The 115,343-nt window shown below is 38.9% G+C and carries 107 protein-coding genes, 1 tRNA gene, 1 riboswitch and 2 other annotated features (1 of these 111 running past the window's edge); of the genes, 31 read left to right on the top strand and 77 right to left on the bottom strand.

Translation table 11 applies throughout. From position 1 onward, the window contains the following. The 4 genes from hflC to M3166_RS00520 form a co-directional block, all read right to left on the bottom strand. A protein-coding gene (hflC, locus tag M3166_RS00535; protein ID WP_251686507.1) for a protease modulator HflC crosses the window boundary here: on the bottom strand, positions 1-606 show its 5' portion. The gene continues 468 nt to the left of window position 1, outside the view; only the first 606 of its 1,074 coding nucleotides appear in the window; the start codon lies at positions 604-606; its stop codon lies beyond the left edge, outside the window. Then, a complete protein-coding gene (gene hflK, locus M3166_RS00530) occupies positions 603-1,574 on the bottom strand; it encodes an FtsH protease activity modulator HflK (protein ID WP_251686506.1) in 972 nt (323 codons plus the stop codon). The genes hflC and hflK overlap by 4 nt, the downstream gene beginning before the upstream one ends. Positions 1,575-1,830: 256 nt before the next feature. Beyond that, on the bottom strand, positions 1,831-3,369 hold the full coding sequence (gene pnpS / locus M3166_RS00525; RefSeq protein WP_251686505.1) for a two-component system histidine kinase PnpS: 1,539 nt from the start codon (positions 3,367-3,369) through the stop codon (positions 1,831-1,833). Then, on the bottom strand, positions 3,369-4,079 hold the full coding sequence (locus tag M3166_RS00520) for a response regulator transcription factor (RefSeq protein ID WP_251686504.1): 711 nt from the start codon (positions 4,077-4,079) through the stop codon (positions 3,369-3,371). Before M3166_RS00520 ends, pnpS begins: the two co-directional genes overlap by 1 nt. Positions 4,080-4,438: 359 nt before the next feature. Between M3166_RS00520 and M3166_RS00515 the strand changes: the two genes are divergently transcribed. The 3 genes from M3166_RS00515 to M3166_RS00505 are packed head-to-tail and all read left to right on the top strand — an operon-like array spanning position 4,439 to position 6,950. After that, positions 4,439-5,218 carry an ATP-binding cassette domain-containing protein gene (locus tag M3166_RS00515; RefSeq protein ID WP_251686503.1) on the top strand — a complete coding sequence of 260 codons (780 nt, stop codon included), beginning with the start codon at positions 4,439-4,441 and terminating at the stop codon, positions 5,216-5,218. A gap of 13 nt (positions 5,219-5,231) precedes the next feature. Then, on the top strand, positions 5,232-6,170 hold the full coding sequence (locus M3166_RS00510) for a sulfonate ABC transporter substrate-binding protein (protein ID WP_251686502.1): 939 nt from the start codon (positions 5,232-5,234) through the stop codon (positions 6,168-6,170). Positions 6,171-6,182: 12 nt separating this feature from the next. Beyond that, complete coding sequence (locus tag M3166_RS00505) at positions 6,183-6,950, top strand: ABC transporter permease subunit (RefSeq protein ID WP_251686501.1); 768 nt, start codon at positions 6,183-6,185, stop codon at positions 6,948-6,950. Positions 6,951-7,002: 52 nt separating this feature from the next. Here M3166_RS00505 and mdh read toward each other — a convergent pair whose 3' ends face one another. The 3 genes from mdh to citZ all read right to left on the bottom strand — a co-directional run bounded on the left by mdh (position 7,003) and on the right by citZ (position 10,610). Beyond that, the gene (gene mdh / locus M3166_RS00500; protein WP_251686500.1) at positions 7,003-7,941 is read right to left on the bottom strand and encodes a malate dehydrogenase; all 939 of its coding nucleotides are present in this window, start codon (positions 7,939-7,941) and stop codon (positions 7,003-7,005) included. A gap of 211 nt (positions 7,942-8,152) precedes the next feature. Next, positions 8,153-9,415 (bottom strand): NADP-dependent isocitrate dehydrogenase, encoded by a 1,263-nt coding sequence (gene icd, locus M3166_RS00495; protein ID WP_008407755.1) that lies wholly within the window; start codon positions 9,413-9,415, stop codon positions 8,153-8,155. A 79-nt stretch (positions 9,416-9,494) separates the two neighbouring features. Beyond that, positions 9,495-10,610, bottom strand: a complete 1,116-nt coding sequence (citZ, locus tag M3166_RS00490) for a citrate synthase (protein WP_008407756.1) — start codon at positions 10,608-10,610, stop codon at positions 9,495-9,497. 262 nt (positions 10,611-10,872) lie between these two features. On the opposite strand from citZ, the gene M3166_RS00485 reads away from it, so the two are divergent. Beyond that, positions 10,873-11,841 (top strand): AI-2E family transporter, encoded by a 969-nt coding sequence (locus M3166_RS00485; RefSeq protein ID WP_251686499.1) that lies wholly within the window; start codon positions 10,873-10,875, stop codon positions 11,839-11,841. Here the strand turns inward: M3166_RS00485 and M3166_RS00480 are convergent. The 8 genes from M3166_RS00480 to M3166_RS00445 all read right to left on the bottom strand — a co-directional run bounded on the left by M3166_RS00480 (position 11,825) and on the right by M3166_RS00445 (position 22,006). Further along, complete coding sequence (locus tag M3166_RS00480; protein WP_251686498.1) at positions 11,825-12,214, bottom strand: FxsA family protein; 390 nt, start codon at positions 12,212-12,214, stop codon at positions 11,825-11,827. The genes M3166_RS00485 and M3166_RS00480 overlap by 17 nt on opposite strands. Positions 12,215-12,340: 126 nt before the next feature. Beyond that, positions 12,341-14,101 carry a pyruvate kinase gene (pyk, locus tag M3166_RS00475; RefSeq protein ID WP_251686497.1) on the bottom strand — a complete coding sequence of 587 codons (1,761 nt, stop codon included), beginning with the start codon at positions 14,099-14,101 and terminating at the stop codon, positions 12,341-12,343. Between the two features lie 28 nt (positions 14,102-14,129). Further along, entirely contained in the window at positions 14,130-15,089 is a 960-nt protein-coding gene (pfkA, locus tag M3166_RS00470) for a 6-phosphofructokinase (RefSeq protein WP_251686496.1), read from the bottom strand. A 155-nt stretch (positions 15,090-15,244) separates the two neighbouring features. Further along, entirely contained in the window at positions 15,245-16,201 is a 957-nt protein-coding gene (gene accA / locus M3166_RS00465; RefSeq protein WP_251686495.1) for an acetyl-CoA carboxylase carboxyl transferase subunit alpha, read from the bottom strand. Beyond that, positions 16,194-17,066: an acetyl-CoA carboxylase, carboxyltransferase subunit beta gene (gene accD, locus M3166_RS00460; RefSeq protein WP_251686494.1), complete on the bottom strand. Its 873-nt coding sequence runs from the start codon at positions 17,064-17,066 to the stop codon at positions 16,194-16,196. The genes accA and accD overlap by 8 nt, the downstream gene beginning before the upstream one ends. A gap of 26 nt (positions 17,067-17,092) precedes the next feature. Next, positions 17,093-17,728: a FadR/GntR family transcriptional regulator gene (locus tag M3166_RS00455; protein ID WP_251686493.1), complete on the bottom strand. Its 636-nt coding sequence runs from the start codon at positions 17,726-17,728 to the stop codon at positions 17,093-17,095. 239 nt (positions 17,729-17,967) lie between these two features. Beyond that, on the bottom strand, positions 17,968-21,042 hold the full coding sequence (gene dnaE, locus M3166_RS00450; protein ID WP_251686492.1) for a DNA polymerase III subunit alpha: 3,075 nt from the start codon (positions 21,040-21,042) through the stop codon (positions 17,968-17,970). A 19-nt stretch (positions 21,043-21,061) separates the two neighbouring features. Next, the gene (locus tag M3166_RS00445; protein ID WP_251686491.1) at positions 21,062-22,006 is read right to left on the bottom strand and encodes a DHH family phosphoesterase; all 945 of its coding nucleotides are present in this window, start codon (positions 22,004-22,006) and stop codon (positions 21,062-21,064) included. 92 nt (positions 22,007-22,098) lie between these two features. On the opposite strand from M3166_RS00445, the gene M3166_RS00440 reads away from it, so the two are divergent. Next, on the top strand, positions 22,099-22,410 hold the full coding sequence (locus M3166_RS00440) for a YtpI family protein (protein ID WP_251686490.1): 312 nt from the start codon (positions 22,099-22,101) through the stop codon (positions 22,408-22,410). Between the two features lie 47 nt (positions 22,411-22,457). Here M3166_RS00440 and M3166_RS00435 read toward each other — a convergent pair whose 3' ends face one another. From M3166_RS00435 to M3166_RS00425, 3 genes are all read right to left on the bottom strand, one after another. After that, positions 22,458-23,765, bottom strand: coding sequence for a DRTGG domain-containing protein (locus M3166_RS00435; RefSeq protein WP_251686489.1), 1,308 nt, complete (start codon positions 23,763-23,765; stop codon positions 22,458-22,460). A gap of 118 nt (positions 23,766-23,883) precedes the next feature. Next, the gene (locus tag M3166_RS00430; RefSeq protein WP_251686488.1) at positions 23,884-24,132 is read right to left on the bottom strand and encodes a hypothetical protein; all 249 of its coding nucleotides are present in this window, start codon (positions 24,130-24,132) and stop codon (positions 23,884-23,886) included. Between the two features lie 112 nt (positions 24,133-24,244). After that, positions 24,245-24,925, bottom strand: a complete 681-nt coding sequence (locus tag M3166_RS00425) for a metal-dependent hydrolase (RefSeq protein ID WP_251686487.1) — start codon at positions 24,923-24,925, stop codon at positions 24,245-24,247. Positions 24,926-25,042: 117 nt separating this feature from the next. On the opposite strand from M3166_RS00425, the gene M3166_RS00420 reads away from it, so the two are divergent. Continuing rightward, positions 25,043-26,131, top strand: coding sequence for a M24 family metallopeptidase (locus tag M3166_RS00420; protein WP_251686486.1), 1,089 nt, complete (start codon positions 25,043-25,045; stop codon positions 26,129-26,131). A gap of 204 nt (positions 26,132-26,335) precedes the next feature. Then, positions 26,336-26,971, top strand: coding sequence for a 5,10-methylene tetrahydromethanopterin reductase (locus tag M3166_RS00415; protein ID WP_251686485.1), 636 nt, complete (start codon positions 26,336-26,338; stop codon positions 26,969-26,971). A gap of 71 nt (positions 26,972-27,042) precedes the next feature. Here the strand turns inward: M3166_RS00415 and ald are convergent, their stop codons facing one another. Beyond that, entirely contained in the window at positions 27,043-28,176 is a 1,134-nt protein-coding gene (ald, locus tag M3166_RS00410) for an alanine dehydrogenase (protein WP_251686484.1), read from the bottom strand. A 332-nt stretch (positions 28,177-28,508) separates the two neighbouring features. Between ald and M3166_RS00405 the strand changes: the two genes are divergently transcribed. Then, positions 28,509-28,955 carry a universal stress protein gene (locus tag M3166_RS00405; RefSeq protein ID WP_079528458.1) on the top strand — a complete coding sequence of 149 codons (447 nt, stop codon included), beginning with the start codon at positions 28,509-28,511 and terminating at the stop codon, positions 28,953-28,955. 108 nt (positions 28,956-29,063) lie between these two features. On the opposite strand, the gene M3166_RS00400 is transcribed toward M3166_RS00405, so the two are convergent. The 9 genes from M3166_RS00400 to ezrA all read right to left on the bottom strand — a co-directional run bounded on the left by M3166_RS00400 (position 29,064) and on the right by ezrA (position 38,903). Beyond that, positions 29,064-30,005 carry a class I SAM-dependent methyltransferase gene (locus M3166_RS00400; RefSeq protein WP_251686483.1) on the bottom strand — a complete coding sequence of 314 codons (942 nt, stop codon included), beginning with the start codon at positions 30,003-30,005 and terminating at the stop codon, positions 29,064-29,066. Between the two features lie 142 nt (positions 30,006-30,147). Further along, complete coding sequence (gene tpx, locus M3166_RS00395; RefSeq protein ID WP_251686482.1) at positions 30,148-30,654, bottom strand: thiol peroxidase; 507 nt, start codon at positions 30,652-30,654, stop codon at positions 30,148-30,150. 190 nt (positions 30,655-30,844) lie between these two features. Beyond that, a complete protein-coding gene (locus M3166_RS00390; RefSeq protein WP_251686481.1) occupies positions 30,845-31,336 on the bottom strand; it encodes an RDD family protein in 492 nt (163 codons plus the stop codon). A gap of 14 nt (positions 31,337-31,350) precedes the next feature. Further along, on the bottom strand, positions 31,351-32,361 hold the full coding sequence (gene sppA / locus M3166_RS00385; RefSeq protein WP_251686480.1) for a signal peptide peptidase SppA: 1,011 nt from the start codon (positions 32,359-32,361) through the stop codon (positions 31,351-31,353). Positions 32,362-32,610: 249 nt separating this feature from the next. After that, entirely contained in the window at positions 32,611-34,173 is a 1,563-nt protein-coding gene (gene mbcS, locus M3166_RS00380) for an acyl-CoA synthetase MbcS (RefSeq protein ID WP_251686479.1), read from the bottom strand. Between the two features lie 165 nt (positions 34,174-34,338). Then, positions 34,339-34,545, bottom strand: a complete 207-nt coding sequence (locus tag M3166_RS00375) for an alpha/beta-type small acid-soluble spore protein (protein WP_008407794.1) — start codon at positions 34,543-34,545, stop codon at positions 34,339-34,341. Positions 34,546-34,655: 110 nt separating this feature from the next. Then, complete coding sequence (thiI, locus tag M3166_RS00370) at positions 34,656-35,867, bottom strand: tRNA uracil 4-sulfurtransferase ThiI (RefSeq protein ID WP_251686478.1); 1,212 nt, start codon at positions 35,865-35,867, stop codon at positions 34,656-34,658. Further along, positions 35,864-37,012, bottom strand: a complete 1,149-nt coding sequence (locus tag M3166_RS00365; RefSeq protein ID WP_251686477.1) for a cysteine desulfurase family protein — start codon at positions 37,010-37,012, stop codon at positions 35,864-35,866. Before M3166_RS00365 ends, thiI begins: the two co-directional genes overlap by 4 nt. 187 nt (positions 37,013-37,199) lie before the next feature. Further along, complete coding sequence (gene ezrA / locus M3166_RS00360) at positions 37,200-38,903, bottom strand: septation ring formation regulator EzrA (protein ID WP_251686476.1); 1,704 nt, start codon at positions 38,901-38,903, stop codon at positions 37,200-37,202. A 141-nt stretch (positions 38,904-39,044) separates the two neighbouring features. Between ezrA and hisJ the strand changes: the two genes are divergently transcribed. Then, positions 39,045-39,848, top strand: coding sequence for a histidinol-phosphatase HisJ (hisJ, locus tag M3166_RS00355; RefSeq protein WP_251686475.1), 804 nt, complete (start codon positions 39,045-39,047; stop codon positions 39,846-39,848). 12 nt (positions 39,849-39,860) lie between these two features. After that, positions 39,861-40,340, top strand: a complete 480-nt coding sequence (locus M3166_RS00350; RefSeq protein ID WP_251686474.1) for a GAF domain-containing protein — start codon at positions 39,861-39,863, stop codon at positions 40,338-40,340. 54 nt (positions 40,341-40,394) lie between these two features. Here the strand turns inward: M3166_RS00350 and M3166_RS00345 are convergent, their stop codons facing one another. Next, the gene (locus M3166_RS00345) at positions 40,395-42,257 is read right to left on the bottom strand and encodes a sensor domain-containing diguanylate cyclase (RefSeq protein WP_251686473.1); all 1,863 of its coding nucleotides are present in this window, start codon (positions 42,255-42,257) and stop codon (positions 40,395-40,397) included. Positions 42,258-42,741: 484 nt separating this feature from the next. Between M3166_RS00345 and rpsD the strand changes: the two genes are divergently transcribed. Both rpsD and M3166_RS00335 read left to right on the top strand, forming a co-directional pair. Then, complete coding sequence (rpsD, locus tag M3166_RS00340; protein WP_251686472.1) at positions 42,742-43,344, top strand: 30S ribosomal protein S4; 603 nt, start codon at positions 42,742-42,744, stop codon at positions 43,342-43,344. Between the two features lie 167 nt (positions 43,345-43,511). After that, positions 43,512-43,667, top strand: a complete 156-nt coding sequence (locus M3166_RS00335; protein ID WP_251686471.1) for a YjcZ family sporulation protein — start codon at positions 43,512-43,514, stop codon at positions 43,665-43,667. A 252-nt stretch (positions 43,668-43,919) separates the two neighbouring features. On the opposite strand, the gene M3166_RS00330 is transcribed toward M3166_RS00335, so the two are convergent. The 3 genes from M3166_RS00330 to tyrS all read right to left on the bottom strand — a co-directional run bounded on the left by M3166_RS00330 (position 43,920) and on the right by tyrS (position 47,164). Then, positions 43,920-44,531 (bottom strand): YIP1 family protein, encoded by a 612-nt coding sequence (locus M3166_RS00330; RefSeq protein WP_251686470.1) that lies wholly within the window; start codon positions 44,529-44,531, stop codon positions 43,920-43,922. Between the two features lie 96 nt (positions 44,532-44,627). Then, entirely contained in the window at positions 44,628-45,800 is a 1,173-nt protein-coding gene (locus tag M3166_RS00325; RefSeq protein ID WP_251686469.1) for a PstS family phosphate ABC transporter substrate-binding protein, read from the bottom strand. Positions 45,801-45,892: 92 nt separating this feature from the next. Continuing rightward, entirely contained in the window at positions 45,893-47,164 is a 1,272-nt protein-coding gene (gene tyrS / locus M3166_RS00320) for a tyrosine--tRNA ligase (protein WP_251686468.1), read from the bottom strand. 254 nt (positions 47,165-47,418) lie between these two features. Beyond that, positions 47,419-47,626 (bottom strand) — a binding site (T-box leader). Positions 47,627-47,728: 102 nt separating this feature from the next. Here tyrS and M3166_RS00315 point away from each other — a divergent pair. Then, entirely contained in the window at positions 47,729-50,602 is a 2,874-nt protein-coding gene (locus tag M3166_RS00315; protein WP_251686467.1) for a transglycosylase domain-containing protein, read from the top strand. Between the two features lie 51 nt (positions 50,603-50,653). Here the strand turns inward: M3166_RS00315 and M3166_RS00310 are convergent, their stop codons facing one another. The 5 genes from M3166_RS00310 to acsA form a co-directional block, all read right to left on the bottom strand. Continuing rightward, entirely contained in the window at positions 50,654-51,805 is a 1,152-nt protein-coding gene (locus tag M3166_RS00310; protein ID WP_251686466.1) for an acetylornithine transaminase, read from the bottom strand. Beyond that, a complete protein-coding gene (argB, locus tag M3166_RS00305; RefSeq protein WP_251686465.1) occupies positions 51,802-52,578 on the bottom strand; it encodes an acetylglutamate kinase in 777 nt (258 codons plus the stop codon). Before argB ends, M3166_RS00310 begins: the two co-directional genes overlap by 4 nt. Beyond that, a complete protein-coding gene (argJ, locus tag M3166_RS00300; RefSeq protein ID WP_251686464.1) occupies positions 52,541-53,764 on the bottom strand; it encodes a bifunctional glutamate N-acetyltransferase/amino-acid acetyltransferase ArgJ in 1,224 nt (407 codons plus the stop codon). Before argJ ends, argB begins: the two co-directional genes overlap by 38 nt. A 76-nt stretch (positions 53,765-53,840) precedes the next feature. Continuing rightward, positions 53,841-54,875, bottom strand: coding sequence for an N-acetyl-gamma-glutamyl-phosphate reductase (gene argC, locus M3166_RS00295; RefSeq protein ID WP_251686463.1), 1,035 nt, complete (start codon positions 54,873-54,875; stop codon positions 53,841-53,843). 198 nt (positions 54,876-55,073) lie between these two features. Continuing rightward, positions 55,074-56,801, bottom strand: a complete 1,728-nt coding sequence (gene acsA, locus M3166_RS00290; protein WP_435368041.1) for an acetate--CoA ligase — start codon at positions 56,799-56,801, stop codon at positions 55,074-55,076. Positions 56,802-56,965: 164 nt separating this feature from the next. On the opposite strand from acsA, the gene M3166_RS00285 reads away from it, so the two are divergent. From M3166_RS00285 to M3166_RS00275, 3 genes are read left to right on the top strand one after another with little or no spacing between them, the layout of a single operon-like run. Further along, the gene (locus M3166_RS00285) at positions 56,966-57,598 is read left to right on the top strand and encodes a GNAT family N-acetyltransferase (RefSeq protein ID WP_251686462.1); all 633 of its coding nucleotides are present in this window, start codon (positions 56,966-56,968) and stop codon (positions 57,596-57,598) included. A 25-nt stretch (positions 57,599-57,623) separates the two neighbouring features. Continuing rightward, positions 57,624-58,271, top strand: coding sequence for an acetoin utilization AcuB family protein (locus M3166_RS00280; RefSeq protein WP_251686461.1), 648 nt, complete (start codon positions 57,624-57,626; stop codon positions 58,269-58,271). Beyond that, complete coding sequence (locus tag M3166_RS00275; RefSeq protein WP_251686460.1) at positions 58,268-59,431, top strand: acetoin utilization protein AcuC; 1,164 nt, start codon at positions 58,268-58,270, stop codon at positions 59,429-59,431. Before M3166_RS00280 ends, M3166_RS00275 begins: the two co-directional genes overlap by 4 nt. Positions 59,432-59,511: 80 nt before the next feature. On the opposite strand, the gene ccpA is transcribed toward M3166_RS00275, so the two are convergent. From ccpA to M3166_RS00260, 3 genes are all read right to left on the bottom strand, one after another. Beyond that, positions 59,512-60,510 carry a catabolite control protein A gene (gene ccpA / locus M3166_RS00270; protein ID WP_251686459.1) on the bottom strand — a complete coding sequence of 333 codons (999 nt, stop codon included), beginning with the start codon at positions 60,508-60,510 and terminating at the stop codon, positions 59,512-59,514. A gap of 207 nt (positions 60,511-60,717) precedes the next feature. Further along, positions 60,718-61,479, bottom strand: a complete 762-nt coding sequence (locus M3166_RS00265) for a 3-hydroxybutyrate dehydrogenase (protein ID WP_251689980.1) — start codon at positions 61,477-61,479, stop codon at positions 60,718-60,720. Positions 61,480-61,606: 127 nt separating this feature from the next. Next, positions 61,607-62,692 (bottom strand): bifunctional 3-deoxy-7-phosphoheptulonate synthase/chorismate mutase, encoded by a 1,086-nt coding sequence (locus M3166_RS00260; protein ID WP_251686458.1) that lies wholly within the window; start codon positions 62,690-62,692, stop codon positions 61,607-61,609. 177 nt (positions 62,693-62,869) lie between these two features. On the opposite strand from M3166_RS00260, the gene pilM reads away from it, so the two are divergent. Continuing rightward, on the top strand, positions 62,870-65,011 hold the full coding sequence (gene pilM / locus M3166_RS00255; protein ID WP_251686457.1) for a pilus assembly protein PilM: 2,142 nt from the start codon (positions 62,870-62,872) through the stop codon (positions 65,009-65,011). 59 nt (positions 65,012-65,070) lie between these two features. On the opposite strand, the gene M3166_RS00250 is transcribed toward pilM, so the two are convergent. The 9 genes from M3166_RS00250 to M3166_RS00210 all read right to left on the bottom strand — a co-directional run bounded on the left by M3166_RS00250 (position 65,071) and on the right by M3166_RS00210 (position 75,219). Further along, on the bottom strand, positions 65,071-65,553 hold the full coding sequence (locus M3166_RS00250) for a YtxH domain-containing protein (RefSeq protein WP_251686456.1): 483 nt from the start codon (positions 65,551-65,553) through the stop codon (positions 65,071-65,073). Between the two features lie 40 nt (positions 65,554-65,593). After that, positions 65,594-66,103, bottom strand: coding sequence for a DUF948 domain-containing protein (locus M3166_RS00245; RefSeq protein ID WP_251686455.1), 510 nt, complete (start codon positions 66,101-66,103; stop codon positions 65,594-65,596). Positions 66,104-66,494: 391 nt separating this feature from the next. Further along, entirely contained in the window at positions 66,495-67,793 is a 1,299-nt protein-coding gene (gene murC / locus M3166_RS00240) for a UDP-N-acetylmuramate--L-alanine ligase (RefSeq protein ID WP_251686454.1), read from the bottom strand. Between the two features lie 145 nt (positions 67,794-67,938). Next, on the bottom strand, positions 67,939-71,112 hold the full coding sequence (locus M3166_RS00235; RefSeq protein ID WP_251686453.1) for a DNA translocase FtsK: 3,174 nt from the start codon (positions 71,110-71,112) through the stop codon (positions 67,939-67,941). A gap of 210 nt (positions 71,113-71,322) precedes the next feature. Continuing rightward, positions 71,323-71,937 carry a YtpR family tRNA-binding protein gene (ytpR, locus tag M3166_RS00230; protein ID WP_014823085.1) on the bottom strand — a complete coding sequence of 205 codons (615 nt, stop codon included), beginning with the start codon at positions 71,935-71,937 and terminating at the stop codon, positions 71,323-71,325. Next, on the bottom strand, positions 71,934-72,749 hold the full coding sequence (locus M3166_RS00225) for a DUF1444 domain-containing protein (protein WP_251686452.1): 816 nt from the start codon (positions 72,747-72,749) through the stop codon (positions 71,934-71,936). The genes ytpR and M3166_RS00225 overlap by 4 nt, the downstream gene beginning before the upstream one ends. A gap of 108 nt (positions 72,750-72,857) precedes the next feature. After that, positions 72,858-73,376, bottom strand: a complete 519-nt coding sequence (locus tag M3166_RS00220) for a hypothetical protein (RefSeq protein WP_251686451.1) — start codon at positions 73,374-73,376, stop codon at positions 72,858-72,860. A 72-nt stretch (positions 73,377-73,448) separates the two neighbouring features. Then, complete coding sequence (locus M3166_RS00215) at positions 73,449-73,985, bottom strand: DUF84 family protein (RefSeq protein WP_251686450.1); 537 nt, start codon at positions 73,983-73,985, stop codon at positions 73,449-73,451. 157 nt (positions 73,986-74,142) lie between these two features. After that, a complete protein-coding gene (locus M3166_RS00210) occupies positions 74,143-75,219 on the bottom strand; it encodes a M42 family metallopeptidase (protein ID WP_251686449.1) in 1,077 nt (358 codons plus the stop codon). 146 nt (positions 75,220-75,365) lie between these two features. Here M3166_RS00210 and M3166_RS00205 point away from each other — a divergent pair, with 146 nt between their 5' ends. Both M3166_RS00205 and M3166_RS19455 read left to right on the top strand, forming a co-directional pair. Further along, positions 75,366-75,680: a PepSY domain-containing protein gene (locus M3166_RS00205; RefSeq protein WP_251686448.1), complete on the top strand. Its 315-nt coding sequence runs from the start codon at positions 75,366-75,368 to the stop codon at positions 75,678-75,680. A gap of 35 nt (positions 75,681-75,715) precedes the next feature. Continuing rightward, positions 75,716-76,105, top strand: coding sequence for a DUF3169 family protein (locus M3166_RS19455; RefSeq protein WP_353056562.1), 390 nt, complete (start codon positions 75,716-75,718; stop codon positions 76,103-76,105). Positions 76,106-76,146: 41 nt separating this feature from the next. Here M3166_RS19455 and M3166_RS00200 read toward each other — a convergent pair whose 3' ends face one another. The 6 genes from M3166_RS00200 to pepV form a co-directional block, all read right to left on the bottom strand. Further along, positions 76,147-77,007, bottom strand: coding sequence for a YtnP family quorum-quenching lactonase (locus tag M3166_RS00200; RefSeq protein ID WP_251686447.1), 861 nt, complete (start codon positions 77,005-77,007; stop codon positions 76,147-76,149). Between the two features lie 23 nt (positions 77,008-77,030). Continuing rightward, positions 77,031-77,678, bottom strand: coding sequence for a tRNA (guanosine(46)-N7)-methyltransferase TrmB (gene trmB, locus M3166_RS00195; protein ID WP_251686446.1), 648 nt, complete (start codon positions 77,676-77,678; stop codon positions 77,031-77,033). A 65-nt stretch (positions 77,679-77,743) separates the two neighbouring features. After that, positions 77,744-78,664, bottom strand: coding sequence for a diacylglycerol/lipid kinase family protein (locus M3166_RS00190; protein WP_251686445.1), 921 nt, complete (start codon positions 78,662-78,664; stop codon positions 77,744-77,746). A gap of 3 nt (positions 78,665-78,667) precedes the next feature. Continuing rightward, complete coding sequence (locus M3166_RS00185; protein WP_251686444.1) at positions 78,668-79,666, bottom strand: nuclease-related domain-containing protein; 999 nt, start codon at positions 79,664-79,666, stop codon at positions 78,668-78,670. 116 nt (positions 79,667-79,782) lie between these two features. Continuing rightward, positions 79,783-80,634: a D-amino-acid transaminase gene (gene dat, locus M3166_RS00180; RefSeq protein WP_251686443.1), complete on the bottom strand. Its 852-nt coding sequence runs from the start codon at positions 80,632-80,634 to the stop codon at positions 79,783-79,785. A 19-nt stretch (positions 80,635-80,653) separates the two neighbouring features. Beyond that, positions 80,654-82,048 carry a dipeptidase PepV gene (gene pepV, locus M3166_RS00175; protein ID WP_251686442.1) on the bottom strand — a complete coding sequence of 465 codons (1,395 nt, stop codon included), beginning with the start codon at positions 82,046-82,048 and terminating at the stop codon, positions 80,654-80,656. Positions 82,049-82,374: 326 nt separating this feature from the next. Between pepV and M3166_RS00170 the strand changes: the two genes are divergently transcribed. Further along, positions 82,375-82,596, top strand: coding sequence for a DeoR family transcriptional regulator (locus M3166_RS00170; protein WP_008408196.1), 222 nt, complete (start codon positions 82,375-82,377; stop codon positions 82,594-82,596). 190 nt (positions 82,597-82,786) lie between these two features. On the opposite strand, the gene M3166_RS00165 is transcribed toward M3166_RS00170, so the two are convergent. Both M3166_RS00165 and M3166_RS00160 read right to left on the bottom strand, forming a co-directional pair. Continuing rightward, positions 82,787-83,497, bottom strand: coding sequence for a pseudouridine synthase (locus M3166_RS00165; protein WP_251686441.1), 711 nt, complete (start codon positions 83,495-83,497; stop codon positions 82,787-82,789). 49 nt (positions 83,498-83,546) lie between these two features. After that, on the bottom strand, positions 83,547-85,163 hold the full coding sequence (locus tag M3166_RS00160) for a putative polysaccharide biosynthesis protein (protein WP_251686440.1): 1,617 nt from the start codon (positions 85,161-85,163) through the stop codon (positions 83,547-83,549). Between the two features lie 263 nt (positions 85,164-85,426). Between M3166_RS00160 and M3166_RS00155 the strand changes: the two genes are divergently transcribed. Next, positions 85,427-86,680, top strand: coding sequence for an NAD(P)/FAD-dependent oxidoreductase (locus M3166_RS00155; RefSeq protein WP_251686439.1), 1,254 nt, complete (start codon positions 85,427-85,429; stop codon positions 86,678-86,680). A gap of 89 nt (positions 86,681-86,769) precedes the next feature. Next, a complete protein-coding gene (locus M3166_RS00150) occupies positions 86,770-87,585 on the top strand; it encodes a cysteine methyltransferase (protein ID WP_251686438.1) in 816 nt (271 codons plus the stop codon). 39 nt (positions 87,586-87,624) lie between these two features. Here the strand turns inward: M3166_RS00150 and trhA are convergent, their stop codons facing one another. The 4 genes from trhA to M3166_RS00130 all read right to left on the bottom strand — a co-directional run bounded on the left by trhA (position 87,625) and on the right by M3166_RS00130 (position 93,051). Beyond that, positions 87,625-88,266: a PAQR family membrane homeostasis protein TrhA gene (gene trhA / locus M3166_RS00145; protein WP_251686437.1), complete on the bottom strand. Its 642-nt coding sequence runs from the start codon at positions 88,264-88,266 to the stop codon at positions 87,625-87,627. 219 nt (positions 88,267-88,485) lie between these two features. Continuing rightward, positions 88,486-88,920, bottom strand: a complete 435-nt coding sequence (locus M3166_RS00140; RefSeq protein WP_251686436.1) for a CoxG family protein — start codon at positions 88,918-88,920, stop codon at positions 88,486-88,488. 168 nt (positions 88,921-89,088) lie between these two features. Then, complete coding sequence (gene leuS, locus M3166_RS00135; protein WP_251686435.1) at positions 89,089-91,503, bottom strand: leucine--tRNA ligase; 2,415 nt, start codon at positions 91,501-91,503, stop codon at positions 89,089-89,091. A gap of 112 nt (positions 91,504-91,615) precedes the next feature. Further along, positions 91,616-91,830: a binding site (T-box leader), on the bottom strand. Positions 91,831-91,881: 51 nt separating this feature from the next. After that, positions 91,882-93,051 (bottom strand): MDR family MFS transporter, encoded by a 1,170-nt coding sequence (locus M3166_RS00130; protein WP_251686434.1) that lies wholly within the window; start codon positions 93,049-93,051, stop codon positions 91,882-91,884. A 133-nt stretch (positions 93,052-93,184) separates the two neighbouring features. Between M3166_RS00130 and M3166_RS00125 the strand changes: the two genes are divergently transcribed. From M3166_RS00125 to M3166_RS00115, 3 genes are read left to right on the top strand one after another with little or no spacing between them, the layout of a single operon-like run. Then, the gene (locus M3166_RS00125; protein WP_251686433.1) at positions 93,185-94,141 is read left to right on the top strand and encodes a TIGR01212 family radical SAM protein; all 957 of its coding nucleotides are present in this window, start codon (positions 93,185-93,187) and stop codon (positions 94,139-94,141) included. Beyond that, positions 94,138-94,719: a class I SAM-dependent methyltransferase gene (locus M3166_RS00120; protein WP_251686432.1), complete on the top strand. Its 582-nt coding sequence runs from the start codon at positions 94,138-94,140 to the stop codon at positions 94,717-94,719. The genes M3166_RS00125 and M3166_RS00120 overlap by 4 nt, the downstream gene beginning before the upstream one ends. A 40-nt stretch (positions 94,720-94,759) precedes the next feature. Next, complete coding sequence (locus M3166_RS00115) at positions 94,760-95,173, top strand: pyrimidine dimer DNA glycosylase/endonuclease V (protein WP_251686431.1); 414 nt, start codon at positions 94,760-94,762, stop codon at positions 95,171-95,173. A gap of 21 nt (positions 95,174-95,194) precedes the next feature. Here M3166_RS00115 and M3166_RS00110 read toward each other — a convergent pair whose 3' ends face one another. Continuing rightward, complete coding sequence (locus M3166_RS00110) at positions 95,195-96,655, bottom strand: alanine/glycine:cation symporter family protein (protein WP_251686430.1); 1,461 nt, start codon at positions 96,653-96,655, stop codon at positions 95,195-95,197. Positions 96,656-96,787: 132 nt separating this feature from the next. Next, positions 96,788-97,591: an alpha/beta hydrolase gene (locus M3166_RS00105; protein WP_251686429.1), complete on the bottom strand. Its 804-nt coding sequence runs from the start codon at positions 97,589-97,591 to the stop codon at positions 96,788-96,790. A 254-nt stretch (positions 97,592-97,845) separates the two neighbouring features. Between M3166_RS00105 and M3166_RS00100 the strand changes: the two genes are divergently transcribed. Next, positions 97,846-98,358, top strand: coding sequence for a gamma carbonic anhydrase (locus tag M3166_RS00100; protein WP_251686428.1), 513 nt, complete (start codon positions 97,846-97,848; stop codon positions 98,356-98,358). A gap of 109 nt (positions 98,359-98,467) precedes the next feature. On the opposite strand, the gene metK is transcribed toward M3166_RS00100, so the two are convergent. Further along, a complete protein-coding gene (metK, locus tag M3166_RS00095; RefSeq protein ID WP_251686427.1) occupies positions 98,468-99,664 on the bottom strand; it encodes a methionine adenosyltransferase in 1,197 nt (398 codons plus the stop codon). A 265-nt stretch (positions 99,665-99,929) separates the two neighbouring features. Further along, positions 99,930-100,045: riboswitch (SAM riboswitch) on the bottom strand. Positions 100,046-100,243: 198 nt separating this feature from the next. Here metK and pckA point away from each other — a divergent pair. Further along, positions 100,244-101,830 (top strand): phosphoenolpyruvate carboxykinase (ATP), encoded by a 1,587-nt coding sequence (pckA, locus tag M3166_RS00090; RefSeq protein WP_251686426.1) that lies wholly within the window; start codon positions 100,244-100,246, stop codon positions 101,828-101,830. 75 nt (positions 101,831-101,905) lie between these two features. Here pckA and M3166_RS00085 read toward each other — a convergent pair whose 3' ends face one another. The 4 genes from M3166_RS00085 to M3166_RS00070 all read right to left on the bottom strand — a co-directional run bounded on the left by M3166_RS00085 (position 101,906) and on the right by M3166_RS00070 (position 104,068). Continuing rightward, complete coding sequence (locus M3166_RS00085) at positions 101,906-102,685, bottom strand: alpha/beta hydrolase family protein (RefSeq protein ID WP_251686425.1); 780 nt, start codon at positions 102,683-102,685, stop codon at positions 101,906-101,908. After that, the gene (locus M3166_RS00080; protein ID WP_251686424.1) at positions 102,669-103,136 is read right to left on the bottom strand and encodes an NUDIX hydrolase; all 468 of its coding nucleotides are present in this window, start codon (positions 103,134-103,136) and stop codon (positions 102,669-102,671) included. Before M3166_RS00080 ends, M3166_RS00085 begins: the two co-directional genes overlap by 17 nt. 66 nt (positions 103,137-103,202) lie before the next feature. Further along, entirely contained in the window at positions 103,203-103,511 is a 309-nt protein-coding gene (locus M3166_RS00075; protein ID WP_251686423.1) for a transposase, read from the bottom strand. A 113-nt stretch (positions 103,512-103,624) separates the two neighbouring features. After that, the gene (locus M3166_RS00070) at positions 103,625-104,068 is read right to left on the bottom strand and encodes a Dps family protein (protein WP_251686422.1); all 444 of its coding nucleotides are present in this window, start codon (positions 104,066-104,068) and stop codon (positions 103,625-103,627) included. A 207-nt stretch (positions 104,069-104,275) separates the two neighbouring features. Here M3166_RS00070 and M3166_RS00065 point away from each other — a divergent pair, with 207 nt between their 5' ends. The 3 genes from M3166_RS00065 (at position 104,276) to M3166_RS00055 (ending at position 105,756) form a co-directional block, all read left to right on the top strand. Next, complete coding sequence (locus M3166_RS00065) at positions 104,276-104,428, top strand: hypothetical protein (protein WP_251686421.1); 153 nt, start codon at positions 104,276-104,278, stop codon at positions 104,426-104,428. A gap of 2 nt (positions 104,429-104,430) precedes the next feature. Next, positions 104,431-104,664, top strand: a complete 234-nt coding sequence (gene yidD, locus M3166_RS00060; RefSeq protein ID WP_251686420.1) for a membrane protein insertion efficiency factor YidD — start codon at positions 104,431-104,433, stop codon at positions 104,662-104,664. Positions 104,665-104,769: 105 nt separating this feature from the next. Continuing rightward, entirely contained in the window at positions 104,770-105,756 is a 987-nt protein-coding gene (locus tag M3166_RS00055; RefSeq protein WP_251686419.1) for a metal ABC transporter solute-binding protein, Zn/Mn family, read from the top strand. 53 nt (positions 105,757-105,809) lie between these two features. Here the strand turns inward: M3166_RS00055 and M3166_RS00050 are convergent, their stop codons facing one another. The 5 genes from M3166_RS00050 to M3166_RS00030 all read right to left on the bottom strand — a co-directional run bounded on the left by M3166_RS00050 (position 105,810) and on the right by M3166_RS00030 (position 112,072). Beyond that, positions 105,810-107,246 carry an o-succinylbenzoate--CoA ligase gene (locus tag M3166_RS00050; protein ID WP_251686418.1) on the bottom strand — a complete coding sequence of 479 codons (1,437 nt, stop codon included), beginning with the start codon at positions 107,244-107,246 and terminating at the stop codon, positions 105,810-105,812. A 77-nt stretch (positions 107,247-107,323) separates the two neighbouring features. After that, entirely contained in the window at positions 107,324-108,148 is an 825-nt protein-coding gene (gene menB / locus M3166_RS00045; protein ID WP_008408141.1) for a 1,4-dihydroxy-2-naphthoyl-CoA synthase, read from the bottom strand. Positions 108,149-108,169: 21 nt separating this feature from the next. After that, positions 108,170-108,982 carry a 2-succinyl-6-hydroxy-2,4-cyclohexadiene-1-carboxylate synthase gene (gene menH / locus M3166_RS00040; protein ID WP_251686417.1) on the bottom strand — a complete coding sequence of 271 codons (813 nt, stop codon included), beginning with the start codon at positions 108,980-108,982 and terminating at the stop codon, positions 108,170-108,172. Beyond that, positions 108,964-110,697: a 2-succinyl-5-enolpyruvyl-6-hydroxy-3-cyclohexene-1-carboxylic-acid synthase gene (gene menD / locus M3166_RS00035; RefSeq protein WP_251686416.1), complete on the bottom strand. Its 1,734-nt coding sequence runs from the start codon at positions 110,695-110,697 to the stop codon at positions 108,964-108,966. The genes menH and menD overlap by 19 nt, the downstream gene beginning before the upstream one ends. After that, positions 110,690-112,072, bottom strand: coding sequence for an isochorismate synthase (locus tag M3166_RS00030; RefSeq protein ID WP_251686415.1), 1,383 nt, complete (start codon positions 112,070-112,072; stop codon positions 110,690-110,692). Before M3166_RS00030 ends, menD begins: the two co-directional genes overlap by 8 nt. Before the next feature lie 242 nt (positions 112,073-112,314). Between M3166_RS00030 and M3166_RS00025 the strand changes: the two genes are divergently transcribed. Further along, positions 112,315-113,232, top strand: coding sequence for a 1,4-dihydroxy-2-naphthoate polyprenyltransferase (locus M3166_RS00025; RefSeq protein WP_251686414.1), 918 nt, complete (start codon positions 112,315-112,317; stop codon positions 113,230-113,232). A 41-nt stretch (positions 113,233-113,273) separates the two neighbouring features. Here M3166_RS00025 and M3166_RS00020 read toward each other — a convergent pair whose 3' ends face one another. The 4 genes from M3166_RS00020 to M3166_RS00005 form a co-directional block, all read right to left on the bottom strand. Continuing rightward, positions 113,274-113,618, bottom strand: a complete 345-nt coding sequence (locus tag M3166_RS00020; protein WP_251686413.1) for a TraR/DksA C4-type zinc finger protein — start codon at positions 113,616-113,618, stop codon at positions 113,274-113,276. 64 nt (positions 113,619-113,682) lie between these two features. Beyond that, positions 113,683-114,441 (bottom strand): MerR family transcriptional regulator, encoded by a 759-nt coding sequence (locus M3166_RS00015; protein ID WP_251686412.1) that lies wholly within the window; start codon positions 114,439-114,441, stop codon positions 113,683-113,685. A gap of 105 nt (positions 114,442-114,546) precedes the next feature. Then, positions 114,547-115,173 (bottom strand): NUDIX hydrolase, encoded by a 627-nt coding sequence (locus tag M3166_RS00010; protein ID WP_251686411.1) that lies wholly within the window; start codon positions 115,171-115,173, stop codon positions 114,547-114,549. A 75-nt stretch (positions 115,174-115,248) separates the two neighbouring features. Then, positions 115,249-115,320 (bottom strand) — tRNA-Glu (locus M3166_RS00005). Positions 115,321-115,343: the final 23 nt, after the last annotated feature.

The following is a 115,343-nucleotide window of genomic DNA, read 5'->3' as shown; positions in this document are numbered from 1 at the left end:
ATTAATAATATCGCCGTATTCCGTCTGACCGAATTCTGTACGAAGTGCCGAATAAATGAACTCTTCCATACGACTTTCCGCATTGAGCAACTGTCCTGCATTTGAAATTAACGCTTTTGGATCCGTTACACGCCAAACAGTATAGTTATCAATAATAATTCGCTTTTTATCCTTTGTACTGATCTCTTCTTCTGTCATATCATGTGTCATTAAATTGCTTGGTAAAGTTGTCACACTTTGAATGAACGGGATTTTCATATGAAGTCCCGGTTCACTTTCGTACTTCACTACTTCCCCGAACTGACGAACTACTTTATATTCATTTTCTTTAACAATATACAGATTCGCAAATACGACAATTAACGCTGCAAACACAACCGTTAATACAATAGCAGAAGAAACCCATTGTTTTACATTTATCGGCTTCTTATCTTTCTTTAATGGTGTTGGTGCTTTTTTTCCATTTGTATTACTGCTATTTACTTGTTGTTCAGCGTCGTTTGCTTTCGGTACTTCCTTCACTTCTTTCGACCCTTTTTTGTTGCCGAACAATTTTTTCACAAACTCATCTAAATCGCCGTCAAAGTTATTTTTGTTGTTACTCATTCACTTTTGCTCCCTTCTTTTTTCTCTTCTGTAGAAGGAGGTGTCGTTTGCATTGGCTGGATCGGCAAGTACTTCATCGTACCGCTGCCGTCATCATTCATAATATAAATTTGGGCATTCGGTAAAACTGCCTCCAATGTTTCGAGCACTAATCGTTCACGTGTAATATCTTTATTCAGACGATATTCATCATAAAGCTGGTTAAATAAAGCTACTTCACCTGTAGCTTGCTCGATACGTGAAGCCTTTTCCCCTTTTGCCTTCGAAAGAATTGCAGCTGCTTCACCAACCGCTTCACTTACTCGCTGGTTTTCGTATTTTTCCGCTTCGTTAATCTTTGTATTTTTTGTCTCTCGTGCATCAGTAACATCTGTGAAAGCTGCACGCACTTCTGCATTCGGCACCTCTACATCTTGCAGCTTTACTCCCAGAACACCAATCCCGATATCGTATTTTTCGATTAACGATACAAGCAATTCGCGTGTCTCCGCTTCAATATCCGCTTTACCATCCGTCAATGCCTCATCGATTGTTGAGCTGCCTATGATGGAACGAATCGCACTCGATGTCGCATTATGTAAAATCGCTCGCGGCTCCTGTGAACTAAATAAATATTTTTTCGGCTCAACAATACGCCATTGAACAACAAGATCTGTTAAAACAATATTTTCATCACCTGTAATCATTTTTGTTTCTTTATCGAATGCTTCAACCGTACCGTCCGGGTTTTGCTTATAGCCGAACTGTAAACTGTACGTTTCTTTTGATAAAATTTCTACAGACTGTATTGGCCACGGTAATTTAAAATGAAGTCCTGAATCTTGTATTGTTTCATCCGCTTGACCAAATGTAATCACTACTGCCTGTTCCGATTCATCTACTGTATACCAGGATGTCGTCACAACAATAATACCTACGACAGCCATGAGAATAAGCGCTACCCACATTAATGTTCTTTTTACACTCATCATATAAAGCCTCCTTACTTTTCAATTTCCTCTTATTCTACGGGTAATGAATTGTAAAAGTTTCATATTTTTTCAAAATAAGATATAAACAAAAAAACCGCACAAAAAGCTTCCAACTTTTCACGCAGTTTCTTCATTATTATATTTAGTTTTCTTGCTAAGCGTTACCTTCTTTTAGAAACGGGGGTTTCTATTAAGAACTATAACACCGCAATATAAAGTTCAATTTAATGTTTTGTAAATTTACTGTTAAATTTTAATCCTTCAAAGGTAGGAACACTTTAATACTCGTCCCTTTTCCTACTTCACTATCTACTATGATTTTACCGTTATGTGCTTCAATCAAATGCTTTACAATGGACAAACCAAGACCTGTCCCACCAGAATTTCGGCTTCGTGCCCGGTCTACCCTGTAAAAGCGCTCAAAAATACGTGATATCTCAGCTTTTTCAATACCGATTCCTTCATCTTTCACTTCAAATATTCCGTATTGATCATTGGCACTAATACGTAGTGTAACGGTAGTTTCTTCTTTAGAATAAGCGATCGCATTGTTAATTAAATTTGTAAAAATTTGCATTAGACGATTTACATCACCTAAAATAACCGCATCCTGCACTATCTCTACATCAAACTGCATATTTTTATTTTCTAATTGTGAGCTTGTCAAATCAACAACCCGTACTAAAATATCCTGCAACTTTGTTGGCACTACATCGAGTGTAAATCCATGCCGCTCAATTTTGGATAGCTCAAGCAAATCATTGACGAGAACCTGAATTCGATTGCTCTCATCGTGTATAATCGTCAAAAAGGACAACAGCATCTGCTCATCTTTAAATGCCCCGTCTAGAAGTGTCTCTGAAAATCCTTTAATCGAAGTAATCGGTGTCCGCAGCTCATGCGAAACATTCGCAACGAAATCTTTTCGAATTTGCTCCAATCGCACAAGTTCACTCACATCATGCATAACAATTACAACACCAAGCCAGCGTCCATGTTCACCAACAACTGGTGCCCCATAAACTTGCTCATAATATTCTTCATTTGCGATTTCCATTTCAAGCTGCTGACGATATGGTAATTCCGTTAAAAACACATGATCGATAAACTTTTCAAGCTCTTTTGGCAAACCGAGCATCATGAAATTCTTACCAATAAGCTTCTCTTTCGGCAGCTCGAACAACGTCTGGAACTTCCTGTTAACAATCGAAATATTGCCTTCACGGTCGATCATCATTAATGCACTGCCCATATTTTCAATCAATGTTTTTAAACGTTCTTCTTCAATAGCTCTTGTTTTCGTAATATCCTGTAAATTGCGTGCCAAAATGTTAACTGAATTTCTTAACTCAACAATTGTATTCGGTCCATTCGCAAAAGCACGCGCACGATAATTACCTTTCGAGAGCTCTCTCGCAGTTTTTGTAATATTAACAATCGGCGTAATAAAATTGCTTACAACCCGGTATGCCATAAAACTCATAATAATTAAACCGCCTAATAATAATGCAGCAATAATCAAATATATTTTCTGCTTCGTGCTTTGTAATCCTTCAGCATGTCGATCAATTGTATAAGTATCTAAAATGGCTTCTTTCTGTGTTTCAGTAAGTTCAATCTGCTCCTGCTCGATTACTTGCTCCAATTGCTGCTCGGAATCCTTTGTCACTTCATGAACAAATTCATCTGCGAAAAATGGAAAAAGCTGCCCTATGAACAGTCCTAGAACAGCTAAACTTGATCCAATTACTAAAATAAACGAATAAAATAAACGATTTTTCATTGCGTTCATTATTTTTTTGGCTCCTCAAATTTATAACCTAAACCACGGATTGTTTTAATAAACAGTGGTTTACGACTATTTTCTTCAATTTTATCCCGCAGATGGCTAATATGTACGTCTACGATGCGAGTATCCCCGGCAAAATCATAGTTCCATACGGCACTAAGCAGCTGATCTCGTGTTAATACGCGGTTTTTATTTTCAAGTAAGTAAACAAGCAATTCAAATTCTTTCGGTGTGAATTCCAAAGACTCTTCATCGATAAATGCTTCAAATCGCTCCGGGAAAACTTTTAAATTACCGAATGAGTAAACTACTTCACTCGATTCAACTGTTTCTTCCACAACCGGTCCAGAGAAACGTCGCAGCACAGCCTTCACTCGGGCAATTACTTCACGTGGGCTGAATGGCTTTGTCATATAGTCATCCGCACCGAGCTCTAAACCTAATACTTTATCAAATTCATCGTCTCTCGCAGTCAGCATAATAATCGGTATATTGATGCGCAAACGTCGTAATTCCTTACAAACTTCAACACCATCAAGTTTTGGCAGCATTAAATCCAATAAAATCAGATCCGGTGTTTGTTCTACTGCTGTATCAAGACCCGCCTGACCATCATGAGCCAATAGAACTTCAAAACCTGCTTGTTCCAAGTTATATTTTAATAATGTTGCAATTGGCATTTCATCTTCTACTACTAAAACCGTTTTAACCATTATAAGTTCCTCCAAAATCGATTTGAAACCCCCATCTCAAAATCAATCTTCCAGTGGTTGGCTATCAACTACTTTGTTAAATATGTACTGATTAAAGCACTATCTTCATAGTAACAACTTTTTTTGAAAAGTACAATTATTCCTCTGTTCAGTTAAGTCTAAGCTCTTTCTTACTTGAAGAAAATTTCAATTCATATTATTTCGATAGGTAAAATAATTTTTACTATTGACTGAATATTTATTATTATGGTAACATTTAGAAAAATTGTTTATACACGCTTATAGAAGTGTAAATTTTTTTATTAAGAATCCCGAGTAATTCAATATGTTAAGTATTTTAACAGAAAGTAGGTGCTTCCATGACAAATGGAATCAATATCGAGTTAGTAAATTTAACAAAAAGTTTCGGTGAAAAACAAGTATTAAAGGATATTAATTTAACAATCCCCGCTGGACAATTCGTTGCGATCGTCGGGAAAAGCGGATGCGGAAAAAGTACGCTTCTCCGTATCATTGCAAATTTAGAACATAAAACGGCAGGAGAATCTTTAAAAGACGGTATTCAACAGGAGGACTTTTCAGGCGTTCGTGTCATGTTTCAGGAAGATCGTTTACTTCCATGGCTGTCTGTTTTAGAAAATGTAGGGGTTGGCACAGAGTTGAAAAAGGATTGGCAACCGATCGCATTAAAATCACTTGAACACGTAGGATTAAAAGACCGTGCAAAAGAGTGGCCACATGTACTGTCAGGAGGCCAAAAACAACGGGTTGCATTAGCTCGTGCGCTTAGTGCACAGCCAAGACTTTTGTTATTGGATGAACCGCTTGGTGCATTAGATGCACTGACACGACTGGAAATGCAAAATCTAATTGAACAATTGTGGTTAAAACAAAAATATACGTCGTTACTCGTGACACATGACGTGGCAGAAGCAATTACATTGGCAGATCGAATTATATTAATCGAAGACGGAAACGTTGCTTTAGATTTGCCGGTAAAACTTCCTCGTCCAAGAACACGTTCAAATCCGCATTTTGCTGAGCTTGAGGAAATTCTGCTTCAGCATTTATTAGGAAAACAAACAAAAACAGAAACACAAACGCAAACGAAACAAAAAGAATTACAAGCGATTATTTAAGGAGGTATTACAAATGAAAAAACTATTATCTGTCTTTTTGCTATTAACTTTATCAATTATTTTAGTCGGGTGCTCATCATCGAATGCTGAAAATAAAAAGGTTCGAATCGGCTACCAGAAAAATGGCACAACATTGCTATTAAAGGCGAATGGCGAACTTGAATCACGTTTAAAAGAACTGGGTTATTCAGTGGAATGGTCTGAATTCAATACCGGAAGTTCAGTTCTGGAAGCTTTAAACTCCGGAGCTATCGATTTTGCCAATGCAAGTGATGCCCCTTCAATGATGGCATTATCAAAAGGAATGAATTTCAAGTACATCGCAGGTGAAGAATCATCTCCACAAACAGAAGGAATTTTAGTGAAAAGTGATAGCTCTATCCAATCAATCGAACAATTGAAAGGTAAAAAGATTGCGTACAATAAAGCTTCCATCTCCGAATATTTATTAGTTACTGCTCTGGAAACAGTTAATCTGACATTGGATGATGTAGAATCTGTTATTTTAAGTCCAGCAGATGCGACTATTGCATTTCAAAACGGCGAGGTTGATGCCTGGGTTACTTGGGATCCGTATATGACGGTTTCCGAAAGTAAAGGCAATCAGATTTTAGCTACAGGAGAAGGCATTGTAGAACACCGCGGCTTCTACTATGCATCTGATAAATTTATCGAATCCAATAAAGATGCAGTCGTTGCCTATGTGGAAGAACTATCTAAAGTCGGTGAAGCCATTGATACTGATTCAAGTGATGCAGCAAAAATTCTTGAAGAGAATACAGGTATAGCCGCAGATGTTTGGGTAACAAGCTTAGCTCGACGTTCATCTGTTGCTACTTATTTGGATGAAGCTGCACAGGCAGATTTACAAAGATTAAATGAAGATCTTTATGACATTGGATTAACAACTAATCTTGTAGAAAATCTCGAAAACTATATTTGGAAACCATAAGAGGTGAGAAAAATGAAGAAGAAAAAATGGTTTCATTTGATTGAGCCATGGATCATTCCTATTTTAATTATTGTCATATGGGAAGTATCGAATAAAACAGGTATCCTTGCCAATACAATTTTGCCTGCCCCTTCCGATGTAGTAAAAGCAGGCTATGAACAAGCAGTTTCCGGTGTTCTGTTTGATCATCTTCAAATTAGTACGACACGTGCTTTAATCGGTTTCCTGATCGGCGGGATTATCGCTTTTGTCATCGGTATTTTAAATGGAATCGTACCTTTTGCACAGCGTTATTTGGATACAACTATTCAAATGCTGCGTAATATTCCGAATTTGGCACTCATTCCATTAGTTATTATTTGGTTTGGAGTTGGTGAAGAAGGAAAGATTTTCTTAGTGGCAATCAGCGTATTTTTCCCGATCTATGTCAATACATACCATGGCATCCGCAATGTCGATCCACGGTTAATCGAAATGGGAAAAATTTATAATCTTTCGAAATACAAACTGTTCTTTAAAGTGATTATTTTAGGTGCAATGCCATCCATTTTAGTAGGTATTCGCTACTCCTTAGGAATTATGTGGCTTACTTTAATTGTTGCAGAAACAGTTGCGGCAAGTTCCGGAATCGGCTATATGTCGATGAATGCACGTGAGTATATGCAACTTGATATTGTTGTATTAGCGATTATTTTATATGCTATTTTAGGAAAAATTGCGGATTCCATTGCAAAACTATTAGAGAAAAAGTTATTAAAATGGAATCCCGTGTATCAGTAAACAAAAAACAAAAAGGGCTTCGGTGTAAACAACCGAATCGCCCTTTTTTTATTTATTTCAATGCTTTCATCACATCTTTAACAGCATCTGCAGATTGATCAAGCGCTGTTTTTTCATCTTCTGTCAGCTCAAGTTCGAAAATTTTCTCAATACCGCCAGCACCTAATAATGTCGGAACCCCTAAGTATATCCCTTCATATCCATATTCGCCTTCTAAATAGGCAATTGCCGGCAATACTCGTTTTTGATCTTTTAAAATTGCCTCTGCCATTTCCACCATTGCTGCAGCCGGTGCATAATAAGCTGAACCATTTCCTAACAGATTCACGATTTCACCGCCACCTACACGGGTACGCTGCACAATTTCTTCTAAACGTTGTGCTGGTATTAGACTTTGTAAAGGAACCCCACCTACCGAAGCATACCGTATCAAAGGCACCATTGTGTCTCCGTGACCGCCTAATACAAGGGCAGATATATCTTTTACCGATACATTCAGTTCCTCGGCAATAAATGCGCGGAAACGGGCAGTATCCAATACACCCGATTGACCAATAACCCTTTGTTTCGGGAAGCCTGATTCTTTAAACACTGTATAAGTCATTGCATCTACTGGATTTGTAAGTACAATAATTGTTGCATTAGGTGAGGTACGGGCTATTTCCGTTGCAACGGCTTTCATGACACCTTGATTAATCTGTACTAAATCATCACGACTCATTCCTGGCTTACGGGCAACACCCGCAGTTATTAAAACGATATCCGAGTTTGCTGTATCCTCATAATCGGAAGAGCCTTTTACATAAGAATCAAAGCCTTGTACTGGCGCTGCTTCCCACATATCCAATGCTTTTCCTTTCGTAGGATTTTCTGCTGTTGGAAGGTCAATAATTACTACGTCGCCTAATTCTTTCTGTGCTGCTAAAAATGCTGCGGTTGCACCTGTAAAACCACTACCGATAACTGAGATTTTTTTACGTTTTAATGTCACCAAGAACCACTCCTTCATCGTAATTATATTTCATGAAAATTATATACAAAAAAAGGGAGAAAACATAATGTTCTCTCCCTTTTTTATAAATATTAATTTTAAATAAAAAGTAAACTATTTCCATTACTGTAAAATTATATAACGATACTATTCATTGCTAAACAATTTGTTCATAATTTCACATATATAGGCAAATGAGTAAAACTTTTAATTAGAAGTTTTCGATTAATTTTGTAGCGAACTCAGAACATTTAACTTCTGTAGCGCCATCCATTAAACGTGCGAAGTCATAAGTTACATATTTAGAAGAGATTGTTTTCTCTACTGAGTTTGTAATTAAGTCCGCAGCTTCTTGCCATCCTAAGTGCTCAAGCATTAATACGCCTGATAATAATACTGAAGATGGGTTTACTTTATCTTGACCAGCATACTTAGGTGCAGTACCGTGAGTAGCTTCGAAAATAGCGTGTCCAGTTAAGTAGTTAATGTTAGCACCTGGAGCGATACCGATACCACCAACTTGAGCAGCTAATGCGTCAGAGATGTAGTCACCGTTTAAGTTCATAGTTGCTACTACGTCGAACTCGTTAGGACGAGTTAAGATTTGTTGTAAGAAGATATCAGCAATAGAATCTTTTACGATAATTTTGCCTTCTGCAACAGCTTTAGATTGTGCTTCGTTTGCAGCAGCTTCGCCTTGCTCAGCTTTGATTGCATCGTATTGGTTCCAAGTGAATACTTTATCGCCGAATTCAGCTTCAGCTACATCGTAACCCCATTGTTTGAATCCACCTTCAGTGAATTTCATGATGTTACCTTTGTGTACTAAAGTTACTGATGGACGGTTGTGTGAAATAGCGTACTCGATTGCAGAGCGTACTAAACGTTCAGTACCTTCTTTAGATACTGGTTTAATACCTAAACCAGAAGTTTCTGGGAAGCGAATTTTGTTAACGCCTAATTCGTTTTGTAAGAAGTTTAATAATTTCTTTTGCTCGTCAGAACCAGCTTTGTACTCAATACCAGCATAGATATCTTCAGTGTTTTCACGGAAGATTACCATGTCAACATCTTCTGGACGTTTAACTGGTGAAGGAACACCGTCAAAGTGACGTACTGGACGTAAGCAAACATATAAATCCAACTCTTGACGTAATGCTACGTTTAGAGAGCGGATACCGCCGCCGATTGGAGTTGTTAAAGGACCTTTAATAGCGATTAAGTATTCGTTGATTTTTTCTAAAGTTTCAGCTGGTAACCATTCGCCAGTTTTGTTGAATGCTTTTTCACCTGCTAATACTTCTAACCATTCGATTTTCTTTTCACCGTTATAAGCTTTTTCTACAGCTGCGTCAATTACGCGAGATGCTGCAGCCCAGATATCTGGACCGATACCGTCACCCTCGATGAAAGGAATAACAGGATTGTTTGGAACGTTTAATTTACCATTCTCTACTACGATTTTGTTAGTCATTGGAAATTTGCCTCCTAATAATCATAAATCTAGGACTGTGTCAAATCACAGTCCCAGATATTTTAACATACTTTTTTGATTAGCGCTCGTTAATTGGAACGTATTTTTGCATATCTGGACCAACATACTCCGCACGTGGACGGATTAGACGGTTGTTTGCATACTGCTCTAAAATGTGCGCTACCCAACCTGAAGTACGAGATACTGCGAAGATTGGTGTGAATAAGTCATGCTCGATACCTAAAGAATCATATACTGATGCTGAGAAGAAGTCTACGTTTGCAGGTAATTTCTTTTGCTCAACGATCATATCATGGATTTTCACTGACATATCGTATAATTCTGGTTTGCCTGTTAATTTAGTAAGCTTTTCAGACATTACACGTAAGTGAGGTGCACGTGGGTCGCCTTTGCGGTATACGCGGTGACCGAAGCCCATGATTTTTTCTTTGTTATCTAATTTGTTTTGAACCCAAGACTCAACTTTATCGATTGAACCGATTTCAGTTAACATTTTCATAACTTGCTCGTTAGCACCACCGTGTAATGGGCCTTTTAATGCGCCAATTGCAGAAGTTACACCAGAGTATACATCTGATAATGTCGCAACACATACACGTGCAGTAAATGTAGAAGCGTTTAATTCATGGTCAGCGTGTAAAATTAACGCTTTATCGAATGCTTCAATTTCGATTGCTGCTGGTTCTTCACCTTTCAGCATATATAAGAAGTTTGCTGCATAACCTAATTCTGGTTTTGGAGCAACTGGTTCTTTACCTTGACGTACACGTGCAAAAGTAGTTACTACTGTACCAATTTTCGCTTGTAAACGGATTGCTTTACGGTAGTTTGCTTCAGCTTCCATAACATCAGCTTCTTCGTCAAATGCACCTAACATAGATACTGCTGTACGAAGTGCTGCCATTGGGTGCACTGTGTTTAAAGGCATAGATTTGAATAAATCTGTGATTGCCGCTGGAATTTCCATATTTTTAGCTAGTTCTTCTTTTAAGTTAGCTAATTCTTCAGCGTTTGGTAAACGCGTGTTCCATAACAAGAATACTACTTCTTCAAAAGTCGCATTGTTAGTTAGGTCGTCGATGCCATACCCTACATATGTAAGTGTATCATCGATAATTGAAGAAATTTTCGATTCTGCTGCTACGATACCTTCTAAACCTTTTGTTGCTGACATAAAAAATCGCTCCTTCACTTAGTAAATTAGTTTTGTAAGTGCTTTCTTTTTACTCTATTAAAAAGTCGCACACTCATATCGTTCTGCTCAATTGAACCTATAAGTAAATCGCTTACAAATTTCATTATAATCAATTTTGACGGCTTTGTGAATGAATTAGTAGGATTTTAGGAAAAAATCACATAGATGATAGAATTCACGCAAAAAAGAGAATTTATAATTTGTAATGAGTTATTAAAGGTATTAATTAGGAGTGAGATAAATGGATTATACAAATAAAACAAACCCATGGCTAGTAAAAAGTAGGAATATTATCGTTCTTCTACTTTACTTTACCCTTTTTTATTTCATTCCGCCTATAATTTTCGGTCTATTTTTCGCCTACTTACTATTTCCCGTCTTCCTCTTTTTCAAGCAGCAATTTAGACTGCCATTCTTTCTCGTAGTCATTATACTTTCCGTATTTCTATTTTCGGTTGTCGTCTCGGTTATCATGCTCATCATTCACAGCTTTATCACAATTCTTCCTCAGCTGCAGTCAACACTTTTATCTTTGGACAGCACCTATATGAAACATCCGCTTCTTCCGTTTATTGTAGAAAAACTTCAAAGTTTAATAAGGGACTTGCTGTTCTATACAATCAACTTTATAAAAAACAGTTTTCAATCTATCTTTGAATTTTTCATTTTCATTGTAACATTCTACTTTGCGTTGATGGAAAGCTATAAAAACCGTTTATGGTTTTTCGCTTATATTCCGAAAGCTTATCGCACTACATGGGCTCGCTACTTTCAAAAAGGAATGGAGCTTATTGGCCGCTTTATCGTAGTGGAAATGCAATTGTTTACACTGACGTTTATCCTGCTTTGTATAGGGTTTTACTTTTTGAAGTTTGAAGCAATTGTAATTAAAGCCTTTTTAATTGCCTTTGCAGACTGCCTGCCTTTTTTAGGAATCGGAATTTTTCTGATTCCAGTTTCTGTTTATTACTTTATTGTAAACGAACCGATAATGGGCAGTGCCATTTTGGTTCTGTACTTTGTTGTACAAATGATAAGACAGCTAACTGAATCAATGCTCTGGTCACACACGTTGCATTTACGTATGATCCATACATTTCTAATCAGCGCTGCCTCAGTATTATTATTCGGTTTTTACGGAATCATCCTCAGTCCAATACTATTGATGATTGCCATTAAAGTGAAACAACATGCTATTTTTGCAAAATAACGACTTGTCCTCTTTTCATTTTTTTACGTAAAAAGTAGAAGATGACCGGCTTAAACAGGTTACGTGTAATTCCTGATACAAATAGTAATCCGAGAATATCCGTAATGAAGCCCGGTACTGCTAAAAGAATGCCGCCAACAAAAATCATAAATGTTTCAATGACCGGTACTCCAGGTGGCTGACCTTGCTGCATGCTTTTTTGAATATCCTGTATAGATTTTGTACCGCGTTTTTTGGCAATCAACAGTCCTGCAATGGATGTGAAAATGATTAATAACAATGTATAGAAAACACCGATTGCATTTCCAATTACGATAAATACCGCAATTTCGGCAAATACGAGTGCGAGTAATCCAAATAAAATCTTCTTCATTTATGAACCCCCTCTTCTTCTAATTTATACGAAACAGCGAAGAAAAAGTTTCAAAATGTGTTTATAACACAAAACAAACCACCATTTTCATTGTAAGAAATGGTGGTTTTGCTGTACTTATTAAACTTAAAGAACGCTCGCGTGTCCTTTATAAATGACACCTGTTTCAGCATCCATTGTAATTTCCTGTCCATGCTGGATTAGAGTAGTTGCTTCTTTTACACCGACAATTACAGGGATACCTAAGCTTAAGCCGACTACAGCAGCGTGTGATGTTAATCCGCCTTCTTCAGTAATAATACCTGCGCATTTTTCGATTGCTGGCATCATTTCACGGTCAGAGCCTACTGTTACAATAATTGCTCCTTCTGTGTCGTAAGCTAATGCTTCTGCTGCATTGTTAGCGATAATTGCATTACCAACTACTGACAGTTTACCAATACCTTGACCACGTGCCAATAAGTCACCAATTACATGTACTTTCATTAAGTTCGTTGTACCCGCTTCACCAACCGGAAGACCAGCAGTAATAACAACTACATCACCATGGCTGACAAATTCATATTTTAGCGCTTCATCAACTGATAACTCTAAAATCTCATCCGTTGTAGATACACGCTGCGTTAAAATTGGTTTTACGCCCCATACCAATGTCAATTTCTGAGCAACATTTGGCTGACTTGTAACAGCGATGATCGATACACCTGGACGATATTTTGCAATCATTCTTGCAGTATTTCCGCTTTCAGTTGGAGCTAATACGGCTTTAACACCAAGGTTAATCGAAGTATAGGCAACTGCCTGAGAAATAGCTTCTGTCATATTTGCTTCTTTTTCACGGCTTCGTGTTGATACAATTGCTCGGTAATCCAAAGCATTTTCTGTACGAATCGCAATTTTGTTCATTGTCGCTACAGATTCTACCGGATAAAGACCCGCTGCTGTTTCCCCAGAAAGCATGATTGCATCTGTACCATCCATAATTGCGTTTGCAACGTCTGATGCTTCTGCACGAGTTGGACGTGGATTGCGCTGCATTGAGTCCAGCATTTGTGTAGCTGTAATAACAGGCTTGCCGACTTGGTTACATTTTCGGATTAATGATTTTTGTACTAATGGTACTTCTTCAGCAGGAATCTCTACACCTAAGTCCCCGCGTGCCACCATTAAACCGTCTGAAACTTCGATGATTTCATCGATGTTGTCAACGCCCTCCTGGTTTTCGATTTTAGGAATAATTTGAATGTGGCTGCCGTTATTTTGCTCCAGCAGCTCACGAATTTCGAGTACATCCTTTGCAGTACGAACAAATGAAGCTGCGATGAAATCGATACCTTGCTCAATTCCAAATAAAATATCTGCTGCATCTTTATCTGTAATACCAGGTAATTTCACAGAAACGCCCGGTACATTAACACCTTTTTTATTCTTTAAAATACCAGCGTTTTCAACGATTGCATGTATTAACCCTTGCTCCGTATCTTTCGCAAGTACACGCAATTCGATTAAGCCGTCATCCAATAAGATAATATCGTTTTGGTCTACGTCTTCAATCAGCTGATCGTATGTGATGGAGAAACGTGATTCATTTCCTAAAACTTCTGTCATCGAAATATCGATTACTTGTCCTGTTACTAAATGTAACTCACCGTTTTCCATTGAGTGTGTTCTGATTTCAGGTCCCTTTGTGTCCAATAAAATTCCAACCGGTTTTTTCATGCGTTCTGCTGCATCACGAATTGCGGCAATACGGTTTGCATGTTCTTCATGATTTCCGTGTGAGAAGTTTAAACGGGCAACATTCATCCCTGCATCAATTAACTTTTCTAACATTTCTGGTGATTCACTAGCTGGTCCAATAGTACAAACAATTTTAGTTTTTCTCATAGTTTTGTCATCTCCGTTTTTATGCACTTTAAATTGAAAGCTCTTTTGATAATGTATACAAACTTAAGTCTGCTTGGTGCTTAGTTTCAAATGCTTTTCTTAAATCATAATCGATTATAGCGTGATTTTTCACGCCAACTGCTCTTCCACCTTTGTTTTCCAACAATAGCTCTACCGCTCTTGCACCAAATCTACCTGCTAAAACGCGGTCCCGAGCAGATGGAGATCCTCCTCGCTGTATATGACCTAATACAGATGTTCGAATTTTAATTCCTGTGCGTTCTTCCAAAAGCTGCGCAAGTTTATGACCATTCATTACCCCTTCAGCGACAATAATAATACTATGGCGCTTTCCACGAGCCACCCCGCGCTCAAGACGTGCTACAATATCATCCAGCTCATAGGACTCTTCCGGTATTAAAATCGATTCCGCACCAGCGGCCAAACCTGCCCAAAGAGCAATGTCTCCAGCGTCGCGGCCCATTACTTCAATAACAAACGTATTTTCATGACTTGTTGCCGTGTCTCGGATTTTATCGATTGATTCAACTACTGTATTAAGTGCCGTATCAAAGCCAATCGTATATTCTGTACCAGGTACATCATTGTCAATTGTACCGGGAATCCCTACACACGGGAATCCTTTATCTGATAATTGCATGGCTCCACGATAAGTACCATCTCCGCCTATAACAACTAACCCTTCGATTCCCTCTTCTTTCATGCGTTCGATTGCTCTATATTGAATATCATCCTGTTTAAATTCAGGGAACCTTGCTGAATACAGTTTTGTTCCGCCTCGTTGAATAATATCGCCAACAGAACCAATATCTAAAAGTTCAAAGTTCCCATTATAGAGTCCTTCATAACCATGATATACTCCGACAACATCTACATTATGAAAACTCGCTTTACGAACGACTGCACGAATAACAGCATTCATTCCCGGTGCATCTCCACCACTCGTTAAAACTGCAATCTTCTTCATACGACCTTTTCCTCCTATTACGCTGTTACTATCCACATTAACAGAAAATACGCTCATATGTAACTATTCTAGAAAACAAATTGTAAAGCTTTTGAAAAAAATGAAGAATGCGCTCACACGCATTCTTCAAAGTATAATACTGTTATAAAACAACCTTATTGTTCTATATACTGTCCAATATTTTTAAATTTCATATAGCGATTTTCAACTAATTGATCTTCGCTCTCTTTATTTAGGTCATTTAGAACACTTGTAAGATATTCTTTCATAAATATCGCCTGCTGCTCAACATCCTTATGGGCACCTCCGGCTACTTCCGGTATAATCCCATCAATAACTTTAAGCTGTTTTAAATCAAGGGCTGTTATTTTCATCGCTTCAGCAGCTTCTTTAGCATAGCTTGCATCTTTCCATAAAATTGATGCAGCTCCTTCTGGAGAAATTACCGAATACGTTGAGTTTTCAAGCATCAAAATTTTATTTGCAACTCCAAGTGCAAGGGCACCGCCACTTCCACCTTCACCAATTACAATACTAATAATTGGTACCCGAATACCTGCCATTTCAAACAAATTACGCGCAATCGCTTCACTTTGACCACGTTCCTCAGCTGCTTTGCCCGGGTACGCACCTTTCGTATCGATAAAGCAAATAATTGGGCGTTTGAATTTCTCTGCCTGTTTCATTAAACGTAACGCCTTGCGGTAGCCTTCCGGATGAGGCATTCCAAAATTGCGGCGAATATTTTCCTTTGTCGTTTTCCCCCGCTGGTGACCAATAATCGTAATTGGCTGACCATTGAATGATGCAATCCCGCCGACAATTGCTGCATCATCTTTAAATGTACGATCCCCATGCACTTCGATAAAATCTTCAAAAATACGTTCAATATATTCAAGTGTCGTTGGACGGTCAGCATGGCGGGCAACTTGCACACGATGCCAAGGCTCCATATTTGCATATACGTTTTTTTCAAGTTCCTGCAAACGTGTTTCCAACTTTTCAATTTCTCCGCTCATATCTACATCTGCTTCCGTGGCAATTGTTTTTAACTCTACAATTTTTTCACGTAGTTTTACAACCGGTTCTTCAAATGCCATTAATTTAGACATGTGATACGCCTCCCTGTACATGCAGCTTAACAATTGTTGCAATTTTGTCGCGCATTTCTGTACGGTTAAAAATTGCGTCAAGCTGTCCATGATCTAATAAAAATTCTGCTGTCTGGAAATCATCCGGTAACTTCTCACGTACCGTTTGTTCTATTACACGACGTCCCGCAAACCCGATCAGACTTTGAGGCTCTGCAATATTATAATCACCGATCGATGCAAAACTTGCCGATACACCACCTGTAGTCGGATGCGTCAAAATTGAAATATATAGTAGGCCTTCCTCGCTATGGCGTTTTAAAGCAACACTCGTTTTTGCCATTTGCATTAATGACAATACCCCTTCTTGCATACGTGCACCGCCACTTGCCGTGAAGATGATGAATGGCACTTTCAGCTCTGTCGCCTTTTCTACAGCGCGTGTTATTTTTTCACCAACAACCGAACCCATAGACCCCATACGGAAGTTCGAATCCATTACCGCAACAACAACCTGCATCCCTTTTAATGCACCTACACCTGTTAATACAGCTTCGTTTAACCCGGTTTTCTTAATATCCGCTTCCACTTTTTCCACATATGCAGGGAAGTTTAAAGGATTGGTAGTTTGAAGATGATCATCCATTGAAACAAAAGAGCCTTCATCTAAAAAACAGGCAATTCTTTCATTAGCATTTAAAGTAAAATGATGCTGACATTTTGCGCATACTTTCAAGTTTTTTTCGAGTTCTTTTGTGACATGAATCGTTTTACATTTAGGACATTTCGTCACGATGCCTTCCGGAAAGGATTTTTCATCTTCTTTTCTAGTAATATTATCAGTATTTTTTTTACGACTAATTGTAAACAAATCACGAATTGCCATCGTAATCCCCCTTTATATTCACGTAATCATTCTTTAATAATGACCATCCATTTTTCATATGAATCAATTGCTTCATGTAAATAACCCATTTGCAATGAAGCAAGCAGTATTTTTAATTCCATTTTCTCTTCTTCTGTAATTTCATTTGCCAATAAATTATTGCTGAAAGAAAGAAGCTGGAGCCAAATTTTTAATGCAAGCCGGTTACCTGAAACGATCATACACTCACGAAGTATGTCTTCTCTTTTTAACTCCTGCCCAAGCTCTACCTTTACAAAAAAGCTCTCCCAAATCGGTAATGCCTTCAAATTGTCAGATTGGCAAATAATTCGAATCGCTTCTTTTTCGTGCATTTCTCTCGTTGCATGCACATCCGCAATCGATTTTTCGTCCTGCAAAATAAATGATCCGACAATTTCTACAAACTGATGGTGCTGCATACTGGCCAAATATGTACCACCGCCATGCCTTGTTTCAATTAAACCCAGCAACTCCAGACTGCGTAAAGCCTCCCGAACCGAAGACCTTCCCACTTGCAGCTGCTCGCTTAACGTTCTTTCTGAAGGAAGTTTTTGCCCTTCCTGAATATTTTGTTCAGCAATTAAATCGTGTAATTGCTTAACAATTTGAATAAACATCTTTTTTGCGGGCTTATCTTCCACAATTTTCACCTCACCGTGACTAACGCTTTCAATTATTATTAACAAAAGTGGTCAGACCAGTTACTAAAGTAAGAATACAAAATGTTTTTGACATTGTAAAGAGAAAATATAAAACTTATATTTTATATATAATAAAATTTGCGAATATATAACTAGATTTACGTTTTTTCGATAAATTTAGATGAACCCATATAAAAAGAGCGCCTCCAAAGCTATTAGAAGGCGCTCTTTAATACTATTTATTTTATAATAATCTGTTTAACTTTTATTTGTTGTTTATTAAATCGCTGCTCGTAAAAGCCTTCGATATAAAGCAGTCCCTCTTCCCGGATTTTTCCGACAACTTGCTCGTATTCTTTCGGAAATAATGTTAAAGAGACAGTTCCAAACTCATCTTCCATTTGAACAAATGCCATCAGTTCACCGCGCTTTGTGCGGAGCTGGCGCATTTCCCGAACCTGACCGATCATTTTTACGAATGCATTGTCTTTAAGATGCGCCAAATTTTGAACAGTTGCCGTAACTTCCGGAAAATGGCTTCGTAATTTTACGATTGGATGATCAGATAAATAAAAACCGAGCACATCCTTTTCGTACTGCAGTTTGATTTTTTCCGGTATTGGCGATGTTTCGCTATATTTCGGTTTCCCGAATGCTAGCAATGCCCCTTCAAACAAGTCATCCCCGCCCGGTCGCACGAAATCTGCCTGTTTCTGTGCACCTTCGATAGTAGCGAGTAATGTTGCACGATCTTTGCCGAATTCATCAAGTGCACCTGCTTTAATAAGCGGTTCGATAATTTTTCTGTTGAAATTCGCTGTCGTCAATGTCACAGCCAAATCAAATATAGAGTCAAACGGCTTTTGTCTTTCTTGACGCGCAATTAACAGTTTTTGCATAAAAGGCTGCGGTACACCTTTAATCACTGACAGACTAAATCGGATTTTCCCGCCTTCCACTTTAAAATGACGCATACTTCGATTAATCGACGGCGGCAATATTTCGATTCCCCTTGCTTTTGCCTCCATTATAATTTGGGCAAGCTTTTCCGGATTACCCGTAGCATTTGTCAGGAGGGCAGCATAAAAATTGACCGGATAATTGGCTTTCAAGTACGCCATCTGATAGGAAATAACACTATAGGCAACGGCATGGCTTTTCGGGAAGCCATAATCGGCAAACCGGACAATTAATGCATACACTTCTTCCGCTGCCTGCTGTGTATAGCCTTTTGTTAAAGCACCTTTTACGAAAGATGCCCGCTGCTGTTCTAGTACATCCCGCTTCTTTTTACTGACTGCACGACGGAGCAAATCAGCCTGTCCAAAAGAAAAGCCCGCCATCACATTCGCAATGCGCATTATTTGCTCCTGATAAATAATAACGCCGTATGTCTCTTCCAAAATCGGTGTTAAATGCGGATGCGGCATGATAACCTGCTCTTTTTTATGTTTTCTTCTTGCATACATCGGGATAAATTCCATCGGACCCGGTCGATACAATGCATTGACCGCCACAATATCTAAAAAGTGGGTCGGTTTAATTTCACGGAGTGCATTTTTCATGCCATCCGACTCTAGCTGGAAAATACCATTAGTGTCACCATTTTGTAAAAGCTCAAATGTCTTCTCGTCATTGAGCGGAATTTGATTAAAATTGATTTGTGTATTATGAGTAAACTGAATCGACTTCCGTATTTGCTCTAAAATCGTTAAATTACGGAGCCCTAAAAAATCAATTTTCAATAATCCGTTTTGCTCTACTTCCTGCATAGGCCACTGTGTTAAAAATATCCCGTCATGTCCTTCTTCAATTGGTACGACATCGACTAATGGAACAGGACTCAATACGACCCCCGCTGCGTGTGTCGATGCATTCCGTGGAAGTCCCTCCAACCGAAGTGATGTTTGAAACCATTTTTGGCGGATAGGCTCTGCTGTAACCCATGCTCTTAAGTTTTCCGACATTGCATATGCTTCCTTCAGTGTAATGCCGGGTTTATTTGGAATCAGCTTAGAAATCATTTCCAATGCTTCACTTTCGAAATTAAACATACGGGCAACATCACGGGCAACCGCTTTGGCTGATAATGTACCGAACGTAATAATTTGTGCGACATATTGCTTGCCGTATTTTTTTGCAACATACTGAATGACTTCATGCCGTCTCGTATCTAAAAAGTCGATATCGATATCCGGCAGTGTAATACGCTCCGGATTTAAAAAACGTTCAAACAGCAAATCGTATTGCAATGGGTCCACCTGTGTAATCTCGAGTGCAAATGCGACAAGGGAAGATGCGGAAGAACCACGGCCCGGTCCTGTTAATATTTGTGCTTCACGTGCAAACTGCATAAAGTCGGCAACAATCAGAAAATAATCTGAATAACCCATCGACTGAATAACATGAAGCTCATAGTTCATCCGTTCAACATAGTGTGTTGGCAATGTGTGCATATTTAAACGTCGCTGTAAACCAGTCACTACTTGCTGCTGCAGCAAATTTTCCGCCGTCTCCCCTTCACCAACCGGAAACTTCGGCATATAAACATTATTTGTGTTTATTTCAATTTGACAGCTCAGTAATAAATTTTCCATTTGGATGAGCCATTGTTGCTGATCATGGAACTTCTGCTGCCACTGTTCTGCTGTCAGTAAATGATTTTCCTGTTTATTGCTTTCTACAGCATCATTCAGTTTTACCCCGGTATGGATGGCTTGTGCCACTTCATAGGCAAAAAAGTCCTCGTCATTAAAAAACAGACTTTCATGTGTTGCAACAATTGGAAGAGCATTTTTTTCAGCGAGCTGCACTGCCGAACTTTCCAAACCCGCTGTGTCGGATAAACGAGAAATCCCGATATACACTTCATGCGGATAGGCCTTAATAATTTCTTTCAATAGCGGCTCCACTTCCTGTTGCAACCATATTGCCTGCTGTTCGAGCGCAGGAATCATAAAAGCAATTCCCTTACCATATGCGAGCAGCCATCTTAACGGAATCGTCTGCTCCGGACGAATAGAGATACTGCTGGAGATTTTCAACAAATTACGATACCCTTCGTTTGTTTTTGCATATAAAACAAGCGGCAATGATTGATCTTCTGTCAATTCGAGCTGAATCGTCAAGCCTATAACCGGATGAATACCGGCCCTTTTCATTTCAAACCAAAAAGGCAAAAGTCCGTACAATTTCGTATTAACAATTGCACAGCTTTTTGCCTCTTGCTGATGTAAGAAAGGGATGAGCTCTTCGATACGAATTGTACTTTTCAATAAATCGGCACTTGTCCGTACTTGCGGATATACAGTCACCCGTCATCCCTCCATCATATTATTTATATTCACTGCAAATGACTTTCAAATCTTCAATTACTTGATCTGCCTCTTCCCAAGAATATGCTGTAGCACCAGATGCCAGCGGATGCCCGCCACCATTATACTTTTTCGCCAGGCCGTTGATAACCGGACCTTTTGAACGGATACGAACGCGAATCGTATCATTGTCTTCAATGAACATCACCCATGCACGGATATTCTTTACATTGCCCAATGAACTAACTAATAGGGAGGTTTCGGAAGGGGTAGCATCAAATTGCTGTAAAATAGCTGCAGGCAATTTAATCGAAGCCGCACCGTTTTCATCCATTTCGAAATGCTGGTATATATAACCTTGAAGATTTAATAGTTTACGTTCCATTTCGTACATACCATCAAAAACTTCATTTCGGTCGAAATTATATTGTACAAGTTGTCCTGCTGTTTCAAATGTTTTCGGGCTCGCACTCGGATATAAGAAACGCCCTGTATCACCGACAATTCCCGCAAATAACAGACGTGCCGCTTCATCGGACATATCCCAATCCGCATACGTTTTACCTTCTTCATAAAGCTCATAAATCATTTCGCTGCATGAACTAGCATCCGTATCCACCCATAATAAATCACCATAAGCATCATCATTCGGATGGTGGTCGATTTTAATAAGATAATCGCCGTTAACATAGCGCTGATCATCTATACGTTCGGTATTCGCAGTATCTGTCACAATGACAAGTGCATTTTTAAACTGTGCATCTTCTACTTGCTGAGGAGATGCCATGAAAGATAATGAGTCGTCATGTTCACCGACCGTGTATACTGCTTTCTCCGGATATTTTGCCCGAATTAACTCAGCCAGACCTATTTGTGAACCGTACGCATCTGGGTCCGGTCGTACATGGCGATGCAGTACAATTGTTTCATATTGTTTAATTTTGTCAATAATTTGACGTTTCAATACATTTCCTCCTCGTCCATAATGAATACCTATATCATTTTCCATTAAAAATCGTTACAATATTTAGTAGTTTGGCTATTAGGAGGTTCAATATGGTCTATTTAAATTTTCTGTTTGTTGCCTGTATTATAGCATCACTAGTATTTTATTTTTATTTCAAAACTAAGCAATTCCGTTCGACACTGCCTATTCGTCGTAAATGGTATACTGCGAAAGCCGGAGTTGCGCTTGCCGCATTTCTCATCTTCTTTGGTCTGAATGCAACGATTCTGTATCCGGATATTCTCGGGTTTGCCGTTGCAGCTGTTTTCTTTATCATTGGTGCAGGTTTAGGTGTTAATAACTATAAACGCATGCAGCATGAAGGCCGATACATAAAAGAAGAATACGAACTAAACAGGTAAAAGAACGGGGTCAGCTGAAAGCGATTTACTTTCAGCATGACCCTTTTTTATCGTTCTAATAACTGGAATGTCATCATCGCTTTTCCTACAAGAATTGTCGCGCTGTATACTTCAAAATCCATTTTGACGAATTTACGTGACATGTCCAAAATTCTAGGACGGACAGTTAATACACTTTCCATCTGTACTGGCTTGATAAAATATATATTCATATTTTCAACAACCGCTTCTCCGCGCTTACGACGCTTCAATGCAAAAGCACCGACTTCGGATAACAGGATTGTAAAAGCACCATATGAAATTGCACCAAACTGGTTTGTCATTTGCGGTGTAACAGTAAATTCCACTTCAATATCCTCTTCACCCATGACACGCATTTCATTTTTCACTAAATCATCGATTGTCTCGCCATGCTGAGGCTGACGCTGTGCTAACTGTATCGCCTTTAATACATCCTGACGACTGATAACCCCTTTTAATAACCCTTCCTCATCAATGACAGGAAGCAAATCGATTCCTTCCCAGATCATTCGGTGTCCGGCTGATGCGACACTCGTTTTCATCGAAGCAGCGATCGGATTCTTTGTCATCACTTTATCAACCGGCTCTGACTCTTCTTTACCGATTACGTCCTTGCTCGTAATCATTCCGACAAGCCTGTTTTGACCTGTTACAACAGGGAAAGCACCATGTGTCGTACGACGGTTCTGTCTATGAAAATCTGCAATCGTATCATTATTTTTTAATACAGCCGTATCTTCCATCGGGACATATATATCTTCAATCAGTAATATATCTTTTTTAATCAGCTGGTCATAGATGGCACGGTTGATCATCGTCGCCACTGTAAACGTATCATACGTTGTTGAAATAATTGGCAGATCCAAATCGTCTGCCAGCTCTTTATTGGATTCAGTTGTATCAAATCCGCCGGTAATTAATACAGCAGCCCCTGTTTTCAATGCGTATTCATGTGCCTGTGTACGGTTACCGACAATGAGCAAGCTCCCTGCATCTGTATAGCGCATCATATCATCAAGCTTCATCGCACCAATTACAAATTTCGTTAAAGTTTTATGGAGACCTGTCTTCCCTCCTAAAACTTGACCATCTATAATATTTACAATTTCAGCAAATGTTAAGCGTTCAATGTTTTCCTTCTTTTTCTTTTCAATTCGAATCGTACCTACACGTTCGATCGAGCTTACAAGACGTCGGTTTTCAGCTTCTTTAATCGCTCGGTAAGCTGTCCCTTCACTCACTTGCATTTCCTTTGCAATTTGACGAACCGAAATTTTATCGCCAACTGGTAGTGATTCAATGTATTGTAAAATCTTCTCGTGTTTCGTTGACAATTACATCACCTATTTCTCATCATTCATTTATGTCTTTAGTGTACCATATTTAAACGGCGCAATTATACTATTTTCAATACATATACCCGTATAATTGCTTATAAATGTAAGAAAAAGCTCAAGAAATTAATAAGATAAAGTTAGCCTGGCCATAACCAAAAATACCATTTTTCTCTTTTGAGAAAAATGGTATTTTTTTGCTGTGAGTAAAATTGATTTCCATTCCGGGACGCTTTCCGCGGGCGTGGTCTGAGCCTGTAGTCTCAGGCATCACGCTATTCCCGCAGGAAGCTTTGCTTGTAGGGAAAGGCATAGCCGTCAGCTGGTGTTTTAACAGTGCGAAAGGTGAAACCGTCAGCACGAACACTCGCCCTCCATTCCAATCAATTTTATAAAGTTTCCGTTTCTTAAATAGTGTTACTAATTTGTTTCAACCTTAAGAATAAATCATATCAAATGGATGTGCGTTTAATAGTAAATTAGAATTTCACAAATTCTCCTGGCTGCAATACTTGTACTTCTGCGCCTTCAACAAGTTTCGCAAAGTCAGCCGGATCTTGTTCAATCGGCGGGAATGTGTTGTAGTGGACCGGCACAACTATTTTCGGCTTCAATAATGAAACCGCATAAGCTGCATCTTCAGGTCCCATTGTAAAGTTGTCACCAATCGGTAAAAAGGCAATGTCAATTGGATGGCGCTTTCCGATTAACTCCATATCCCCAAATAATGCCGTATCACCAGCATGATAAATTGTTTTACCTTCTGCCGTAAATAAAATTCCGGCCGGCATTCCCGTATAGATAATTTCGTTGTTTTCCGTTACATATGAAGAGCCATGGAACGCCTGTGTAAATTTCACTTTTCCGAATTCAAATTGGCGTGCACCACCAATATGCATATTGTGGACTTTGCAACCTTGCCAGCCTAAATAGTCTGCAAGTTCATTTGGCGCAACAACAAGTGCATCGTGTGTTTTTGCTAATTCCACAGTATCTCCAACATGATCATTATGTCCATGCGTCAATAAAATGACATCCGGTTTTTCATTTTCAACCTTTAAATCTGTTTGTCCATTTCCATTAATGAAAGGGTCAATTAAAATCGTAGTCCCATTTGTCACAATTTTTACGACGGAATGTCCGTGAAATGAAATTTGCATATAACATACCTCCTAAAATAACCTTCCCTGTATCATTCGATATTTATGCATAATTCTCCTTTTTTTGATATGCTTATACCGCGAATTCATTAATTGAATAACAAAGGAGTTTATACAATGTCGAAATTGAAACAATTACAAAATCATTTAATTGAAAATGGTTGGGATGCTGCTTTTATTACAACACCTGACAATGTCTTTTACTTTTCAGGTTTTAGAAGTGAGCCGCATGAACGCTTACTTGGTGTTATGGTATTTAAGGATGCAGAACCGTTTTTAATTTGCCCGAAAATGGAAATGCCTGATGCAGTGGCTGCAGGATGGGCTTTCGAAGTTGTCGGACATGAAGATACTGAAAATGCCTGGGATGTTGTTGCAAAAAGTGTAGCGGCTCGCAACGTAACATTCGATACATTGGCTATTGAGAAATCTCATTTAACGGTTGAGCGTTTAGAAGCGATCCAAGAACGTTATGAACAATTGAAATTTGCAGGTATTGATGAAAAAATTAACGCGCTTCGTATTTCAAAAGATGAAGTGGAACTTGAAAAATTACGTAAAGCTGCCGAATTAGCGGACTACGCAATTCAAGTTGGCTGTGATGCAATTGCAGAAGGCGTAACAGAAATGGAAGTTTTAAATACAATCGAATCAGCAATTAAGGCAAAAGGCTATGTGATGAGCTTCGATACGATGGTATTGGCTGGAGAAAAAGCAGCTTCTCCTCATGGAACACCCGGAAATCGCAAAATTAAAAAAGGTGACCTAATCTTATTTGACCTAGGTGTTATTTACGAAGGGTATTGTTCGGATATTACACGAACAGTAGCATTCGGCCAGCCAAATGACGAGCAAATTAAAATTTATAATGCTGTTCGCCTTGCAAACGAATCAGCAATTGAAGCAGTTAAACCAGGCGTCCGCGCAATGGACTTAGATAAAATTGCCCGTGATGTTATTAGAGATGCGGGCTATGGCCAATACTTCACACATCGTTTAGGTCACGGTCTTGGTATTTCTGTTCACGAATTCCCGTCGATCAACGGCGCCAACGAATTTATTCTAAATGAAGGTACAGTATTTACAATCGAACCAGGTATTTATAAAACGGATGCTGCAGGCGTTCGTATCGAGGACGATGTAGTCGTAACAAAAGATGGTGTGGAGGTACTTACATCATTCACAAAAGAACTTGTAATTTTATAATATATTAGTTCATTTGAGTGTATAGAAACTATTAAATTTGCATAAACTAAGCGAGCAGTCCTTTTCAGAGGATTGCTCGCTTTTTAATATTTATAGGCTTATTAACAAATTAATTACTTTACAATTTTTAACTTGTTTTCTAAAAGCAAAAATGAGGAATAGACTATTAATTACATAAAAATAACCGAAAGGAAGTGGTGCATTATGAAAAGATGGTCATTTACAACGCTACTTATAATTGTGCTTACTCTATTGCCAATAAGTCAAATTGAATGGAATACGGAAGCTGAAGCAAGTCAAACAAGTAAGGTAAATAATGAAGTCATTTCAAAAAGTGCATCACCGAACAAAGCGGTAAAGGAAAAAGCCCCTGTCTCGAATACAGGCTTTATGCCAAAAGTGAATCGCAGTTATACGTATAAACCATCATTCGAAGATGCCGGCCCAAGAACATATACCGCTTCTAAAAATAAATCGATTGAAAACTCGGTAGAATTGTTGGAAGATGACTATATCGGCTATACGTATATTGAAGATCAGCAGCAGTTTGCTTTAGGTGTTGCCTATTCAGATATATTTTTCTTCTCATTAAGCTACCCGATGAAAGAAAAGACAACAATTACCGATACGGATTATTTATATGACGGTACTACGGAAACAACACCAGTTTATGTTGAAAGTACAAGTACAACAGTTAAAACAAAAGCAGGAACATTCCAAAATGTAGTAGTACTAAAATATCCAAACGGCACGAAAATCTACCTAGCAAAAGATCATGGTATTATCCGTATTACTGATTTTGAAGGTAATATTACAACTGAATTAGTCTCGGTTAAATAGAATGACCCATCAAAAAAATCCGCTACGTTTGGTTTTGCCAATCGCAGCGGATTTTTGCTGTAAAATATTTATTAATTTAATCCTGTCAGTGCACCTAATACATCTTCTACTTCTGCAAATTCAAGCCCTTGTGCGTCTGCTACTGCACGGTATACAACTTTACCGTCCAATGTATTAACGCCGCGCTTTAATGCAAGATTGTCTAGGCATGCACGTAAAAAGCCTTTATTCGCAATTTGTAATGCATAAGGAACCGTATTATTTGTTAACGCGATTGTCGAAGTACGTGGAACTGCACCTGGCATATTTGCAACCGTATAGTGTACAACACCATGTTTAACAAATGTAGGATTGTCATGTGTTGTTACTTTTTCAGATGTTGCAAAACAGCCGCCTTGGTCAATCGCAATATCAACCACTACAGAGCCAGGTGACATCGATTTGATCATTTCTTCAGTCACTAATTTTGGTGCCTTCGCCCCTGGAATAAGCACGGAGCCAACTACTAAATCAGCAGAACGAACAGCATCTGCAATATTATACGGATTTGAAATTAATGTTTGAACATCACGTCCGAATAAATCATCAAGCTGACGTAATCGTTCAGGATTCAAATCGATAATCGTAACATCCGCTCCCATGCCGACTGCTACTTTAGCTGCATTTGTTCCCGCAATACCACCGCCAATTACCGTTACTTTACTGCGAGGAACACCTGATACTCCACCAAGTAAGATCCCTTTACCGCCCGGCAATTTTTCTAAATAATGTGCGCCGATTTGTGTTGCCATTTTACCTGCAACTTCACTCATCGGTGTTAATAATGGTAAAGAACCGTTTGGTAATTGCACTGTTTCATAGGCGATACCGATTACTCGATTTTCAAGTAAAGCTTTAGTCAATTCAGGCTCTGGTGCTAAATGTAAATACGTAAATAATATTAATCCCTCACGGAAATACTTGTATTCACTTTGCACAGGTTCTTTTACTTTTAAAACCATTTCCCCAGCCCATGCTTCAGCTGCTGTTTGTACAATATGGGCACCTGCTTCAATATAGTCCTGATCCGTAAATGCAGAACCTAATCCTGCACCTGTTTCAATATATACTTCATGACCATTTGCGATTAATGACAATACTCCTGCTGGTGTCATCGCAACTCGATTTTCATTGTTCTTTATTTCTTTCGGTACCCCTATTTTCAACGTAATTCCTCCCTTTAACAATCACTTAGAAATATGCTTTACATAAATCAAATCCATTTTACCAATTTTACCAGCAAATTAGTAGAGGATTTTGAATGTAAATTCTATTCTGATAAATGAATCACTAGTCATATCTTGCAACTGCAGGAAAACTGCTATTATTTTACTGAGAAAAATATTTTATAATAGTAAAAACTATTATTTCCTAACATACAAATTTGTGACCATTTCATGGAAGTTATTGTATTTTGCCTATATTTCAGCGCAGGAATTATGCCCTTTGGAAAATTATTTGGTATAATATAGTTATAGATAATTAGGAGGTATGTAAAATGGCAAACCATTATAAAAGCATTGTAGTAGCAGTAGACGGCTCGAAAGAAGCAGAATATGCATTCCGTAAATCAATCGATGTTGCAAAACGCAATGAAGGTGCAACAATCAACCTAGTAAATGTTATCGATACACGTTCTTTCGCAGCTATAGAAGCTTATGACCGTTCAATTGCTGAGCGTGCTCAACAACATTCCGAGGAATTGTTAAACGGTTACAAACAGCAAGCTGAAGCAGAAGGCGTAGAAAACGTTAACCTGATTATTGAATATGGCTCTCCTAAAAATATTATTACAAAAGAACTTTCAAATGTTGTAGAAGCAGATTTAATTATTTGTGGTGCAACTGGTTTAAATGCTGTTGAACGTTTCCTGATCGGTTCTGTATCAGAAGCAATCGTACGTTCAGCTACATGTGACGTATTAGTTATCCGTACACCAGAGTGATTTAATTAAATAAAATGATAAATGCCATCTTCTCAAACTGAGTCGATGGCATTTATCATTTATATGCATTAAAGCTTATCGCCAAAGGCAATACTCCCGCTTTATACTTTATCGTTTCTGATTATTGCTTTCTTTCCACATGCTTACTTTTTCGAAGAACATCGCCAGAGCATCACGGTTTGACATATTCGGTACTTTTGCCAATAAAACTTCACGCGGTGCTTTTAACTGTTCACTTTGCTTTTGTAAAATTAAAATGCTTTTCTCATGCGCTTTTGATGAGAACAGGTTTTCCGGCAATTGGATGACCGCCTGAATCCATGCATGTCCTTTAATATACTGGTGAAGCTGTTTTGCCTGATCAGATTCGAATAAATTTGCCGGAATCAGGAAAAATCCAAACCCACCTTCTTTTGTATAGTTTAAAGATTGCTCGATAAACAAATGGTGTGCGTAGCTCATTCCCTCTGCCGCGCATAATTCGTAGTCTAGTGCTACTTCTTCGTTTGGATAGTATCCTACAGGCAAGTCGCAAACTACTGCATCAACAGGATCGACTAACAGTTTTTCCAGGGCATCTTGACGGAAAAGTGTAACAGGTTGTTCGATAAGGTCTCCTGTCGCTGCTGCCAACCGAATTAATAAATCATCGACTTCCACTCCTGAAGCAACTACTTTCCCTTCCAGCGCATTCATGACTGTAAAGAGTAAATTCCCTGTACCGAGTGCCGGATCAACGATAGAGAGCGTCCGTTCCGTCAATTCCTTGTCAAAGCATTGCTCTACAAAATGGCTTACAATAAGCCCCAGTGTATCAGGTGTCATTTGGTGGTTCGGCTGCGCACTTTTACGCATCCCTTTTAAAATCGCAATTTGGATCGCTTTACGCATATCTTCCTTCGTTGCACCTTCAACTTGCCATTCAAATTTCCCGTCCAGTGTATCTTCCAATGTTTGCAGTAACGCTTCCAAATAATCCAGCTCTTGCTGCGCTGCAACTTTTTCTGCGTTGTCATTAATATATTTAAAAATTTGTTCAAACTTTTCCATTAGACTAACTCCCTCATTCCATTCATTTGGATTTCTCGCCTAATTGCGACATATCCACTAAATGAACAACCCACTCAATGATCATTGAGTGGGTGTTAATTATACATGTAATTACTTTACAACAAAATCATTCAAAACGAAATTATTTTGCAAGAGCTTTTACTGCTTCGATTGCAGCATCATAATTCGGGTGGTCTGTACCTTCAGGAACATATTCCACATAAGCAACTTTGCCTGATTCATCAACAACGAAAATTGAACGTGCTAAAAGGCGTAATTCTTTCATATGTACGCCATATGCTTCACCGAATGATGCATCACGGTGGTCTGATACTGTTACAACATTATCGATACCCGCAGCTCCACACCAGCGTTTTTGAGCAAATGGTAAATCCATTGACACTGTGTAAATTACAACATTGTCACCTAAGTTAGCCGCCGCTTCGTTAAATGTACGAGTTTGCTTATCACAAACACCTGTTTCCAATGAAGGGACAACCGAGAATAAGCGAATTTTACCTTCAGAATCTTTTAAAGTTACTTCTGATAAATCGTTGGCAACTACTGTGAAATCCGGTGCTTGATCACCAACTTTCACCTCATTACCGATTAGTGTTACTGGACTGTTTTTAAATGTTACTTGTGCCATATTAAACGCCTCCTTTATATTCCCTAATATTACTAAAAAAGATTTAGCAATTGCAACTAACTGAGCTTATATTCATTTAAATAAAGAAAACAAAAAGAAAAGAGCTGTTTTTATAAGACGAATCTTACAAAACAGCTCTTCTCTTGCTTAGAAGGTGTCGATAGTAAATTATTTCCCCTTCTATTCTTTTTTAAACATCTTTTGAATAAATATTTTCATGAACAACGACCGTATCGGCAAAATAATCGGCAATGCTTTTATTGTTTGGTGAAAAAGCGACAATTAAATACGGTAAGTATAATAATGTACCGTTGATAAATCGGCCTACCCCTTCACGAAACAGAACTGTCATCCAATCCAGTGCTTCCCCGTCATCTTTTTCAACCTTTATTCCAAACGTCATTTTCCCTAAAGTTTGCTTAAAAAATTTTGTCATGAGCACAAAATAAGCGTAGAAAATAATTCCCGAAAGAATTGTCATTGGCGCATACCACACATCGCTGGCAACACTCCAATTCATCAATGCAAACACCGGCTTAATCGAGACGCCGATAATCGCACTTATGACAATTGAATCCAACAGAAATGCCCAGAATCGCATCCAGAAGCCGGCTGTTTTTTGTTTAATAGAAGGCGGCTTTACGACAGATGCTTCATCCACTACTTCGATTATGTCAGTCATCGTAATCCCTCCTATTAGTAGTCACCATATAAATACATCATACGAGGCGAATTTGTCGTTGAAATAATTTTGGACAATACTTCAGACTCAGCAGATGGTCGCAGCATAGAACCTAGTTTTACACCTAATAAAGAACCCCAGCTTGATGTATCCATTGTATATTCAAACAGCTCTGCATCTTCCAATCCAAAATCCGCGCGTAATGCATTAATTGTCGCTTCTTCATTTCCAATTTCATCCACCAACCCTGCTCGCAGTGCCTGAGTACCGCCTAATACACGGCCATCCGCCACTTTCTTCACTTGCGCTTCAGACATATTACGCCCAGCTTCGATAATATCGACAAAATGCTCATATGATTCATCAATCATTTCCTGCAGCATCGCAAGTTCCTCTTTTGTAGAAGGTCGTACACCGCCAAACATGTCTTTATGTTCGCCTGATTTGATTGTTTCAAACTCGACCCCGAAATTTTCGGCTAATTTCCCATAATTAATCGATTGCATAATAACACCGATTGAACCGGTAATTGTCTCGCGTTGAGCAAAAATCTTATCTGCCGGTGCTGAAATATAATAACCGCCGGAAGCAGCCATTGATCCCATTGAGACATAAATTGGAATTTGTTTTTCTTCTTTAATTTTCAATAACTTTTGGTAAATTTCTTCTGATTCAATGACACCGCCACCTGGAGTGTTTACAGATAATACAACGCCTTTAATTGTATCGTCTTCCAGTACAGCATCCAATTGTTCCATAAACAGCTGGTGGTTGTAATCAACCGTTTCCCATATACTTGGTTCCCCTACATCCTGGATTACACCATCTACCGTCAAATGTGCAATTCGACTCGTTAAGTCTCCTGTTTCCACGACGTTTTCGTATGTGAGCGATTCCGTACCCATTAAATTGTCGATACTAGTAAAGAAATCGGTCTTAAAAATCGAAATGATCGTATTGATCCCAATAGAGAAAAATAATAATACGGCAGCAATAATGAGTGCCACAACTCGTTTTGTATTCATATTCACGCCTCCTCAATATATGTACGAAACTATTTTACAAAAAGTTTCATCGAAAACCATTTCCTACAGCGATTTTGACATAATCCCACTTGATTAAGCAACCATACTTTAGGTTTTATCAAATGGCGAAGCCTCATTTCTATTAATTAAGCTCGGTTTAAACATGAATACTGGCAGAAAAAAAGGCGGCAAATTTCGCCACCTTTTATTCATTACCCGGGAAATATTTGTCGAGCAATGGTATTTCCCTTACTTTACACGCAATTCAACACGACGGATTTTCCCTGAAATTGTTTTAGGTAATTCATCTAAAAACTCTATAATTCGAGGATATTTATATGGTGCTGTCAGCTGTTTTACATGATTTTGCAAATCTTCTACAATTGTTGGGCTTTCTTTTAATGTAACATCTTTAAGGACGACAAATGCTTTTACAACATTCCCTCGAATTTCATCCGGACTTGCAACAACAGCACATTCCTGTACAGCAGGATGCTTCGTTAACGCATCTTCTACTTCAAATGGTCCGATTGTATAACCAGATGAAATAATAATGTCATCATTTCGGCCTTCAAACCAGAAATAGCCGTCTTCATCCTTTATTGCGCGGTCGCCTGTTACATACCAATCTCCACGATACTGAATCGCTGTACGCTCCGGATCTTTATAATATCCTTTAAATAATGCAGGAGTCGATTTGTGCACTGCAATATCACCGACTTCACCAGGCGGTACAAGGTCACCATCTTCATTAATTAAATCAATGATATTTCCCGGAGTCGGTTTCCCCATCGAGCCAGGGCGTAATTCCATATTTAACAATGTCCCGATCAACAATGTATTTTCTGTTTGACCATAACCATCACGGACAGTTAATCGGTGCTCACGTTCAAATGTTTCGATCACTTCACGGTTTAAAGGCTCACCAGCTGAAACAGCGCTGCGCAATGAAGATAAATTAAATGAATTTAATTGATCTAATTTCGCCATCATACGATATTCTGTCGGCGTACAGCAAAGCACATTGATTTGTTGCTGCTCAATTAAATGTAAAAACTGTGTTGGATCGAACTTCCCTTTGTACACAAATCCTGTTGCACCACTACCTAATACAGCAAGAAACGGACTCCAGATCCATTTTTGCCATCCTGGAGCTGCAGTTGCCCATACCGTATCGCCATCACGTACACCAAGCCACTCAGCAGCCGTTGTACGTAAATGTGCATATCCCCAGCCATGTGAGTGCATTACGGCTTTTGGATTCCCTGTCGTGCCTGAAGTATAGGCTAAAAACGCCAAATCATTAGCCGTCGTCTCAACAGAATCGAATTCGTTTGACTGCTGCTCTGCAAGCTCCATTAATGAAGTCCATCCTTCTTTTTCATTCCCTACAATAAAGCATTCTACATTCGCTAAATTTTCTACATATTCGAATTCATTTACGAACTGCTCCATCACGATAATTGCCTTAGCCTCTGAATGGTTTAGACGATAATCAATATCTTTAGCTCGCAGCAGCTCCGAACTTGGAATAATGACCAATCCTGCTTTTAATGCTCCAATATAAGAAACATATGCTTCTAAACAGCGAGGCAGCATAATTAAAATGACATCACCTTTTTTTAAACCTTGTGCATAAAAGGCATTTGCAACCTGATTTGCTCTTTGTAGTAACTCTTCGTATGTATAACGCTCTTGATGTCCGTTTTCTTCCTGAAATACTAATGCTGTTTTTGAGCTTTTATTTTCATGCTTTTCAAATTCATTTACAATATTATAAATTTCCGGTGCAACTAATTGATTTTTATTCATTTTGATACTCCCCTTTGTTTGAAAAAATGAGCCTTACATATTTAGTATAATAATCCTTTTCATTAATATCAAAATATTCCGCACTTTTTGTTGCATAACAAAAATTATTTATTAACAAAATAAAAAGAAACGCTACTTGAAAGTAGCGTTCTTTTTTAAAACGTATTATTGGTTTTGGTTGCCGCGTAATTGCTGCTCAGCCATCTGTACTAGGCGTTTCGTAATTTCGCCACCTACAGAACCGTTTGCACGAGATGATGCGTCTGGACCTAATTGTACACCAAATTCTTGTGCAATTTCATATTTCATTTGATCTAAAGCTTGTTGTGCACCAGGTACACGTAATTTGTTTGAGCTGTTGTTGTTTGCCATCTGTCTCTCACCTCCTTGTGACATTAGAATGTGCCGGGAGGAGAGATTAATACATAAAAAACATAGGTAAATTATAGCTCGATTAGGAAATCATTATCAGTTCCTAAAAATTATAGTAAATCAGCGAATTTATCTTCTTTTACTTCCTTCTGAGGGAACTGATATACTTCGCGGTTTTTAACGGCACGATCAATTAGTTCATCGAATTCCGTAAAGCTTTCAAAACGCTGAACTTTTTCTAATTTCGGTTTTGTTTTCGGACTAGACGGTGTAAATATTGTACAGCAATCCTCAAATGGCTGAATTGATGTTTCGTATGTGCCAATATCTTTTGCAATTTTGATGATATCGTTTTTATCTGCCGATATTAACGGACGTAAAATAGGTGTATTTGTCACATCATTTATTGCAGTTAAGCTTTCCAGAGTTTGTGAAGCGACTTGCCCTAAGCTTTCACCTGTTACAATACCTAATGCGCCAATGTCTTCACGCACTTTATCTGCCACTTTCATCATCATACGGCGTGTTGAAGTCATTGACATATTGTCTGGCACCGCGTCTTTTACTGCTACTTGCAGTTCTGTGAACGGAATGACATGCAGGCGAATATTTGCACCGAATTTTGTTAATTCATTTGCAAGTTCTTTAACTTTTTGTAATGCATTATCGCTCGTATATGGAGGACTGAAGAAATGAATTGCATCCAGTCGAACGCCGCGTTTCATCATTAAGTAACCGGCAACTGGGCTATCAATACCGCCTGAAAGCATTAGCAGCGAACGTCCGTTTGAACCAATCGGCATACCTCCAGCACCTTGGATTACTTGAGCCATCATATAGATCGCATCTTCACGAACTTCAATACGAAGTGCGAAATCCGGATTTTTCACCTGTACTTTAAAGTTCGGGAAATTCGGTAAAATCGTAGCTCCCATTTCACGCTGTAATTCATGCGTGTTCAACGGGAAAGTTTTATCTGTACGATGTACTTCAACTTTAAACGTTAAATCGCCTTTTTCACGATAGTCTTCTAAAATTTCAAATGCCAAAGCTTTCATCACATCTAAATCTTTTTCACAAGATGCAACTGGGCTGATTGATTGAATACCGAAAACATGTGGTAAACGATCCATTAGTACATCAAATTTTTCTTTATTTTCAACTTCAATAAACATACGGTCACGCTCTGCACGAATTTTCAATGGTGCAATATCGTTAAATGAATAGCGTACATTATCGCGTAAACGGCTGATAAAATCTTTTTTGTTTCGACCTTTTGTTGATAATTCACCATAGCGAACTAAAATTTCTTTAAAAATCATTGCGTAATATCTCCTTTTAATTCTTTCATTACGATTGTGAATTGCTTTTTGAATGAAGCAATATCTTCGTCTGTGTTGATTGCGCCTAAGCTTAAACGTAGTACACCGTTTTTATAGCGGCTATCGATATTTAATGCTTCCACAACATGGCTTGTTTTCGTCTGTTTTGACGAGCAGGCACTTGATGTTGAAACGATAATATCACGTTTTTGTAACGCGTTTATTAAAATTTCACCTTTTAGTCCTCTAACACTGAACGATAAAATATGCGGCGCTCCATCTTTCGGCGACAGGACATATACTTCCTGACCGAATTGCTCAAAGAAATGATGAAGTTCTGCAGACCATTTTTTAAAGTTTTCAACATTTCCCGGCATGCCTTCAACAGCTAAACGGGCCGCTTTTGCCAATGAAACAGCTTGCGGTACTGCAACCGTACCACTTCTTAATCCAAATTCTTGTCCACCACCGACGATAAATGCCTTCAGTTGTGGTTTTTTGCGGAATGCTAACAAGCCGCTTCCTTTTAAACCTTGAATTTTATGTCCGGAAATAGAAATGACATCTGGACCATTGTCTCCGTCAAAAATGACCGGTAGCTTTCCGAAACTTTGAATTGCATCAACATGGAACATTGCCTGGCATGTACGATGAATGATTTGAGCTGCTTCCTTAATTGGTTGGACAGCTCCGATTTCGTTGTTTACATGCATAATGCTCACAATAATTGTATCTTTGCGAAGTTTTTGCTGTAATTCCTCTAAAGAAATGACTCCATATTTATTTACCTTTAGGTAGTCAATTTCGTAACCCTCTTCTTCCAAACGTTTGACCGCTTCCAAAATCGAAGGGTGTTCTATTTCTGTCGTAATAATATGCTTGCCTCTAAATTTGCTAGATTTTGCAAGACCAAAAAGCGCTGCATTATTCGATTCTGTACCTCCGGATGTAAATAAAATATTCTTTTCGTCAGTATGAAGAATATTTGCCAATTGCTCACGAGCTTTTGTTAATAAAGCATTTGACTCGACTCCTGCACGGTGTATCGATGCAGGGTTGGCATAATATTGTTCATTCACTAACATAAATGTAGCCAAGACATCTTTGTGCGGTTTTGTTGTCGCACTATTATCTAAATATATCATCTATACTCAACCTTCTTTTTTAAAACTAATTTCCCGTAATCATATTTCCATTACAGTGTCCTGTTTTTTATCATTACTTACCAAAGAGAGAGGTTGTGTTAATAGTCAAATTGACTACTAACACAACCTCATAAATGTGCTTATTTATTATAACGCTAAATGGACCAACATGTAACCGTTATGCTTATTATTTTGTAAGCAGCTGCTCCTGAACGAGCTCCTCAATACGTTTGATTGCATTAGGATCGATAATTTCAACCGCCTTTGCTGCATCTTCCAGTGCTTTTATGTAGCGGAATTTCTTGAATGCGTCTTCAGCTTCAAGTAGATTTTCATGTACTTGTCGATTTGTTGCACGGTAGCGGTTTCCAAACTGAATAAGACGCTCAATAATTAATACATTCTCAATCATTTCCTGTGCTTTATCATGTGTTTCTTCAATCGATTGCTTTGCATTTAGTAAATGCTGGTTCACTTGGATAATATTCAACGGTACTTCCTGTAAACTTTGAACTACAACAAAAATCTGTTCTGCCGCCTCTTCTAATCTTGCATCCATTTCTTCCGGAATCCCAGGAATATTGGCACGTCCAAGCAGGCGCTCTGTATCTTGCAATAATCGCTTTAAAGCTTCCAATTCAGCTCTTGCTTTATTTTCATCAATACGGAGGTTCTTTAGTTTGTTCGAGAAGTTTTCCTGTTCCTCAGCAATTTGCTCAATCTCATCAGTAATTTCTTTTAGCTCTTCCTGTAAGCTTGAGTATGCGGATCTTTCTTCTTGAACACGTGTCGATAACAATTCATAGCGTTTTTGTAATACTTCCAAATGTTTTAAGCCCACTTTTGGAATTTCCGCTTCTTTGTCCTGTAAACGGTAGCTATGCTGCACATAAGCGACTTCATCATTAATGTCCTTTGTAAGGCGCATAACATCATTGATCACACTGTACATGCCTGAACAGTTACGTTCAACATATTTTCTTGCCATAACTTCTTTTTCTAGCAAATTATAAAAATGGTCGATTTCATCATTAATTGTTTGAATTCGTGGTGAAACAGCTGGCAAGTTAAGTTCAGCGATTTCTGCTTTTAACATTTCCAGTTCACTCTCAAGTCCATTCAAATATTCAGTCATTTCTAAATGGCGTAAATAATACTTTTGTTCTTCCATTTCACGCTGCCCGTTACGAAGTTCATGAATTGCGGTTGGGATTTTAGTTTGAATTTCAGTCAGCAGTGTCGGCACATCATTTAATAAACTGAAAATTTCCTGTGCTTCACTGTTCAGCTGTAGGACAATTTCACGTGCCTGCAAATAGTTGCCGTCTTTCGTTAACTCATCGAACTCTTCAAATTTCGGCGTAAATTGCTCCAGCTTCGTTTCCAATGCTTCCAAAGCTGGACCAAATGAATGCTGGTGTGCCAAAATCGTCTTGCGTGCAGAACGGTAATATTCTTTCAGCTGTTCGATTTCAATACGGTTTTTCTCTTCACTGCCAATCAATTCATCCAGCTCAGTAATAATCTGTACACGTACTTGCTCACATTTTGCAAGTTCCTGTTCGATATCGCGTTCTGTATGTGTTGCTTTGTTAAATTTAAATCGGTCGACAAATTCTTCCGCATCAAACAACAATTCGTCAATTTTCGGAATTTGCTTATCGACAACATCCAACCAACGATTACGCCAGTTTTCAAACAGCTCTTCTGTTTGACCGTTCATATTAAGGGCCTTTACTTTTGCGAGCTCCTCAAAAATCGGGTAATGTTGTATTTGTAGTTTTTCCTTATCTAATCGTCCTATTTCTGCATTATGCTTGCGTCTTACTACTAAGCCTGCCATTAATAATGCTAATAGTACGACGACAACAATGATGATATACTTTATCATTGTAAGCCCCCTAATCCCAAATAAAATCAATATTTTAGCTATATACGTACTATTTATAATAACATGTTTTTTTATATTTGTTTAACTATTTCCAGCTTTTTTTACTTTTAAATACCATATTTTTGAAGGAAGGTCATTCAATTGAAACGAGACGGTCATATACATACACCTTTTTGTCCCCATGGTTCTACAGATTCGATAGAAGAATATGTCGAAAAAGCGATAGCAAGCGGATTTAAAGAAATCACCTTTACGGAGCATGCGCCTTTACCTGAAAACTTTGTCGACCCAACACCTGACAAGGATAGCGGAATGAACCCTGCCTATTTAATGGATTACTTTAAACAACTGCAGCGCGCAAAAGAACAGTATCAATCGCAAATTAAAATCAATATCGGCTTAGAGGTCGACTATATTGTTGGCTTTGAACAGGAAACAAAACAATTTCTGAATGAAGTCGGCCCTTTACTGGATGATGCGATATTATCCGTACACTTTTTGAATTTCCAAGACGAGTATGTATGTATTGACTTTTCACAAGAAGTATATTTACAATTTGCCAATAAGGTTGGCGGCATTCTTCCTATGTATAAGCTATACTACGAAACTGTGAAAAAGTCGATTATAGCAGATTTAGGCTTATACAAACCTAAGCGTATAGGACATCCAACATTAATTCATAAATTTCAGCTTGCCCATAACGAACAGATCGATGATGCAACTGACATTACTGAATTGTTGAAGATGATGCAGACCGGTCATTATGAGCTTGATTTTAATAGTGCTGGTCTAAGTAAACCGTATTGTAAGGAGCCATACCCGCCTTATCCATTTGTGAAACAGGCAATTGATTTACAAATCCCAATTGTTTTCGGCTCGGATGCCCATACGGCAGCGGATTTACATCAGCATTATGATTTACTACAGAAAAAAATAACTTTTTAATTGGAGGTTTCTATGTTCGGAAATATTACTTATAACGGGACATTAACAGAACAGTACAATCAGCTATCAAAACAGCTGGATGCATTGCTGGAAGGGGAAAATAACTTAATCGCTAACCTAAGTAACGCTTCAGCTTTATTAAATACTTTTTTAAAAGAAATTAACTGGGTTGGGTTTTATTTAATGAATGAAGGCGAATTGGTGCTTGGACCATTCCAAGGCTTGCCTGCTTGTGTGCGAATTCCTGTAGGGCGCGGCGTTTGCGGTACAACGGTTGCGAAGGAGCAAACAATGGTTGTAGACGATGTTCACGCTTTCCCTGGTCATATCGCTTGTGACGCGGCATCAAAATCGGAAATCGTTATTCCTTTAATTAAAAATGGTGTCGTTTTAGGTGTTTTAGATATCGATAGCCCGACTGAAGCACGTTTTACTTCTGAAGATAAAGATGGTTTGGAAAAATTTGCGAATATACTGTTAAAACATATTTAATATTTAATTGCTAAAATGGGAGTGCCCGAAAAATTATTATTCCGGGTACTCCCATTAATATTGTAGTTCCATAGGTTTTTCATATACACATAGACGGTTTTTTCCGTTTCGCTTTGCATGGTATAGTGCAATATCTGCTTGCAAAAACATATTTTTGAAATCCGGACGGCTGCTCTTATTCCACGTAATCATTCCCGCAGATACCGTAACTGAAGGATTTGTTACATTTGGTACCATTTGTACAATTGCATCTGAAATTTCAATTGCTTCTATGTCAGAAATGTTCGGAATATAGATGGCGAGTTCTTCACCGCCCCAGCGCGAGCAAATACCTCTTTTCCCTATTTCATTTTGCAGTCGTCTGGCAATTTGTACAATGACATCATCCCCGACTTGATGCCCATATGTGTCATTAACCTTTTTAAAGTTATCAATATCAATTAAAAGAAACATTCCTGAATCGTCCTTTTGAATAGCTTTTTCCACGTATGAATCAGAGTAACTTCTTGCGTAAAGCTTTGTTAAATGGTCTTGATCCACCATCTCCTGAAGCTGTTCACGTAATACCGAATTGGAAATGGCTAATGACGAATGGTGAATAAGCGATTGCATTAATTTGAAGCTATCAAAGGAGAAAAAATACGGCTCTTTATGCAATACAAGGCTAAACCCTATAATATCTTCTTCTACAATCATTGGAATGGCCATTATCGACTTATACTCAATGTCTCCTGAAATAAGACGGCTGAAATCAGCAATAAACAATGGGTCTTGTGTCGAATGAAAATGTTTTTCCACATGCTGAATATATACGTTACATGCTATACGATTGAAAAGTTCTGTACACGCTTCAGTCATGATATACTTTTCATCTTCCTTAAACAGGAAGCCAATTTCCAAAGGCTGAAAAGATTTCAACATTTGCTTTTGTAAAAATAAAAGCATTTCACTAATCGTCAATTTCATATTTAAACGATGGGAAGTTTCATTAATTAACTGTAAATCCGTGATAAGACGATGTGATTGATGATAGAGCTTCGCGTTTTCCAAAGCATTTCCTGAAGCTTGGGCAAGCATACGGATAAATTCTTTTTCTGGACTTGTAAACGAGTAATTGACGGGTGCTTTCACCTGTAAAATCCCGTAGATTGCTTGTCTCCCTTTTATAGGCACATTTAATAATCGACGGTTTTGTTCAACGGCTATATCCTCTTTCAATTCACCCGACACGAAAGATTCGATTGTTGCAGGGCGTTCCGATAAATAGTCGAAAGGCTTTATTTTCACTCTCGTTTGGCGATCTTGGTCATTTGACAAGATCAGTTCAACTTCCAGCCCTGGAAAATTTTCTTCTATTGTTATGAGGACATTTTCCAAAATTACATCGATATCCATCGTCGAATGGAAAAGGTCTGTCATCCCGTATAATTTACGGTACTTTTGCTCATTCGAATAAACTTCATAATTTTGAGTTAAAAATGAATAGGAAGCGGATATCGCCCCTACAATTTCTTCTGTCAGCACTGCTTGTACTGGTGCGTTTTCAGGATTATATTTAAATATAATAATAGCTTCTATTTTATCATTTATTATAAGTGGCATAACATCCGTATGGTTTTCAAAAAACGGCTGTTCTCTAAAAAACCCGGGTAACTTCACAACTTTATTACCGTTAAAATAGGGTTGTATTAAATCTAATGTTACATCAACATTCATTAATTCTAAGTTGTCGATCGGTTTCAATTTATTCTCGCTTACATGAAATAAATAACAATGTTCCATATCAAAGTGTTTAATTAAGTTTTCTTTTAATAGAAAAAAGTAATCATAAAATTTACTTCGTTGTAATTTCGTATTCATACAAAGGCTTAAAATATCCGATTTAAATTGATCAATCTTTTGTTGATTTTCCACCATTAAATCACCTTTTCTTTTACTATTGCGATGTCGGTTCTTTTCACTTAACATCAAGTATACACATTTTATGTCTTATTGACTATTTAAATTTGTTATATTTTTCTAGTAAACACCCCAATTTGAATTGTTTTTTGAATATTAAAGTATTTTCCCATTCTTATCTACTACCCGCTTTTGTGCTTAAATACCCACAAAACGATAAATTATTTTTATTTTTCTTTACTACATATTATCTTCAAAATGTAAAACACCTTTGTTGACGGATAGATAAAAAAAAGATACAATAGCCTTTGTGTAAAATGAATGCAGTAGTTGTATAACTTAAATGTAGTATTTTATTCCTTCTGTTTAGACAGAATGGTGTATTGTGTAACCCTTTCGGCTGCATGGGCGAAGATACATGAAAATAGAATACCGTTTAATGTCGGGTACAACTGGTTTTTTCTTTTACAACAAAAACCAATTTTAAGGAGGAGACACAATTATGTCTCGTTATACAGGTCCATCTTGGAAACTATCTCGTCGTCTTGGTATTTCATTAAGCGGCACAGGTAAAGAAATCGCAAAACGCCCTTACGCACCAGGTCAACACGGCCCGAACTCTCGTGGTAAAAAATCAGAGTACGGTCTACAATTAACTGAAAAGCAAAAATTACGTCATATGTACGGTATGACTGAACGTCAATTCAAAAACACTTACCTACGTGCTGGTAAATTACAAGGTGTACACGGTGAAAACTTCATGATCTTACTTGAAACTCGCCTTGACAACTTAGTTTACCGTTTAGGTTTAGCTCGCACTCGTCGTGCAGCTCGTCAATTAGTTAACCACGGTCACATCTTAGTTGATGGTAACCGCGTTGACATTCCATCTTACTCAGTAAAACCAGGTCAAACGATCTCTTTACGTGAGAAATCAGCTAACCTTTCAGTTGTTGCTGAATCAATCGAAGTAAACAGCTTCGTACCAGAATATTTATCATTCGATGCAGACTCTAAAGTAGGTACTTTCGTACGTTTACCAGAGCGCTCTGAATTATCTGCTGAAATCAACGAACAATTCATCGTAGAGTTCTACTCTCGTTAATCTTTCGAGCTTCAGATATATTCGAATCAAACCATCAAGCCCTGTTCACAGGTGCTTGGTGGTTTTTTTATTAATTTAATTTCGGCAAAATTTTTTTAAAATTTGTTCAATCGCCCCGATCAACCTTTCTTTGTTGAATAGGATAACGAGGAAAGGGGGTGAATTTAATGGGTTACGGATATGAAGGGTATCAAAATCAAGGAAACTACGGTGGTTACGGCTGTGGTGGCGGTGGTTACAGCGGCGGTAATAGCTCAACTTTCGTTCTGATCGTTGTTCTATTCATTCTTTTAATTATTGTCGGCGCTACTTTTGTTTACTAATAAAATCGATTCACAAAAAATTTTTAGCTAGCCAGGAATAATTCCAACTACTTATTACTGATTTTCGCGCCATTAGGGTCACTTCCCCCAGTGACCCTTTTAATTTTTAGTTCAGTGACAATGTATTTAGCTTTTTCCTGACTCAGACAATGCAGACCGCTAACAATAAAAAAGATGCTGTACGCTTATATAGCGGCAGCATCTTTTAATTTAAACGTAGAATTAGAATACGTTACAATTTAATAATGTCTTTTAAAATGTAAAGTAAGTTGCTCCTAGTACAGCAATTACTATAAACGAAGCAAAAAATGCTTTCCATTTAGAAATGCGGTGGACTTCTGAAATTCCAATAACTGTGATGACATATGTCCAAATACTGCTAATGATAATTAGTGTTCCGCAAACAAATTGCAAAATCAAATCACCTAGTGACGTCTCCATATAGGAGATCGTGAAAAATGACTGTGGTGCGAATTGCATCCAGAAAAGCAGAACCGGCAATATCCAAATATAAGGAATCATTGTCACACTGATCATGCGGAACATTTCTTTAAATTTCCCTATACCACCGAAAACTTTTGCTGAGAGTGTCAATACGCCTGCTGATAAAACTGTAGAAAGAAAATACAGTATTAAACTAAATAGAAATGTTGAATAAACGATATCCCCTAGTGTAAATTGCCCTGTAAATTCACTACCGATAAAGCTAATTAAATTGCTAGCAAACACTCCGATAATACCAACGAAAATGAAATAAGATAACTTTTTGGTTGTTAACACATAACGAATAGTATCTCGGGGTTTAACAGCAATGCTTAATATGGCATGTCGATCATCGACTGTACCTGTTAATTGCTCACTCAAAATAACATCCCCCTAAAAATATGTATACAATCTATTATACTGATATTTTAAGGTGATACAAAGTTATTGCTCCTTTAGTAGCATACCAATCTTTTACTATTCGGCAGATTTAAGAGATACATAGCCAGCCTTTTCCACTAATGCCTGCCCTTCTTCCGACAGCACCCATTCAATCAGTTTCTTAACATTTCCTGTCGGCTCGCCTGCTGTCACAATATAAAATTCGGAAGCGATCGGATACGTATTGTTGCGAATCGTTTCTCTTGTCGGTGCAACTCCATTGATTTCCAAAAGTTTGATTTCTTTATTTTTAACCATTTCATTTGAATAGTAACGGAAAGTATAACCGATTGCATTTTTATAATTTTTATATTGGGACACTTCATTGATAATTCCACCCATACCTGTCGCTATATCTTCCGTTGGTGCTTCCATTAAAGGGGTATCCCCCATTAGACGTTGCAGTGCAGTTTGCGATCCACTGTCCTGAGGTCTTTGGAACGCCCGGATTGCATCATCTTTTCCGCCCACTTCTTCCCAGTTTGTAATTTCCCCAGCATAAATCCCTTTAATTTGATCGAGTGATAGACGATTGACGTTATTTTTACTGTTGACGAAAAAGACAAACGCTTCTTTTCCGATCGGCGTCAAATGAAGTTTAATACCCTGTTGTTCGGCTTGATTAATTTGCGAATCTGAAGGACCAGCTGCAAAAATCATGTCCGTATTTCCGAAAATCAGATTCGTATAGGCTTCATGAGTCTGGTTGACCACCACTTCGCTCTTGTACGGATTGTATTCTTTTTCCGGATATATATGCTCAGTAATGGCGGCATACAATGGATACAAAGCCGTTGCACCGTCGATTTTAGGTAAAGGTTCCGCTAGCTTTAAAGTCGGCTTCTTATCCAATTGAACTAATTTATTTTTATCTGTAAACGGCTCATATTGATAAATATTCACTTCTGAGTCTACAGTAGGTACCCGATCATCGAACCATTTATAAACAGGTTGGACCGTACAGGCGACTAAAACGATTCCGGCAATTGTCCAAAAGATTTTTACACGTTTACTGTTTTTATAAAACACATCAAAAATCACAAGGACAAAACCAATATATAATATGACCGCAGCTGCAATTACTAACGGTATATAATGAATGTTACCGCTGAACGCCACAATAAATAACAATATGAAAGTAAAAAAGCAAACAGTCAGTAATACAAAAATTGAAATGACAATTTTCCCTAAATACGATTTATTTTCCATACTTTCACCCCTAACCTCTACGTTCTTTATGAAACATGAAATTCCTTTTAAAAAACGTCTTGGAAAACTGCTTTCCAAGACGTTTTAATTAATTAAGCAAATTTCACCATATGGTATTTTTTCTTACCGCGACGGATAATTGCAAAAGCATCTTCCAAACGGTCTTTCGAATCAATTACATATTCAAGATCCGTAATTTTTTCACCGTTCACACTAATTGCACCGTTCGTAACATCTTCACGTGCTTGACGCTTTGATGAAGAAATCCCTGCTTCTACAATTAGTTCCACAATATTTTTATCCTCTTTTACCACTTCTACAGAAGGTACACCAGAGAAGGCTACTTTCATTTCTTCAACTGATAATGCTTTTAAATCACCAGAGAATAATGCTTTTGTAATACGCTCTGCTGCTTCCAGACCTTCTTCACCGTGGATCAGACGTGTCATTTCTTCAGCCAGCGCTTTTTGTGCTTTACGTAAATGCGGCTCTTCTTCAACACTTACTGCAAGACCTTCAATCTCTTCACGTGTCAGGAATGTGAAGATCTTCAAGTATTTCACGACATCGGCATCCGCTGTATTGATCCAGAACTGGTAGAACTCGTACGGAGATGTCTTAGCAGCATCCAGCCAAACAGCGCCACCCGCTGTTTTACCGAATTTTGTACCGTCTGCTTTTGTTACAAGCGGAATGGTAATACCAAACGCTTTCGCATTTTCATCATGTGTTTTACGAATCATTTCCAAGCCTGTTGTAATATTGCCCCACTGATCCGAACCACCTACTTGAATTCGAACGTTGTGATGATCATACAAATGGTTGAAGTCAATACCTTGGATTAATGTGTAAGCAAATTCAGTAAATGAAATACCTGAATCCAGGCGTGACGCTACTGTATCTTTATTTAAGATGTAATTTACATTGATCAGTTTCCCGTAATCACGAAGGAAATCGATTAATGTCATTGGACCTACCCAGTCATTATTGTTTACAAGGACAGCGCTATTTGCCGCTTCCGATGAAAAGTCGAATAAGCGCTCCATTTGCTTTTTAAGACCTTGCACATTTTTTTCGATTTGGTCCATCGTCTGTAATTGGCGCTCTTCTGAACGGCCAGATGGATCCCCTACAGTACCTGTCGCTCCACCAACTAATAAAATCGGTGTATGGCCTGCTTTTTGGAAACGGCGTAATGTAAGCAATGGCACGATATGTCCGATATGCATCGAGTCCGCTGTCGGGTCAACACCTACGTATAGAGAAACCTTCTCGTCGTTTAAAAGCTTTTCCATACCTTCCGCGTCAGTTTGTTGGTATAACAATCCACGCCATTCCAAGTCTTGCAGTAATTCGTTTGTCATTTGTTTTCTCTCCTTTTACATGATGCGTCATTTACTTGTAAGGAAGTCAATTACGCCCCAGCGTAATTGGGTCCAGATTTTTTAGGCCCACAGGATGTGGGTCAGTCAGCCGTTGTCACACGATGTGACGCATTTAGGCTGACTTCATCTCCCTTTAAAAATCTGTGACATCCGCCCGGGGCTTATCTTCATTCAGCGGACGTTTGAAACGTCCGCTGAATGAAGATAAAAAAACGTCCCTACACGCAAATGCATGCAGGGACGTCAAATTTTAATTTAACGCGGTACCACCCGGCTTGAAGAAATTTCAGTCTCTTTCTTCCACTTTAAGCGTCTATAACGAGACGATCCGTTCAGGCTCCAAGTACGTAATTCATAAATGCGCTATGTCTAGCTTTCACCAACCGCTAGCTCTCTATGCAGGGAACACATTTATTACTGCAAACTCTTCGTTGCCTGAAATTTATATTTTCTATTCTACCTAGAAAATAGTTGATGTCAATATTTATATTCGTTTATATATCAAATATGCTATAATAAACAAGATTTTAGGAGGTCGATGATGTGAGAGAATGGCTCGAAAAATTAAATAAAAAAATCGATATCCTTGCTTCTTCAGAACGAATGCGCTACGTCCGAATTGGAGGCGGTGTATTCTGGAATTTAACTTTGCTGGCGATTATTTTTATAGCTGCGACACTGTTGTTTGTCGGAGGTGTAGGCGCAGGTTACTTCGCATCATTAACAAAGGATGAACCTTTGCGATCGAAAGAAGAAATGCGCGAACAAATTTTCAGCTATGAAGAAACAAGTGAACTTTATTTTGCGAACGATATTTACATAGGAAAGATCCGAACAGATTTAGACCGACGTGAAACATCGCTTGCCAATATATCCCCATCCCTGATTAATGCAGTACTTGCTACGGAGGATGAATATTTCCGGGAGCATACCGGCATTGTGCCAAAAGCGGTATTACGGGGATTACTGCAAGACGTATCCAACTCGTCAACACAGACAGGTGGCTCTACGCTTACACAGCAATTAATAAAAAACCAAATATTAACGAATGAAGTTTCATATGAACGTAAAGCAAAGGAAATTTTACTTGCTTATCGTTTGGAGCATTTTATGACTAAAGAAGAAATACTCGAAGCCTATTTAAATATTATCCCGTACGGCCGAAATTCTTCAGGTCGTAATATTGCCGGCATCGAGACGGCTGCACAAGGTATTTTCGGTATTTCCGCATCTAAATTAAATTTACCGCAGGCTGCCTATATTGCCGGTATCCCTCAGGCACCTTTCACATATACACCTTTTACAAATAAAGGTGAGCAAAAAAGCGCGGAAGGAATGCAGCCAGGTATTGACCGGATGAAAACGGTTCTTTATCGTATGCAGGAGGCGGGTTATATTACCGAGAAAGAATATAACGAAGCAATTGCGTACGATATTACGAAAGACTTCAAAGGGTATGAAATCCGTCCGGAAGAAAAATATCCTTGGTTAACAGCTGAGCTTGAGCTCCGTTCAAAAGAGATTTTCGCTAAAATTCTCGCGGAAAAAGACGGCATTGACCCGGATCGTTTAAAAGAAGAAGAAAATTTAAATGAAAAGTATACTATACTGGCAGACCGTACAATACGTTCCGGCGGTTACCGTATTTACTCAACGATCAATAAAGATATGTATGATTCCATGAAAAAAGTGACGGAGGAATTCACTTTATACGGACAAACATACAAGAAGAAAGAAAAAGATCCTGAAACAGGTGAAGAAATCGAAGTGGATGTACCTGTACAAACAGGAAGTATTGTTATTGAAAATAGTACCGGCCGTATTTTAAGTTTCGTTGGCGGTCGCGACCATAATATTACACAAGTAAATCACGCAACAAATGCATTCCGTTCAAACGGTTCAACAATGAAACCATTACTTGCCTACGCACCAGCACTTGATTACGGTGTCATCGGAGCAGGAAGCCCTGTTGTCGATGTGAAATTCAAACGTCCATCTGACGGCTATGCCCCTGTAAACTATAACCCGAATCAGGAATTAGGAATTATACCAGCACGCCAGGCGGTTGCTTCATCACAAAACTTAGCCGTCCTAAGATTATATAATTCAATTTTAGACCGCAGTCCGGCAACCTATTTGGAAAAAATGGGATTCTCCAAGCTAGACAAAAAGGACTATGTAAACCTTTCTACAGTTCTTGGAGCTTTGGATATTGGTGCTTCAGTTGAAGAAAATACTAATGCCTATGCGACATTTGCCAATAACGGGCAATTTATCGATGCCTATATGATTGACCGCATTGAAGATTTGGACGGCAATATTATTTATGAACATAAAGTAGAGCCAGTGAAAGTATTTGCGCCTGAAACAGCGTATATGATGACAGATATGCTGCGTGATGTGCTGAAGCAGGGCGGAACTGGAACATTGGCAAAGAGCCAGTTGAAATTCTCATCTGACTTCGCTGCTAAGTCTGGTACAACACAGGACCATAACGATGTTTGGTTTGTCGGATATAATCCGAATATATCGGTAGGTGTCTGGATGGGTTACGAAAAATTGCGTACACTTTATGCATTTAATAACCGTTACCAGCATCCAAGTCAGCGGGTAAACCGTTTATGGGCAAAATACCTAAATACACTTTATGACATTGACCCGGAATTAATCGGTACGAAAGAAACATTCAAAAAACCTGAAGGCGTTGTGACAAGATCATTTTGTGGTATTTCAGGCCTGGCACCTTCTACTTCATGTGCCAATGCCGGTTTAGTCACTTCCGATTTATTTAATAAAAATGTATTTTTACCGACTCAGCCGGATGATAGCTTTGTATCTTCCACATCGGTTGTAATTAACGGCAACACGTATGCTGCATTACCGAATACACCTACTGAGTTTGTTCAAATGAGCGGTTTCGGATTAAATCAGGCCTTTGTTGACCGCATGTTAGGCAAACTGGGTGGAGACGCTTCAAAATTATTGTCATTCAATTCAGGTAAGGGCGTTGTAACCGGTGCTCCATTCTCGGCAGACAGTGCACCACCGCAACCTGTTTTTGCTACATTGGCAAATGGTTCACTTTCATGGACAGCCTCTGCATCAAATGATGTTGTTGGCTATCGCGTATATAGCGTTACCGACCAGGGCAGATCGCTTGTACGTTCATTAAAATCTTATGAAGGATACCGCGTGTCTGTTTCACCAGGAGTTCGCTACATCGTTGTAGCAGTCGATATTACTGGATTGGAATCCGGTTATTCGAATGAAGTCGGAGAAGTGGTGGAAACTGCTCCACCTGCTCCACCGGAAACAGAAGAAGAGGAAGAAAATGTTGTCCCTGGGGAAATAATTGAAGACCTGGACGAAATTGAAGTTGACGTTGATCCGGTCGAACCAGAACCATCAGGAGAATAAAAGCAAAAACTCACCAACTAATAATAAAGTTGGTGAGTTTTTTTAATGTAATTAAATTGATACTTGTTCCGCTTTTAATACATCTTTTAGTAAATTGACTGCTTCATCAATTTCCTGTTCACTCACTGTTAAAGGAGGTAATAATCGAATTACTTTCGGGCCGGCTGCAACCGTTAATAGACCCGCTTTATCCAATGCTGCCACATATGGCGCCACATCCTCGCCACCAAGGCTTAGACCAAGCATTAACCCTTTTCCTTGAACTGAATAGTTATCTTCCGGAAAAGCTTCTTCCAGTTTATTAATAAAATACGCCGACTTTTGTTTAACATTATCCAAAAAGGCATCATTGAATATTTGATCGATAACCGTTTGTGCAACGGCAACACCTAATGGATTTCCGCCGAATGTCGTACCATGTGTACCGGCATTAAATGTGTTAAACAGCTTTTCTGTCCCGAGGATTCCCCCAATAGGGAAACCGCCACCAAGACCTTTTGCCATTGAAACAATATCCGGTTTGATAGCTGTCTGTTCATATGCGAAACGTGTTCCTGTACGTCCGATACCTGTTTGTACTTCATCAATGATAACTAAAATATCCGATGATTGCTGAATTTCATGAATAGCTTTCGCGAAATCCTCCGTTACAGGATTTACTCCGCCTTCACCCTGAATCATTTCAAGCATAATCGCAGCAGTATCTGCATCAGCTGCAGCTTTTAATGCTTCGACATCATTAAACGGCAATGTAATAAACTCGCTTACTAAAGGACCGAAGCCATTACGTACTTTATCTTGTCCAGTTGCGCTCATCGCACCAAATGTACGTCCGTGAAAGCTCTGTTCAAACACAATGATTTTATGTTTTCCTGTATGCTTACGTGCTAATTTAATAGCTGCTTCGTTCGCCTCTGCGCCACTATTACAGAAAAATGCATACGATAAATGCAAATCTTTCACTAATGATGCAGCAAGTTTTTCCTGTCCCGGACTTTCAAATAAGTTACTAATATGCCACAGCTTTTGACTTTGTTTTTGAATCGCTTCAACGATAGATGGATGTGCATGCCCTAAACTACAAACAGCAATGCCGCTCGTAAAATCTAAATATCTTTTCCCTGTCGTATCAAATACTTCTGTTCCTTTTCCTTCGACAATAGCAAAAGGTCTTCTTGCGTAATTTTGGAATAATGCACTCATTTCACTAGCTCCTCACTTAAAATAGTCGTCCCGGTTAAAGTTTCATTAACAATTTGTACAGAAGGAATGCCTGCATTTAAACAATTAAGGGCGCCTTGCACTTTCGGAATCATCCCGCCGTAAATATGCCCTTCGCCAATCCATTGTTCAATTAAGCTTGGTGTCACTTCCGTCTGATATTCATCCTGTATGCGAATACCAGCTACATCCGTCACAAGCAGGAGACAATCTGCCTCGACAGCCAATGCAATTTCACTTGCCACTGTATCGCCATTTATATTCAGCGCCTGCCCATCCTTCGTTGCACCGATACACGCAATGACAGGAACAATTCCAGCTTCCGTCAAAGAGTTTAACATATTAATATTAACATGCTTCACTTCTCCTACATATGCGTAAGTTTCATAATCTAAAAATTCACTCTCTAGCAACCCGCCATCAAACCCATTCAGTCCAATGGCAGAAATACTTGCCGAATGGAGCTCATGGACGAGTGAAGGATTTACTTTCCCGATTAAAGTTGACTGTACGATATCGATCATTTCTTCACTCGTGACACGCAGTCCATTCACTGTATGGGACTCGATTCCGGCAGCAGCTAATTCGCGGTTGATCGCAGGTCCTCCACCATGGGTAATAATGAGTTGGATACCTTGTTCCTGCAATGCTTTAAAATTGCGAAAGAAGGTCTCGTTAAGACCTTCTAATGTGCTGCCACCAAGCTTGATGACCATTTTACGAGCGGTATGATGCGTTGATTTGAACGTAGTCATAAGTCAAATCACACCCCCAGGCGAATCCGTGCCCTTTACCGACTTCAAGTGACACATATATTTTTACTTCATGTTGCTTTAAAATTTCGATGAGCTCTTCTTCGGAAAACTTAATCGGTTCGCCATTTTCCACCATTGTTGCTCCACCAATTTTGATTGTGATTTTATCAGGATCGATTACAGCTCCGGAATAGCCAACTGCTGCAATAATACGTCCCCAGTTTGCATCACAGCCAAATACTGCTGTTTTCACTAGTGGTGAACCTACAACTGTCTTCGCGATTTTACGTGCTTCTTCATCTGAAACTGCTCCATCCACTTCTACTTCAATCAGCTTTGTCGCACCTTCCCCGTCACGTGCAATTGACTTTGCTAAATCTTCTGATACGAGACGTAATGCTGTGTAGAAGTTATCCCAGTCCGGATGTGCAGGTGATAGCGGTTCATTTCCTGCTAAGCCGTTTGCCATTACAATAACTGTATCGTTCGTTGATGTATCTCCATCAACTGTGATCGAGTTGAATGTGCAATCCGTTACACTCGATAACGCTTTTTGCAGCTCTTCTGATGCAATATTGGCATCAGTTGTAATAAACCCGAGCATTGTCGCCATATTCGGTTCAATCATTCCAGAGCCTTTAGCTGTTCCTGAAACAATTACTTCCTTGCCATCAATGATTGTTGCATAAGTTGTATTTTTCATTACTGTATCTGTCGTTAAAATTGCTTGAGAAAAATCAATACCGCTTTCTAGCTTTGAATCCGGAGTTAATAGCTCCACACCTTTTTTAACTGGCTCCATCTTCATAATTTCCCCGATGACACCCGTAGAGGCTACCCCTACCAAATCAGATGCAATGCCAAGCTTTTGTGCAGCAAGAAGTTGCATTTCATATGCGTCCAATACTCCTTGTTTACCTGTGCAGGCATTGGCATTTCCTGAATTTACGATGATTGCCTGCATTTTTTTCGTTTCATATACAACTTCTTTTGTTACTTTTAACGGTGCTGCCTGGACTGCATTTGTCGTAAATACACCGGCAACGCTAGCTGGTACTTCACTTACTAGAATCGCTAAATCTTTTTTCTTATGCTTAAGTCCGCAATGAACACCTGCTGCAGTAAACCCTTTTGGTGATACGATATTTTTGCTTGATAATTTTTTCATTTCTATTGTTGAAGTCATCTAATGACCCTCCCTAAATTTAAAATGCTCGTCATAAAATGCGGGTTGATTTTCATCTATTACTCATCTTTATAAATTAAATAAAATACGGAACGAGTTGTAAGCCTGTTTGCTGCGGGAGACCGAATTGGACATTCATGTTCTGAATTGCCTGACCGGCTGCACCTTTAACTAAATTATCGATCACACCGATAATCGTTGCCCGATTTGTCCTTTCATCGAGCTTCACATATATGTCGCAATAATTTGAACCTTTCACGCGGTTTGTTCCCACTGCGGAAGCCTCTTGAATGACACGGACAAATGGATGATCTTTATACGTATCTGTTAAACAGTCCACTAATTGTTTTTGTGTTACACCTTCCGTTACTTGTGCATAGGAAGTTGCTAAAATACCACGTGTCATCGGGACTAGATGAGTATTAAATGTTATTGCTGTCTCGATATCGGTAAACATTGAAATCGCTTGTTCGATTTCCGGAATGTGCTGGTGTTCATTAATTTTATAAATCGAGAAGCTTTCATTTGCTTCACTGAAATGTGCTGCTTGTGATGGTTTATTACCTGCACCTGAAATTCCGCTCTTCGCATCAATGACCAAGAAGCTCGGATCAATTAACCGATGTTTTATAAGAGGTAAGATGGATAATAAAACAGCCGTTGGATAACAGCCTGGGTTGGCAATTAAATCGGCTTTTTCAATAGCTGGCTCATTCCACTCCGATAATCCGTAAACACTTCGGTCCACTACTTCCTGTGGTGCCGGATTTTTTTTATACCAAGTTTCATAGCTTGCTAAATTTTTCAGCCGGAAATCCCCGGATAAATCAATTAATTTTGGTCCCCGTTCAACTAAAGAAGGGAAAATCGTACTTGATACCCCAGACGGCGTACTTGCAAATACAACATCGTATTCCGCCAATGCATCATCGTCCAATTTAAGTAACGGCTGATTATAAATATCCGTTAAATGTGGAAATTTATCCGAAAATAGAGTTCCTTCATCAGAGGATGTAAATAATCCGATTTCCTCCACTTCTTTATGATTATGCAAAAACCGCAGTAGTTCTAATCCACCGTAACCTGTTGCACCAATAATACCTGCTTTCATGTTGTCACCTCGTCATTTTTATATAGCTGAAAAATTTTTACGAATTCTAAATGATAAAAATAAGTATAAGTATGTATATTTATTTAGTCAACTGTATTTTTATATATTTGTAGATTATTCTAAATTATCGTTAAATAATAATACAAAAAGCGCCTACATATGTAAGCGCTCCGATTTAAGAAGTACTGGCATATAAAGTTAATCTTCCATTGTTGATAAGTCGCCTGCCGGTAAATCGAGTTCCCACGCCTTTAACACACGACGCATAATTTTACCGCTTCGAGTTTTTGGCAACTTATCTTTGAATTCAATTTCTCGTGGTGCTGAATGGGCAGATAATCCTGTTTTTACAAAGTCCCGAATATTCGCTTCAAGCGCTTCACTAGGCTTTACCCCTTCACGCAATGAAATAAATGCCTTAATAATTTCACCGCGCACCGGATCTGGTTTACCAATTACACCTGCTTCCACCACATCAGGATGTTCAAGCAGTTTACTTTCCACTTCAAATGGTCCAACTCGTTCTCCAGCCGTCATAATAACATCGTCTACTCGACCTTGGAACCAGAAGTAACCTTCCTCATCCTTAAATGCGGAATCACCTGAAACATACCATTCTCCTTTTAAGAAATAAGATTCATAGCGTTCAGGATTCCCCCAAATTTGCCGCATCATCGCCGGCCACCCTTTTTTGATAGCCAAATTACCCATCGTATAAGGCGGCACTTCATTGCCTTGATCATCTACAATTGTCGCATAAATTCCCGGCACAGGTTTCCCCATTGAACCTGGCTTAATATCCATCGATGGATAGTTGCAGATAATATGGCCTCCCGTTTCCGTCATCCACCATGTATCGTGAATACGATGTTTTAAAATCTCCATTCCCCACTTCACTACTTCCGGATTTAATGGTTCACCGACCGATAAAACGTGACGAAGTGTAGAAAGATTATATTTGCCGATAATATTCGGACCTGCACCCATCAACATACGAAATGCAGTTGGCGCACTATACCAAACTGTGACACCATATTCCTCAATTGCTCCATACCAAGCTTGCGGACTGAAGCGGCCCCCGATGACTACATTCGTCACACCGTTTAACCATGGTCCAAAAATTCCGTAAGCTGTTCCGGTCACCCAACCAGGATCGGCTGTACACCAGTAAATATCGGTCTCCTTTAAATCCAGTACCCACTGAGCTGTCTGGTATTGCTGAACCATTGCATAATGGACCTGCAATACCCCTTTTGGTGCACCCGTTGAGCCGGATGTATAATGCAAAATGGAGCCATCTTCCTTATCGACCCATTCAATGTCAAAATCCTGAGATGCCTCTGCAAAATATTTATTAAAATCTACTATCTTATCTGTTTCTTCTATATTTTCCCCGACTACAAAAACCGTCTTTAAATGCGGCAGCTTTTCCAGCGGTACTCTTGTCAACAGTGCAGGCGTTGTAATGATTGCTGTCGCCTCACTATCCATTAAACGGTCATATACGGCACCTTCCATAAATGCTTCAAATAATGGCCCAACAATTGCGCCAATTTTCAATGCACCAATTAAGCTGAAATAAAGCTCCGGCGTGCGTGGCATAAAAATAAAAATACGGTCCCCTTTTTTTAAATCTGCCTTTTCCTTCAACACATTCGCAGCTTTATTCGTATGACGTTTCATATCATAAAAAGAATATGCTTCTTTTCTATTCCCATCATTATAATAAAGAGCAACCTTATTTTTGCGGTGTGTTGTTGCATGTCGGTCTATTGCTTCATATGCAATATTGACCTTCCCCGTTTCAAACCAAGAAAATGCTGTTTCACTATGTTGCCAATCATGATTTGCAGCTGTTTCCTCATAATTTTTTAAATTATGTTCCCCTGGAATAACTGCTAGCTTTTCCATTGTTTTCATCCCCATGAAAAATCCCCTTTCATTAAAAACTACAATCATTTTACAATAAAAATACTATAATAGGCAAAATATTTAAAACTTTCAATCAATTTAGTTACATCTCGCGAATTTAAGCGTATTTTCGCATGAAATAGAGTATAATAGATGTATTAAAAGCAGGTGGTGTGATTATGATTCATGTGAAAAATTATTATCGTCTTGAACTCAAAACGAGAAATGGTAATGTTTTAGTAGAAGGACCTGTTTCTTCCGAAAAACTTGCTACCTACACATTACATGAAGATTTAAAAGCTTTTAGACCTTCCCATCAGCAGCATGAAGCACTTGTCGGAATTGCTCAGCTGGAAGAAGGACGCATTATCGTCATTCGACAGGATAACATAATCGTCGGCTATGTTACGTATCTCTATCCAGATCCATTGGAACGCTGGTCTGAAGATCGGATTCCAAATATGATTGAGCTTGGTGCCATTGAAGTCATTCCTGCTTTTAGAGGGTCCGGCGCAGGCAAAAAATTATTGGAAGTATCATTTATGGATGATGCAATGGAAGATTATTTAGTAATTACAACTGAATATTACTGGCATTGGGATTTAAAAGGAACAGGTTTATCTGTTTGGGAATATCGAAATATGATGGAGAGAATGATGACATCTGTCAATTTCGAATATTATGCAACAGATGATCCTGAAATTACTTCCCATCCTGCCAACTGTCTAATGGCGCGTGTTGGGGCACGTGTTGGAAATGAGACATTGGAGAGATTTGACAGACTTCGCTTTAGAAATCGTTTCATGTATTAATTCTTATCACAAAGGGGAATGAACTATGATTGTCGAAGAAATTATGCAAAGAGAGATACATACACTCCTGCCCGAAAACACAGTACGTGATGCTGTACGTCTTATGCGAGATAAAAATATCCGTCATGTGCCAATTGTCAACAAAGAGAAACTGGTCGTAGGAATCATTACAGACCATGACTTGAAAAATGCTTTGCCTTCTCGTTTGCGCGAAGAACCGGACTCTACGATTTATGATGCAACAATCGAGAAAATCATGATCAAAAATCCGATAGTCGGTCATCCGCTAGACTTCGTTGAAGAAGTTGCCATGACTTTTTATGATGCTAAAATCAGCTGTTTACCTATTGTTACTGCCGGGAAACTGGTCGGCATCGTAACGACAACTGATTTACTATATACTTACATCGAATTAACAGGCGCACATAAGCCCGGTTCTAAAATTGATATTCGGGTAAACGACAAACCTGGCATGTTGTTTGAAATAACGAAAGTATTCCATGAAAATAAAGCAAATGTATTAAGTGTTCTCGTATATCCTGATGGTGAAAATGTGAAATCCAGAATTGTAAGTGTCCGTCTTCAAGTAATCAATCCGCTGCATATTATTGAAGAGTTGCGAAAGCAAGGATACGATGTATTGTGGCCAAACTTGCCTGGCGTTACATTATGAAAAAAGCTGTATTTATTTATTCACCAGAACAACTCACTTACAAATTTTCGGACACACACCCGTTTAACCATAAGCGATTACACTTAACGATTGATTTACTGAAAAATATCGGTGCCCTACAAGATGAGGATATCGTCCCTGCTCGTATTGCAACAGATGAAGAAATTGCGCTTGCCCACGACATGCAGTATATTGAGATCGTAAAAAAAGCAGGTCATGGTGAGTTAGCCGCTCAGCAAGGGGAACCATATGGTATTGGGACAGAGGATACACCGATTTTCAAAAATATGCACGAAGCAAGCGCATTGTTAGTCGGCGGGACTTTACAGGCAGTCGACCAAGTACTGCAAGGTAAATCTCAGCACGCATTAAACTTGGGAGGCGGACTTCATCACGGTTTCCGTGGAAGAGCATCCGGTTTTTGCATTTATAATGATAGCAGTGTAGCTATTAAATATATTCAGAAAAAATACGGGCTGCGTGTTTTATATGTAGATACTGATGCACATCACGGCGATGGTGTTCAATGGTCCTTTTATGATGATCCAAATGTATGTACATTATCAATTCATGAGACAGGACGCTATTTGTTTCCGGGTACAGGCAATATAACAGAACGCGGGAATGGTGAAGGATATGGGACTTCTTTTAACTTCCCGATTGATGCGTTTACGGAAGATGAGAGCTTCTTGGAAATATATGAACAATCAATGCGGGAAGTTTTTGAATTCTTCAAACCGGATGTTGTTTTGACACAAAATGGTGCAGATGCCCATTATTTTGACCCCCTAACACATTTATACGGGACGATGAACATTTATAAAGAAATACCGAAGCTTGCACATAAATTGGCACATGAATATTGTGAAGGTCGCTGGATTGCAGTTGGTGGCGGAGGATATGATATTTGGCGGGTCGTCCCGCGGGCTTGGTCACATATTTGGACAGAGATGACCGATCAGCCTGCACCGACTGGAGCGTTACCGCAGCAATGGCTTGATACATGGCAATCTGAATCGCCTGTTCCGCTAATTCCGACATGGAATGATCCACAACCTCTATATGATCCTATTCCGCGTAAAGCAGAAATTGAGGAAAAAAATGCACGAATGCTTGAAAAAGCACTACATATTATTCGTACAGAAAAAAACCGATCGTAACGTTTGCAATAAAGTTTGAACAAAATTATAAAGCTATAAAATAATACAAAGCGCCTGTCAGCTATTGACAGGCGCTTTTGTTATTTACTCGAACCACGCTTTTCTATGCGGTGAGGTAAGATGACATGTTGCTGTTCAACTTCCTCTTTGTTCATATACTTCGTTAATAAGCGCATTGCGACTGCTCCAATATCGTATAAAGGCAATACAACACTTGTAAGTCTTGGTCGTACCATGCGCGCTAGTTTTGAATTTTCGAAGCTGATGATTTCAACATCATTGGGTACATTTTTTTCGCTATCTTGAATGCCATGTACTAGTCCAATTGCAAGCTCATCATTCCCGACAAAAATGGCTGTAGGCGGTTGCTGTAGTTCACTTAAACTCGCCCAGCTTTCCAATCCGTCATCATAAGAGCCATCTCCGGCAACAATTAAAGCATCGTCTATTTCAATGTTTGCTTTTTCAAGAGCATCTTTATAGGCTACAAGTTTATGCTGACCATTCACTGTATACTGTAATGGACCTGAGACAAATGCAATTCTCATATGTCCATTATTAATAAGTGTTTCTACAGCTTCAAATGCCGCATTATAATAATCAATGTTTACAGAAGCTACTTTTTCAGTAGAACTGATAGAACCTGCCAATACAATCGGTACTGGACAAGCTTCCACTGCGCGCTGGATATTTTCAGTTACCTCTTCACTCATCATCACAATACCGTCAACTTGCTTTCCTAGCATCGTATCAAGTAAAGACAACTCTTTTTCTTCATTTTGATCTGAATTTGCTAAAATAATATTATAGCGGTACATTGTCGCAATATCTTCAATGCCTCGTGCAAGCTCAGCATTTAAATTATTCGAAATATCAGGGATGATGACTCCTACTGATGTTGTTTTTTTACTTGCTAAGCCACGTGCTACTGCATTTGGACGATATTCGAGACGCTCAATCACTTCCAACACTTTTTTTCTTGTCGCAGGCTTAACATTTTGATTTCCATTTACTACGCGAGATACGGTTGCCATTGATACATTCGCCTCACGTGCAACATCATAAATTGTGACAGTCAAAAGTTTCTCCCCCTTTTTATCTTAGTGATATAAATTTTTATAAACGACTAGTAGAACTAATTGTTATGTATAGCTTCATCATATAATATTTTCATTTCTATTTTCAATCTAAAACCTAGTGAATACCTGGTTTTTTCATCAATTGTCTTAAAATATTCAAAAAGTGTGATATCAACACGATAGCACTTGTTTAAATTCGCTATTTTTTTATTGAACGGTGTATCCTCCATCCAATACAACCGCCTGTCCTGTCATCCCTTTTGCTGCATCACTGCATAAATAGATGACTAACGCTGCAATTTCGGAAACATCAATTAAGCGCTTTTGTGGCACTAAAGGATAGAGTACTTGCTCCAATACATCTTCAACCGCTATATTCCGTGTTTTCGCTAAATCCTGAAATTGATTTCTAACTAATTTCGTATCAACATAGCCGGGACAAATTGCATTTACTGTAATTCCGTTTGCTGCCGTTTCAAGTGCTGCTACTTTAGTTAAACCAATAACACCATGTTTAGCGGTATTATAGCCGGCTTTCCCTGCAAAACCGACCAAACCATTGATGGACGCAATGTTAATTATTCTGCCAAAGTTTTGCTGTTTCATAATAGGTAATGCATACTTCATAAAAATAAAAGGCCCTACAACCATTACTTTCTGCATCAATTCAAAAACTTCCGTATCAAATTCCTCTATTATGGATACATGTTGGAAACCAGCATTGTTGATCATGACATGTAGTGCACCAAACTGCGAAATAACTGTATCGATTGTTTCTTTAATTTGGTCTTCATCGCTGACATCACAAAGTAAATACTTTAAATCCGGTCGTTCTGTAATTGCTTCTTTCAGTCTTTCTTCATTTTTATCTGAAATAATAACTGTCATCCCATTGTTTGAAAGCTCTTTAGCAATTTCAAAGCCGATTCCTTGTGCAGCCCCCGTGATTAACGCAATTTTTTGCACTATGTCATTCCCCCTTATATAAGGTATTTAGAAAAAATTGTAATTTATTACACTACTATTCGTCAAATTAAAACATGCAGAAATACATAAAGGCCCATGTTGAATTGACTCAACATGGGCTTATTAATGTTTATTTTGACACTTCGTATTGTTTCATGAATTTTAAAAGTTCATCGTAGTAAGCATTGAATGTCGGGATATCCATTTGCTGTTGCTGATCCGATAATGCGATTGATGGATCTGGATGCACTTCTGCCATTACACCGTCAGCTCCAATAGCGATTGCAGCTTTTGAACATGGCAATAATAAATCACGACGGCCTGTAGAGTGCGTCACGTCTACCATAACCGGTAAATGTGTTTCTTGTTTTAAAATCGGAACTGCCGAAATATCTAATGTGTTACGAGTTGCTTTTTCGTATGTGCGAATACCGCGTTCACATAAAATAATGTTTTCATTACCTTTTGACATGATGTACTCTGCTGCATGGATGAACTCATCAATTGTCGCTGCTAAACCGCGTTTTAATAAGACAGGCTTATTCGTTGATCCAGCTGCTTTTAATAATTCGAAGTTTTGCATATTACGAGCTCCGATTTGAATTACATCGATGTAATCTAATGCATGGTCTAAATCAGCAGGTGTTACGATTTCTGTAATAACACCTAAACCGTATTCTTTAGAAACATCTTTTAAAATCTTAAGGCCGTCCAAACCTAGGCCTTGGAAATCATACGGAGATGTACGTGGTTTGTATGCACCACCGCGGATTAATTTTAATCCTTTTTCCTGAATTGTTGCAGCTACTGCAGCAACTTGTTCATACGACTCAACCGCACATGGTCCAAATACGAAAGAAGGAGCACCTGTACCGATTAATTCACCATTAACATTAATGACAGTATCTTCTGACTTTTCTTTACGTGAAACGAGTAATTCTTTTTTCTTTTCTGCTTCTAATTGTTTAAGCGCTGTTTTGAAGATTTGTTTAAAAATATAATCAACCGTCATTTGATTTAACGGGCCGTTATTGTTTTCTTTAATTAAGTCAAGCATATGACGCTCGCGTAACGGATCATAGCGATTGACACCTTGCTTCTCTTTAATCTTACCAATTTCTTCTACTACTGATGCACGTTCATTAATTAAACGTAAAATTTCTAAGTTCAAGCTGTCAATCTGGCTACGTAAGCTTTCTAAATCTTGTTGATGCATATTCCTCTACCCCTCTTCTTTGCGTATCCGGCACTTTCAGATAAATAAAAAGTATGATACATTTTTAAGTAATAATCTTATTATAATCAAACTATTGTAGATTGTCACGCATTTTTAATTTAGCGCTTCAACTCGTTAAAGTATATTGTGATAATAATAGAAAGGAAGCGTTTTCATATGGCAAACAAATTGTTCGCACTTGATATCGGAACACGCTCCGTTGTCGGTATTATTTTAGAGCAGCATACAGATACATACCATGTCGCCGATATTTTAGTAAAAGAACATAAAGAACGTGCAATGGTTGATGGCCAAATACATAACGTCCTGTATGTAGCGGAGCTTATACAGGAAATTAAGACGAAATTGGAAGAAACTCACGGTCCTTTGGAGAAAGTGAGTGTAGCAGCAGCCGGGCGTGCATTAAAAACCGAACAGGCCAGTGTTTCCATTTCTATTAAAAACCGACCGATCTTTACTGATGAAGATATTAACCGCTTAGAACTTCAAGCCGTTCAACAGGCTCAGCAAAAATTATTGCTTCATAAAGAAGATACAAAAAATAACCATTATTATTGTGTTGGCTATTCCGTTTTATATTTCCGTTTGGATGGAGAAGAAATTGGGAGCCTCCTCGATCAGCAAGGTGATGAAGCATCCGTTGAAGTGATTGCCACTTTCCTGCCGCGCGTTGTCGTGGAATCATTGCTAGCTGCATTAAAACGAGCCAATTTGGAAATGGAAGCCCTCACGTTAGAACCGATTGCCGCGATTAATGTACTTATTCCTCCTTCCATGCGCCGCTTGAATGTGGCACTTGTTGATATTGGTGCCGGAACTTCGGATATTGCCATTACAGACAAAAGTACGGTTGTAGCATACGGAATGGTGCCGACTGCTGGTGATGAAATTACCGAAAGTTTAAGTGACCACTATTTGCTGGACTTTCCGGTCGCTGAAATGGCAAAGCGCCAATTGCATACGAGTGAGGAAATTCTCATTCAGGATATTTTGGGATTTGACGAATATTTTCCTCGTGAAGAAGTAATCAAGGCAATATATCCAGCAATTGAAAATTTGGCGAAGTCCATTGGCGACGAAATACTACGGTTAAATAATAACACCCCTCCAAAAGCGGTCATGTTAGTTGGGGGCGGGAGTTTAACACCCCACTTGCCGGAAGAGCTCGGCAAAACATTAAATTTGCCGTCTAACCGTGTAGCGGTACGTGATGTGAGTGCCATTCAGAATTTAACACGGGCTCAACATATTGCTGCAACACCTGAGCTTGTGACACCGATTGGAATTGCAATTGCCGCACAAAAATCACCGATCCATTACATGTCAATTCAAGTAAATGAACAAGTTGTACGACTATTTGAGTTGAAAGAAATGACAGTCGGTGATGCATTTTTGGCTGCGAACGTCAGAGCAAAACAATTATACGGCAAACCCGGACACGGTTTGTCGATTACAGTGAACGGTCAAAATGTTTTCGTGCCAGGTGAGCATGGACAGCCGGCACAGATCATATTGAATGGTGAAAATGCCTCGATTAAATCCCATATTCAAAATGGAGATCAAATAGAGCTGATTCCCGGAAAAGATGGGACAGCCGCATCTGTTACTATAGGGGATATTATTGACCATGCATCCGTAAAAACTGTGATAATTCAAGAAAAGCAATACACTATTGAACCGAAAGTATTTGTAAACGGTCAAATCGCAAAATTGGATACACCTTTACAGGATCGAGACTTAATTGTCGTCGAAACAATCGAAACGTTGGAAGATGTATTGAAATCTATGAACCATTCTGTGCATATGCAGCAATTCCAATCATATTTTGTTCATATCGATGGGAAACCTGTATCGTTCCCTGATTTTTCATCACAGCTTTTCATTAACGGAAAGCCGGGGAAACTGCATTACCCTATTCAAAGTGGAGATATCATTACATTCGAACAGCGTCATTTACCTACAGCTGAACAAATTGCAGCACATTTGAATTTGTTGTTGGAAGAAAAGGCGATTGTAGAGTTCCAGCATGAACAAGTCGAACTTGTAAAGGTGGCCCGTGAGTTTTCTGTAAACGGTCAAGTAGTCCAACGTGAAGCAACAGTGCCGAATGGGGCTACAATTAATATTATCGAAAAAGATACAAGCAAATGGATTTATCAAGATGTCTTTCGGTTTTCCGACTGGCAGCTTCCTGCGTCATTTAAAGGGTCTTTTGTGATTTTACGTAATGGTGCGCCTTCTTCATTTGATGCTGAAATATTCGGTGGCGACCAACTTGAAATTCAGCTTACCGATTAACCGGTTGTGGAATAATAAAAAAACGGCTCCCAATATTTTTTGGGGAGCCGTTTTTCTTATTATTGTACATCTGTATGGCGTGTTGAGTTTGGTGCGATATCCGGGTCTGTATTTACGCTATCCGGATCCGGAGCTTCAGCAGCAAGTACTTCTTCATCTACCATTTTATCCAATGGTAATGGTTCCTCACCTTCTGATGAAGCAGTTCCATCATCCATAACTGGTGGTTGTTTCGCTGTTTTCGCTTTCACTTTTTCAACAATTGAAGAAGATTGCTCTTTTAATTGCGTCGATAGCTGTGCCGTTTTCTCCTTTGCCGTGCCAGAAAGCTCAATGCTCTTATCCTTTAATGTGACAGCTTGTACCGCAACATCATTACGCATTTCACTGCCTGTCTTAGGCGTAAGTAATAAAGCTGTCGCTACACCGACAATACCGCCTACTAATGCGCCGATAACAAAATCCTTAACGTGAACTTTTTCATCATCATAAATCGAATCATTTAATCGGTTATAATCATAATTTACGCGTTTTTCTTCCATTTTAAAAACTCCCCCTTGTTATTGAATGTCATTTTCCCTTTTACTTGCGTTTTAAGAAACCAAACTTTGATTTCTGGCCTAAATTTGGTGGTGTTTCATTTGTTTTAGTACTCGTATAAATGATATCTTCTTCATTAATCGGCTTGCGCTGACGCCATTGGTCTGCAATCCCCATCGCTACATTACTCCATTGTACGACTTGCGCAATCTTGTCTTCGTTTTTATGCACTTCTGTTGAAATCGATGTTGTAATACGTTGAACTGATGAATTCAAATTATTCACAGAATCCCCAACACCTTTTACAGCATGCATTACTGAATTTAACTTCTCCGATTTATCTGAAATATCATCTGCCAGTGCATTTGTTTTTGTAAGCAGGCTTGTCGTCTCACGTGTAATGCCTTCCATTTGTCCTTCGATGCCGGCAACAGTTCCCGCAATTGAATTTAATGTATTCTTAACAGAAAACAATGTCATACCAATACTTACGCATAGGACTAAAAATCCGATTGCAGCCACTAATGCCGCAATATAAAGTAATACTTCCATCAAATATAACCTCCTCTATCTTGTTCCATTTATTACATTCGACAAAAATTGCGACAATCCTTTTCCTAGAAAAGCATTTTTTCCGAAAAAACCTCACGAAATACAAGCTTTTCTTACGTGAATACTGTTAATTTGTTATTTATTTATTCACTAAAGGCGAATGGCCATTTTGTCCATGCTTTCATATTCCCCAATCTCTTGATGAATAAAACCCTTTATAAATAGAAGTTCTATCATTTGTCCCGCATTAACGGAAAATCCGGTTGCTTTGGGCCAACACGATGTTGGTCGTATCCCTAGGGGATGAAGACAACAACCTGCTGATTGGAGTTTCACTTTATGTATGGAAAAACAGCTTATCCTTTTACTTCTAGGTTAAGCTGTTTTTCAATTAATTCAAAATTGCTTCAAAGGCATCTTGATATTTATGAACATCTCCCGCTCCCATAAACAGGAATACGGCATTTTCATGTTTTTTAAGTTGATCAACTGTTTCGGTTGTTAACACAGTACAGCCATCGATTAAGTTTGCTAAATCATGAATCGAAAGCTCTCCTTGTTTTTCACGTGCTGAACCAAAAATATCACATAAGTAGGTTGTGTCGGCACCGCTTAAACTATCCGCAAAATTTTGTAAAAATGCTTTAGTTCGAGTAAAAGTATGAGGCTGGAATACAGCTACAACTTCACGATCTGGATATTTTTGTCGCGCTGATTGCAAAGTTGCCGCAATTTCTGTTGGATGATGTGCATAATCATCCACTAAAATTGCATTACCCACTTTTGTTTCAGTAAATCGACGTTTTACACCGCCATAAGTATTAAGGCGTTCTTGAATCAGCTTTGCTGGAACCCCTTCATAATGACAAAGTGAAATCACCGCCAAAGAGTTTAAAATCGTATGGTCACCGAATAGCGGGATAAAGAATTTGCTGTAAAACTCATTACGTACATAAACATCAAATTCCGTACCTTCCGATGTTTTTACGATATTACGCGCAGAAAAATCATTAGCAGGATCAAAACCATAGTAGACAACTGGTACATTGGCTTGAATTTTCTGAAGCTGTTCATCATCTCCGCAGGCAATGATTGCTTTATTCACTTGTAAAGCCAGCTGTTGGAAAGCATCGTATACATCGTCAATACTTGTGAAATAATCCGGATGATCAAAATCGATATTCGTCATAATTGCATAATCCGGATGGTACGCTAAAAAGTGGCGACGGTATTCACATGCTTCCATAACAAAATATGAAGCATCTTTTTTACCTGAACCAGTACCGTCACCGATTAAATACGATGTCGGCATATAACCGCCTACAACATGGCTCATTAAACCAGTCGTAGACGTTTTACCATGTGCACCTGTGATGGCAATTGAAGTATAGCGATTGCTGTATTCACCTAAAAACTTATGATAGCGAATGACCTCAACACCTAACTCGCGTGCACGCACTAATTCTGGATGATCATCATTAAACGCATTCCCTGCAATAACTGTTAAACCTTCTTTAATATTGTTTTCATCGAAATTTAAAATTTCTATTCCTCGGTCACGTAATGGTTGCTCCGTAAAATAGTATGTTTCATAGTCGGAACCTTGAACTTGCTCTCCTGCATCAAATAGAATTTGCGCCAGGGAACTCATGCCTGAACCTTTAATACCGGTAAAATGATAGCGTGTCATTATTTATAAAACCCTCCTAGGATACGAAGACCCCATTGAATTATCAATTTATTGTTTCAAAGTATGCCTACATTATAGCACTAAATACACGTTACGATAATTGAACGACAATTCTAATTTTTTTAATTGTTCAACTTGCTGTGCTTTAGCCTCCGAATTGCTCAAACAGCTCTTCTTCTGTAATATATACATCTCTCGGTTTGCTTCCTTTTGGTTCTGAAACATAACCATGTCGCTCTAACATATCGATTAATCTAGCTGCTCGATTATAGCCAATATGATAACGGCGTTGTAAAAGTGATGTCGATGCTGAGCCTTGTTCAAACACAAATCGGCATGCCTCTTCAAACAACTCATCTTGTTCCTCTATTGTTTCTGAGCGTTTTAATAATTCTTCCTGTTTAAAAATATATTGTGGCTCTCCTTGTTCACGTACATACTCGATAATTTCTTCGATCTCATCATCTGTTACAAATGTACCTTGAATACGGGTTGGAGCCGACATTCCATTTCCTAAATATAGCATATCTCCGCGTCCCAGCAATCGTTCTGCACCCTGTGAATCCAAAATTGTGCGAGAGTCGATTTGTGATGATACTGAAAAGGCGATACGCGTTGGAATATTGGACTTTATCAGACCAGTTATAACATCTACTGATGGGCGCTGTGTAGCAACAATTAAGTGTATTCCTGCAGCACGGGCCTTTTGCGTAATTCGTACAATGCTGTCTTCCACATCTTGTGGGGACATCATCATTAAATCTGCCAACTCATCGATGACAATTAATAAGTAAGGAAGCTTCTGTGCATACATACCATTTGCATCACACATTTTATTATATGCTTCTATTTTACGTGCACCGCTGTGCATAAATAACTCATAACGTCTTTCCATTTCCTCAACTGCCCATTTTAACGCTGCAGTCGCTGCTTTAACATCTGTAATAACAGGGCTGACTAAATGCGGAATATGGTTAAATGGCGCCAGTTCTACCATTTTCGGGTCAATCAGCATAAGTTTTAATTCATTCGGATTTGCTTTATACAGCAGGCTGACTAAAATCGAGTTAATACATACCGATTTACCCGATCCTGTGGCACCGGCGATCAGACCATGCGGCATTTTCCGTAAGTCGATTGTGACTGGCTTTCCTGTTAAATCCAAACCAAGTGCTGCTTCCAATGGGGAATCTGAATCTTTAAACGAAGCTGATTCTGTCACTTCTGATAGGCGCACCGAACGAGAAATCCGGTTTGGAATTTCAATACCGATCGATCGTTTCCCCGGAATTGGCGCATCAATTCGAATATCTTTTGCAGCTAATGCCAATTTAATATCATCCGTTAAATTGCGGACTTTGCTTACCTTCGTCCCGTGCCCTACTGTAATTTCAAATTGTGTAACGGCCGGTCCTTGGACAATCGATTCAATCTGCGCCTGAACTTGGAAATGGGATAGTGCTTCCACTAAATTTTCGCCTTGTTCATCCATCCAGTCGCGGTCTTCCACCATTTCCTCCGGCGGTACTAAGTATTCAAGAGGTGGCTTTACATAAGGTATCCTTTTAACTGGAGGTGCTTCTATTACGGTCTCAGCTTCCTCTGCTATCACTTCTTGAGTAGAAGGTGCTTTTACGTCTGCTGTTTCTTCAACAATTGGCTCTTCCTCTTCTTCAACTGACGGAAGTTCTGTTACCTCTTGGATTTCCGGTACTTCTTGAACGTTCAGCGTTTCTGGAACTTCTTCTACTACTGCTTCCGTAGTCGCTGCTACTTCTAATAACTCTTCTACTTTTGCAGGTATATCGGATTCACGTTCCAACAACCCAATAGATGTAGAAATAGGTACCCTCATCGTTTCCTCTTCATACTGATTAGTCGGTTCATGCTTCACAACCTGTTCGTTAAAAGTAATGATTTCAGCATTTTCCTGTACAGGTCGTACTTCATTCTGAGATAACTGAGCTTCCTTTTTAACAGCTTCTATTTCATCATTCTTTTCATGTTGCACTATATCCTCTAGTTCAGTATGAACTTCATTAGTTTCTTCAACCGGATTCATAATGTTTTCTTGCTTTACTTCGTCTAGTTTATTTTTTTTACTTTGCATGCTTAACTGCTGTTCAACAAATTGCTTCGTCATCAGTTTTTGCTTGTCTGACTTCAGCATCACCACATTAAAAGGAACACGGCTTCTCGTACTGATTGGCTGTACTGCATCCGTTTCTTCCTTCTTCTCTTCAATTACAATGGCTTCTTCAGATGGAGGCATTTGCTCCACATTTAATTGACCGATGTGTATTGTCGAATTTTCAATTGTTACATGCTTCACTTGTACATCACTGATTGTTTCTGCAACGGAAGGTTCCTCTTTCACTACTTCTTCCGCTTCATCTTCTATTTCGACAACTGCTTCTGTCCGTTGTTCAAGCACCTCTTCTTTCACCGGTTGCTTGTCTTCTTCAATTGATTCGTCATTTTCGACTTCGATCAATTCTTCCTCATTCACAGGGGCAAGTTCAGGTTCTGATTCAAGTGGTTCAGTTTGGGCAATTTCTTCTTCTGAATAAGGCTCATGTATTTCTTGTTCATAATTTGTTACAGCTTGTTGTTCTTCCTCATTTGGTTGTACATCAACCGGTTCAGTCGGCTGTTCTGCCGTTTCATTATGTTCTGGTTCAATTAGTGATTTATGTTCGTGCTCTTCATTTTTAAGCTTTTCATCCTGCTGCTTTTCAATTAATTTTTCAATTGATGACGGCTTTTTAAAACCATGTACAGGCGACGGAACATCGGTAGGAATAAAACGTTTCCTAATTTCGATCGGTTTTAAAATTTGTTTATTTTCAGTTCTTTCTGCGCGTACAGGCTTATTGTGACGTATCGCTTCCCGTTCTTCTTTTAAATTCGGTAAACGTCGTACAGGATCTCTTGTATGCACGACATTTGTGTGGCCTTTCCCTTTGCGGCGGCGTTCCAGTAAATCTCGTATACCGGATACTTCGACTTCATATACTTCCTTGGCTGTATGCTTTTGCAAATAATTTGGTAATGTCAGTTCTTCCTTATCATCATCATAAAAGCGCGTCGTTTGTCGCTGCTCATTTTCTTGCTTAACTGTTTCTTCATAATCATCTTCTATTAAAGGAAAACGGAATGCTTTTTTCGGCGCATCAGGTTCTTCATAATAATTTTGCTGCGCTTGTGATTGTTTTGTTTGATCTATTTCATCCATTTTTGGAGAATCATCATACTCATCATATTCTTCATCTGAATCCATTTTAAATAGCTTATTAAATTTATTTTTAATCCAACTCATAAATACCACTTCTTTCCTTAAAAACATTGCCGTACAAATTCCACTATTTGCAACGGTCTTTATTCTTATTTAAATTGCTGTGTATAAATAATATACACCTCAAAAGCATATCATATTTGCCGGGTAAATGCGCTTTGTCGCTGATATTTTTAAGGATAAAAAAAAGTTAGTATGAGAGACTCAGCTCAACATACTAACTTATCGTACTTATTAACGAGTTGGAACCTCGAATGGGCTTCCTACTTCTGCAGAATCTTCCAGCACTAAAATACCTTTTACTTCAGGTGCGCCTGGAATTGCTAGTTCACGTGCAGAGCAAAGCATACCGAATGAATCTTCACCGCGTAAGTTACCTTCTTTGATCAATAGACCAGAAGGCATAACAGCGCCAACTTTAGCTACAACTACTTTTTGGCCTGCGTCAACATTCGGTGCTCCACATACGATTTGTAATGTTTCATCTCCAACGTTTACTTTACAAACACTTAGTTTATCTGCATTTGGATGCTTTTCTTTTGATTCAACATAGCCAACTACAAATTTTGGTGAGAAGTCTACATCTAGAGAAATTTCTGCGCCATTTGCTTTTAAAGCTGCTTCTATTTTCTCTACAAGTTCCGGTGTTACTTCCACATTCCCTGCAACATCCAGTTCTACGTACTTGCTAGCATTAAAAAGGTTAAATGCTTTCACTTCACCAGTTGTCTCTTCTTTTAAAATGGCTACATCGCCAGCGCGATCCATCGCTGTTTTTACGATTGGCTCCATTGATAATTGAACTAATAGGACATCTCCTACATGTGCTTTGTTGTAAGCTACTTTCATTTTTCTTCTTGCTCCTTTTTTACTTTGTTTTTCGCTAAAATAAATATTGGTTCTAAATGACCGTTTTCATATACAAATGACAAGCTCGTAATCGGAACCGCGCCAACTGTAAAGAAATGCATCGTCATCTGCGCTAATACATCATACCCTACTTCATTCCGAATATCACCAATAATTAATACGTCCTGGTGCGGGACAGATACCGTCATTTCGCCTTCAATTTGACTTTCCATTTCTTTCAAAAAGCTTTCGTTTAAAATACGGCTTGCATCATAACCGTCATTCTGATTTAAAAAGTAATAAACATTACCGGAAACTTCATCACGTTTAACAGAAGTCGGCAATTTTTTTACAGAAAAACGTGCAGCTTCACGTATATGCTCCTCTGTTACATTTAATTTCGGCAACATTGACTCATCAATTAAACGATAAGTTGTACCTAAATCGAGCGCATAATAAATACGTGTTTCCGCTGTATGATCTGTCATGACAAAAGCATGACCATCATTCGACTTTTTAGGGAAGGATGTTGAGCGGATAATTGGATAAACAGAAGCAAGACCGGCAAAACCCTGTTCTTTTTCCCGCTGCATCGCTAAAAATGTTTGCTCAATTGTATAAATTACTTCATCAATTGCCTGCTGTTTTTTCTTTTCGTACTTCGTTAAAATTTCGGGTAAAGAGATATCCATCCCTCGTCCAATTTTTTTATGTTCAAGACGTAATTTATCATGCTTTTCATCGAATGTGAATGTAAAGTTTGCCTCACCTAGCTTAGTCTTCAGTTCAGCTACTAACTGTTTCGATTCCATTCAACCACTCCTTTATCTAATCAAAAACGGCTCACAAATGTGAACCGTTCCATTTACTTCATCTATTGTAACAAAAAAGCTATATGATTACTTTACTCAACGCCTCAACTAGTTAACCACTTTCACTGTTTTCACAATTTCCATCATTTCCTGGATTTTATCTTCAATTTTCTTATTCTCGGAAATAGTCGACAGCTTAACGCCGCCTAAATTAACGATCAGCTCATATTTCTCTTCAGGAAATTTTGTGACAGCAGAAAATCCGAATTGTCCATCCGATTCGAATGTTTTCTCTTCAACAATTTCATTTTTGTTTTCCTGCTTTAACAAGTCATATTGTAACTGACTGTCTTCCGGTTCATTTTGATTAACGAATAATATATAGGAATCTTTACCGTTCAGAATCGTATAATTCAATTCATCGATTCCTTTTTCAATACTATATCCTTTTGGTAAGTATAGTTCTATATGTCCAATCGTTTTGTTTGCTTCATTCGCTTCGTTGCTAAACATTGTTTCAGCATTTTCCATCCCTGCTTGTGCCTGTTCTTCAACTGTTTGACTGCATGCTGATAATATAACAACAAGTGAAGTAAGCAAAAACGCATGTATCCATTTACGACTCATTGTTTTCCCTCTCTTTCAAACGTTCCATCAGTATCATAATAATTTTTCGAGCCGTAATGCAACGATTGTGCTCTACATCCGGTCCGATTGCTCTTTGTTTATTTTAAACAAGATTTGACCGACTAATAACTTAACAATATGTTCAAACATTTCTTTTCGGTCGATTAAATTATTTGAAAAAATACCAACTGCTCCTTGATGATGGCGAATATTTTCGCTATCTGTATAGACGTCCATCACCGGTCCGAGTTCCTTGCCCATACGAAGCTCCTGTGCAATTTCTTCCGGTAAGGCAAATTGAGCTCCTGAGCTGGCAATGACTGTCCCATCCTTCAAAACAGCCGCCCCCCAGTTACAGCAATACATTGTTCCTTCGATTTCATCGACGCCGCCTTCAAGTCCAAATGTTATATCAGCATTTGTAAGCATCATTGTATGACGTGCACGGTTGATCGCCCCTTGTCTCGTTTCTTCATTTGAGAAGGGCTGAATTGATACATCTGAAGGCACTTCCATATTTTCGATTGTGGCTTCAGGGAAATACTGTTTGACAATTGCTTCAACGGCACCTAATTTCGCCTTATTTTTCGATCCGACTGCTACTCTCATTATTTCATCTCCAAGCTATTCGTTTTTAAACGGTCTATACCTATATAAAATAGTTTACCGATTTTTATGTAAGTCACGTTAAACCCATTATCCGCAACTAAAAAACAAGAATGCGATAAGTTCGCATCCTTGTATTATAATATAATATTGGTTTTTTTTATACGTTTGCGCGAATAGATTCGATTGTAGATCGGTCGGCAGTTTGAATTAATTTTACTAACAGTTCTTTAGCAGCTGCATAATCATCCACATGAATAATCGAAGCAGATGTGTGAATATAACGTGAGCATACCCCGATTACAGCTGATGGAATCCCGTCATTTTGAGTGTGTACACGTCCTGCGTCTGTACCACCTTGAGAGACGAAATATTGGTATGGAATATTGTTTGATTCTGCTGTGTCCAGCACAAATTCACGCATACCACGGTGTGTAACCATTGAACGGTCTAAAATTCGTAGTAATGTTCCTTTACCTAGTTGACCGAATTCATTTTTATCGCCAGATGTATCATTCGCCGGTGATGCATCCAATGCAAAAAACAGATCAGGTTTAATCATATTAGATGAAACCGCTGCACCGCGTAAACCGACCTCTTCCATAACATTCGCTCCAGAATAAATATGGCTCTTCACTTCTTGACCGTGAATCTCTTTTAAAAGTTCAATCGCTAATCCACAGCCGTAGCGGTTATCCCACGCTTTTGCCATAATTTTTTTCGGATTGGCCATCGGTGTGAATGGACATACAGGAATAATGGATTGTCCTGGACGTACACCTAAATTCATCGCATCTTCTTTTGAATCTGCTCCGATATCGATCAGCATATTTTTAATATCCATCGGTTTAGAACGTTCCGCATCTGTTAATAAGTGCGGCGGAATTGATGCAATAACACCTGGGATTTCACGGTCTTTTGTATAAAGCGTAACGCGCTGTGCCAGCATAACCTGATTCCACCAGCCGCCAAGTGTTTGGAAACGGATCATGCCGTTTTCAGTAATGGAAGTAACCATAAAAGCGACTTCATCCATATGGCCAGCAACTAAAATTTTTGGCGCTTGTTCATCTTTTGGTTTACGAACACCAAATACGCCACCTAAATTATCCTGGATCACTTCATCAGAATATTTTGCTAATTCCGAGCGCATAAAATTGCGGACCGCACGCTCATTCCCTGGTGCACCAGGCAGTTCTGTTAATGTTTTAAAAAGAGCAAGTGTATCTTGATTCATTCTGTAACACCTCTAAATGTAGATTTGCCTTCATTATACCATAAATTATATGCACTATTTCGACTTTCGAACCTTCTATTATTTTTACTCTATTTTCAGAATATGATAAAGTAAATGTAGTCACTATTTTGAGGAGGTATTTTGAAATGAATTTAAAAGACTTTACAATAGGGGTTGTAACAGGGATGGCAGCTGCTGTCATTGTTAAGGAAATGAGCAATCGTGTCGCACCATTTGCGAACCCAGATCATATTTTAGCTAACATTAAAGATGAATTTAAAAAACATGCACCAATTGATGGTTCTTGGATTTACATGAAAACTGAAAACTTCAGCAATGGCTTTACAGAAACTCCGGTTTACCGTGGAGGTATTTCACGTACAATCAACGGCGAGCCAGAAAACTACGAGTTCGCAGCAGATGCCCGTTCCGGTGCCATTGTAGATATTAAACAAATATAATGTAAAAGATGCGATGACGTAATTTTAGTCATCGTATTTTTTTTGGTTGTGCAGCTATCATTACAGAACAGTCAATCGTTATTCAAATTCTTTCAATTCCTGCTATATTATTAGCTATTATTGCTACACCATTAGTAGGCAATTATATTAAATATGTGTATCCGTACCGTGAAATCCCTTCTTATAATGATAAGCAATATACGAAAAAGATGTTTGAAATGTCCGACGAAGGCGAGCGCCATATCATGTTACAAGGGTTATATTCGGCATTTAATTTAGAGAATATTTTATTACTATGTTCCTTGTTACTAGGCATGTTCTGTTCAGTCGCATCCGGTGAATCCCAGCTTTTCGCCATTCTCATCATTGCTATAATATTAATTACTGTAAACACTCAATATATGCTGAAAGTACGTAATCGATAATAAAAGCACCTGCATCGATAATCATGCAGGTGCTTTCGTGTTTACTTAATTAATGCCGGTTTCGAACGTTCCAGGCTGTCTGTTACTTCCTTGCCTGTTGCATCCCACTGAATCATGCGGTAATACGCATCATGGTAGAAGATAAAACGGTAGCCATTTGACAGCGCTTCTTTCATTAACTTTTCCTTCGCAAATACGCTTGTCATCGGGTAATCATCATATGCCAATACCCAAAGCGGATTTTGGTGGGCATGTGTCGGCATAATATCCGCCATATGTAACGCCACTTCCCCATTTTGTTCAAGGCGAATAATTGCATGCCCTTCACTATGGCCGCCCGTATGGATCATTTTTAAGCCTGGAGCCACTTCCAGCTCCCCTTCATATGTTGAGACTAAATGCTGTACAGGCTCCCAGTTTTCTTTCCAATACGTATTTTTTGAACGGATATTCGGATTGCGCATCTCATCCCATTCAATCTGTGTCGTGTGAATAACTGCATTAGGGAAAACCGGAACAAGCTTGTCCCCTTCCCACTTCGTTAATCCGCCAGCATGATCAAAATGTAGATGTGTCATCAGAATTGCATCAATATCACTTGGCTGTAATCCAGCTTCAGCTAAGCTTTTTTCAATTGTTGATTCTTCGGAAACACCGAAATTGCGCAGTTGCTTTTCATTTAACTTACCAGCACCTACCCCAGAATCGATTAAGTAATTTTTCCCCTCGTATTGAATTAAAATTGGTTCACATGCTAATTCAATTTGGTTCAATTCATTTACCGGATATTTACGAGACCACAGTGCTTTTGGCACTACCCCAAACATAGCTCCGCCATCCAGTGCTGTGACACCCCCATGTAACCATGTCAGTGTCATGTTGTGAAATTCAAATCGATCCATTTCTCCATCCCCCTAAATCGTTATTATTTCGTCTTGTATTGGCATTCTAGTCGATATATTGGTTGACCGAGCTTCGAGAATTTCTCCTCGTATTCTGTCATAATATTATCTTCCGGCATATTCGCATGTAAGTCCAGCGATACATAGTTTAATGCCATACCATACTCGTTCATACTTACGAGTGAATATTCAAAAAGACCACGGTTATCCGTTTTGAAATGGATTTCACCGTTATCAACTAAAATGTTCTCATAAATTTTCAGGAAACCTTCATGTGTCAGGCGACGCTTTGCATGTCGCACTTTTGGCCATGGATCCGAGAAGTTCAGATATACACGGTCCACATCCCCTTTCCCAAAAAACTCTTCCAGCTTCGCACCATCAACTTTTAACAAACGCAAATTCGATGGTTTGTTTGCTGCTTCGATTTTTTCAAGGGCACAGACGATCACACTATCAAATAATTCAATACCGATATAGTTAATCTCCGGATTTTGCAATGCCATCCCTAAAACGAATTGCCCTTTACCCGTACCAACTTCGATATGAATCGGATTGTCGTTGCCGAATGCTTCAATCCACTTGCCTTTATAATCTTCCGGGTTCGGAATAATTACATCAGGATGTTGTTGAATATATTCCGCTGCCCATGGTTTATGCTTTAATCTCACTTACTTATCCTCTTTTCTATTGTGTAGCTGCCTCATATTATAACGGAAAATAGCTTCGTTTGCTTTTATTTTGCTAAATTCCATGCTTTTTTCTGAACAGTTATTTCAATTTCATTTTGACCGGGTGCTAATTTTTGGGTTTCACCGTCTGCATGTGCCATGACCGGTTCCTCAAACATCAACTGTGCATCCGTCGCTGCAAACTGCTCGACTTCCTTCAAAAGTGTATGCTTCCCTAAAAAGACTGTTCCAAAAAGGAATAACAATTTCCATTTCGATAAATTGGAAACGACTGTCAGTTCAAACTGCCCATCGGACGTATTAGATTCTGGGGATAACTTCATTCCCCCTCCAAAATAAGGCTGATTGCTCGCTGTTACAAACCATACGTTTTGAAATTGCTTCTTTTTCCCTGTATGGACAATCGTAAGCTTAAACGGTTTATAAGTAAAAAGAGCGTGAATGACATAATAAGGATAGCTCAGCTTCCCGAGTTTCCATTTATTAAGCGACCTTTTCAGCGTGGACTTGTTCGCGATGTTCGCCACTAATGCATCAAACCCCACACCAAAATTATTGATAAAGTATGTGGTTTTCCCACCTTGTCTCACTACCCCGCAATCATGTGAAGTGCTATTTACTGTGTTTACAAATTGCTCTACTTGTTTGCTCGTTTCGAATGCTTGATACCCCCTGGCAAAATCATTACCAGAGCCTGCCGAAATTGCCCCTAAATAGACATTTTCAAAATGTACTGCACCATTCAGCACTTCATGAATCGTCCCATCACCGCCAATGGCAATTAGACAGACCGGGTTTTCCTTTGTTGCTCGTCCGGCAATATCCTTTGCCAGCAGCTGCGAATGTCCTTCGTATTTTGTCCAATGGATTTGATACGGGATCGCCAACTGGTGGTGAAACTTATGCCAACGCTTAACCCCCTGCCCGTTACCCGCATAAGGATTAATTATAAAATGCACTTCCATTATTTAATCTTCCTTATTTTCCGTATTCCAAATATCCCGATGAAAAGATGTTGTCTGTACTGTATTTAAAATGGCTTGAGCTCCACGTATTTGCATATGCTTCATCGGTGAAACAGAGCGCGATAATTGTCCCATCCATTCAGGGAATTTCCGTTTATCCACAAATGAAACCCCATACATTGTTCCTGGATAATCAATATAGCCATTTCTTGTTAACAATACTTTGCGAATCGGCAGTTCAATATGATTCTGCTGAAAAATCTGCTCGACAACTTTTTCCATCCGGTTTAATTGAATTAAAGGACTTAACACTTTTTTTTCATTTTTTCCGTCCTTCTTTAACCAGAAGCGTTCGCTATTTGCGATATATACCGCCTGACTTTCCTGTTCCAAAACCGTAATACATAGACATTCTGTCGGTGTCATTATAATAATATCCAATTCTATCGGCGCTTTTTTCACACGTAAAATCGGATAATAGAATACTAAGTAATTGTCCGGCAATGTTTGGAGCATGGAACGCAAAAATGTATCACGCATAAACTTCGGATCTACATAAGATTTTTCACGCAATGTCGAGCTTGCCCATTTCATTTGAAAATGAAAAAACTGATCGATGAACATTTTCTTAAGTTCTTCTAATGTTTTTGGCGTATAGACAAGATTCGGTTCAAATGTCAGCGTTGAATCATCTTCCTGATATGGATTTTCTTCTACTGCCCAATCATTGGAGATGGTCACTTTTTCGATATCTTCTTGTTCTTCTTCGATTACTTCTACTTCTTTTTTGAAAGGGAAAAGTTTTTGAAACAGTGATTTTTTCTTCTCTTCCTTTACTTCTTCCTCTATATGTTCCCAACGTTCAATTGCTTCACCAGTCTGCCATTGATACTTTATTCGCTCCCACTGATTTGTCTTTAAGCGAATAAACTGCGTTGGATAGCGTGCCAAGTCAATTTCGTATCGTGAAATATAATCTTGAAGTTTTATTAACTGAGCCATTTTATCTACTCCCTAAGTTCATTCCTAATCTTCATTACGTTATATTTTACAGGTTATCCGCAAAAAAAAATAGCGCCTTGCCGTTAAGCAAGGCGCTATTTTTATTAAATTAAGAATTAAGCTTTAATCCCTTTTGGAATTTTTGTTTCGAATTGTGCTTGTAATTTACGTGTCCATTCACCCGGTGTACCATTGCCGATAACTGTACCGTCAATTTCAATAACCGGAGTTACTTCTGATGTTGTTGAAGAAACGATTACTTCATCCATAGCAAGCAGCTGCTCTTTCGTCATTGCCTGTTCGTTAACAGTAAGACCGATTTCCGCTGCACATTTAATAATTACTTGACGAGTAATTCCGTTTAAAATGAGATTGTTGGCTGGGTGTGTATAGAGTACACCTTCTTTAACTCCGTAAATGTTTGATGATGAACCTTCCGTAATGATTTCATCACGGTGCAAAATTGCTTCATAGCAGCCTTTTTCATATGCTTCCTGTTTTGCAAGAACCGCACCAAGCAAGTTCAGTGATTTAATATCACAACGCAACCAGCGAATATCTTCCACAAATGTAGCCTTTACACCCTTTTCAAAGTTTTCTAATGGGCGTAGATTTTCTTTCGCATTCCCTGTAATCACCGGTTTCACATCATCGCCAGGGAAAATGTGGTTACGAGGGCCGGCGCCACGTGTAATTTGGAAGTAAACATGACCTGTGTCAATATTGTTTGCTTCTACAAGTTGATGCAGTAACTGGTGCAATTTATCTTTTGTATAAGGAATAGTAATGCGGATTTTTTCAGCACTGTCATAAAAACGGTCAATGTGCTCAGTCGCTGTAAACAGTTCTCCATTATATACTTTCACTACTTCATATACACCGTCGCCAAATTGATAGCCGCGGTCTTCCTTGTCCACCAATACTTCTTCATTTTTTACAATTTGATCATTCCATAAACTAAAGCTCATCTCAAATACCACCTTTTTATTAGTTAGTTGCTAAATTTACTATTGCTTCTGCATAAATGGCAGTCGCTTTTATCAAGTTATCAATATCAACAAATTCATCGGCCTGATGGGCAACATCTAGTTCGCCTGGGAACAGCATTCCGAATGCGACCCCTTTTTTCATAACGCGAGCATATGTCCCTCCGCCAGTTGAAAGCGGCTTCGAGTAGTCATTGCTGTATTTGCGATATACTTGCAGCAATGTTTGAATTAATTCATCTTCCTCGCTCACATAATGCGGGACTGAATTGCTTACTACATCTAGTGTAAATGCTTCATGCTGTAATAATGCCTGTACTTTCGTTATTTTTTCTTCAAACGGATACGTTACGGAATAGCGCATACTCACTTCAATTGACGCACCGCGCTCATCAAAAGTTACGATTCCAGGATTTAATGTTGTCGGTCCTGACATGGCATCTTCAAATTGGAAGTCCAATGCGGTTCCAAAATGATCGTTGTCAAAAACACGGACGATAAAATCGATAAACGATTTACTTTGTTTCGTCTCCACAACATTTTGTAAAAATTTCGCTAAATAAACTGCTGCATTTCGTCCCTTTTCCGGTTCCATTGCATGAGCTGATTTACCTTTCACAACAATTATAATCCCATTATCGTTATTAGTGAAAGTACCTTCAACGTCATTTTCTTTTAAATATTTCAGAAAATTCTCACTTGTGCTTTTTTCGGCATATTTTAAAGTAGCGGTTGCTTCATCCGGTACCATATTTGTTCTGCTACCTGCATAGAATGACAGTAATTGCTCATCGCCTGTTCGTTTTTCTTTACATGAGAACGTTAAATGAGCAATACCTTTTTCAGCGTTGATTAGCGGAAAATCTGCATCAGGTGCAAAACCAATTGTCGGCATTTCCTCTTTTTCGAAGTAGCGCGTTACACATTGGAATCCGCTTTCTTCATCTGTACCAATAATCATTCTTACACGTTTTTTCAAAGGGATCTTCGCATCGTGAATCAGTTTCATCGCCAGCCATGCCGCCATTGTTGGACCTTTGTCATCAATCGCACCACGACCGAATAATTTTCCATCTGCCACTTTCCCTTCAAATGGAGGATATGTCCAACTTGCAACATCTCCGGCAGGCACTACATCCACATGGCAAAGTACACCAACAAGTTCCTCACCTTGCCCCATTTCAATATGGCCGGCCATATGATCCACGTTTTTTGTAGTCATCCCTTGCTCTATACCTTTTTGAAGCATATATTCCAATGCTGCTTTCGGACCAGCACCAAAAGGCATTATATCAGAAAAATTATTTTCATCTTTTACACTTTCTATTTGAATCAATTGCTGTAATTCTTGAATAAGCTCTTCTTTTCTTGCTTGAGCCAGTTGTAACCAATCCATTAATACACCTCATTTTTTTAATATTGTTATTGTACTCCTTCTTGTTAAAATTACAATAATCATTCGACAAAATCATTTCATCCTATATTTCTAGGAATATTAAATATATGAATTTTCTGTAAAAATAGTGTTTTTCGTCTCTCATTTCTGGAAATCTGTTTGATTTTCCGCTATAATGTATGTGTCAGAACATCTATTCTGACCAAACTTTCAGAAAAGGGGATGTCTAAGGCAAACTATTAAAGCCTAAGTGCACTCCGCACATATTTTGTCGTCCGCTAGTCTTATGCCATGAGAATTTAAGATCGAAGGAGTGGTTTTTAGAAATGAAGCCAACTACTGATAGAATGCTTAATCGTATTAAAGACGTGTATATGTTTATCCTCAATAAAGGAGAAGTGACTACACAGGATTTAGTCGAAGAGTTTAACATCACTCCTCGCACCATTCAAAGAGATTTGAATGTGTTAGCCTTCAATGACTTGGTAATGAGTCCAAGTCGGGGTAAATGGACAACGACGAAGAAAAAAGTAAAAATGACATCTTAGAATTTTGAAAGCGGCTGATTCTTATTTTGTGAGAAAGGACTAATTGTCCCAACATAACGTAAGGTGTCGATCAGTTACACATGAAATATTATGAACATTGCTGAGTCAGCAAGCGTTCACTTAGTTCTTGACACAAGAACTAAAAGAAGCGAATGCCTTTTCGTCGGGGCATTCGCTTTTCCTTTGTTTATTATTTTGAAGCTAAAAGATCTAGTTCCTGTTCTGTCAGCTCGCGGTATTCACCTAATGCCAACTCTTCATCAAGCTTCAATGTTCCCATTGACTGACGCTTTAAATACGTAACCTTCTTGCCTACCGCCTCAAACATGCGCTTCACTTGATGGAATTTCCCTTCTTGGATCATCAGCTCAATTTCCGATTGCTCGCCAGACACTAATATTTTTAATTCTCCAGGCTTTGTATGATAACCATCTTCCAATGTTACACCTTGTGCGAAGGCTTCGATATCGGCTTCCGTTACTACTCCGTCAATTTTGGCGTAATACCATTTCGGGACATGCTTTTTAGGAGAAAGCAGATTATGTGCTAAATTGCCGTCATTTGTAATTAGCAGCAGCCCTTCCGTATCTTTATCCAAACGTCCGACAGGGAATGGCTCAAAGTGCTGATACTCTGGATCCAGTAAATCAATGACCGTTTGATCGTGGCGGTCTTCTGTAGCTGAAATGACACCCGGCGGTTTATTCATCATTAAATAAATAAACTCCACATATTCCACACGCTCACCAAATACCGAAACATTTTGCTTTTCAGGATTCACATGCATTGCTGAATCTTTTACTGTAACACCGTCCACTGTTACAGCTTTTTGCTTTAATAATAGTTTAACTTCTTTTCTAGAGCCGTAGCCCATATTAGCCAGTAATTTATCTAAACGCATAAAGTCCTCCATGAAAAAAGGGGACGCCTTCGTTACGACGTCCTCATTTTTATTTTACTAATCTTAATTTACGTGCAATTTTTGTGAATTTTTCACCTAATAATAATTGGGCTAACCCTAGTCTATAAGAAATCGCGCCATAAAAAATAGCGCCGACCCCTGCACAAATAATTGCATATAGAAGTGCCAATACTTTCGTTTCAGCCGGAGCAATTGCTGTTAAAACAATATGTGTAATCCATACCGCTAAAGCCATTACAATTGTCAAAATAATAATTAATAGAATACGTCGTAAAACAACAGTTGCATTGTAATTTGTCACTTTCCTCAAGACAAAAATATTAATTGCGATTGTTGCTCCATAGCCAATTGCTGTCGCTAAAATAGCTCCATCAACTGACATAAGATGAATAAGCGGTGTATTTAGTATCGTTTTTGTAAGCAAGCCGACAAGTAAACTGAAGATTACCCACTTTTGATAATTGACCCCTTGTAACATAGCAGCTGTAACTGAAAATAAAGCAAAGAAAATAGCAAGCGGTGCGTAGTGGCTTAATACTTGTGTACCCATTTCACTGAAGGAATAGAAGAAATGATATAAATCTTCCGCTAAAATTGAAATTCCGATCGCTGCCGGTACAGTAATAAACAACAGCACTTGGTACGTTTTATCCATCGCACTATGTACTTGACGCAAATTACCTTCCGTATAAAATTTCGTCACAGTCGGAATGATTGCCATTGAAAAGCCTGTCGCCAAAACAACTGGAATCATAACAATTTTTTGTGTTAACAAGTTAAGCATTGTAAAGTACAGATCATAAATTTCCGCTGGTATTCCACTGGCTGCCATCGCACGGTTAAACGTCAGCAAATCAATAAGCTGGAATAATGAACCACCCAGCCCGACGAACACTACAGGAATCGAATATTTAAAAATTTCTTTGTACATATCCGAATAAGGAAGTCTCTGTTCTCTCGGTGCTACAACCTGTACAGATTTAATCTCCGGACGCAGCTTTTTCCAAAAATAAAACAATGTCAAAAGTCCGCCAAGTGCCCCAATAAATGCGGCAAACACCGAGAAATTAATAGCCGTAATCTCATCACCGTCCATCACATTGACAACGATGAATGCCCCGCCTAGTAAAAAGACGATTCGCACAATCTGCTCGACCAACTGAGAAACAGATGTCGGCAAATAATGTCCGTATCCTTGCAAGTAACCGCGTATCAAACTCATAAACGGCACAACAATTAATGCATAGCTCACCCACTGGATGACATTAGCAACTTGCTCCACAGTAAATGCCTGTTCATCACTATTAATCACTATATTTGCAAGCGGTGTTGCAAGCAGATTCATTAAAATAAACGCTACAATTCCTGTAAGCGTCATCAGTAAAGCACCTGTTTTTACTAGTCTGCGGCCGGCATCAAAATCCCCGAGCGCATTATATTTCGATACGAATTTTGATACTGCTATCGGCAGTCCCGCAATGGCAACACTTAACATAATGTTATAAGGAATGTAGGCGTAATTGTATAAAGCAATATTATCTTCACCTACAATGGCGTAAAACGGGAAAATATAAATTAACCCTAAAAGCTTTGATAGAAACAACCCAATTGTTAATATGGCTGTTCCTTTCATTAATGAAGACATGAAATAACCTACCGTTCTATATGAAATTCTCTCAGTATAACAATTTACTTACAATACGAATTCGTAAAGCAAGTTATTTATTTACATTATTTAACTTCCTTCTTGTGACGGCACTCTCATTAAAAAAGTTCCCGTACATTTCCTTTTACAAGTTTACATGTGAAAGACCATTTACTCAAATAGTTTCTTCACTTCGTGTATAATAAGTAAGAGAAAAATCCGTTGAACGAAAAATTATTGCAAAAGAAAGTGAGAAATTATCTATGTATGATGTAATTGTAATAGGAGGCGGTCCATCAGGATTGATGGCAGCAATCGCCGCAGCCGAGCAAAACAAAAAAGTGCTCCTCCTTGAGAAAGGCTCAAAAGTAGGAAAGAAATTGGCCATATCAGGCGGTGGCCGTTGTAACGTAACAAATCGACTATCAGCGGAAGAAATCATTAAACATATTCCCGGCAATGGACGTTTTTTATATAGCCCCTTTACCGTTTATAATAATGAAGATATTATTGCATTTTTCGAAGGACTTGGCGTGGCATTAAAAGAAGAGGATCACGGGCGTATGTTCCCTGTATCCAACCGCGCACAAGATGTCGTTGATGCACTTGTGAATGAAATGAAACGATTAAAAGTGGAAGTCCGTTTACACACGGCAGTTAATAAATTGCTTTTGGATGATGAAAAAATATATGGTGTACGTTTGGAGAGCGGCGAAGAAATCCGTACAAATGCTGTTGTTGTAGCAGTCGGTGGTAAAGCTGTTCCTCAAACAGGCTCAACTGGAGACGGTTATCCTTGGGCAGAACGAGCAGGTCACACGGTTACTACGCTTTATCCGACAGAAGTTCCTGTGACCTCAAAGGAACCATTCATTCAATCACGTGAGCTGCAAGGGCTGGCTTTACGCGATGCCGCTGTCTCTGTCTTGAACAAAAAAGGAAAAGTTCTTATAACACATCAGATGGATATGCTGTTTACGCACTTCGGCTTAAGCGGACCTGCCATTTTACGCTGCAGCCAGTTTATTGTTAAAGAACAGCTGAAATCTGGCAGCGCGCCCGTACAAGTTCGTATTCAATCATTACCGGAGCATAATGAAGAGACATGCTTCCAAATGTTAAATAAAACAATCAAGGAAGAACCGAAAAAAGCGGTAAAAAACTTATGGAAATCACTAGTTCCAGAACGATGGCTTCTATTTTTAATGGATCGTGCAGGTATTGACGCACAGTTAACAGGCATAGAATTATCTCAGGAGAAGATTCGTAACTTTGCACGTGAACTTGTCGCATTTACGATGGACGTTCACGGTACCCAACCGATCGAAAAGGCATTTGTTACAGGGGGCGGTGTTTCGGTAAAAGAAATAGAACCAAAAACAATGGCCTCCAAGAAAAAACAGGGACTCTACTTCTGTGGTGAGATTTTGGATATTCACGGTTATACAGGGGGTTATAATATTACTTCCGCGCTCGTAACAGGACGAATTGCAGGTATGAGTGCGGGTCAACAGTAACGTTTCTGATTTTAATCGTAAAAATACTAGAACAACTCATCATTCCCTAGTATCATAAGAGGTATGTACACTCAGGAGGATACGGCACGATGAATAATTCTCAAAAAAACCAGACTATGCTTTATTTAGCATCAGATGAGCTAATGCAAACTCATTTATCTTGCACTAAAATAAGCAATCGTAATAAAGATGAATTTACCTTTTCCATTCGTGTTTTTTGTTATGTCGAAAAAAATAACTCCTATGCGAAAAGTGTTCCATTATATTTGATACTCGGCTTAAATAAACAAGGTGTCGGCATGACTTTGGCTGTCGATTTAGTCAATATCCCAAATGTTTGCCCGATGCAATTAAAAAAGATTATTGAACATTTGCAAAAAAGTCCAGCACTATTGCTAATCGTCTGTCAGCAGCTTGATAAAATTGCTTCTTCTTCATCAATTGAAGAGGCCGTGCAAGCAAAACTGGCAAAGCATTTCTTCATTGAAAATGCGCCAAAAGGGATTACTAGCTTTACGACAAACCGTCAGGCAAATGAACTGTACTGGCTCATGCATAAAAATCAAATGATTTCAGATATGGATTCATTTAAATTAGATGGTGAAGGCGGTCATATTGCATTTACTGTTCAGGTTGGCTTTAAACACGATTTTATTATGCAATGCTATGAAGTAGATTGCATGATGCATATGTTTAATGAAGACGAAAAGCTCGGCTATTATTTTGAGCTTTATTTGGATCAGGAAAATTACCATCATCAGCTACTATATGAAACGCTGCCGAATCAGTTCATGGACAACAAAACATTTTTAAATCAGGTTTTGGAAGAAATGAAAAAACGCAACGAAGAACAATACGACGATTATTTGCAGGATTTAATCGAAAAGTTTACAGCGAGCATATAGTAAAAGAGTCAATCCCCAATAACGGGATTGACTCTTTTTTTATACATATAAGTAAATTGCGAAGAACATCGCGACACTGCCGCCCATAACAAATAAGTGCCAAATTGCATGGTTGTATGGAATGCGGTCATTTTTGTAAAAGTAAGTGCCGACCGTATAGGAAAGCCCACCGATTAATAGTGTGGCAAAGCCTGCGATGCCTATATGTGCGAATAACGGCTTGGCAACAAAAATAATAAGCCAGCCCATCCCGATATAAACAAACAGCGACAGTAATTTAAAACGGTAAACAAAAAATTGTTTCAGCACAATACCGATTGTTGCTAGTATCCATTGAACCGCAAAAATTGTCCAACCCAATTTTCCACCAATTGCGACTAATACGATCGGTGTATATGTTCCTGCAATCAATAAAAATATTGAGCTATGATCGAGCTTTTTCAGAAATGTTTTATGTTTCGGCCATGAATGATACATCGTTGAAGCAAAATACAGGCAAAACATTGAAATACCAAAAATAATATAGCTGACAAGCTCTAATGTTGTGCCTTCCTGCTGGGCTTTGTTTACTAACAGCAATGTTGCGGGAATCGTCAGTAATGCGGCAACTCCATGTGTCAGCCCGTTCCAAAATTCTTCCTTTGTACTATATCCACTTTGTTCCATCATGATTTGTGTCATAAAGCCACCTCTTTCATTGTTCAATTATAAAAAATTGTATTTAGTTGTTATAGAAGAACTTGTCATACTTTCCATATGATATTTATCATGGATTTGCTGGAAACTTTCATTTCTGGAGTAATAGCTTTTTAAGGGGGTCTTCCCATAAAAGCTATACCCCCTTCTAACAAAATAAAAAACCCACTGGGAAAAATTTTTTCCAGTGAGTTATTGTTCGTTTTACGATTGAATATGACGAGCGATTTTTTCTGTTAGGCGACTCGTCACTTTTGGCAATAATACTTTAATAGCCGGATTTAATACTGCACCCGAAAGACCGCCAGCAGTTACTTCTACTGTACCTGTCATATATGTACCGCCATCTTTCGGCTCGGCTGTAAATTCACCGCCGCCTTTAATATTATCTGATAGCCCTGTAATTTCAAATTTGATTTTAGAAGGCTCAATCATTTCGATAATTTTAATTTCGATTTCAACTTTTTTCTTTAAGCCTTTAAAGTTCCCTTCGAATGTCCAATGTGATGTTTGGGCATCCAGTTCTTTATGCTCTTTGTAAGCTGGAACTAATACAGCCCATTTTTCAATCTTACTTACGAAATCCCATACTTTTTCCTGGCTAACTGGGATTTGTACTGAATGTGATGCTTGTGCCATGTTGTTACACTTCTTTCTTCAATTCATTAAATGTGAACATTTACTATTCTAGTATTACATAGAATTCGGTTACGCAACATAGTTATTTTTGCTCTTCATGCAATATCAAAATAAAAATGCACGGTGATTTCTTTATGAAAACACCGTGCATTAATTTTATTTCACTTATTATTTAACAACGATATTTACTAATTTACCTGGGATGACAATTACTTTCACAACCGTTTTTCCTTCGATAAATTCTTGTACTTTGCTGTCTGCTAAAGCAACTTTTTCTAACTCTTCTTTAGTAATATCTTTTGCAACCGTTACTTTTGCACGTACTTTACCTAAAACTTGTACAACAACTTCGATTTCATCGTCTACTAGTTTCGACTCATCGAATGTTGGCCATGTTGCATACGTAATTGTGCCTTCATGTCCTAAAATTGACCAAAGTTCTTCAGCAATATGCGGTGCGATTGGTGATAAAAGCTTCACGAAGCCTTTTGCATATTCTGTTGGAATTACTTCCGCTTTGTAGCAATCATTAATGAAGACCATCATTTGTGAAATCGCTGTGTTAAAGCGAATACCTTCATAGTCTTCCGTCACTTTTTTCACAGTTTGGTGATACACTTTTTCCAATGCCGTATCAGAAGAATCCTGAATTTTTGCAGCTAGCTTCCCTTCATCTGTTACGAATAGACGCCAAATACGATCTAGGAAACGACGTGCCCCATCAAGACCGTTCGTGCTCCATGCAACTGAAGCTTCAAGTGGACCCATGAACATTTCGTATAAACGTAATGTATCTGCACCGTGTGAAGCAATAATGTCATCCGGGTTTACTACATTGCCTTTTGATTTAGACATTTTTTCATTACCTTCACCTAGAATCATCCCCTGGTTAAATAACTTTTGGAACGGTTCTTTCGTATGAACAAGTCCTAAATCATAAAGCACTTTATGCCAGAAGCGTGCGTATAGTAAGTGAAGTACTGCGTGCTCTGCACCACCGATATAAATATCGACTGGTAGCCAATGTTTTAATAGTTCCGGATCTGCAAGCGCCTGATCATTTTTCGGATCGATATAGCGCAGGAAGTACCATGATGAACCAGCCCATTGCGGCATTGTATTCGTTTCACGGCGGCCTTTTTTGCCTGTTACTGGATCAACCACATTCACCCATTCTTCAATATTTGCAAGTGGTGATTCACCAGTACCGGAAGGACGGATGTTTGTTGTTTTCGGTAATTCCAATGGCAGCTCTTCTACAGGTATCGTAGTCATTGTGCCATCTTCCCAGTGAATTACTGGAATTGGTTCACCCCAATAACGTTGACGGCTGAATAACCAGTCGCGTAAACGGTAAGTGATTTTCTTTTCCCCTACACCATTTTCCACTAACCAGTCAATAGCCTTCGCAATGCCGTCCGTTTTATTTAATCCGTTTAAGAAGTCCGAGTTAATGTGCGCACCGTCACCAGTGAATGCTTCATTCTCGATGTCTCCGCCTTCAAGTACCGGAATAATTTCTAAATTGAACTCTTTCGCGAATTCATAGTCACGCTCATCGTGTGCAGGAACAGCCATTATTGCACCAGTTCCGTATGTTGCCAATACATAATCCGCAATCCAGATTGGCACTTGTTTGCCGTTAATCGGGTTCACTGCATAAGCACCTGTGAATACACCTGTTTTTTCTTTCGCTAAGTCTGTACGTTCCAGATCAGATTTTAACGATACTTTTTCCAAGTATGCCTCTACCGCTTCTTTTTGCTCTGCAGTAGTAATGTCGGCTACTAATTTATGCTCTGGTGCTAATACACAGTATGTCGCGCCAAATAATGTATCCGGACGTGTTGTGAAAACTTCGAAGTTTTTGTCTGTGTTGGCAACTGTGAATTTCACTTGTGCGCCTTCAGAACGTCCAATCCAGTTACGTTGCATTTCCTTAATTGATTCAGGCCAGTCAACATCAACTAAATCATCGACTAAACGGTCTGCATATTTTGTAATACGCAGTACCCATTGTCGCATCGGACGACGTACTACCGGGTGACCGCCGCGCTCAGAAACTCCGTCGATTACTTCTTCGTTTGCAAGTACCGTACCTAATGTTTCACACCAGTTTACTGCCACTTCATCTACATACGCTAAATCCATTTCCACTAACTTAGTAAAAATCCATTGCGTCCATTTATAATAAGACGGATCAGTTGTGTTAATTTCACGATCCCAGTCATAAGAGAAGCCTAGCTCGTTAATTTGACGTTTGAATGTCGCGATGTTTTTAGCCGTAAATTCAGCTGGGTCATTCCCTGTATCAAGTGCATATTGCTCTGCAGGTAAACCGAATGCATCCCAACCCATTGGATGAAGAACATTGTAGCCTTGCATACGTTTAAAACGAGATAAAATATCTGTCGCTGTATAGCCTTCAGGGTGTCCTACGTGCAGACCCGCACCCGATGGATAAGGGAACATATCCAATGCATAAAACTTTGGCTTATCCATTTCATTTTCAGTTTTGAATGTTTTATTGACATCCCAAAACGTTTGCCACTTTTTTTCAATTTGCTGATGATTAAAACTCACAATAATTCCTCCTTTAAATATATTCTTGCTGTGGTTTATGTATTTTAGGCGCATCATCAATGATTTAACAGAATATTTAAAAAATAAAAAAATCCCGTCCCATCTTATGATAAGAAGGGACGAGAGGTATTTTTACTCCCGCGGTACCACCCAAATTAGTGACGCAGCACTCAGCTTCATTTCTTAACGCGAATACACGGCCATTAGCTACTATTACTTCACTAAAGCAAACTCCGAGGCGAGTTCAACTTGACACTTACCGGCTTCCACCTGCCGCCAGCTCTCTATAAAGTGCGTCCGTTTACTATTCCTCATCACAGTCAATATTATTATTTCATTCATTTTAACGAATTCAACACAAAAGTACAAGTAACTGTTTTATGTTTGTTCTTTTCCTAACGTACGATCAAAGAACAGACATGGAATAATTGCAATGACAATGAGTAGTGATAATATTAGCATCAATATTTGCATGCCATATAAATCTACCATTAACCCGCCAAATACAGGGCCAATCATCCGTCCAATTGTTGATGCACTATTGACAAGCCCTTGATAGAAGCCTTCTTGTCCATGAGGCGCCAATTTATTGGCAATCATCGGAATAACCGGTGTAAAGAACACTTCCCCAAACGTCAAAATGACCATCGCTGCAGCAAACATCTTAAAGTCCTGCGCAAAATAAACGACGATATAAGATAGCGACATCAATATGAGACCAAGCACCAACTGATGTTTTATTTTGTTTTCCCAACGTGTGACAAGCGGTCGGATAATCGGTTGAACTGCAACGATCATGAAGCCGTTGATCGTCCATAATAAACTGTATTCGGACAGACTCATTCCTAACCCTTGTGTATAAGAAGAAATGGTCGCACTCCATTGAGAGTAGCTTAACCAGCAAACGATTAAAGAGATACTTAATATACTGATTGCCACAATCGGTCCCCTATTTCTTCTTTTTGTCTCATTACCTGAGAACGGTTTAGTTGTCAGTCCCTTCATATCAAAACGCTTATATGTCGTGATGACAAGCACAAAAAATATAGCATAGAAAAATAGATTCGCACTAAATACATAGTCAAACTTAATATCGGCAACAATGCCTGCCAATGCCGGGCCAATTGCGACCCCTACGTTATTTGCCAAAAAGATCGAGTTAAACGCACGTCGACCCCCTTCTGGCCAGGCACTCCCTGCTATCGCATAGATGGCCGGGTACACAATTCCTCCACTAAAGCCCAACATCGTCAAAAATATGATGTATTGCGGCCAATCATGCCAAATGGTCAACAGTGTGATTGACAATAAATTAAATACAACCCCAATTAAAATTGCTTTATAACCACCTAATTTATCAAATAAATAACCACCTACTAGATTACCGAACACACCTGCCAATGAATTTAGCATGAGGACAATTCCAGCTGTAGTTAAAGTTTTCCCTAAATGATCATGGATATAAATGCTATTTAAAGGCCATAAAAATGAATTTCCGACCGTATTTACGAATGTGCCAATAATTAAAAACCATACTTGTTTCGGCAATCAACTTCCTCCTTCAATATTTGCTCAATTTACTAGTTTATTCTTTAACAGGAATTTGTACAAGAAAAAGATTTCTATTAGGACACGATGTTCTGTCCGTGTTAGAATAATACGTTAGAGGAGTGAACAAGGAATGACTGAAACAAATTTCCCTTTCCCGTCAGACGGGAAACGTTATTATACATGGAATCGCTATTTACGAAATGAATTCGGAAAGAAAGTTTACAAGGTTGCTTTGGATGCAGGGTTTGATTGCCCAAACCGTGATGGTACGGTCGCTTTTGGCGGTTGCACGTTCTGTTCGGCAGCTGGTTCAGGAGACTTTGCGGGCAGTAAAGTTGATCCGATTCCGGTACAGTTCGAAAAGATTAAAGCAAAAATGGAGAACAAATGGAAAGATGGCTTAACTATGGCCTACTTCCAAGCGTATACAAATACACATGCTCCACTTGAAGTATTAAAGGAAAAGTTCGAAGCAGCACTTGCCTGTGAAGGAGTAATGGGACTTTCAATTGCAACGCGTCCTGACTGTTTGCCGGATGATGTTGTAGAATATTTGGCAGAGTTAAATGAACGTACGTATTTATGGGTAGAGCTAGGACTTCAAACAGTTCATGAAAAAACGGCCAATTTAATTAACCGCGCACATGATTACGCTACATATGTAGAAGGTGTTAATAAACTGCGCAAGCATGGTATTCGAGTTGTGACACATATTATTAACGGATTACCTTTAGAGGATTACGATATGATGATGGAAACAGCCCGTGAAGTGGCAAAGCTTGATGTACAAGGGATTAAAATCCATCTACTGCACCTTTTAAAAGGAACACCACTTGTGAAGCAATACGAAAAAGGCATGCTGGAGTTTATGGATAAGGATGCTTATATTCAACTCGTGGCAGATCAGCTAGAAATTATTCCCCCTGAAATGATCGTCCACCGTATTACAGGTGATGGCCCAATCGATTTAATGATCGGTCCGATGTGGTCTGTCAACAAATGGGAAGTTCTGAACGGAATTGATGCAGAGCTGGAACGTCGTGGTTCCTACCAAGGGAAGTTTTATAAGGCGGATGTGACAAAATGAAATTAGAACGTGTTCTTCAATATGCCCAAACCTTATTGGAAATGTCAGTTTCCGAGGGTGATATTGCAGTCGATGCAACAGCAGGAAATGGACATGATACACTTTTTTTAGCCAATCTCGTTGGAGATGACGGTTATGTATATGCGTTTGATGTGCAAAAGGAAGCGGTTGATGCAACATTACACCGACTGCTCGATAACGCACTTGAGCATCGGGCAATCGTTTTAAGAGACGGGCATGAAAATGTGGCAAACTATATTCACAAACCTGTTTCAGCCGCTATTTTTAATCTTGGTTATCTGCCAGGCAGCAATCATGAAATTGTAACAAAGCCGAACACTACGATCCAAGCGATTGAAAGTTTGTTAAAGCTGTTAAAAGTCGGGGGAATGATCGTTTTAGTCGTTTATCATGGTCATGAAGGCGGAAAAGACGAGCGCGACGAAGTAATTCGCTATGTAAGTGATTTACCGCAAAAACATGTACATGTTCTGCGCTATGAGTTTGTGAATCAGAAAAATGATCCCCCGTTTATCATTGCATTAGAAAAAGTAAAAGAATTTCCGATAGAGGGCTAAGTTTTCTTAGCTCTTTTTCTATCTTTAATGAGGTGAAATGATGCGTTTATGGCATACCGAGTTAATCCCTTTTATTCCAAAAAGTCAGTTGCTTGCCCAGTGGCGCGAGTTGAACAGCATTTTCGTGAAGGAAGACAAACATGTATTAATCAATTATATTTATGAATACCCAAAAGAGGATTTATATATTTATACGCAAATTGTTCTGAAGGAAATGCGCGCCAGAAACATTACAATTCGTACGATTGATAAGATGGATCGTTATTTTGCCGATTTTAGTTTGTCTGAATATGAATACTATCCGCCATACAGCCGCCACCATAATGATGAGTATTTAACGATTTGCTACTATAATTTATATGAAAAATATATTCGCGGACAAAAAGATTTTACTACGGAACAATTTGAGGCACTACATCAGTATTATTCCATAAAAAAAGGAGCAGCTTTTTAACTAGCTGCTCCTTTTAATCTATTAATCTTTCTTATATGTCTCCCAGAAATCAGCATTTTTAATTCCGAGTTTTTTCGGATCAAATACTGGGTCTTTTCCTTCTTTTTTCTGTTGCTCATAATCCTTCAATGCAATGAGGGCAGGCTTCATAATGAATAATAGCATAATTACGTTAATCCAAACCGTTAATCCTAAACCAACGTCACCGAATGCCCAAGCTAAATCGGATGTTTTAACTGTTCCGTAAAATGCCGAAGCCAATAATATGAATTTCATTAACAATATCCCGATTCGTCTTGCCTTACCATTAAACATATATGAAACATTCGTTTCAGCAATATAGTAATATGCCATTAAAGTTGTAAAGGCAAAGAAGAACAGTGCAATCGCTACAAACCCCGAACCAAAGTTATTTAAAGATGGGAACGCATCGTTTACCGCTGCTTGCGTAAAGCCTGAATACGTTATTGTCTCATCCATTTTTGCTTCGATCAGCGCTCCATCTTGGCTACCCTCATGGACATTGTATGTACCCATGAATAAAATCATCAGTGCTGTTGCAGAACATACTAGTAATGTATCAATATAAATTGATGCTGCCTGCACTAAACCTTGTTTTGCCGGATGTGATACTTCTGCAGCAGCAGCTGGATGTGCACCAGTACCCTGCCCTGCTTCGTTTGAATAGATAGCACGTTTTACACCCCAGAAAATAGCGCTACCAATCATCCCGCCAAATACCGCATCTGCCGCAAACGCACTGCGGAAAATTAATGCTAACACTTCAGGCACAGCTGTAATATTCATAATAATAATAATACCGGCTACTAATAAATAGGCTAATGCCATGAACGGAACTAAAATTTGTGCTGTGTTCGCAATACGTTTAACCCCGCCAAAAATAATGACCGCTAATAAAAGAATCGTAATTAGACCAGTAATCCATGGATCAATACCGAATGCGTTATCAACCGCACCTGCAATGGCATTTGCCTGAACACCTGGCATTAAAAACGCAACAGATGCAATCATGGCAACCGCAAAAATAATTCCTAATGCGCGAATTCCCGTTGTTTTTTCAATGTAGAATGCCGGGCCTCCTCGATACTGCCCATCTTTTTTCTCTTTGTAAATCTGCGCCAATGTGGACTCCATGTACGCTGTAGATGCCCCAATAAAGGCTGTAACCCACATCCAGAACACCGCTCCCGGACCCCCAAAAGCAATTGCTGAAGCCGTCCCTACAATATTCCCCGTACCGACACGACCCGACAACGCAATCGACATTGCTTGGAAGGAAGAAACTCCGGCATCGGACTTTTCCCCTGTGAACATTAGCGTGAACATGTCTTTAATAAGCCTGACTTGCGCAAACTTTGTAAGGATAGAGAAAAACAAACCAACGATTAAAATACCATAAATCATGACAGGACCCCATAAAATATTGTTGGCCCATCCTACAAAATCATTCAAGAAATCCATACTATACCCCCTTTGTTGAAATAATGTATTAATTTGAAATTTAGTATATTACAAATATTCGAAAATTTCGATATATTTTTTTAAAGAAAATAAAAATAAACCTAACAAAGTATGATTTTGTTAGGCTTATCACTATTCAATAATATATCCCAAGTCTCTTAAAACATTATTAATATAATCTATCGTAAATTTAAAAACATCTTCCCTTTCCACTTCAAAATAAAGGCTGTGGAGGCAACCTTTCCATTGCTTATAGTGAAACTCGGAAAGCGTATGTTCTGTTATCCATTTCTTTGATGTACTAATGTCTGTAACTTTATCATTTTCACCTGTCATTAATAATACCGGGATATCCGGGAACTTCAATTCGGGGTTACGGATTGTACGCGTCATCTGCTGCCAGTCGCGATACCATTTTACCGTCACCATACTCGTTAACGGTAATTGTTCTTTCAACTCCATTAATACATCTGTATTCCGGGTAAGATGGTGAGGCTCCAACTCATGTTTCAGCTTAACATTCGATGTAATGGCGCTGAAGCTTGATAAAGCATTCGACAGTTTACCCGGTGCCAGCTTTAAGTTAAACCAAGGGGATGTTAAAACAACACCCGCACATTCTATTTTATTGTTCTGGAGCACGTAAGTAGCTATTGCAGCCCCTAGCCCATTTCCGACGATAAAAAGCGGTAAATTATATTCTAGTGCCACTTTCAATAACACTTTTGTATACTTGTAATATTCTTTAAAATCTTCATCATGATACTTTGTATACTTTCCTTGCTCTCCATGTCCCGGCAAATCTCCCATCACAACGTGAAAGTGAGAACTACGGAACTTTTCGATTAACCATGCGTACCACCGATGATGTTCATATGCGCTATGAAGAATAACGACTACGGCTTTTGGTTGTTGCTCTGTTTCCCATTTCCACATGGCCATACTCCTTACATGTAAATTATTTTTATGTCATAAACACGAGACCTTTAATTTTAAATCTGAGTTTTGCCGTGTATCAAAAAATTATGGTATTGCGCCTTCTTTAATATCGGCATCATTATATTACTATTTATTTGTTTAATTATAATACATTCCGATCTAAAAGAAATGTTAATTGAAAAATCTTCACGTTTTGTTACGATATCTATAGATTTATCTACAATTTTATAGAAGAAATGAGGAAATGAAAAATGATATACCCTTATAAGGATAAAATACCGACGATTCACCCTTCTGCATTTATTGCCGACTATGCCACAATTACCGGCGATGTAACAATAGGAGCCGAAACTTCAATTTGGTTTAACACAGTAATCCGCGGCGATGTAAACAAGACAATAATTGGCGACCGTGTCAGCATCCAGGATTTGAGCTGCCTTCACCAAAGTCCCGCTTACCCTCTCATTATTGAAGATGAAGTAACAGTAGGTCATCAAGTTACATTACATAGCTGTACAATTAAGAAACGTGCTTTAGTTGGTATGGGTTCCATCATATTGGACGGAGCCGTTATAGGCGAAGGAGCATTTATCGGTGCCGGTAGTCTTGTGCCACCGGGAAAAGTGATTCCTCCCAACTGTTTAGCGATGGGACGCCCAGCAAAAGTTGTACGTGAAGTAACTGCAGAAGATCGCGCAGATATGGATCGCATTATTTCCGAATATGTAGCGAAGGGACAATACTATAAATCACTTCAGAAATAATTTCACACTCATTTACTGTTTATCGAAATCTCTACCTATAATATAGGAAGTTTACTGGAAATTACAAAAAAGGAGCTATCCATTTAACCGGATGCTCCTTTTTATTTTATTAGATTCCTGCTTTTGCTTTTAATTCAGCTGCTTTATCCGTATTTTCCCATGGCACATTTAAATCTGTGCGACCGAAATGTCCGTATGCTGCTGTTTGTTTATAGATTGGGCGACGTAAATCAAGCATTTTAATAATGCCTGCAGGACGTAGGTCAAAGAGTTCACGAACCCAGTTTACGATTTGTGATTCTGCTACTTTTCCTGTACCAAATGTATCAACAGCGATTGAAACAGGTTGTGCAACACCGATTGCATAAGCAAGTTGCACTTCAGCACGGTCTGCTAAGCCAGCTGCTACAATATTTTTGGCAACATAGCGTGCTGCATACGCTGCAGAGCGGTCAACTTTTGTTGCATCCTTACCAGAGAATGCTCCGCCACCGTGACGTGCATAACCGCCGTAAGTATCAACAATAATTTTACGTCCTGTAAGACCTGCATCTCCTTTAGGTCCGCCGATTACGAAGCGACCTGTTGGGTTGATGAAGTACTTTGTAGCTTCATCCAATAAATGAGCAGGAACTACCGGTTTAATAACGTGTTCTTTAATGTCTGTTTGGATTTGTTCCAATGTTGCTTCTTCATCGTGCTGTGTTGAAATAACGATTGTATCTACACGAACAGGTTCATTGTTTTCATCATATTCGATTGTTACTTGTGTTTTACCATCCGGACGTAAATATTCCAATTCGCCTGATTTACGCACTTCTGTTAAACGACGCGCTAATTTGTGAGCTAAAGAAATAGGCATAGGCATAAGTTCCGGTGTTTCGTTACATGCATAACCAAACATTAAACCTTGGTCGCCTGCACCGATTGCTTCAAGTTCATCTTCAGTCATTGAACCTTCACGTGCTTCCAATGCCTGGTCAACACCTTGTGCAATGTCAGGTGATTGCTCTCCTACTGCTACTAGTACTGCAAGATTTTCAGCATCAAAGCCATACTTACCGCGTGTATAGCCGATTTCTGCTACTGTATCGCGGATAATTCCTTTCATATCTACATAAGTAGAAGTTGTAATTTCACCAGATACTAATACTAAGCCTGTTGTTACCGTAGTTTCACAAGCTACACGTGCATTTGGATCTGCAGCTAAAATAGCGTCTAAAATGGCATCCGAAATTTGGTCACAAATTTTGTCCGGATGTCCTTCCGTTACACTTTCTGATGTAAACAGTCGACGATTTGTCATGTCATTTCCTCCTAAATCACTTTGGCAATTGTTTTTTATTGATACGGTACTCATTACCCATGTCCGTTATATTGCAGGAATTACGCTGATGCGTAGCTGCCTTTTTAACGTCAAGCTATATTTGCTTTAACACGAGGGTCTGAAAGGCTGTAACTATATAATTTTCGTTCAGTACGAAATTGTAAAACAAAATAAAAAAAATCCTTTCTCTCATAGCCGTGTTCATCACACGTGAGGAAAGGATATTACGTTTCGTTACCTTTCACTCTTATCGTTCAAGGGAAATTTTGCCCTTGCATCAGGTTGGCACCAACACGTATAAAATATACGCAGGTTGCCGGGTTTCATAGGGCCTGCCCCTCCACCAGCTCGGGATAAGAGTATCCGTTCAATTAAACATCTTACGCAAAAATTCAAGTACTGTCAACAAATTTTGACTTTTTTCGATCTGCTAAAATTTACGAAAAAATAATTTGCAATTAGTATAGATTATTTCACTTAATGTGTTATACTATTTTTGAATTAGGAATCAACTCCCCTCTATAAGGGAATACTATAAAAAAGGATGGTATTTAATAGATGAATTCGGTAGAAATTGCTAACGAGCTGAAAGAACTTTTAAACGGGGAAAACATCAAAACTCAATTATCTGTTCCACAATTAATTGAAAAAGCTACATCACGCGGAGAAGCATCGCTAACTGTTGAAGGCGCATTACGTGCTGAAACAGGCAAATATACTGGCCGCTCTCCTAAAGATAAATATATAGTAGAAGAAGAAATTTCAAATGACAAAATCGATTGGGGTAAAGTAAACCGTCCGATCTCTGCAGAAGTATTTGATAAACTTTATGTAAAAGTTATAAATTACTTAAAAGAACGTGACGAGTTATATGTATTCAACGGTTTTGCTGGTGCAGACAAAGAGTCTCAATTATCTATTAAAGTAATTAACGAATATGCTTGGCATAATCTATTCTGTCATCAATTATTCATCCGCCCAACAGCAGACGAATTGGCTAAACACGTTGCCGAGTTTACAATCGTATCTGCGCCAAACTTCAAAGCAGATCCGGAAGTAGACGGTACTGGATCGGAAACATTTATTATAACATCTATCGAAAAGAAAATCATCTTAATCGGCGGAACTGAGTACGCAGGTGAAATGAAGAAGTCAATCTTCGGTATTATGAACTACTTATTACCTGAACAAGGTATCTTCCCAATGCACTGTTCTGCAAACGTTGGAGAAGAAGGCGATGTAGCATTATTCTTCGGTTTATCTGGTACAGGAAAAACTACTTTATCAGCTGACAAAGACCGTAAATTAATCGGTGATGACGAGCACGGCTGGTCTGACAATGGCGTATTCAACATTGAAGGTGGTTGCTATGCAAAAACAATCAACCTATCTGCTGAAAATGAGCCGGAAATTTACAATGCAATCCGCTTTGGTTCAGTATTGGAAAACGTTGCGGTAGACCCTGAATCACGTGAATGCGACTATGCAGACGGTTCTTTAACAGAAAACACACGTGTCGCTTACCCTATCGACTTTATCGACAATATCGTCTTGCCATCAGTAGCAGGTCATCCAAATACAATCGTCTTCTTAACAGCCGATGCATTTGGTGTATTACCTCCTATCTCTAAATTGACTAAAGAGCAGGCAATGTATCACTTCCTAAGCGGTTTCACTTCTAAACTTGCCGGTACAGAACGTGGTGTAACAGAGCCAGAACCAGTATTCTCTACATGCTTCGGTTCTCCGTTCCTGCCGCTTGCTGCAACTGTTTATGCAGAGCAATTAGGTAAGAAAATTGATGAGCACGGTTCACAAGTATTTCTAGTAAACACTGGTTGGACTGGTGGCGAATATGGTGTAGGCAGCCGTATGAAGCTTTCTTATACACGCGCAATGGTGCGTGCTGCAATCGACGGTAAATTAAATAACGTTGAAACTACCCAAGACGCTGTATTTGGATTAAACATCCCAGTAGCAGTTGAAGGTGTACCAACTAACGTATTAAATCCTCGTGATGCATGGGCAGACAAAGCTGCTTATGACAAAAAAGCTTCTGAACTTGCCGAACTGTTCAAAAACAACTTCAAGAAGTTCGAGAATGTTGATGAAGCAATCGTTCAAAAAGGCGGTCCATTAGTATAATTTACTAATCAGCCGTGTTTATTCAACCAAAAACAGCATTTTTCTCTAGGAGAAAAATGCTGTTTTTTATTGTGTTTATTGGCGTTTCATCCAATCACATAAGTTTTTCACAGTATCGCGGTTTAGGTTGGGAGGATAGTGATGCTTTAATCCAGATGAGTACCATGTCTCAACAGATTTCCCTTCCTTTTTTAAATACTGCTCCAGTTTATAGGCATGCTCTATATCAACATGCTGATCTTCTGTACCATGAATAATAAGTACGGGGGTTTGAAGTTTATCGATTTCAAATAATGGTGTACGGTCATCATAGTTTTCCGGTACTTTATTTGGAGTACCGCCAACAATTCTCTTTAAGCCGCGCCGCATATCAACACGGTCCCAATATGTTGCTGTCGCATCCGATACACCTGCCCAAGTTACGAGCGATTTGATATCATCACGTAAAATCGCTGTCCACAATACCATTAACCCGCCGCGGGAAAATCCATATAAATTCACTTTATCCACTTGAATAAATTGCTTCAGTACTTCTATGCCGTTAACTGCATCATAACGGTCATCACCCGCAAACTCGTCCTTACCTTCTCCTCCGCGATTTCCACGATAATACGGAGCAAATACAACGAAGCCTTGCATCGCAAATTGAGCAATACGTGCAGGCCTGACCATGCCGATCGATTGGAGTCCCCCACGCAAATATAAAAGCGCTTCATATGTACCAGGGGCTTTAGGACGCGCCAATAATCCTTTTACACGCAGTCCTTGTGACCAATACGTAATTTCATCTAATCGGATATGAGGATTTGGAGATGGGTAATTGCGTATCGAAAAAATCTTACCATTGTCGTTCATGATTTTTCACTTCCTGCAACATCTTTTTCATTCCTGCATCCCGCATATAGAAACTTAATTTTGGCTGCTGCCAAAGCTCTTCTTCTGTCAGCCATAACATGCCTTCTGTTTCATGATCTCCTGTAAAAGGTTCAATGTCCTTTACCTTAGCAGTAAAGACCGCTTTGCAAAAGGGAATCTCATCATGCACAATATAGTAGGCAAACCATTTTACATCTTCTATGACCACATTTGCTTCTTCGTAAACTTCACGGATAGCCGCTTCGTACAATGTCTCCCCGGGCTCCTGCTTGCCTCCAGGAAACTCAACGCCACGACGATGATGAATCGTGCATAACCATTTCCCTTTATATTGTACAAGTGCCAATACATGCTTCGGTTCAACTTCGAAAGGACCTTCATCAAATCTTAAATCTACTTTTAAATTATTTTCATCGATAAATGTAAACATCTTTTCGCTCAACTCCTACTATATAGTGTAACGAACAGATGTCTCCCGTTCAATCAAATCGCCTAATTAGCGCGTGAAGTACGGCAGTTGCTCGACGAATTTCTTCGCTTCCTCATCACCGAATTCATGAATCAGAGCATAGACTTTTTTTAGACGGTGGTCGATCTCATGATTTAATCTGTCCAAATGATATGGAATAAACGGCATATGGGCACGGAATGCATTTGACGCCTCCAGCTGCTGCATCTGATTGAACAGCTTCATAAATACACGCGCTTTTAATGGCTCCATTTTCAGTACAAATTCATAGGATGATCCAGGATGCAAATTGCATGTTAAATTGGCAACTGATACATAAACATTATTTTTTTCCATTATTCTCACCTCAAGTTTAAGGTGGTCCGCAATAATCTCGTTTATACATTGGAAGTATATCGTACAGTGAACGAATAAAAAACGACCCCGCATTTGGAGTCGTTTATCCAATATTATTTGCCTAAATAAGCATTTAACATCCATGTATGTTTCTCAAGACTTTGGAATTGAGCGTTCAGTAAATCCTCTGTGCGATCATCGCCTTCTTCTGAAGCAGTTTCCATTGCTTTATTTAAAGCTTCCATAATCGTATTGAAGTCAGTGATTAACTTAGAAACCATTTCCTCTGTTTCTTCTTTTCCTGAAGCCTCTTCAATTAGAGAAAGCTCTAAATGTTCCTTTAATGTTGCAACAGGCTTGCCGCCCTTCGTTAAAATACGTTCTGCAATTTCATCTAAATTTAATGTTACTTCGTTGTAAAGCTCTTCAAATTTAACGTGTAGTGTAAAGAATGATGGTCCGTTTACATACCAGTGATAGTTATGTAACTTCGTGTACATTACCGACCATGTTGCTACTAAATCATTTAATTGTGTGTTTAATTGTTTCTTTGCCATTGTCCTTCACCTCATAAATTATATTTAAAACTTCTTAACGAAGTTTTAATCCTGATATAAAAATCAGCTTACTACTTCTAATATTTTCAGAAATGTATCATGCTTGTATTATATCCGTTATCGCACTTCTTAAAACATTTAGTTCAACCATTATTCACACTTACCACATTTTTTTCCTGTAATATGGAAGGAAACGAGGTGAAAAAAATGAGCTTACCTATTGTATTGATTATTATCATAACGATTATGGGGATATTCGCATTCTCTATTATTTTACTTGCCCGGAAAAACAACGTATCATTAAAACAAACCGTTGATGACAAACCAATTCGGACTTATAAAAATGGAGAGCAAAAATAGCAATGAAAAAACTTTTTATCGGATTAATTCGTCTTTATCAAAAATATATTTCGCCAATGACGCCACCTTCTTGCCGGTTCCACCCGACCTGTTCACACTATGGAATTGAAGCAATTCAAAAACATGGTGCAATAAAAGGATCGGTCATGACCGTTATTCGTATACTAAAATGTCAGCCGCTTCATCCAGGTGGATTCGATCCAGTACCTGAAAAATGGCCTTCGAAAAAAAAATAATTTTCGAAGCCTTTTTTTATTGTTTTTTTTTATTGAATCCTGTAAGATTAAAAATGTTCAAAAATACAAATCGTAATTATTACTATTTAAGGAGATTTAATTATAATGAAAAAATGGTTTTCAATCATTTCGATGTTTACACTCATTTTATTATTAGCTGCTTGTAACACAGACGATACTAAAAAAGATACAAGCGAATCGCAGCAAAACAAAGATGCACTTTCTGTTTATACAACTGTTTATCCCTTGCAGTATTTCACAGAACAAATCGGCGGAGAGTTTGTTGATGTCTCTTCTATTTATCCAGCAGGTGCAAATGAACACTCATTTGAACCAACGCAAAAAGATATGATGGCGTTAGCAGATGCGGATTTATTTTTCTACGTTGGCCTTGGATTAGAAGGTTTTGTTGAAAATGCGCAAAAAACTTTGGCAAATGAAGATGTAAAATTAGTTGCTACTGCTGCTAATGTAACGGAAGATCAGCTTCATATTTCAACAGGACATACACATGCTGAGCATGAGGAACATGATGACCATGGACATGGAGAAGAGCATGCACACGAAGAACATGATGCGCATGTTTGGTTATCCCCGGTCATTTCACAGCAGCTGGCATTAACGATTAAAGATGAACTTGTCGCGGCATTACCGGAACACGAAGCAATATTCAATTCTAACTACGAACAATTAGTAACAGACCTGGCAACATTGCATTCAGACTTTGAAGCAATGGCTGCAGCTACGACGAAGAAAACTTTCTTTGTATCGCATGCAGCATTCGGCTATATTGCGGGACATTACGGCTTTAATCAAGTTCCTGTAGCTGGTCTTAACTCACAAAGTGAACCTTCACAAAAGGAATTAACGGCAATTGTTGATTTAGCGAATAAAGAAGAAATCCAATATATTTTCTTCGAGCAAAATGTTTCTTCGAAATTAACGGAAATAATTCAAAAAGAAGTAAATGCAGAAACATTAACATTGCATAATTTAAGTGTTTTAACAAAAGAAGATATCCAAAACAATGAAGATTACTTTACATTAATGCGTAAAAATATGGATGTCCTCAAACAAGCATTAAGCAATTAATAAACACAAAAGGTCCAAGCATTCATTATGCTTGGACCTTTTTTATCTCCGTATCACTCATCCAGCAGCTGCATCAACTTTCTTCGCAAAAGTTTATTGGAGCCGCTTCGAGGTAAACGGCTGACGAAGTGTACTTGTTTTGGGACTTTATAATTTGCTAAGTGCTGCGTGCAGAAGTGAATAATTTCTTGTTCTGTCATCTGTTTTTTGGCAACAATAAAGGCAACAGGTACTTGCCCCCATTTGTCATGCTCGACTCCACAAACTCCCGCCTCTTTTACGTTCGGATGTCCGAGGAGTATGTTTTCAATTTCAGCCGGATAAATATTTTCGCCACCTGAAATAATTAAGTCACTGCGTCGATCGACGACATACAAATACCCTTGTTCATCTAAATAACCGACATCTCCTGTATGAAGCCAACCATCGATGGTCGTCGGTTTATCTTTAAAGCGGCCGATATATTTCGGTGTTACATGAGGTCCGCGGATTAAAATTTCACCTATGGAGTCCCCGTCTTTTGCATCAATTTTTATTTCATTAAAAAACAGCGGCTTGCCGGCAGATCCGGTATGTGTCATGGCATCCTCGTTTGCCAATGTCGCGGTTTGTGAAGAAGTTTCAGTCATCCCGTAAGTTTGGGCAACACGTAAATCCAGTTTTTCCGCACGCTTCAAATAATCGACCGGTACTGGACCGCCCCCTGCTAATGCGGTTGTAAAATGCGGATGTGCCTTTTGTCCAGCCTGCTCCATTTCGGAAAGTATATTTTCCAATATGACTGAAACGACCGACATTTTCGTAACGGTGCCTTCCATAATTTCCCGAGCACACTTTTTTGCATCGAATTTTTCATATAAACGTATTTTCATCCCATATAGCAATGATCGGACGACAATCGAAAAACCACTTATATGAAAAATCGGGACAGTACAAAGCCATGTATCCTTCTCTGAAATGCCTAAATTCAATGCTGAGCTGATTGCGCTGGAACTATGATTTGAAACCGTTTGGCAAACACCCTTGGGAAACCCTGTTGTTCCGGATGTATACATGATCGTCAGTGCAAAGTCCTCTTCCCACTGTGATGCAATCTCATATTCCGACTCAGTAGTCTCATAAAGCTTGGAAAACGGAATGATCCGGGCATCATCAGGAAGTTTGGCAAGCTCTTCATCGGCTACTAATATCGCATCTACTTCCGCATCTTCAACTTGATACGCAAGCTCCTGCTTAGCCAGTCTTCCATTTAACAGCACCATCTCACACTGTGCCTGCATACATGCATATAGCAGCCTGATTAAAGGTGGTGTAGACGGGGCTAAAATAGCTACCCGTTTTCCATTTGTTAAACGTAGTGTATTTAATTTATATGCTAGGCTGACAGACGTTAAATAAAGTTCTTTAAACGTCCATTGCTCGTCATGAAAGCTCAGTGCAACCCGATTCGGTGTTAAATAGGCTCGTTGCTTGATCCAGTTTGGCTGCATCCCTTATTCCTCCTATCGTAAAGAAAAGGGATGTCCAAAGTTTTCGGACATCCCTTTTGAATATTATAACGAACAAATCAAGGGAAACGTGGGAATTGACCGAAGTCTGGTTTACGTTTCTCTTTGAATGCATCGCGGCCTTCTTTTGCTTCATCAGTTGTGTAGTAAAGAAGTGTCGCATCACCAGCAAGCTGTTGGATACCAGCTAAACCGTCTGTGTCTGCGTTCATTGCAGCTTTTAAGAAACGTAATGCTGTTGGAGACATTTCCAGCATCTCTTCACACCATTTTACTGTTTCATCTTCTAACTGCTCATATGGTACAACTGTGTTTACTAAGCCCATTTCAAGTGCTTGCTGCGCATCATACTGACGGCATAAGTACCAGATTTCACGAGCCTTTTTGTGTCCTACGATACGTGCTAAGTAACCTGAACCGTAACCAGCATCGAACGAACCGACTTTAGGTCCTGTTTGACCGAAACGTGCATTTTCTGCAGCGATTGTTAAGTCACATACTACGTGCAGTACGTGGCCGCCGCCGATTGCATAACCTGCTACCATTGCTACAACCGGTTTAGGAATTTTACGGATTAACGTTTGTAAATCTAAAACGTTTAAGCGAGGGATCTGGTCATCGCCTACATAGCCACCATGACCGCGTACTTTTTGGTCGCCGCCTGAGCAGAATGCATGCTCGCCTTCACCTGTTAAAATAATTACGCCCACACGCTCATCATCACGAGCACGTGTGAAAGCATCGATCATTTCCGCTGTTGTTTTTGGGCGGAAAGCGTTGCGAACTTCTGGACGGTTAATCGTAATTTTTGCGATTCCGTTATAGTATTCATACTTAATATCTTCGTAAGTATGTAAAGATGTCCATAGACGTTGCTTTGTCATATATATTGCCTCCTAATTCGGTTATGAAATCGTTTCCTTTACTATTGTAGCAAACTTTGTCGGATTTTCCACATGAATTGCGTGGCCAACTGCTGGAATTATAAGATGATTTGCTTTTTCGATAAGCTCCTGCATTTCATTGTTTAATTGAATGAATTTTTCGTCAAGTTGTCCGGTTACGAGTGTCACAGGCATTGTTAATGTATTAAGCTTACCCCAAAGTTCCGGCATTACACCTGTTCCCATACCGCGCAGACTGTTTGCAAGTCCTATTTCCCTTTGCTGTATGCGCTCAGATCGAATTTCCTGCTGTACTTCTGCGGGAAGACTTTTTTGAGAAGCAAACAACGGGATATTTCCCCACTTGTTTACAAATGATTCTATCCCATTTGCAAGTATCTTTTCCGCGAGTGTATCATCCGCCTGTTTTCGTATAGTACGCTGTTGTTCATCCAATAGACCGGGAGAAGCGCTTTCCAAAAGCAAATGATTAATTCCAGACGGATAACGAACCGCATAGCTCAACGCAACACGTCCTCCCATCGAATAGCCTACAAGCGAGAAAGTATCAAGCTGTAATTGATGAAAAAGTTCATGTAGCAGTTCCACTTGAAATGCCATCGAGTAGAATTTCACAGTAGTTGGTGCTACTGTTTTACCATGTCCGATTAAATCAACAGCAATACACCGGATGTTTGACGGCAGTTGCGAAATAATCTTTTTCCAAGTATTTGTGCTCCCTGTAAAACCGTGGAGAAATACAACCGTTTGAGTTGCCTGTTCATTCCACTGTTCAATATGCACATCCAACCCTTTTACAGTGAATCGAGCCATTGTTCCATCACCTCATGAATCCGCGCCCATAGCTGACGGTGCTGCTTCACATTCTCTTCACGATCTGTGAAAGCTTCGATTAGTTTAATCGATGTTTGTTTATCCACAGACAATGCAGTCGTAAATTGTTCCAATGATGTTGCTTTTACGTAATCCAAATCATACATTTTGGCCATTTGTTCGAATGTCAATGCAGTCGGTGTACCAAAAAGATCTTCATAATGCTCCTCTACCTTCGATTGCGGTAAATAAGAGAAAATGCCGCCACCGTCATTATTCATGACAATTACCGTTAAATCACATTGCTGATAACGACTTGCAACAAATGCATTGGCATCATGCAAAAATGCTAAATCCCCAATCAATAAATACGTTTTGCGGTTTTTGCGACCATTACTGAATCCAAGTGCTGTAGATGTTACCCCATCAATCCCGTTTGCTCCGCGGTTTGCGAAAATTTGAACAGGACGATTTTGTGTAAGTAAAAACGTATCAATATCACGAATCGGCATACTGCTGCTGACATAAATGTCGGCGTCTTCCTCAATACTTGTAAGGAATGCCTGTACCATTGCTCCTTCGTCATCGGCAAATTGGCTGTACTTTTCAATAACATCAGCTGCAAGTAAATCTGCCATTTTCCAGAATTGAACGTATGCCATTTCTGCTTGAGAATTAGCTAATTTCACATCCGACAGCCATTCTCCTGGCAAGGCATGAATGAAATGTGTCGACATATGAGTAGAATCTCTATACATCGGATCTTCATCGATGACAATATAGCTTTGCGGGTTTGCCTGTACGATAAACTGCATTAAAAATTTTGAAACAGGCTGTGCTCCGAAACGAATGACCGTCTGTGGTCGAACATTACGCTTGAAGCGCTCATTTTTCATCAATGTATCATATGTAGTAATCGCATATATTTGGCAATCTTCCGGTATTTCTGTACGCAAGTTCGATAAGCTTTCAATCATTACCGGCCATTTCACTTCACGAATGAAATCCCATAAATGTTCCGTGTTCGTTCCTAGCGGCAGTTCCCCGACGATCAGGATTCCGGTCGTTGTTTGTTCGATGATTTCTGTCAGTTCAGCCATCGCTTGCTTTGCAGGCCGAAGCTCATTTGTATAGCTTTTAATAAAGCTTGAAACAGGCAATGTTTCCGCAAATTCAATGATTAACGGTTCACGGAACGGTATATTTAAATGGACCGGTCCAAACGGTGCTGTCGTTGCAATATTTACCGCACGCACTGTATGGCGTTCGATAAACGGAAGCGTTTGCGGTGCCTCATCCGGAATCGGAAATTCTGCCGACCATTTCACATTTTCACCGTATAATCGCACTTGATTGATCGTCTGCGGTGCTCCTACTTCGCGCAATTCATGCGGACGGTCTGCTGTTAAAACAATTAGCGGCACTCGTGCATATTTTGCTTCAACAATGGCCGGATAGTAATTGGCCGCCGCTGTTCCCGATGTACATACGAGTACGACCGGTTTTGCAGTCGATTTAGCTAAGCCAAGTGCGTAAAAGGCTGCGGCCCGTTCATCAACTTGACGATGCATTTCAATTTCCTTCGTTGAGGCAAATGCATAGGCAAGCGGTGTAGAGCGGGAGCCGGGACTTACGACAACCTGCTCTACACCAGATGCTACTAACGCTGACACAATTGTATAAACATAATTCGATAATACTTCACGATCATTCATGTAACTGGCCTCCTAAAGCTCGAAGCATTGGACGGAATTTCACGAGTGTCTCTTCATATTCCGATTGTGCTTCCGAATCTTCGACAATGCCTCCGCCTGCATATAAGTACGCTTTATCCTGTACTAATGCAGCCGAACGAATTGCTACTGCAAACTCGCCATTTCCATCGGCATCAAGCCAGCCGATTGGTGCCGCATACAGCCCTCGGTTCATCGGCTCATATGTTCGGATTATTTCCATTGCCTGTTCACGCGGAACACCGCCTAAAGCTGGTGTTGGATGCAAATGTTTTACTAGCTGCAAAATAGTTGCATCTTCATTTAATTGTCCTTCAACAGGTGTATATAAATGCTGAATATCACGGATTTTTAATAACTTCGGTCCATGAGGGACTTTTACTTCCGTACAATTCTTGTTAAATGTATCGGTAATCATCTCAACAACATAATGATGCTCACCAAGGTTTTTCAAATCGCTCAGCAACGTTTTTCCTAATTCCTCATCGGCTTCAGCTGTTGTGCCTCGCTTAATCGAGCCTGCTACACATGAGGAATAGGCACGCCCGCTGTCTACTTTTACTAAACGTTCCGGTGATGCACCGTAAAACAGTAAATCACCATGCTCCAAGCCAAACAAATAGCTCTCCGGCTGTTCATGTACGACATGTGACAAAATTTGCGGAGATGTAATCGATTCCTCAAATTGCAATGCTAAAGATCGTGCAATAACAACCTTTTGCGCTTCATTTGCTTTGATCAGGCTAGTCACCTTATTGATTGAATTCATATATTCGTGCTTATATGGTTCCATATAGCTTGTCATCGTTGGTTTCGGATAAGTTTTCACTTCCTTCACCTGTGCTGCATGAATGAGCTCATCACGCTCTTTACGAAGTGCTTCAAACGTTTTCGCGCTGTTTTCCTCATCCGTAATATAGTTAATTGTTACATAAGCTTTATCATTGCGAATAACTAACTGATGTGTTGCGACAGTAAAGTAGCTTTGCGGGAAGTTTGTCCATTCTGCCGAAACATCATTTTGCGGATCAAAAGTAAAGCCGCCAAAAAGGATAGGCTGCAGATGCTGATCTTCCTGGATGATTTGACTCGTCAGTTTTTTCCATTCACGTTCAACTAAATCGAAACGAGCGTCAGACGCATTGTTTTCGATTGTATAGGCATGTCCTAAACCAACTAATGTGAAGGTTTTTTCACGATTTTGCCAGTAGTTGCGTTTTCCTTTATACTTCGATTCGCCAGCCGCAAAAAATGCCAATGCGGATAATCGGCTTACTTCGATTGTTTCCATATAAAAAATTTGCTTTGAATTTGAGCCTACTTCTATTTCAGTGGCGTTGTACCACTTGTGTTGCATGAAAATTCCCTCCGTCATGTTGCAAATTCACTAAGTATGATGCAAGTATAGCGTTATTTTAATACGTGCCTGAATTTTTATATAATTTGCTCATTTTTTTTGCGTTCGCGCAGTAAATAATACCTTCCTATCATAACATTTTTCGAGCAAACGTTACATGTATTGTCCCTTCACTCTGTTCAATTTGTTTTATATGCATTACAATAGTTTAGATAATTGTATTTAGTTAGGAGCGTTTTTTTATGACAAAAGTCGTTGAAGCGGACAAGGGATTTAAAGTCTGGTGGCATTTAACACGGCCCCACACATTAACAGCTTCATTTGTACCTGTATTATTAGGTACGTCTATGGCACTTTCAATAAATCATGAAACAATTCATTTCGGACTATTTTTTGCAATGCTTATTGCCAGTATGCTAATACAGGCAGCAACTAATATGTTCAATGAATATTATGATTATAAACTTGGCCTGGATAATGAAAACTCAGTCGGTATTGGAGGCACAATCGTCCGACATGGTGTAGCACCAAAAACAATTATGGCTATTGCGCTAAGCTTTTACGGTATCGCGATGCTATTAGGCGTTTACATATGTGCCATGACATCCTGGTGGCTTGTTGCTGTCGGTCTTGTATGTATGCTTATCGGCTATTTGTATACTGGAGGACCGTATCCGATTGCTTATTCACCGTTTGGGGAGCTGGTTTCGGGGGCAGTAATGGGTATGGGTATTGTTCTAATTGCCTTCTTTATTCAAACAGGAGATGTAACAGCTGATGCTGTAATTATTTCAGTGCCGAGTATGATTTTAGTTGGGGCAATTATGCTTTCTAATAATATCAGGGATATTGTTGGAGATACAGAAGGCGGACGTAAAACGATGGCCATTTTAGTTGGCCGACATAACGCTGTAACAGTACTTGCCGGTTTCTTTATTGTTTCGTATGTTTGGATTGTCGTTCTCGTAGTTCTTGGCCATTTAACACCATGGGCACTGCTTGTATTATTAAGCGCAAAGAAACCGGTTGAAGCGATTAAATTATTCCGAGCAAAAGAAAAACCGCTTGAAGTAATGCCGGCAATGAAATATACAGCCCAAACAAACACGATTTTCGGTTTCTTGTTGGCTGTAGGTCTATTAATTTCATATTTCATTTAAAACTAGTAGAGGTATGTTGAACATTCAACATACCTCTTTTACTATTCAGTCACTTCTTCTACATGGTCAATACAAGTTAAAGCTGTTGGAATCGCTTCTAAGCGTTCAAAAGGAATCTCTTTTCCGCATACGATACATTCCCCGTATGTGCCTTCATCCATTGCGTTTAAAGCTGTTTGTATTTTTTCGATTTCGTCTTCCTTCAATTCACTCAATGTTTTTTCTGTAACCATTGTCGTTAAATCGGTTGCTGCATCTGCCGGATGATTATCAACTGCAGTTATTTCTGTGTCCTCTAAAGGCGGTTCTTCATTAACATGCTCCTGCAATGTTGCAAGCTCCTCTTCCAAAATGCTGCGTAATTGTTGTAATTGATTGATATCCATATAAAATCCCCCTTTTTTCCATTAATAAAATATTACCTATATGAGGAATTCTAAACATCTTTTCTTATTTGTTCGCTGCATAAACAGCGATTACATCATGCAAGAATTTTGTAGCACCGGGACCGACACGCTCATCATAGTAAGCAGTAAACCGTTCATCGCTTACATACATTTGTGCTAGGCCTATATGTGCTTCTGAGGTATACTTTGCCCAGGAGAAGCTTAGCCAGCGTTTATGAAGCTCTGCTGCTTCCATTGCAACGTCTGACGTTACATCGCCGGACGCCATCGCTTCTTTTAATCGTTCAAACAGTTGGTTTTCCAATTGCTGCATTGCATTATATTGTTCTTCTGTCATATCCCTAAATTTTTTATTGCTTGCTTCCACTTGAGCTTCACCGTATTTTTCACGTACTTCCTGGCCATAGCTCTTTTCGTTTTCTTCAATCAGTTTGTTTTTAAACACGTCAAACTTTTGTTCATTTGTCATCTTAAGTTCCCCTTCCATCGTTTGGATTGTTTGTTCTATCGTTATTAGTAAGTCGTCGATATATCGTCTTTTCTTTTGTAATAGCTCAAATTGTTTTTTTAGCGCTTCTTTTACTTCATAATCAGGATGATCGAGCAATTTTTTTATTTCCTCTAACTTAAAATCAAGCTCCCGGTAAAATAGTATTTGCTGTAACCGGTCAATATCCCCTTGGCTATATTGCCGGTAGCCATTTTCCGCAACTGCAGAAGGCCTCAGCAAACCGATTTCATCATAATAACGTAGTGTGCGTGCACTCACACCCGATAGCTTGACTAGTTCGTTAATCAGCACATGATCACCTCCTATTTAGTACTATAAAGGTTGACGCAACGTGAAGGTCAATAGTTAATTATATTTTCTTAATTATTCTAAAAAAAGAAGCTAACCTAAGTGTTTTCAGGTTGCTTCAATTAACATCTTTTTCAATCTCGGGATAAACTCCTGCAAATAGCTTTCGGGCAGTGCAGACATTTGTTCTAGTCCGATCTGTTTCACTTCATCATGACGTAAATCATTTACGTATTTATAACCGGATACTTCGATTTCCTTTCTTTTATGTGTCGCAAGCAATATAAATTGGTTTAAGTTAGCAGAGTATATACCATCAAGTTCTTCGCGTTGAAGAGTAAACTGCTCAATTCCTCCTGTTAACACATATACAAATACGTTTGCAAACTCATAATCCTTTATTTTTTCATTGTCTATACTGTACGGGATGACTCCAAGTGACGTTAATTGCGAAAACATTACGTTAATCCCTACTTCTTCCTTTAATTCGCGTACACCGTCCTCAATCGTCTCCGTTGCCAGTATATGACCAGCTGCGGTGATATCAAATTGGTTTGGGTAATCCTTTTTATTTTTGCTTCTCAGCTGTAAATAAATGCGCCATTCTGAATCTGTTTTTTCAATAACCCAGCAATGAAACACTTCATGCCAATAACCTTTTGCATGAATGAGTTTACGTTGTTCAATGCCCGTTTCCTTATAATATTGATCAAATACTTTTAAACGTTCATTCACAAGATCCGCTCCTTTTATACAAAAAAAACGCTAAGCACATGTAACAGTACTTAGCGTTCTTCGTTTTCCTATGTATGACCCGTACGGGATTCGAACCCGTGTTACCGCCGTGAAAGGGCGGTGTCTTAACCACTTGACCAACGGGCCGATGGCGGAGACAGAGGGATTTG

The organism is Solibacillus isronensis, from assembly GCF_023715405.1.
Taxonomy (GTDB): Bacteria; Bacillota; Bacilli; order Bacillales_A; family Planococcaceae; genus Solibacillus; species Solibacillus isronensis_B.
This window is presented reverse-complemented; position numbering and strand designations above follow the sequence as displayed.

Coding starts and splice junctions, on each gene's coding strand:
- M3166_RS00105 (WP_251686429.1), bottom strand. CDS start 97,591: ATGTGGAAATGGGAAACAGAGCAACAACCAAAAGCCGTAGTCGTTATT.
- rpsD (WP_251686472.1), top strand. CDS start 42,742: ATGTCTCGTTATACAGGTCCATCTTGGAAACTATCTCGTCGTCTTGGT.
- mbcS (WP_251686479.1), bottom strand. CDS start 34,173: ATGAATAAAAATCAATTAGTTGCACCGGAAATTTATAATATTGTAAAT.
- M3166_RS00415 (WP_251686485.1), top strand. CDS start 26,336: ATGAAAAGATGGTCATTTACAACGCTACTTATAATTGTGCTTACTCTA.
- argB (WP_251686465.1), bottom strand. CDS start 52,578: ATGACTACGTTCAAATCAACGCATCATACCGCTCGTAAAATGGTCATC.
- M3166_RS00065 (WP_251686421.1), top strand. CDS start 104,276: ATGAGCTTACCTATTGTATTGATTATTATCATAACGATTATGGGGATA.
- thiI (WP_251686478.1), bottom strand. CDS start 35,867: ATGATTTTTAAAGAAATTTTAGTTCGCTATGGTGAATTATCAACAAAA.
- M3166_RS00285 (WP_251686462.1), top strand. CDS start 56,966: ATGATTCATGTGAAAAATTATTATCGTCTTGAACTCAAAACGAGAAAT.
- pilM (WP_251686457.1), top strand. CDS start 62,870: ATGGCAAACAAATTGTTCGCACTTGATATCGGAACACGCTCCGTTGTC.
- tpx (WP_251686482.1), bottom strand. CDS start 30,654: ATGGCACAAGTAACATTTAAAAACAGTCCAGTAACACTAATCGGTAAT.
- M3166_RS00140 (WP_251686436.1), bottom strand. CDS start 88,920: ATGGCACAAGCATCACATTCAGTACAAATCCCAGTTAGCCAGGAAAAA.
- trhA (WP_251686437.1), bottom strand. CDS start 88,266: ATGACACAAATCATGATGGAACAAAGTGGATATAGTACAAAGGAAGAA.
- M3166_RS00260 (WP_251686458.1), bottom strand. CDS start 62,692: ATGCATCAACAAGATTTAGAAAGCTTACGTAGCCAGATTGACAGCTTG.
- pnpS (WP_251686505.1), bottom strand. CDS start 3,369: ATGAACGCAATGAAAAATCGTTTATTTTATTCGTTTATTTTAGTAATT.
- M3166_RS00200 (WP_251686447.1), bottom strand. CDS start 77,007: ATGGATCGATTTGAATTTCACAACATGACACTGACATGGTTACATGGG.
- dat (WP_251686443.1), bottom strand. CDS start 80,634: ATGAGCTTTAGTTTATGGAATGATCAAATTGTAAAAAATGAAGAAGTA.
- M3166_RS00310 (WP_251686466.1), bottom strand. CDS start 51,805: ATGAGTGCATTATTCCAAAATTACGCAAGAAGACCTTTTGCTATTGTC.
- M3166_RS00250 (WP_251686456.1), bottom strand. CDS start 65,553: ATGGAAGAAAAACGCGTAAATTATGATTATAACCGATTAAATGATTCG.
- M3166_RS00400 (WP_251686483.1), bottom strand. CDS start 30,005: ATGGAAAAGTTTGAACAAATTTTTAAATATATTAATGACAACGCAGAA.
- M3166_RS00080 (WP_251686424.1), bottom strand. CDS start 103,136: ATGTTTACATTTATCGATGAAAATAATTTAAAAGTAGATTTAAGATTT.
- acsA (WP_435368041.1), bottom strand. CDS start 56,801: ATGGGGATGAAAACAATGGAAAAGCTAGCAGTTATTCCAGGGGAACAT.
- M3166_RS00085 (WP_251686425.1), bottom strand. CDS start 102,685: ATGAACGACAATGGTAAGATTTTTTCGATACGCAATTACCCATCTCCA.
- yidD (WP_251686420.1), top strand. CDS start 104,431: ATGAAAAAACTTTTTATCGGATTAATTCGTCTTTATCAAAAATATATT.
- M3166_RS00150 (WP_251686438.1), top strand. CDS start 86,770: ATGAATAATTCTCAAAAAAACCAGACTATGCTTTATTTAGCATCAGAT.
- M3166_RS00225 (WP_251686452.1), bottom strand. CDS start 72,749: ATGGAATCGAAACAGTTAGTAGCTGAACTGAAGACTAAGCTAGGTGAG.
- murC (WP_251686454.1), bottom strand. CDS start 67,793: ATGACACGCTATCATTTTACCGGTATTAAAGGTTCAGGCATGAGTTCC.
- M3166_RS00520 (WP_251686504.1), bottom strand. CDS start 4,079: ATGGTTAAAACGGTTTTAGTAGTAGAAGATGAAATGCCAATTGCAACA.
- accA (WP_251686495.1), bottom strand. CDS start 16,201: ATGTCTAAATTAATGGCATTTGAAGAACCGGTTGTAAAACTACGTGAA.
- M3166_RS00510 (WP_251686502.1), top strand. CDS start 5,232: ATGAAAAAACTATTATCTGTCTTTTTGCTATTAACTTTATCAATTATT.
- M3166_RS00485 (WP_251686499.1), top strand. CDS start 10,873: ATGGATTATACAAATAAAACAAACCCATGGCTAGTAAAAAGTAGGAAT.
- pepV (WP_251686442.1), bottom strand. CDS start 82,048: ATGGATTGGTTACAACTGGCTCAAGCAAGAAAAGAAGAGCTTATTCAA.
- M3166_RS00480 (WP_251686498.1), bottom strand. CDS start 12,214: ATGAAGAAGATTTTATTTGGATTACTCGCACTCGTATTTGCCGAAATT.
- tyrS (WP_251686468.1), bottom strand. CDS start 47,164: ATGACAAACGAATTACTGCAAGACTTGGAATGGCGTGGATTGTTATAC.
- M3166_RS00170 (WP_008408196.1), top strand. CDS start 82,375: ATGAAGCCAACTACTGATAGAATGCTTAATCGTATTAAAGACGTGTAT.
- M3166_RS00190 (WP_251686445.1), bottom strand. CDS start 78,664: ATGGAAGTGCATTTTATAATTAATCCTTATGCGGGTAACGGGCAGGGG.
- M3166_RS00390 (WP_251686481.1), bottom strand. CDS start 31,336: ATGACTGACATAATCGAAGTAGTGGATGAAGCATCTGTCGTAAAGCCG.
- M3166_RS00375 (WP_008407794.1), bottom strand. CDS start 34,545: ATGGCAAACAACAACAGCTCAAACAAATTACGTGTACCTGGTGCACAA.
- M3166_RS00160 (WP_251686440.1), bottom strand. CDS start 85,163: ATGTCTTCATTAATGAAAGGAACAGCCATATTAACAATTGGGTTGTTT.
- M3166_RS00220 (WP_251686451.1), bottom strand. CDS start 73,376: ATGAGTCGTAAATGGATACATGCGTTTTTGCTTACTTCACTTGTTGTT.
- M3166_RS00205 (WP_251686448.1), top strand. CDS start 75,366: ATGAATTTAAAAGACTTTACAATAGGGGTTGTAACAGGGATGGCAGCT.
- M3166_RS00210 (WP_251686449.1), bottom strand. CDS start 75,219: ATGAATCAAGATACACTTGCTCTTTTTAAAACATTAACAGAACTGCCT.
- M3166_RS00335 (WP_251686471.1), top strand. CDS start 43,512: ATGGGTTACGGATATGAAGGGTATCAAAATCAAGGAAACTACGGTGGT.
- M3166_RS00515 (WP_251686503.1), top strand. CDS start 4,439: ATGACAAATGGAATCAATATCGAGTTAGTAAATTTAACAAAAAGTTTC.
- menB (WP_008408141.1), bottom strand. CDS start 108,148: ATGACAAAGCAACGTCTATGGACATCTTTACATACTTACGAAGATATT.
- M3166_RS00505 (WP_251686501.1), top strand. CDS start 6,183: ATGAAGAAGAAAAAATGGTTTCATTTGATTGAGCCATGGATCATTCCT.
- M3166_RS00025 (WP_251686414.1), top strand. CDS start 112,315: ATGACAAAAGTCGTTGAAGCGGACAAGGGATTTAAAGTCTGGTGGCAT.
- M3166_RS00365 (WP_251686477.1), bottom strand. CDS start 37,012: ATGATATATTTAGATAATAGTGCGACAACAAAACCGCACAAAGATGTC.
- M3166_RS00050 (WP_251686418.1), bottom strand. CDS start 107,246: ATGCAGCCAAACTGGATCAAGCAACGAGCCTATTTAACACCGAATCGG.
- hflK (WP_251686506.1), bottom strand. CDS start 1,574: ATGAGTGTAAAAAGAACATTAATGTGGGTAGCGCTTATTCTCATGGCT.
- icd (WP_008407755.1), bottom strand. CDS start 9,415: ATGACTAACAAAATCGTAGTAGAGAATGGTAAATTAAACGTTCCAAAC.
- pfkA (WP_251686496.1), bottom strand. CDS start 15,089: ATGAAGAAGATTGCAGTTTTAACGAGTGGTGGAGATGCACCGGGAATG.
- M3166_RS00020 (WP_251686413.1), bottom strand. CDS start 113,618: ATGGATATCAATCAATTACAACAATTACGCAGCATTTTGGAAGAGGAG.
- argC (WP_251686463.1), bottom strand. CDS start 54,875: ATGAAAGCAGGTATTATTGGTGCAACAGGTTACGGTGGATTAGAACTA.
- menH (WP_251686417.1), bottom strand. CDS start 108,982: ATGGCTCGATTCACTGTAAAAGGGTTGGATGTGCATATTGAACAGTGG.
- pckA (WP_251686426.1), top strand. CDS start 100,244: ATGAATTCGGTAGAAATTGCTAACGAGCTGAAAGAACTTTTAAACGGG.
- M3166_RS00075 (WP_251686423.1), bottom strand. CDS start 103,511: ATGGAAAAAAATAATGTTTATGTATCAGTTGCCAATTTAACATGCAAT.
- ytpR (WP_014823085.1), bottom strand. CDS start 71,937: ATGAAAGTAGCTTACAACAAAGCACATGTAGGAGATGTCCTATTAGTT.
- M3166_RS00425 (WP_251686487.1), bottom strand. CDS start 24,925: ATGCAAATTTCATTTCACGGACATTCCGTCGTAAAAATTGTGACAAAT.
- accD (WP_251686494.1), bottom strand. CDS start 17,066: ATGGCAATTCGTGATTTGTTTACAATTAGTCGTAAAAAAAATACTGAT.
- M3166_RS00350 (WP_251686474.1), top strand. CDS start 39,861: ATGTTCGGAAATATTACTTATAACGGGACATTAACAGAACAGTACAAT.
- M3166_RS00165 (WP_251686441.1), bottom strand. CDS start 83,497: ATGCGTTTAGATAAATTACTGGCTAATATGGGCTACGGCTCTAGAAAA.
- M3166_RS00345 (WP_251686473.1), bottom strand. CDS start 42,257: ATGGTGGAAAATCAACAAAAGATTGATCAATTTAAATCGGATATTTTA.
- ezrA (WP_251686476.1), bottom strand. CDS start 38,903: ATGATAAAGTATATCATCATTGTTGTCGTCGTACTATTAGCATTATTA.
- M3166_RS00325 (WP_251686469.1), bottom strand. CDS start 45,800: ATGGAAAATAAATCGTATTTAGGGAAAATTGTCATTTCAATTTTTGTA.
- M3166_RS00070 (WP_251686422.1), bottom strand. CDS start 104,068: ATGGCAAAGAAACAATTAAACACACAATTAAATGATTTAGTAGCAACA.
- M3166_RS00100 (WP_251686428.1), top strand. CDS start 97,846: ATGATATACCCTTATAAGGATAAAATACCGACGATTCACCCTTCTGCA.
- M3166_RS00280 (WP_251686461.1), top strand. CDS start 57,624: ATGATTGTCGAAGAAATTATGCAAAGAGAGATACATACACTCCTGCCC.
- M3166_RS00215 (WP_251686450.1), bottom strand. CDS start 73,985: ATGAGAGTAGCAGTCGGATCGAAAAATAAGGCGAAATTAGGTGCCGTT.
- M3166_RS00440 (WP_251686490.1), top strand. CDS start 22,099: ATGGTCTATTTAAATTTTCTGTTTGTTGCCTGTATTATAGCATCACTA.
- M3166_RS00115 (WP_251686431.1), top strand. CDS start 94,760: ATGCGTTTATGGCATACCGAGTTAATCCCTTTTATTCCAAAAAGTCAG.
- citZ (WP_008407756.1), bottom strand. CDS start 10,610: ATGTCAGCAACAAAAGGTTTAGAAGGTATCGTAGCAGCAGAATCGAAA.
- M3166_RS00420 (WP_251686486.1), top strand. CDS start 25,043: ATGTCGAAATTGAAACAATTACAAAATCATTTAATTGAAAATGGTTGG.
- M3166_RS00185 (WP_251686444.1), bottom strand. CDS start 79,666: ATGGCTCAGTTAATAAAACTTCAAGATTATATTTCACGATACGAAATT.
- menD (WP_251686416.1), bottom strand. CDS start 110,697: ATGAATGATCGTGAAGTATTATCGAATTATGTTTATACAATTGTGTCA.
- pyk (WP_251686497.1), bottom strand. CDS start 14,101: ATGAGAAAAACTAAAATTGTTTGTACTATTGGACCAGCTAGTGAATCA.
- M3166_RS00110 (WP_251686430.1), bottom strand. CDS start 96,655: ATGGATTTCTTGAATGATTTTGTAGGATGGGCCAACAATATTTTATGG.
- M3166_RS00245 (WP_251686455.1), bottom strand. CDS start 66,103: ATGGAAGTATTACTTTATATTGCGGCATTAGTGGCTGCAATCGGATTT.
- M3166_RS00125 (WP_251686433.1), top strand. CDS start 93,185: ATGACTGAAACAAATTTCCCTTTCCCGTCAGACGGGAAACGTTATTAT.
- M3166_RS00055 (WP_251686419.1), top strand. CDS start 104,770: ATGAAAAAATGGTTTTCAATCATTTCGATGTTTACACTCATTTTATTA.
- M3166_RS00405 (WP_079528458.1), top strand. CDS start 28,509: ATGGCAAACCATTATAAAAGCATTGTAGTAGCAGTAGACGGCTCGAAA.
- M3166_RS00120 (WP_251686432.1), top strand. CDS start 94,138: ATGAAATTAGAACGTGTTCTTCAATATGCCCAAACCTTATTGGAAATG.
- argJ (WP_251686464.1), bottom strand. CDS start 53,764: ATGACTTCAACAATAGAAATGAAAAAATTATCAAGCAAAAATATCGTA.
- M3166_RS00030 (WP_251686415.1), bottom strand. CDS start 112,072: ATGCAACACAAGTGGTACAACGCCACTGAAATAGAAGTAGGCTCAAAT.
- sppA (WP_251686480.1), bottom strand. CDS start 32,361: ATGAATACAAAACGAGTTGTGGCACTCATTATTGCTGCCGTATTATTA.
- M3166_RS00235 (WP_251686453.1), bottom strand. CDS start 71,112: ATGAGTTGGATTAAAAATAAATTTAATAAGCTATTTAAAATGGATTCA.
- M3166_RS00275 (WP_251686460.1), top strand. CDS start 58,268: ATGAAAAAAGCTGTATTTATTTATTCACCAGAACAACTCACTTACAAA.
- metK (WP_251686427.1), bottom strand. CDS start 99,664: ATGACAAATCGTCGACTGTTTACATCAGAAAGTGTAACGGAAGGACAT.
- M3166_RS00155 (WP_251686439.1), top strand. CDS start 85,427: ATGTATGATGTAATTGTAATAGGAGGCGGTCCATCAGGATTGATGGCA.